General features: G+C 61.1%; 113 protein-coding genes, 2 tRNA genes and 1 pseudogene (2 of these 116 only partly in view). 59 read left to right on the top strand and 57 right to left on the bottom strand.

The window, feature by feature from the left end; genetic code table 11:
- On the top strand, positions 1-618 hold the 3' portion of the coding sequence (locus G9X64_RS21470) for a transporter substrate-binding domain-containing protein (protein ID WP_168312365.1). The gene continues 258 nt to the left of window position 1, outside the view; only the last 618 of its 876 coding nucleotides appear in the window; its start codon lies off the left edge, out of view; the stop codon is at positions 616-618.
- A 24-nt stretch (positions 619-642) separates the two neighbouring features.
- On the opposite strand, the gene G9X64_RS21465 is transcribed toward G9X64_RS21470, so the two are convergent.
- From G9X64_RS21465 to G9X64_RS21445, 5 genes are all read right to left on the bottom strand, one after another.
- Positions 643-1056, bottom strand: coding sequence for a tellurite resistance TerB family protein (locus G9X64_RS21465; RefSeq protein WP_003545221.1), 414 nt, complete (start codon positions 1054-1056; stop codon positions 643-645).
- Between the two features lie 101 nt (positions 1057-1157).
- The gene (locus tag G9X64_RS21460; protein ID WP_168312364.1) at positions 1158-1868 is read right to left on the bottom strand and encodes a thermonuclease family protein; all 711 of its coding nucleotides are present in this window, start codon (positions 1866-1868) and stop codon (positions 1158-1160) included.
- Positions 1869-1879: 11 nt separating this feature from the next.
- A complete protein-coding gene (locus G9X64_RS21455) occupies positions 1880-2557 on the bottom strand; it encodes a S24 family peptidase (RefSeq protein ID WP_168312363.1) in 678 nt (225 codons plus the stop codon).
- Between the two features lie 124 nt (positions 2558-2681).
- A complete protein-coding gene (locus tag G9X64_RS21450; protein WP_168312362.1) occupies positions 2682-3329 on the bottom strand; it encodes a response regulator in 648 nt (215 codons plus the stop codon).
- A 91-nt stretch (positions 3330-3420) separates the two neighbouring features.
- Positions 3421-3819, bottom strand: a complete 399-nt coding sequence (locus G9X64_RS21445; protein ID WP_168312361.1) for a hypothetical protein — start codon at positions 3817-3819, stop codon at positions 3421-3423.
- Positions 3820-3937: 118 nt separating this feature from the next.
- Here G9X64_RS21445 and G9X64_RS21440 point away from each other — a divergent pair, with 118 nt between their 5' ends.
- Both G9X64_RS21440 and G9X64_RS21435 read left to right on the top strand, forming a co-directional pair.
- Entirely contained in the window at positions 3938-4291 is a 354-nt protein-coding gene (locus tag G9X64_RS21440) for a DUF952 domain-containing protein (RefSeq protein ID WP_168312386.1), read from the top strand.
- Entirely contained in the window at positions 4288-5376 is a 1089-nt protein-coding gene (locus tag G9X64_RS21435; protein ID WP_168312360.1) for a quinone-dependent dihydroorotate dehydrogenase, read from the top strand. The genes G9X64_RS21440 and G9X64_RS21435 overlap by 4 nt, the downstream gene beginning before the upstream one ends.
- Here G9X64_RS21435 and G9X64_RS21430 read toward each other — a convergent pair.
- From G9X64_RS21430 to G9X64_RS21420, 3 genes are all read right to left on the bottom strand, one after another.
- Positions 5352-6698, bottom strand: a complete 1347-nt coding sequence (locus G9X64_RS21430) for an MATE family efflux transporter (RefSeq protein ID WP_168312359.1) — start codon at positions 6696-6698, stop codon at positions 5352-5354. The two genes, G9X64_RS21435 and G9X64_RS21430, sit on opposite strands and share 25 nt — an antisense overlap.
- A gap of 85 nt (positions 6699-6783) precedes the next feature.
- Positions 6784-7281, bottom strand: a complete 498-nt coding sequence (locus tag G9X64_RS21425) for a CAP domain-containing protein (RefSeq protein ID WP_168312358.1) — start codon at positions 7279-7281, stop codon at positions 6784-6786.
- A 1-nt stretch (position 7282) separates the two neighbouring features.
- The gene (locus G9X64_RS21420; protein ID WP_026154422.1) at positions 7283-7549 is read right to left on the bottom strand and encodes a DUF6460 domain-containing protein; all 267 of its coding nucleotides are present in this window, start codon (positions 7547-7549) and stop codon (positions 7283-7285) included.
- A gap of 143 nt (positions 7550-7692) precedes the next feature.
- Between G9X64_RS21420 and G9X64_RS21415 the strand changes: the two genes are divergently transcribed.
- The 3 genes from G9X64_RS21415 to G9X64_RS21405 all read left to right on the top strand — a co-directional run bounded on the left by G9X64_RS21415 (position 7693) and on the right by G9X64_RS21405 (position 9786).
- Positions 7693-8625: a class I SAM-dependent DNA methyltransferase gene (locus G9X64_RS21415; protein WP_168312357.1), complete on the top strand. Its 933-nt coding sequence runs from the start codon at positions 7693-7695 to the stop codon at positions 8623-8625.
- 210 nt (positions 8626-8835) lie between these two features.
- Complete coding sequence (locus G9X64_RS21410) at positions 8836-9471, top strand: YitT family protein (protein ID WP_168312356.1); 636 nt, start codon at positions 8836-8838, stop codon at positions 9469-9471.
- A 147-nt stretch (positions 9472-9618) separates the two neighbouring features.
- On the top strand, positions 9619-9786 hold the full coding sequence (locus G9X64_RS21405; RefSeq protein ID WP_155248989.1) for a hypothetical protein: 168 nt from the start codon (positions 9619-9621) through the stop codon (positions 9784-9786).
- Positions 9787-9855: 69 nt separating this feature from the next.
- Here G9X64_RS21405 and G9X64_RS21400 read toward each other — a convergent pair whose 3' ends face one another.
- Both G9X64_RS21400 and G9X64_RS21395 read right to left on the bottom strand, forming a co-directional pair.
- Positions 9856-10317, bottom strand: a complete 462-nt coding sequence (locus G9X64_RS21400) for a carboxymuconolactone decarboxylase family protein (RefSeq protein WP_168312355.1) — start codon at positions 10315-10317, stop codon at positions 9856-9858.
- A gap of 22 nt (positions 10318-10339) precedes the next feature.
- A complete protein-coding gene (locus G9X64_RS21395; RefSeq protein ID WP_130792362.1) occupies positions 10340-10840 on the bottom strand; it encodes an RrF2 family transcriptional regulator in 501 nt (166 codons plus the stop codon).
- Between the two features lie 132 nt (positions 10841-10972).
- Here G9X64_RS21395 and G9X64_RS21390 point away from each other — a divergent pair, with 132 nt between their 5' ends.
- The 3 genes from G9X64_RS21390 to pdeM are packed head-to-tail and all read left to right on the top strand — an operon-like array spanning position 10973 to position 14958.
- Positions 10973-11605, top strand: a complete 633-nt coding sequence (locus tag G9X64_RS21390; RefSeq protein ID WP_168312354.1) for a YitT family protein — start codon at positions 10973-10975, stop codon at positions 11603-11605.
- 47 nt (positions 11606-11652) lie between these two features.
- Positions 11653-14163, top strand: a complete 2511-nt coding sequence (locus tag G9X64_RS21385; protein WP_168312353.1) for a ligase-associated DNA damage response DEXH box helicase — start codon at positions 11653-11655, stop codon at positions 14161-14163.
- A gap of 60 nt (positions 14164-14223) precedes the next feature.
- Entirely contained in the window at positions 14224-14958 is a 735-nt protein-coding gene (pdeM, locus tag G9X64_RS21380; protein ID WP_171377363.1) for a ligase-associated DNA damage response endonuclease PdeM, read from the top strand.
- Positions 14959-14990: 32 nt separating this feature from the next.
- Here the strand turns inward: pdeM and G9X64_RS21375 are convergent, their stop codons facing one another.
- The 7 genes from G9X64_RS21375 to G9X64_RS21345 all read right to left on the bottom strand — a co-directional run bounded on the left by G9X64_RS21375 (position 14991) and on the right by G9X64_RS21345 (position 24024).
- On the bottom strand, positions 14991-15572 hold the full coding sequence (locus tag G9X64_RS21375) for a transglycosylase SLT domain-containing protein (RefSeq protein ID WP_171377362.1): 582 nt from the start codon (positions 15570-15572) through the stop codon (positions 14991-14993).
- 143 nt (positions 15573-15715) lie between these two features.
- Complete coding sequence (locus G9X64_RS21370) at positions 15716-16273, bottom strand: dihydrofolate reductase family protein (RefSeq protein WP_168312351.1); 558 nt, start codon at positions 16271-16273, stop codon at positions 15716-15718.
- Positions 16274-16474: 201 nt separating this feature from the next.
- Entirely contained in the window at positions 16475-17275 is an 801-nt protein-coding gene (locus G9X64_RS21365; RefSeq protein ID WP_168312350.1) for a TIGR02186 family protein, read from the bottom strand.
- Positions 17275-18198: a sulfite exporter TauE/SafE family protein gene (locus G9X64_RS21360; RefSeq protein WP_168312349.1), complete on the bottom strand. Its 924-nt coding sequence runs from the start codon at positions 18196-18198 to the stop codon at positions 17275-17277. The genes G9X64_RS21365 and G9X64_RS21360 overlap by 1 nt, the downstream gene beginning before the upstream one ends.
- Before the next feature lie 312 nt (positions 18199-18510).
- Positions 18511-22308, bottom strand: a complete 3798-nt coding sequence (locus G9X64_RS21355; RefSeq protein ID WP_168312348.1) for a peptidoglycan-binding protein — start codon at positions 22306-22308, stop codon at positions 18511-18513.
- Positions 22309-22752: 444 nt separating this feature from the next.
- Complete coding sequence (locus G9X64_RS21350; protein WP_168312347.1) at positions 22753-23454, bottom strand: SDR family NAD(P)-dependent oxidoreductase; 702 nt, start codon at positions 23452-23454, stop codon at positions 22753-22755.
- A 210-nt stretch (positions 23455-23664) separates the two neighbouring features.
- Positions 23665-24024 carry a hypothetical protein gene (locus G9X64_RS21345; RefSeq protein ID WP_131619413.1) on the bottom strand — a complete coding sequence of 120 codons (360 nt, stop codon included), beginning with the start codon at positions 24022-24024 and terminating at the stop codon, positions 23665-23667.
- Between the two features lie 376 nt (positions 24025-24400).
- Between G9X64_RS21345 and G9X64_RS21340 the strand changes: the two genes are divergently transcribed.
- From G9X64_RS21340 to G9X64_RS21320, 5 genes are all read left to right on the top strand, one after another.
- A complete protein-coding gene (locus G9X64_RS21340; RefSeq protein ID WP_168312346.1) occupies positions 24401-26197 on the top strand; it encodes an acyl-CoA dehydrogenase C-terminal domain-containing protein in 1797 nt (598 codons plus the stop codon).
- A gap of 131 nt (positions 26198-26328) precedes the next feature.
- Entirely contained in the window at positions 26329-27537 is a 1209-nt protein-coding gene (locus G9X64_RS21335; RefSeq protein WP_168312345.1) for an acetyl-CoA C-acetyltransferase, read from the top strand.
- A 2-nt stretch (positions 27538-27539) separates the two neighbouring features.
- Positions 27540-27923 carry a cupin domain-containing protein gene (locus G9X64_RS21330; protein WP_168312384.1) on the top strand — a complete coding sequence of 128 codons (384 nt, stop codon included), beginning with the start codon at positions 27540-27542 and terminating at the stop codon, positions 27921-27923.
- A gap of 15 nt (positions 27924-27938) precedes the next feature.
- Positions 27939-30152, top strand: coding sequence for a 3-hydroxyacyl-CoA dehydrogenase NAD-binding domain-containing protein (locus tag G9X64_RS21325; RefSeq protein WP_168312344.1), 2214 nt, complete (start codon positions 27939-27941; stop codon positions 30150-30152).
- Positions 30153-30420: 268 nt separating this feature from the next.
- Positions 30421-30630 carry a cold-shock protein gene (locus G9X64_RS21320; RefSeq protein WP_003545273.1) on the top strand — a complete coding sequence of 70 codons (210 nt, stop codon included), beginning with the start codon at positions 30421-30423 and terminating at the stop codon, positions 30628-30630.
- 424 nt (positions 30631-31054) lie between these two features.
- Here G9X64_RS21320 and G9X64_RS21315 read toward each other — a convergent pair whose 3' ends face one another.
- Positions 31055-31555 (bottom strand): MarR family winged helix-turn-helix transcriptional regulator, encoded by a 501-nt coding sequence (locus G9X64_RS21315; RefSeq protein ID WP_171377361.1) that lies wholly within the window; start codon positions 31553-31555, stop codon positions 31055-31057.
- A gap of 58 nt (positions 31556-31613) precedes the next feature.
- Between G9X64_RS21315 and G9X64_RS21310 the strand changes: the two genes are divergently transcribed.
- The gene (locus tag G9X64_RS21310; RefSeq protein ID WP_168312343.1) at positions 31614-32018 is read left to right on the top strand and encodes a GFA family protein; all 405 of its coding nucleotides are present in this window, start codon (positions 31614-31616) and stop codon (positions 32016-32018) included.
- Between the two features lie 108 nt (positions 32019-32126).
- Positions 32127-32570 carry a YybH family protein gene (locus tag G9X64_RS21305; RefSeq protein WP_168312342.1) on the top strand — a complete coding sequence of 148 codons (444 nt, stop codon included), beginning with the start codon at positions 32127-32129 and terminating at the stop codon, positions 32568-32570.
- Between the two features lie 6 nt (positions 32571-32576).
- Here G9X64_RS21305 and G9X64_RS21300 read toward each other — a convergent pair whose 3' ends face one another.
- The gene (locus G9X64_RS21300; protein WP_168312341.1) at positions 32577-33779 is read right to left on the bottom strand and encodes an MFS transporter; all 1203 of its coding nucleotides are present in this window, start codon (positions 33777-33779) and stop codon (positions 32577-32579) included.
- Between the two features lie 135 nt (positions 33780-33914).
- Between G9X64_RS21300 and G9X64_RS21295 the strand changes: the two genes are divergently transcribed.
- Positions 33915-34472, top strand: a complete 558-nt coding sequence (locus G9X64_RS21295) for a TetR/AcrR family transcriptional regulator (RefSeq protein WP_168312340.1) — start codon at positions 33915-33917, stop codon at positions 34470-34472.
- A gap of 8 nt (positions 34473-34480) precedes the next feature.
- On the opposite strand, the gene G9X64_RS21290 is transcribed toward G9X64_RS21295, so the two are convergent.
- The gene (locus G9X64_RS21290; protein ID WP_168312339.1) at positions 34481-38005 is read right to left on the bottom strand and encodes a PAS domain-containing hybrid sensor histidine kinase/response regulator; all 3525 of its coding nucleotides are present in this window, start codon (positions 38003-38005) and stop codon (positions 34481-34483) included.
- Between the two features lie 223 nt (positions 38006-38228).
- Between G9X64_RS21290 and mscL the strand changes: the two genes are divergently transcribed.
- The 5 genes from mscL to G9X64_RS21265 all read left to right on the top strand — a co-directional run bounded on the left by mscL (position 38229) and on the right by G9X64_RS21265 (position 44376).
- Positions 38229-38666 (top strand): large conductance mechanosensitive channel protein MscL, encoded by a 438-nt coding sequence (mscL, locus tag G9X64_RS21285; protein ID WP_012755977.1) that lies wholly within the window; start codon positions 38229-38231, stop codon positions 38664-38666.
- 111 nt (positions 38667-38777) lie between these two features.
- Entirely contained in the window at positions 38778-39944 is a 1167-nt protein-coding gene (locus G9X64_RS21280) for a pyridoxal phosphate-dependent aminotransferase (RefSeq protein ID WP_168312338.1), read from the top strand.
- Positions 39945-40166: 222 nt separating this feature from the next.
- A complete protein-coding gene (gene galE, locus G9X64_RS21275) occupies positions 40167-41201 on the top strand; it encodes a UDP-glucose 4-epimerase GalE (protein ID WP_168312337.1) in 1035 nt (344 codons plus the stop codon).
- Between the two features lie 90 nt (positions 41202-41291).
- Complete coding sequence (locus G9X64_RS21270) at positions 41292-43253, top strand: putative bifunctional diguanylate cyclase/phosphodiesterase (protein WP_171377360.1); 1962 nt, start codon at positions 41292-41294, stop codon at positions 43251-43253.
- A 70-nt stretch (positions 43254-43323) separates the two neighbouring features.
- A complete protein-coding gene (locus G9X64_RS21265) occupies positions 43324-44376 on the top strand; it encodes an enoyl-CoA hydratase/isomerase family protein (RefSeq protein ID WP_168312335.1) in 1053 nt (350 codons plus the stop codon).
- Between the two features lie 12 nt (positions 44377-44388).
- Here G9X64_RS21265 and G9X64_RS21260 read toward each other — a convergent pair whose 3' ends face one another.
- Entirely contained in the window at positions 44389-46449 is a 2061-nt protein-coding gene (locus G9X64_RS21260) for an ATP-dependent helicase (RefSeq protein WP_168312334.1), read from the bottom strand.
- A 107-nt stretch (positions 46450-46556) separates the two neighbouring features.
- On the bottom strand, positions 46557-46823 hold the full coding sequence (locus G9X64_RS21255) for a hypothetical protein (protein WP_168312333.1): 267 nt from the start codon (positions 46821-46823) through the stop codon (positions 46557-46559).
- A 176-nt stretch (positions 46824-46999) separates the two neighbouring features.
- Between G9X64_RS21255 and G9X64_RS21250 the strand changes: the two genes are divergently transcribed.
- Together G9X64_RS21250 and G9X64_RS21245 are read left to right on the top strand one after the other, a co-directional pair.
- Positions 47000-47260 (top strand): BON domain-containing protein, encoded by a 261-nt coding sequence (locus tag G9X64_RS21250; protein ID WP_018493691.1) that lies wholly within the window; start codon positions 47000-47002, stop codon positions 47258-47260.
- Positions 47261-47351: 91 nt separating this feature from the next.
- Positions 47352-47615 (top strand): hypothetical protein, encoded by a 264-nt coding sequence (locus G9X64_RS21245; RefSeq protein WP_168312332.1) that lies wholly within the window; start codon positions 47352-47354, stop codon positions 47613-47615.
- A gap of 255 nt (positions 47616-47870) precedes the next feature.
- Here G9X64_RS21245 and G9X64_RS21240 read toward each other — a convergent pair whose 3' ends face one another.
- Positions 47871-48113, bottom strand: coding sequence for a DUF982 domain-containing protein (locus tag G9X64_RS21240; protein ID WP_011650393.1), 243 nt, complete (start codon positions 48111-48113; stop codon positions 47871-47873).
- A 257-nt stretch (positions 48114-48370) separates the two neighbouring features.
- A tRNA-Thr gene (locus tag G9X64_RS21235) sits at positions 48371-48445 on the bottom strand.
- A 151-nt stretch (positions 48446-48596) separates the two neighbouring features.
- On the opposite strand from G9X64_RS21235, the gene G9X64_RS21230 reads away from it, so the two are divergent.
- The 10 genes from G9X64_RS21230 (at position 48597) to G9X64_RS21185 (ending at position 54655) form a co-directional block, all read left to right on the top strand.
- Entirely contained in the window at positions 48597-48791 is a 195-nt protein-coding gene (locus tag G9X64_RS21230; RefSeq protein WP_003556333.1) for a hypothetical protein, read from the top strand.
- Between the two features lie 107 nt (positions 48792-48898).
- A complete protein-coding gene (murA, locus tag G9X64_RS21225; RefSeq protein WP_168312331.1) occupies positions 48899-50191 on the top strand; it encodes a UDP-N-acetylglucosamine 1-carboxyvinyltransferase in 1293 nt (430 codons plus the stop codon).
- A gap of 95 nt (positions 50192-50286) precedes the next feature.
- Complete coding sequence (locus tag G9X64_RS21220) at positions 50287-50718, top strand: DUF2948 family protein (protein WP_168312330.1); 432 nt, start codon at positions 50287-50289, stop codon at positions 50716-50718.
- A 55-nt stretch (positions 50719-50773) separates the two neighbouring features.
- The gene (hisD, locus tag G9X64_RS21215; RefSeq protein WP_168312329.1) at positions 50774-52072 is read left to right on the top strand and encodes a histidinol dehydrogenase; all 1299 of its coding nucleotides are present in this window, start codon (positions 50774-50776) and stop codon (positions 52070-52072) included.
- A gap of 4 nt (positions 52073-52076) precedes the next feature.
- Positions 52077-52550, top strand: coding sequence for a UPF0262 family protein (locus G9X64_RS21210; protein ID WP_168312328.1), 474 nt, complete (start codon positions 52077-52079; stop codon positions 52548-52550).
- Complete coding sequence (locus tag G9X64_RS21205; protein WP_171377359.1) at positions 52547-53032, top strand: arsenate-mycothiol transferase ArsC; 486 nt, start codon at positions 52547-52549, stop codon at positions 53030-53032. The genes G9X64_RS21210 and G9X64_RS21205 overlap by 4 nt, the downstream gene beginning before the upstream one ends.
- Positions 53033-53155: 123 nt before the next feature.
- Complete coding sequence (gene infA / locus G9X64_RS21200) at positions 53156-53374, top strand: translation initiation factor IF-1 (protein WP_003545338.1); 219 nt, start codon at positions 53156-53158, stop codon at positions 53372-53374.
- A gap of 57 nt (positions 53375-53431) precedes the next feature.
- Positions 53432-54052: a Maf-like protein gene (locus G9X64_RS21195; protein ID WP_003556345.1), complete on the top strand. Its 621-nt coding sequence runs from the start codon at positions 53432-53434 to the stop codon at positions 54050-54052.
- A gap of 135 nt (positions 54053-54187) precedes the next feature.
- Positions 54188-54400 (top strand): DNA gyrase inhibitor YacG, encoded by a 213-nt coding sequence (yacG, locus tag G9X64_RS21190; protein WP_168310571.1) that lies wholly within the window; start codon positions 54188-54190, stop codon positions 54398-54400.
- 179 nt (positions 54401-54579) lie between these two features.
- A tRNA-Phe gene (locus tag G9X64_RS21185) sits at positions 54580-54655 on the top strand.
- A 68-nt stretch (positions 54656-54723) separates the two neighbouring features.
- Here the strand turns inward: G9X64_RS21185 and G9X64_RS21180 are convergent.
- The 5 genes from G9X64_RS21180 to G9X64_RS21160 form a co-directional block, all read right to left on the bottom strand.
- Positions 54724-55020: a hypothetical protein gene (locus G9X64_RS21180; protein WP_168310458.1), complete on the bottom strand. Its 297-nt coding sequence runs from the start codon at positions 55018-55020 to the stop codon at positions 54724-54726.
- A gap of 624 nt (positions 55021-55644) precedes the next feature.
- On the bottom strand, positions 55645-55923 hold the full coding sequence (locus G9X64_RS21175; protein ID WP_064647796.1) for a transposase: 279 nt from the start codon (positions 55921-55923) through the stop codon (positions 55645-55647).
- Positions 55924-55930: 7 nt separating this feature from the next.
- Positions 55931-57355 carry an HlyD family type I secretion periplasmic adaptor subunit gene (locus G9X64_RS21170; RefSeq protein ID WP_168310570.1) on the bottom strand — a complete coding sequence of 475 codons (1425 nt, stop codon included), beginning with the start codon at positions 57353-57355 and terminating at the stop codon, positions 55931-55933.
- Positions 57356-57369: 14 nt separating this feature from the next.
- On the bottom strand, positions 57370-59085 hold the full coding sequence (locus tag G9X64_RS21165) for a type I secretion system permease/ATPase (protein WP_168310569.1): 1716 nt from the start codon (positions 59083-59085) through the stop codon (positions 57370-57372).
- A 90-nt stretch (positions 59086-59175) separates the two neighbouring features.
- The gene (locus G9X64_RS21160) at positions 59176-59751 is read right to left on the bottom strand and encodes a PE-PGRS family protein (RefSeq protein WP_171377372.1); all 576 of its coding nucleotides are present in this window, start codon (positions 59749-59751) and stop codon (positions 59176-59178) included.
- Between the two features lie 667 nt (positions 59752-60418).
- Here G9X64_RS21160 and G9X64_RS21155 point away from each other — a divergent pair.
- The 3 genes from G9X64_RS21155 to G9X64_RS21145 all read left to right on the top strand — a co-directional run bounded on the left by G9X64_RS21155 (position 60419) and on the right by G9X64_RS21145 (position 63432).
- Complete coding sequence (locus G9X64_RS21155; RefSeq protein ID WP_171377358.1) at positions 60419-61507, top strand: hypothetical protein; 1089 nt, start codon at positions 60419-60421, stop codon at positions 61505-61507.
- A gap of 850 nt (positions 61508-62357) precedes the next feature.
- Entirely contained in the window at positions 62358-63065 is a 708-nt protein-coding gene (locus G9X64_RS21150) for a LuxR C-terminal-related transcriptional regulator (RefSeq protein ID WP_171377371.1), read from the top strand.
- A gap of 115 nt (positions 63066-63180) precedes the next feature.
- The gene (locus G9X64_RS21145) at positions 63181-63432 is read left to right on the top strand and encodes a hypothetical protein (protein WP_171377357.1); all 252 of its coding nucleotides are present in this window, start codon (positions 63181-63183) and stop codon (positions 63430-63432) included.
- A 10-nt stretch (positions 63433-63442) separates the two neighbouring features.
- Here G9X64_RS21145 and G9X64_RS21140 read toward each other — a convergent pair whose 3' ends face one another.
- The 6 genes from G9X64_RS21140 to G9X64_RS21115 form a co-directional block, all read right to left on the bottom strand.
- Positions 63443-64168 carry an SDR family oxidoreductase gene (locus G9X64_RS21140; RefSeq protein WP_168310565.1) on the bottom strand — a complete coding sequence of 242 codons (726 nt, stop codon included), beginning with the start codon at positions 64166-64168 and terminating at the stop codon, positions 63443-63445.
- An 11-nt stretch (positions 64169-64179) separates the two neighbouring features.
- On the bottom strand, positions 64180-65241 hold the full coding sequence (locus tag G9X64_RS21135) for an ABC transporter ATP-binding protein (protein ID WP_168310564.1): 1062 nt from the start codon (positions 65239-65241) through the stop codon (positions 64180-64182).
- Between the two features lie 60 nt (positions 65242-65301).
- Positions 65302-65508 (bottom strand): DUF2160 family membrane protein, encoded by a 207-nt coding sequence (locus tag G9X64_RS21130; RefSeq protein WP_018447078.1) that lies wholly within the window; start codon positions 65506-65508, stop codon positions 65302-65304.
- Positions 65509-65512: 4 nt separating this feature from the next.
- Entirely contained in the window at positions 65513-66349 is an 837-nt protein-coding gene (locus G9X64_RS21125) for a carbohydrate ABC transporter permease (RefSeq protein WP_168310563.1), read from the bottom strand.
- Positions 66350-66353: 4 nt separating this feature from the next.
- A complete protein-coding gene (locus G9X64_RS21120; protein WP_003545408.1) occupies positions 66354-67229 on the bottom strand; it encodes a carbohydrate ABC transporter permease in 876 nt (291 codons plus the stop codon).
- Between the two features lie 97 nt (positions 67230-67326).
- Entirely contained in the window at positions 67327-68760 is a 1434-nt protein-coding gene (locus G9X64_RS21115; RefSeq protein WP_168310562.1) for an extracellular solute-binding protein, read from the bottom strand.
- Between the two features lie 297 nt (positions 68761-69057).
- Here G9X64_RS21115 and G9X64_RS21110 point away from each other — a divergent pair, with 297 nt between their 5' ends.
- The 12 genes from G9X64_RS21110 (at position 69058) to G9X64_RS21055 (ending at position 80915) form a co-directional block, all read left to right on the top strand.
- The gene (locus G9X64_RS21110) at positions 69058-69942 is read left to right on the top strand and encodes a sugar phosphate isomerase/epimerase family protein (protein ID WP_168310561.1); all 885 of its coding nucleotides are present in this window, start codon (positions 69058-69060) and stop codon (positions 69940-69942) included.
- Positions 69943-70004: 62 nt separating this feature from the next.
- Entirely contained in the window at positions 70005-71231 is a 1227-nt protein-coding gene (locus tag G9X64_RS21105) for an ROK family transcriptional regulator (protein WP_168310560.1), read from the top strand.
- A 26-nt stretch (positions 71232-71257) separates the two neighbouring features.
- Positions 71258-72235: a tagatose kinase gene (locus G9X64_RS21100; RefSeq protein ID WP_168310559.1), complete on the top strand. Its 978-nt coding sequence runs from the start codon at positions 71258-71260 to the stop codon at positions 72233-72235.
- Positions 72235-73512, top strand: a complete 1278-nt coding sequence (locus tag G9X64_RS21095; RefSeq protein ID WP_168310558.1) for a D-tagatose-bisphosphate aldolase, class II, non-catalytic subunit — start codon at positions 72235-72237, stop codon at positions 73510-73512. Before G9X64_RS21100 ends, G9X64_RS21095 begins: the two co-directional genes overlap by 1 nt.
- Positions 73513-73542: 30 nt before the next feature.
- Positions 73543-74268, top strand: a complete 726-nt coding sequence (locus tag G9X64_RS21090; RefSeq protein WP_168310557.1) for an SDR family oxidoreductase — start codon at positions 73543-73545, stop codon at positions 74266-74268.
- Positions 74269-74280: 12 nt separating this feature from the next.
- A complete protein-coding gene (locus G9X64_RS21085) occupies positions 74281-75054 on the top strand; it encodes an SDR family NAD(P)-dependent oxidoreductase (protein ID WP_168310556.1) in 774 nt (257 codons plus the stop codon).
- A gap of 138 nt (positions 75055-75192) precedes the next feature.
- A complete protein-coding gene (locus tag G9X64_RS21080; RefSeq protein WP_171377356.1) occupies positions 75193-76017 on the top strand; it encodes a class I fructose-bisphosphate aldolase in 825 nt (274 codons plus the stop codon).
- A 22-nt stretch (positions 76018-76039) separates the two neighbouring features.
- A complete protein-coding gene (locus G9X64_RS21075) occupies positions 76040-77194 on the top strand; it encodes a Gfo/Idh/MocA family protein (RefSeq protein WP_168310554.1) in 1155 nt (384 codons plus the stop codon).
- Complete coding sequence (locus G9X64_RS21070; protein WP_168310553.1) at positions 77194-77865, top strand: D-lyxose/D-mannose family sugar isomerase; 672 nt, start codon at positions 77194-77196, stop codon at positions 77863-77865. The genes G9X64_RS21075 and G9X64_RS21070 overlap by 1 nt, the downstream gene beginning before the upstream one ends.
- Entirely contained in the window at positions 77865-78923 is a 1059-nt protein-coding gene (locus G9X64_RS21065) for a carbohydrate kinase family protein (RefSeq protein ID WP_171377355.1), read from the top strand. The genes G9X64_RS21070 and G9X64_RS21065 overlap by 1 nt, the downstream gene beginning before the upstream one ends.
- A 136-nt stretch (positions 78924-79059) precedes the next feature.
- Positions 79060-79848: an L-iditol 2-dehydrogenase gene (locus tag G9X64_RS21060; protein WP_168310551.1), complete on the top strand. Its 789-nt coding sequence runs from the start codon at positions 79060-79062 to the stop codon at positions 79846-79848.
- A gap of 56 nt (positions 79849-79904) precedes the next feature.
- Positions 79905-80915, top strand: a complete 1011-nt coding sequence (locus tag G9X64_RS21055) for a zinc-dependent alcohol dehydrogenase family protein (RefSeq protein ID WP_168310550.1) — start codon at positions 79905-79907, stop codon at positions 80913-80915.
- Positions 80916-80961: 46 nt separating this feature from the next.
- On the opposite strand, the gene G9X64_RS21050 is transcribed toward G9X64_RS21055, so the two are convergent.
- The 10 genes from G9X64_RS21050 to G9X64_RS21005 all read right to left on the bottom strand — a co-directional run bounded on the left by G9X64_RS21050 (position 80962) and on the right by G9X64_RS21005 (position 89926).
- Positions 80962-81981, bottom strand: coding sequence for a LacI family DNA-binding transcriptional regulator (locus G9X64_RS21050; protein WP_168310549.1), 1020 nt, complete (start codon positions 81979-81981; stop codon positions 80962-80964).
- A 185-nt stretch (positions 81982-82166) separates the two neighbouring features.
- A complete protein-coding gene (locus G9X64_RS21045; RefSeq protein ID WP_168310578.1) occupies positions 82167-83027 on the bottom strand; it encodes a Pnap_2097 family protein in 861 nt (286 codons plus the stop codon).
- A gap of 2 nt (positions 83028-83029) precedes the next feature.
- Entirely contained in the window at positions 83030-84304 is a 1275-nt protein-coding gene (locus G9X64_RS21040; protein WP_168310548.1) for an MSMEG_0569 family flavin-dependent oxidoreductase, read from the bottom strand.
- 11 nt (positions 84305-84315) lie between these two features.
- Positions 84316-84603 (bottom strand): MSMEG_0570 family nitrogen starvation response protein, encoded by a 288-nt coding sequence (locus G9X64_RS21035; RefSeq protein ID WP_168310547.1) that lies wholly within the window; start codon positions 84601-84603, stop codon positions 84316-84318.
- A complete protein-coding gene (locus G9X64_RS21030) occupies positions 84596-85765 on the bottom strand; it encodes an MSMEG_0565 family glycosyltransferase (RefSeq protein WP_168310546.1) in 1170 nt (389 codons plus the stop codon). The genes G9X64_RS21035 and G9X64_RS21030 overlap by 8 nt, the downstream gene beginning before the upstream one ends.
- Complete coding sequence (locus G9X64_RS21025) at positions 85762-86736, bottom strand: sll0787 family AIR synthase-like protein (protein ID WP_168310545.1); 975 nt, start codon at positions 86734-86736, stop codon at positions 85762-85764. Before G9X64_RS21025 ends, G9X64_RS21030 begins: the two co-directional genes overlap by 4 nt.
- 2 nt (positions 86737-86738) lie before the next feature.
- Positions 86739-87281 carry an MSMEG_0567/Sll0786 family nitrogen starvation N-acetyltransferase gene (locus G9X64_RS21020; RefSeq protein ID WP_168310544.1) on the bottom strand — a complete coding sequence of 181 codons (543 nt, stop codon included), beginning with the start codon at positions 87279-87281 and terminating at the stop codon, positions 86739-86741.
- Positions 87278-88396 carry an MSMEG_0568 family radical SAM protein gene (locus G9X64_RS21015; protein WP_168310543.1) on the bottom strand — a complete coding sequence of 373 codons (1119 nt, stop codon included), beginning with the start codon at positions 88394-88396 and terminating at the stop codon, positions 87278-87280. The genes G9X64_RS21020 and G9X64_RS21015 overlap by 4 nt, the downstream gene beginning before the upstream one ends.
- On the bottom strand, positions 88323-89369 hold the full coding sequence (locus G9X64_RS21010) for a Nit6803 family nitrilase (protein ID WP_168310542.1): 1047 nt from the start codon (positions 89367-89369) through the stop codon (positions 88323-88325). The genes G9X64_RS21015 and G9X64_RS21010 overlap by 74 nt, the downstream gene beginning before the upstream one ends.
- A gap of 74 nt (positions 89370-89443) precedes the next feature.
- Entirely contained in the window at positions 89444-89926 is a 483-nt protein-coding gene (locus G9X64_RS21005) for an MSMEG_0572/Sll0783 family nitrogen starvation response protein (protein ID WP_168310541.1), read from the bottom strand.
- 496 nt (positions 89927-90422) lie between these two features.
- Between G9X64_RS21005 and G9X64_RS36660 the strand changes: the two are divergent.
- The 3 genes and pseudogenes from G9X64_RS36660 to G9X64_RS20995 all read left to right on the top strand — a co-directional run.
- A pseudogene (locus tag G9X64_RS36660) lies at positions 90423-90545 on the top strand (alpha/beta hydrolase); the annotation flags it as partial.
- A 190-nt stretch (positions 90546-90735) separates the two neighbouring features.
- Positions 90736-91386, top strand: coding sequence for an esterase/lipase family protein (locus tag G9X64_RS21000; protein WP_168310577.1), 651 nt, complete (start codon positions 90736-90738; stop codon positions 91384-91386).
- Positions 91387-91556: 170 nt separating this feature from the next.
- Positions 91557-92702 carry a right-handed parallel beta-helix repeat-containing protein gene (locus G9X64_RS20995; RefSeq protein ID WP_168310540.1) on the top strand — a complete coding sequence of 382 codons (1146 nt, stop codon included), beginning with the start codon at positions 91557-91559 and terminating at the stop codon, positions 92700-92702.
- A gap of 60 nt (positions 92703-92762) precedes the next feature.
- Here the strand turns inward: G9X64_RS20995 and G9X64_RS20990 are convergent, their stop codons facing one another.
- Genes G9X64_RS20990 through G9X64_RS20980 form a run of 3 tightly spaced genes read right to left on the bottom strand, consistent with a single transcriptional unit; the run spans position 92763 to position 95989 of the window.
- Positions 92763-93869 (bottom strand): acyltransferase family protein, encoded by a 1107-nt coding sequence (locus G9X64_RS20990; protein ID WP_168310539.1) that lies wholly within the window; start codon positions 93867-93869, stop codon positions 92763-92765.
- Positions 93856-95211, bottom strand: coding sequence for an O-antigen ligase family protein (locus G9X64_RS20985; protein WP_171377354.1), 1356 nt, complete (start codon positions 95209-95211; stop codon positions 93856-93858). The genes G9X64_RS20990 and G9X64_RS20985 overlap by 14 nt, the downstream gene beginning before the upstream one ends.
- 43 nt (positions 95212-95254) lie before the next feature.
- The gene (locus G9X64_RS20980; protein WP_168310537.1) at positions 95255-95989 is read right to left on the bottom strand and encodes a GDSL-type esterase/lipase family protein; all 735 of its coding nucleotides are present in this window, start codon (positions 95987-95989) and stop codon (positions 95255-95257) included.
- 234 nt (positions 95990-96223) lie between these two features.
- Between G9X64_RS20980 and ku (G9X64_RS20975) the strand changes: the two genes are divergently transcribed.
- On the top strand, positions 96224-97027 hold the full coding sequence (ku, locus tag G9X64_RS20975) for a non-homologous end joining protein Ku (protein ID WP_168310536.1): 804 nt from the start codon (positions 96224-96226) through the stop codon (positions 97025-97027).
- Between the two features lie 149 nt (positions 97028-97176).
- Here the strand turns inward: ku (G9X64_RS20975) and ku (G9X64_RS20970) are convergent, their stop codons facing one another.
- The 3 genes from ku (G9X64_RS20970) to G9X64_RS20960 are packed head-to-tail and all read right to left on the bottom strand — an operon-like array spanning position 97177 to position 98589.
- Complete coding sequence (ku, locus tag G9X64_RS20970; RefSeq protein WP_168310535.1) at positions 97177-98031, bottom strand: non-homologous end joining protein Ku; 855 nt, start codon at positions 98029-98031, stop codon at positions 97177-97179.
- Positions 98032-98049: 18 nt separating this feature from the next.
- Complete coding sequence (locus G9X64_RS20965; protein ID WP_064647874.1) at positions 98050-98283, bottom strand: DUF2188 domain-containing protein; 234 nt, start codon at positions 98281-98283, stop codon at positions 98050-98052.
- Between the two features lie 45 nt (positions 98284-98328).
- Positions 98329-98589 (bottom strand): hypothetical protein, encoded by a 261-nt coding sequence (locus G9X64_RS20960; RefSeq protein WP_168310533.1) that lies wholly within the window; start codon positions 98587-98589, stop codon positions 98329-98331.
- A 143-nt stretch (positions 98590-98732) separates the two neighbouring features.
- Here G9X64_RS20960 and G9X64_RS20955 point away from each other — a divergent pair, with 143 nt between their 5' ends.
- The 3 genes from G9X64_RS20955 (at position 98733) to G9X64_RS20945 (ending at position 101710) form a co-directional block, all read left to right on the top strand.
- A complete protein-coding gene (locus tag G9X64_RS20955) occupies positions 98733-99161 on the top strand; it encodes an OsmC family protein (RefSeq protein ID WP_168310532.1) in 429 nt (142 codons plus the stop codon).
- A gap of 86 nt (positions 99162-99247) precedes the next feature.
- The gene (locus G9X64_RS20950; protein WP_171377353.1) at positions 99248-100696 is read left to right on the top strand and encodes an FAD/NAD(P)-binding protein; all 1449 of its coding nucleotides are present in this window, start codon (positions 99248-99250) and stop codon (positions 100694-100696) included.
- A 108-nt stretch (positions 100697-100804) separates the two neighbouring features.
- Entirely contained in the window at positions 100805-101710 is a 906-nt protein-coding gene (locus G9X64_RS20945) for a DMT family transporter (RefSeq protein WP_168310531.1), read from the top strand.
- Here the strand turns inward: G9X64_RS20945 and G9X64_RS20940 are convergent.
- Genes G9X64_RS20940 through G9X64_RS20925 form a run of 4 tightly spaced genes read right to left on the bottom strand, consistent with a single transcriptional unit; the run spans position 101676 to position 107530 of the window.
- Entirely contained in the window at positions 101676-103358 is a 1683-nt protein-coding gene (locus G9X64_RS20940) for a VOC family protein (RefSeq protein ID WP_205917349.1), read from the bottom strand. The genes G9X64_RS20945 and G9X64_RS20940 overlap by 35 nt on opposite strands.
- Positions 103359-103379: 21 nt before the next feature.
- Positions 103380-104975, bottom strand: a complete 1596-nt coding sequence (locus tag G9X64_RS20935) for a response regulator (RefSeq protein WP_168310530.1) — start codon at positions 104973-104975, stop codon at positions 103380-103382.
- Between the two features lie 4 nt (positions 104976-104979).
- Positions 104980-105405, bottom strand: a complete 426-nt coding sequence (locus tag G9X64_RS20930; protein ID WP_003545468.1) for a response regulator — start codon at positions 105403-105405, stop codon at positions 104980-104982.
- A complete protein-coding gene (locus tag G9X64_RS20925; RefSeq protein WP_168310574.1) occupies positions 105392-107530 on the bottom strand; it encodes a sensor histidine kinase in 2139 nt (712 codons plus the stop codon). Before G9X64_RS20925 ends, G9X64_RS20930 begins: the two co-directional genes overlap by 14 nt.
- A 191-nt stretch (positions 107531-107721) precedes the next feature.
- Between G9X64_RS20925 and G9X64_RS20920 the strand changes: the two genes are divergently transcribed.
- The 3 genes from G9X64_RS20920 to G9X64_RS20910 all read left to right on the top strand — a co-directional run bounded on the left by G9X64_RS20920 (position 107722) and on the right by G9X64_RS20910 (position 109754).
- Entirely contained in the window at positions 107722-108099 is a 378-nt protein-coding gene (locus G9X64_RS20920; protein WP_168310529.1) for a response regulator, read from the top strand.
- 482 nt (positions 108100-108581) lie between these two features.
- Positions 108582-109286 (top strand): helix-turn-helix transcriptional regulator, encoded by a 705-nt coding sequence (locus tag G9X64_RS20915; protein WP_168310528.1) that lies wholly within the window; start codon positions 108582-108584, stop codon positions 109284-109286.
- Between the two features lie 30 nt (positions 109287-109316).
- The gene (locus tag G9X64_RS20910; protein WP_168310527.1) at positions 109317-109754 is read left to right on the top strand and encodes a response regulator; all 438 of its coding nucleotides are present in this window, start codon (positions 109317-109319) and stop codon (positions 109752-109754) included.
- A 78-nt stretch (positions 109755-109832) separates the two neighbouring features.
- Here G9X64_RS20910 and G9X64_RS20905 read toward each other — a convergent pair whose 3' ends face one another.
- The gene (locus G9X64_RS20905) at positions 109833-110549 is read right to left on the bottom strand and encodes a sensor histidine kinase (RefSeq protein ID WP_168310526.1); all 717 of its coding nucleotides are present in this window, start codon (positions 110547-110549) and stop codon (positions 109833-109835) included.
- A 158-nt stretch (positions 110550-110707) separates the two neighbouring features.
- A protein-coding gene (gene secD, locus G9X64_RS20900) for a protein translocase subunit SecD (RefSeq protein WP_168310525.1) crosses the window boundary here: on the bottom strand, positions 110708-112731 show its 3' portion. It continues 526 nt past the right edge of the window; only the last 2024 of its 2550 coding nucleotides appear in the window; its start codon lies off the right edge, out of view; its stop codon occupies positions 110708-110710.

Below are 112731 nucleotides of genomic sequence, written 5' to 3'. Positions count from 1 at the left end.
CTCGCCCGCGAAATCTGCAGCGAGTTGGAGATTTCAGACAAGTGCCAGATCCAGGCGATCCCCTTCGCCGACCTCAGGGATGCGCTCGCCGCCTCCCAGGGGGATGCCGTCATCGCCGGTTTTGCCGTGACCCCGGAGCTGCGCCGGCAATTCCTCTTCTCCAGGCCCTATCTGATGCTGCCGGCGCGCTTCGTGCGCAATCTCGCCGTGCCGCTCGATGGAAAGACTGCTGCCGCCCTTTCCAGCCACCCGGTCGGTGTCGTCAGGGGGACGGTGCATGAGGCGATGCTGGCCGCCTTTTTCCCCACGCTCAAGGCCGAGCCGTTCGACACGAAGGACGCCCTGCTTGCGGCGCTCAAGGACCGCAAGGTCGACGCCGCCTTTGCCGATGCGCTACAGCTTTCCTTCTGGGTCTCTTCGCCGGCCTCGGCCAAATGCTGCGCGCTGTTCGACGGCCCCTATCTTTCCGAGCATTTCCTCGGCGAGGGCATGACGATCATGCTGCGGCAGAAGGACAGCGTCCTGACATCCGCCATCGATCACGCGCTCGCCACGCTGTCACGCAACGGCCGTCTTCAGGAAATCTATCTGCGGTATTTCCCCTACGGGCTTTATTGAAGCCGCAGTCCAAATTGCGCGCATTCAGCCCTTGCGGAAGCGGGCAATCGCACTGCGCTCGATCGCCGCGCAGGTGAGCTTGTCGAGGCCGAGCCGGTCGCGCAGCAGGCTGAGCAGCCGCAACTCCTCCGCCTTGACCGAGAGATCGGCGGATGCCACCTCGACAGCCAGCGCATAGGCCGTGTCGTAGAGCTTTGCGGGCAGGGTGTCGCGTACGGTTTCGAGAACGACGTCGAGGCCTTCCGGCCCGGCCAGCAGCGAGGCGCAGTCGCGCGCCACCGCAATCAGCTTGTCGTCGTCGAAATCCCGGAAAACCGGCAGGAATCCGATCAATTGGCCGATCCTTGTCATCTCCCTGTCGTTCATCGTGCTGTCGACGGCGGAGGCCATCACCATCACGTAGATCAGCGCGTCATGGGCGGAAAGCGGCTTGTTCATCTCTGATTCCTTTTTCGATCAGCCGAGATTAGGAATTGGCGACAGCCATTACAAGGGATCGGCCCGATCCGGGCTGTCAGGCCGCTGTCGTGGCTGCCGGTTTATTTGCGGCGCGGATCATCGCCGTAGAGGCCTTTTCCTGCCTGCCTGGCCTTTTCGGCGGCAGCCGCAAGCGGCGAACCGGCCGCCGGTTCCGCCCAGCCGTTTTCGGCGAGCCATAAGCCGAGATCCTCCGTGCCGAGCCGGCAGGCAGTCGTTACTGTTTCCTTCCATTCTACCGTCTCGAGATCGCAGCTGACGCTGCGGTTGCGCAACAGCAGGCGCAGCGCCGTCTTCGCCATCATGCCGCAGGGCCATTGCCGACCCGCCGGCCCGCATATCCTGTCGGTCGGTGTTGGCACGATGCCGGCAAGCAGAAGCCGGCGTTCGCCAAAGGAAAGAATGCCGGCATTTTCGACCATCGGCCGCGCCAGCTCCACCGCCTTTTTCGCGGCTGGACTTGCCGTTTCCCCGGCCGGCGTCTCCGCTTGTTGCGGTACATCGGCCGGTTTGGGTGCCCCGCTGTCGCCTGGGTCTGGGGAGGGCGGAGCCGTAGGCTCCACTGAGCGAGCGATCATTTCGGCACGGTCGTCCGAGATTGTCGCACGTTCGCCGGCTTTGGGAGCAGCATCCGCCGCTGCCGTCGCCGTCTCCTCTGCAGACGCCATCTCTTCCCCGGCCGTGCCGCCGCCAAGCTTTGCCTGCCCTGCCAGCAGCAGGCCGGCCACCACCGCCATCCCCGTGATACCTGTGATGAAGGCGGCAGGACGCATGGAATATCTTCCTATTGGCTGGCCCAGATGATGCGAGCGATCCAGTCGACGTCGGAAAGCTCGAGGGTGCGGTTAGGATGTTCGGGATTGAGCGACATCAGCTCGATCGACCGCGGGCTCTGGCGCAGCAGCACCTTGGCCATCACCTCGCCCTCATTTGTGCGCACGACGACGCGGTCGTTGCGGCGCACCTGTGCCCCCGGCTCGACGATCAGAACGTCGCCGTCGCGGTAGAGCGGCATCATGCTCTCGCCCTGAACCTCCAGCGCATAGACGCCGGCCTTCCGTGCCGGGGTTGCCGGAAACTCCACCACGTCCCAGCCCTGGCCAGCCGGAAAGCCGCCATCGTCGAAAAAGCCGCCGGCGCCCGCCTGGGCGAAGCCGAGCAGCGGAATGGAGCCGCCTTGCTGGGGAAATGCGCTTTCCTGTTGCTTGACCTGCTGCTCGGAGGGGCCGGCGTCCGGCCGCATGAAGGCCAGAAACTCCTCCATGCTTGCCCCTGTCGCATAGAGCACTTTGGCGATCGATTCCGTCGAGGGCCAGCGCAGTCGCCCGTCGGCGGAAAGCCGTTTCGACTTGTTGAAGGAGGTCGGGTCAAGGCCGGCGCGGCGCGCAAGACCGGATGGCGTCAGCTCGTGCCGTCCGGCAAGCCTGTCGATCGCTTCCCAAATCTGGTCGTGTGACAGCATGTGCGCCCGATCCCTGCGCGGCTGTTTCAACGGCGCGCTTCAACCGGGCGGAATGTTAACCGACCGGTCCGCCCGAGTAAAGATAAAGGAGGAATAAAATCCTGTCACATCAGGCGTGCCATGCTCAGGCGACCATCGCCATGTTGATCTTGCCGAGCTGGATGACAGCCTGCGTCCGGCTGTCGACATCGAGTTTCAACAGGATCGCCGAGACATGCGCCTTGATCGTCGCCTCGGAGACGCCGAGTTCGTAGGCGATCTGCTTGTTCAGCAGCCCTTCGCCGAGCATGGTCAGCACCCGGCTCTGCTGCGGCGTCAGCGTATGCAGGCGGTGGATCAGGTCGGCGACATCGGGATCCTGCTCCTGCCCGTCGCGATAGCTTTCCGGCGTGGCGATGTCGCCGGCAAGCACCGTCTGGATGCTGCGGCGGATGTCCTCGATGCCTGAGGATTTCGATATGAAGCCGGAGGCACCGAGTTCCAGCGCCCGGCGGATCGTCGTCGCATCGTCGGTCGCCGAGACGATGACGATCGGCAGGCTGGCGAATTCGGAGCGCAGCGCCATCAGGCCGGAAAAGCCGCTGACCCCGGGCATGGCGAGATCGAGCAGCATCAGGTCGGCATCCGCATGGGCGCCGGCGGCCCGGCGCGCGGCGGCGAAATCGCCGGCCTCGACGATCGACTGCCGGCCTTCCATGCCGGTCACCGCCTGGCGCAGTGCGTCACGGAAAAGCGGATGATCGTCCGCAATGATGATGGTCTGTTCCTGCATCGAAAACTCCCTCCCAAGAGCCCGATCATGCCGGCGTGTGCCTCCGCCCCTCCGCGTTGCATACCGGCTTGCTCGTAGTGACTATATCAGATCAGGTCTTCTGCGGAAGGGGATTGGTGTTTTCCTCAGCCTGGAACTCCTTCACCATCCCCATGAAACTCTTCATCATCCGCTCCATGATGCTGATCGAACGGTCGACCTCGGCATCGCTCGGCAATGCGCGCTGGATGACCCCGCCCTGTTCGAGTGCCGTCACCCGCTTTGCCAGCCGGTCGAGTTCGTCCTCATAGGCCGCCCGTTCGTCTGCCGCCATCCGGCAGACGAGGGCGCCGTCCTTGTCCTGGCAGATCGACATCGCGCCAGTCTGCCGGTCGAGCCGGACGAAATGGTCGCCGCTCTTCTCCAGCTGGAAGCGGCCTGCATCAGGTTCGACGGCCGCGGCCGCAAGCGGCAGGAGAGTAACGCCAAGTGTGAGAACCAAAACCTTCATCGTCTCATCCTCCGGATTTTGCCAGTTGCTGTCCCGTTTTTCGGCGCCGGGGCGTGGACATCGCCGCCTCTTTCCGGCAAAGCCCTCGTGACCGAGGACCAGCAATCGCGAGGCCATGATGACCGTGACACCGACCCTTTACAAGATCGTGACGGAAACGCTCTGGCAGCAAGCCAGACAAACCGGCACTTTTCATGGCGCCGGCATCGATCTCAAGGATGGCTTCATCCATTTCTCGACAGCGGACCAGGTGAAGCAGACCGCCGCCCTGCATTTTGCCGGCCAGTCCGGCCTGCTGCTGATTGCCGTCGATGGCAGCGGCTTCGGTGACAGGCTGATCTTCGAACCCTCGCGCGGCGGCGATCTCTTCCCGCACCTCTACGCCGATCTGCCGCTTGCCGCCGTACTCTGGGAGGCGCCGCTGCCGCTCGACGAAGCCGGCGCCCATGTCTTCCCGGAGCTCGCGCCATGATCGATCCCTTCAAACGTCTCGCCCGCAAGGGTCTCTTCCTGTTCGATCCGGAAACGGCGCATGGCATGTCGATCGCCGCCTTGAAATCCGGCCTCGTGCCGGCCTGCCAGATCACGCCCGATCCGCGTCTGCGCCAGACCGTTGCCGGCCTTACCTTCGAAAATCCGCTCGGCATGGCCGCCGGCTACGACAAGAATGCCGAGGTGCCGGAGGCGCTGCTGAAGCTCGGCTTCGGCTTTACCGAGATCGGCACGGTGACGCCGAAGCCGCAATCCGGCAATCCGCGCCCGCGCATCTTCCGCCTGGTGGAGGATGAAGCCGTCATCAACCGTCTCGGCTTCAACAATGAAGGCCATGAGGCCGCTTTCGGGCGCCTCGTCGCACTAAGGGGCGGTGGCATGGTCGGCGTCAATATCGGCGCCAACAAGGACAGCGAGGACCGCATCGCCGATTATGTCGCCGGCATCCGGCGCTTTTATTCCGTCGCGCGCTATTTCACCGCCAACATCTCCTCGCCGAACACGCCCGGCCTGCGCGACCTGCAGGGGCGCGAAAGCCTTGCGGTGCTGTTATCATCAGTGCTTGCGGCGCGCGATGAGATGACGGCGGCATCCGGCCGGAACATCCCGGTCTTTCTGAAGATCGCCCCTGATCTGACCGACGAAGGCATGGACGATATCGCCGCGGAAGTGCTCTCGCATGCGCTGGATGGCCTGATCGTTTCCAACACCACGCTTTCGCGCGACGGCCTCAAGGATCAGCGGCAGGCGAAGGAGGCGGGCGGCCTTTCCGGCGTGCCGCTGTTCGAAAGGTCGACGTCCGTGCTCGCCAGGATGCGCAAGCGCGTCGGCCTTGATCTGCCGATCATCGGCGTCGGCGGCGTCTCCTCGGCCGAGACCGCGCTGGAGAAGATCAGGGCGGGTGCCGATCTCGTCCAGCTCTATTCCTGCATGGTCTATGAAGGCCCCGGCCTGGCAGGCGATATCGTGCGCGGCCTCTCGAAACTCCTGGACCGCGAAAAGGCCGGCTCGATCCGCGAACTGCGCGATACCAGGGTCGATTACTGGGCAGCGCGAAAGGTCTGATCGGCCCGTTGCTTGACCAGCATCGCCAGGAGGAAACCGCGAAAGAGCAGGAAGGCGTTCATCGCCAGCCAGAGGCCGTGATTGCCGAAGAGCGGCACGAAGACCGCGAGCATCAAGAGATAGCCGGCAAAAGATATCAGCATCCGGTTGCGCATGTCGACCGACCATGTGGCGCCGATGAAGACCCCGTCCATCAGGAAGGCGAGCGCGCCGGTCAGTCCGGTGACCGCTGCCCAGGGCAGATAGGTTTCGGCCGCCTGCCGCACCTCCGGCGAGGTAGTCAGCACCGAGATCAGCCAGGGGCCGGCGAGGAAGAAGAAGGCCGAGCCGAGCGCCGCCAGCCCGAAGGACCAAAAGGTCGTGAGCTTCAGCCCGCGGTCGAAGGCCGGCCGGTAGCGCGCGCCGATTGCCCGGCCGATGATCTGTTCGGCGGCATTGGCAAGCCCGTCGAGATAATAGCCGGAGAGCAGGAAGAAATTCATCACCACGGCATTGGCGGCAAGCGTCACTGCGCCGAAGCTGGTGCCGATCCGCGTCATGATGGTGAAGGCGCCGATCAGCACGAAGGTGCGGATCAGGATGTCGCGGTTGAGCGCGAAAAGCTCAGCCAGCTGGTGCCGGGAAAAGACCTCGGACCATGCCGGCCGGGCTGCTTTACCGAAGCCGCGCAGCACGATGACAAGCCCGGCGATCGCGCCGACGGTTTCGCCGGCCATCGTCCCCCAGGCGACCCCTGCCACGCCCCAATCGAGCGTCAGGCCGAGATAGATGGAAAGCAGGATGTTGATGCCGTTGATGATCGCCTGCAGCAGCAGTCCGATGTTGCCCTGTCCGCGCCCGAGCACGAAGCCAAGGATGGCATAATTTGCCAATGCCGCGGGTGCCGCCAGCATGCGGATGGAAAAATAGGTGCTGGTCGCCTCGGCGATCGCGCCTTCCGCCCCCATCAGCCTCAACCCCGCCGTCATCAGCAGCGGCGAAAAACAGAGCAGCGCCAGTCCGCAGCCAAGCGCCGAAATCATCGCCCGGGAAAAGACCGCCTGCTGCTCGTGCTGGTCGCGACGGCCATAGGCCTGCGCTGTCAGCCCGGTCGTCGAGGCGCGCAGGAAGTTGAAGCTGCCGAGGATCAGATCGAAGAGCATCGCGCCGATCGCCAGCCCGGCCAGCGCTTCCGCATTGCCCATGCGGCCGACGACGGCGGTGTTCGTCAGCCCGAGGAGCGGCGTCGTCATGAAACCGAGCGTCATCGGAACGGCGATCGACAGCACCATCAGGTGCGTCACGTCGAATGCAAGCGCGTTATGATTGCTGCGTGTATCCATGCCGGCCTCGTCGCGGCAGCGCCACGCGTCGTTTCAGACGCGCAAAAGACGCTGCATCACCTGAACTGCTGCAGGCGGAATCACCTCAGCTCGAAAGCACCATGGCCCAATAGGGCAGGTTCCTGGAAGATGTATTATGGGCGACGGCAACGCCAAGGCCGCCATAACGACCGAGCATGTTTTCCAGGTGATGCGGCGAGTTGATCCAGGCCTTCACCACGGCATCGACGCTCTGCTGGCCGGAGGCGATGTTTTCCGCTGCCGGCAACCGCACGCCGCTCGCCTTGACGCGCGCGCCAAAACTGTCGGTCATGCCCATGAGATGCGCCATCTTGCCGGCGCTCGCCATGCGTTTCGCCTGGAAAAGAGCGGCAGTACTCGCCGCCGGATCGACGGCAAGCGGCGGCAGGCCGTTTTTGGCCCTGAGCTGGTTGACGAGCGGCAGCACGCTCGCCGTCTCGTCCTCGCCCTCCGACGGCGTGCCGGCCATCCTCGGGGTCGTGGTGCAGCCGGCAATGCCCGCGGCGAGCGCAAGTCCGGAAAGGCGCAGCAGGCCGCGTCTGGAAAGATCGATGGATGTCATATTACCGGCGATAGCTGAAAAGACGAAGGATGATGAAGAGCGGGATGACGATCGTCGCGCCGAGGATCAGATAGTCGCCGACGCGCCCGAGGGCCGAGAAGCCGCGGTACCAGATCTCCAGGATGAAATCGCGTATGCCGTAAATGATGCCCCACGGCGTCAGGCCGAAGACGGTCATGACGAAACCGACGATCAGCGACACCACGATAAGCTTTATCAATGTGCGGCCGATTGAATCGCCGAGGAACCTGTTCGCCTGATCGGACATAAGCCATCTCCTGTTTGCCCTTGGAATAAGGTCGCGGCGCGGCGCCCGCAAGCCCTTTCCGGAATTGGCCGCTTCGCCTCTGAAATAGGACTTGAGTTTTTTTGTGGCCGCCGCCAAATGCGGGCGAATCCATAGGTCAATTCATGCAGCCCCACCAACTTTCCTCCGGCGACGTCATTGCCGACCGCCGCGCCGACTACGCCAGGATGCTCGAAGAAGGCGGTGAGCCGGAAGCGGCTGCCGAGCTGATGGAACAGGCCCTCGAGCTCGTGCCTGGCTGGGCCGCCGGCTGGTATCGCCTCGCCACCTACCTGGAAAAGGCGGGCAGGGGTGAGGCCGCGATCGAGGCCTATCGCAGGACGCTTGCTCTCGGTCCCGATGACATTTTCGGCGCCGCCCTCAAGCTCGCCCTTCTCGGCGACGGTGCCGTGCCCGACCGGCCGCCGAGCCGCTATGTCGAGCGCCTCTTCGACGACTATGCCGACCGTTTCGAATCAGCGCTTGTCGAAAAGCTCGACTACAGCGTCCCGCAGAAGCTTGCAGCGCTCATCGCCTCCACCGGCAGGCGCTACGAACGCGCCGTCGATCTCGGCTGCGGCACCGGCCTGCTCGGTCCTGAAATCCGTGGCAGTGTCGGCCGCCTCGAAGGCTTCGATCTTTCGCAGAACATGCTGGCTAAGGCCGCCGAGAAACATGTCTATGACAGTCTCGCCCAGGCCGATCTCTGGCTCGCACCCGATCTCTCCGGCCTCTTTGCCGATGCAGCGCGCCATCGCGCCGACCTGGTGACGGCAGCCGATGTGCTGATGTATCTCGGCAATCTCGAGAGCGTCTTTGCCATCGTCGGAGACCTCGCTGCATCAGGCGCCGATATCGCCTTTTCCGTCGAGGATGCAGGGGACGGCGAGCGCTTTCATCTCGCTCCGTCGCTGCGCTATGCCCATTCGGAAAACTATGTCAGGATGCTTCTTGCCCGTCACGGGCTGGAAATCCTGAAGACCGTCAAGTCGGTCATTCGCAAAGATGGCGGAAAACCGGTTTCCGGCATTCTGTTCCTTGCGCAGAAGCCCGTGTGAGCGAACATTTCTTGCGATTTTCTAATAGGTCAGCATTGCTTACCTATTTCGCTTGATCAGAACATCGAAAAGCCCGATACTGCATCGCATCGGCAGAGCGCCCGGCAATATCACGCCGAGGCGCTCGGGCTCCTTTCATGATCCAAAATTCCGCCGCGCCGGCTTTTCCCAAGCGCGTTCTTGAACTCGTCTGCCGTGGAGACTGGCGACATGACACAGCTCATCAATGCCCTTGGCTTCTGGAATACCACTGCGACGCGCCACACCCCCGTCGAAGACGTGCAGGGCATATTCTCCGGCAGCCTCGTCGCCGCTCTCGGCCTCTATGTGCTCGCCAGCGCCGGCCTTCTCACCGGCAGCACGGCCGGCGTGGCTTTTCTCCTGCATTATGCCTTCGGCGTCAATTTCGGCCTTACCTTCTTCCTGCTCAACCTGCCGTTCTTCTATCTCTCCTGGAAGCGCCTCGGCATGGCCTTCACCATCAAGACCTTCATCGCCATCGGCCTGACCTCGGTGCTTGCCGATGTGCAGTCGCGCTTCTTGTCCATTTCAAGCATTCATCCGGCCTGGGCAGCACTTCTCGGCGGCCTGCTGCTCGGCTTCGGCCTGCTGGCGCTTTATCGTCACCGCGCCAGCCTCGGCGGTGTCGGCATTCTCGGCATCTATCTGCAGGAGCGTTTCGGGATCCGCGCCGGCCTCGTCCAGCTCGCCATCGACATGTGCGTGCTCGCCGCTGCCTTCTTCGTCACCACGCCGCCCGTCGTCTTCTATTCGGTGCTCGGCGCCGTCGTCCTCAACCTCTTCGTCGCCATTAACCACCGCGCCGACCGCTACATTGCGCTTTAGTTTTACGCATGTCGTAAAACCGCCGCACACTTTTGCGCGACATGCTCCAACGTTACAAAACGGTAAGCCATTCTAAACAAAACGTAACTTGCCTATGATCGGTCGCGGCGCCAAACTTTTCTCGCGCCGGATTTGATGAGGTGAGCTATGTCAGATTTGGAAAAACTTGTGAGACGCCGTATGCAGGAAGAATATGCCAAGGGCGCTTCCGCAGAAGAAATTGCGAAAGTCGTCCGCGACCTATTCAACAGCATCGACCTCTCGGGCAATCGGTTTGACGCCGTTGCCGTACGGGCCACCAGGGATCACGAGTGACCCGATATTCGACCGACCCGAGATTTTCGGGTCGGTTGCCAGGATGATTTCCCTGTAAGCAGATATCGATCAGGCTGCCTTCTGCGCCGCATCAATCGGATGCTGCGAGCGGAAGCCGACGGCAAGCCGGTTCCAGATGTTGATGGCGCCGATCGCCACCGTGATTTTCGTCATTTCTTCCTCGGAAAAATGCGCCTTTAGCGTCTCGTAGTCGACGTCCGGCGCGCCTGTTTTGGCGATATTGGTCACTGAATCCACCCAGCCGAGCAGCGCCCGTTCGCGGGCATCATAGACCGGCGATTCCCGCCAGACGCACATCAGGTTGATCCATTGTTCGGAGAGCCCATCGTGGCGGGCTTCCTTCACATGCATGTCGACGCAATAGGCGCAGCCGTTGATCTGCGAGGCGCGCAGCTTGATCAGGTGGATGAACCGGCGCTCCAGCCCGGAGGACTGGACATATTGCTCGAGCGCGGCGACTGCCTTGTAGGCATCGGGAGCGGCTTTGGCGAAGTTGAAACGTGGTTGCATGCTCTTTCTCCTTTGTTATGGCTCAACGAGCCGTCTTGCGTTCATGGATTTCAAGGAAGGCGCAGCCTCGTGCTGCGATCGATCCGTCGTCGACGGCGGTGAGTTCGATGCCGATATCGGCGAGGCTCGTCTTGGCGAGTTCGGCGCGATAGACCCGTTCGGCTTTCAGCATCGCCGCGTTGATGGTGCAGGGCTGGGCGAACAAGCGATCGGAGACCGGGTTCGGTCCGCGCTGGCGGATTTCGGCGCAGCGGAACGCCGGCGCAGACCCCTCGACCGCGAGCACGATGTCGAGCAACGAAATCTCCTTCGGCGCTTTTGCCAGCCGATATCCGCCCTTCGGCCCCGGTACGGTATCGAGGATGCCGGCGCCCGACAGCGCCTGCAGATGCTTCAGCAGATAGCTTGTCGAGACGCCGTGGAATTCCGCCAGTGCGGCGGCCGACAGCACGCTGCCTTCGGAGAGGCCGGAAAGCATCGCAACGCTGTGAATGGCCTGCTCAACCCCATCACCCATTTTCATGCTCGTGGCCTCCTCAATTCGTGGATAAAAAATATCCACGATTATGCCGGCTGTCAAGAGGTGTGCTCGCTGCTGCCACTTGCCTTTATCCTGACCCCGGATAGAAGACGGAAAAGCCGACAGGGGAACAACATGGCATCCAACGCTTTCGCAGGCCTTCTGAATTCCAGCGCCGATCGTCATTCGCTGTTCGACGACGCCCAGGGCATCGTCGCCGGCAGCATGCTCGCCGTGCTCGGCGTATCGCTTCTCTCCGGCGCGGGGCTGCTGGCCGGCGGCACGGCAGGCCTTGCCTTCCTCGCCCATTATGCGACCGGCTTCAGCTTCGGCCTCTGTTTCTTCGTCGTGAACCTGCCCTTCTATTATCTCGCCTTCCGCCGCTTGGGCGCCGCCTTCACCATCAAGACCTTCGCCGCCATTGCGCTGACCTCGGTCCTGTCCGAATTCGTTCCGGGCTTCATCAGCATGGCGCGTGTCGATCCTCTCGCCGGTGCGCTCTTCGGCGGCCTCGTCATCGGCGCCGGCATGCTGGCGCTCTTCCGCCATCGCGCCAGCCTCGGCGGCATCGGCATTCTCGCCCTCTACATCCAGGATCGCTTCGGCTGGCGCGCCGGCTTCGTCCAGCTTGGCTTCGACGGCATCATCTTGGCGCTCTCCTTCTTCGTCGCCAGCCCCTTCATCATCGTCTGCTCCGTGCTCGGTGCGATCGTTCTCAACCTCACGATTGCCATCAACCACCGCAAGGACCGCTATATCGCCATGTAAAAAGCCGCCGCTCTTCTTTTTCCCCGGCGTTTGACTACTTTCAGGGCGTGGACCAGATCGATTCCGACGCTCGTGCTTTGCTTCCTGCCGCCTTTACCCGCTGGTTTGCGGAAAAGGGCTGGCGACCGCGCGCGCATCAGCTGGAACTGCTTGCCCGCGCCGAGGCCGGCGAAAGTACGCTGCTGATTGCGCCGACCGGCGCCGGCAAGACGCTCGCCGGTTTCCTGCCCTCGCTCACCGATCTCACCCGCCGCGGCAAGATCCCCCCCGGCTCCGCCTTCACCGGCATCCACACGCTCTATGTCTCGCCGCTGAAGGCGCTTGCCATCGATATCGAGCGCAACCTGATGAAGCCGGTCGAGGAGATGGGCCTGCCGGTCACCGTCGAAAACCGCACCGGCGATACGCCGAACGCCAAGCGCCAACGCCAGAAGCTCAACCCGCCGGATATTCTGCTGACGACGCCCGAACAGGTTGCCCTGCTGCTGGCCAACCGGGAGGCCGAGCGCTTCTTCAAGGACCTGAAATATATCGTCCTCGACGAGCTGCATTCGCTGGTCACCTCCAAGCGCGGCCATATGCTTTCGCTCGGCTTGGCTCGCCTGCGCCGCCTTGCCCCCGGCCTCAGGACGATCGGCCTGTCGGCCACCGTCGCCGAACCGATGGATTTGCAGAAGTGGCTAGTCGGCCAGGAAGAGGGCAGGGAACATCATGCCGGCCTCGTCGTCATCGAAGGGGGCGCCAAGCCCGATATCTCGATCCTGTCGACCGAAGAGCGCATTCCCTGGGCCGGCCATTCCGCCCGATATGCCATTCCCGACGTGTACCGCCAGCTCGTCGAACATCGCACGACGCTGCTCTTCGTCAACACCCGCAGCCAGGCGGAGATGCTTTTCCAGGCGCTCTGGACGATCAATGACGACAACCTGCCGATCGCGCTCCATCACGGCTCGCTCGATGTTGCCCAGCGCCGCAAGGTCGAGGCGGCAATGGCCGAAAACCGGCTGCGCGCCGTCGTCGCCACCTCCACCCTCGACCTCGGCATCGACTGGGGCGATGTCGATCTCGTCATCCATGTCGGCGCGCCGAAGGGCGCCTCGCGTCTTGCTCAGCGCATCGGCCGCGCCAATCACCGCATGGACGAGCCGTCGAAAGCAATCCTCGTGCCGGCCAACCGTTTCGAGGTCATGGAGTGCCAGGCAGCGCTCGACGCCAATTATATCGGCGCGCAGGATACCCCGCCGGTCGGCCGCGGCGCGCTCGACGTGCTCGCCCAGCATGTCCTCGGCATGGCCTGCGCCGAACCCTTCGACATGCTGGAACTTTACGATGAAATCATCAGCGCCTCGCCCTATGCCGATCTGAGCTGGGAGACCTTCGAGCGCGTCGTCGATTTTGTCGCGACAGGGGGTTATGCGCTCCGCACCTATGAGCGTTACGCCCGTATCCGCAAGACTGCGGAGGGCCGCTGGCGCGTCTCCAATCCGGCGGTCGCCCAGCAATATCGCCTCAACCTTGGCACCATCGTCGAAAGCCCGATGCTGAATATCCGCATGGTCAAGCGCGGCGAGGGCGGTAGGATCGGCCGCGGCGGCGCCACGCTGGGGAAGGTCGAGGAATATTTTCTCGAGCAGTTGTCGCCGGGCGATACCTTCGTCTTCTCCGGCAAGGTGCTGCGCTTCGAGGGCATCCGCGAAAATGAGTGCCTGGCGTCGCAGGCCTTTTCGCTCGATCCGAAGATCCCCTCCTATAATGGCGGCAAGTTTCCGCTGTCGACCTATCTCGCCGAGCAGGTGCGGGCGATGATCGCCGATCCCGATCGCTGGCGCCACCTGCCGGATCAGGTGCGCGACTGGCTGTCGCTGCAGGACGACAAGTCGATGCTGCCGAAGCGCGACGAGTTCCTGATCGAAACCTTCCCGCGCGGCAGCCGCGGCTACATGGTCGCCTATCCCTTCGAAGGCCGTCTCGCCCACCAGACGCTCGGCATGCTGCTCACCCGCCGGCTGGAGCGGATAGGCGCCAAGCCCCTCGGTTTCGTCGCCACCGATTATTCGCTTGCCATCTGGGGCCTTGAGGATATGGGGCTGATGATCGGCAATGGTCGGCTCAACCTCTCCGACCTCTTCGACGAGGATATGCTTGGCGACGATCTCGAAGCCTGGCTGGACGAATCCTTCCTGTTGAAGCGCACCTTCCGCAATTGCGCCGTGATTGCAGGCTTGATCGAGCGCCGTCATCCGGGCAAGGAAAAGAGCGGCCGCCAGATCACCGTCTCCGCCGATCTGATCTACGACGTGCTCCGCAGCCACGAGCCGGATCACATCCTCTTGCAGGCGACGCGGCAGGATGCGGCGACGGGACTTTTGGATATTGGCCGTCTTGGCGATATGCTGAGACGAATCAGGGGCCACATCACCCACCGCGCTCTCGACCATATTTCCCCGCTCGCCGTGCCGGTGATGCTGGAAATCGGACGCGAGGCGGTCCCGGGCGAGGCCCATGACGCACTCCTGGCCGAAGCGGCGGACGATCTGATCGCCGAAGCGCTCGCTTGACGAGAATCGGGCCTGATGGGAATTAGGGCCTGACGATTTAGGCCTGACGACGATTTAGGAATGACGACCGTGATGAACCGCCTGGCGCTGGCGCGCGACATATCGGGACTGACGATGCCGGGCATCGAGACATCGGTCCATGGCATTGCCGCCGTCTGCGATCCGCTCGGCGCCCTCTATCTGCCCGATGCCGGCCTGCTCGTCGTCTCCGACCTGCATCTGGAAAAGGGCGCAGCCTTTGCGCGCCGCGGCATGATGCTGCCGCCTTACGATACGCTGGCGACGCTGACCGTGCTTGCCGCCGTCATTTCCCGCTATAACCCGAAGCTCGTCATCTCGCTCGGCGACAATTTCCACGACCGTATCGGCTCGAAGCATCTGCCGGAGAATTTTCGCGCCCTGATCGTTGAGATGGCTCGCGGCCGCGAATGGATCTGGATCAATGGCAACCATGATCCGGATGGCATCGTCGATCTGCCGGGCACATCCGCCGACGAGATGCATTATGCCGGCCTGACCTTCCGGCACGAGCCGAAGAACGGCTTGCAGAGCGGCGAAATCGCCGGCCACCTGCACCCGTCGGCGACCGTCCGCCGCCGCGAGAAATCCGTCCGCCGCCCGTGTTTTGCCACCGACGGCGCCCGCCTCCTGATGCCGGCCTTCGGTGTCATGAGCGGCGGTCTGGATCTTGGCCATCAGGCAATGAAGGGCCTGTTCGAAAAGGCTTTGCTGGTAGCGCATCTGTTGGGGCGCGATCGGGTTTATTCGGTCAGGTACGGGAATTTGTGGGGGTAGTGCCCTTCATATTTGGACGGCACCGCCTAAACTCAATCGCACTCCTGCAACTGCCGCTGATAGGTCCCTGCCATCCGCGCAAACTTCTGCGCCGTCTGCTGCAACTGCCTGTTTGAGCGCCAGTCGCCGCGTTTGTACCCTGTCGGACCGGAATAATAGGCAAGGTAAAGATTATAGGCATCGTTCAGCGGAATGCCGGTCTCCAGGCTGTTCTGGTAATGATACCAGCCGATGAAATCGATCGCGTCGGCGAAGTTCGCCCGCCGCGCGGTCCAGTTCCTCGTCTGCGACTGATAGTGATCCCAGGTCCCGTCGAGCGCCTGCGAATAGCCGTAGGCGGTCGAAGGACGGGTCCAGGGAATGAAGCCGAACAGCTTGGTGCGCGGCGGCCGCGCATAGGGCTGGAAGCCGGATTCGGTATACATCGTCGCCATCAGGATCGGCACGGGCACGCCGTACTTCTTCTCCGTTCGTTCGGCTGCGCTCTGCCAGCTGGAGAAGAGCCCGTCGCGCTCGTCGAAGACGGCACAGATGTTCCTCGTCTGCTTCGGCGCCGTCGCGCAGCCGGAAAGCAGCGCGAGACCCACGGCCGTCAGAACGATACGAGTACGCATGACAAAACCTCTCGTTTCAGAGAGATTACTAACTCGTAAATGTTAAAAACCGGTTTTTAGTCGAATGCGAACTTCCCAGGCTGCCTCCTTGTGCGGCCGGGGATCGATACCCTGGCCTGACCATCGGGACGGCATCCCATCCACTACGCTTTGACGGGCTCGTAGCGCAGGATCACCGCACCGCCTTCCGTCGTCGAGGATTCGATGAGCTTTAGCGGCATCTGGCCCTCTGCCGGTTTGAAAAGCGGATTGCCGCCGCCGAGGATCACCGGCACCAGGCAAACCCTGATTTCGTCGATAAGGCCGGCCTTCAGCAGAGTGTCGGCAAGCTCGGCGCTGCCGAAGATGAAAATCGTCTTGCCGTCCTCCTGCTTCAGCCGCGTCAATTCGGGGATCGGATCGCTGACGACACGGGCATTGTTCCAGCCGGGCTCGCTCATCGTCCGCGACACGGAGATCTTGGCGATGCCGTTCATATAGGCCTTGATCTCACCTTCGCCCTCGGCAGTCGGCCAGTAGGAGGCCATGCCCTCATAGGTCTTGCGGCCGAAGACCAGCAGATCGCCTTCCCTGCCGAACTGTTCGGCATAGCGCTGCAGTTCAGGTCCCCAGGCGAAATTGTGGAAGTCGATATCCCAAGGCTTCGTGCCTTCGAAATAACCATCGAGTGTCATCAGGTTCCAGACAACAAGCTTTCTCATTTCCATCCTCCTTCTGAATTGTCATCCATCAAAACTGATTGCGTTTGACAACTGGTTGAAAGCTAGGTCGACTGATAGCGAAATGCAAGCGGTTTTTTTGGAGTAGAGCATTCGGGCAAGCAGCTGCTCCCGCAGGCCTTCGTCCTCAGCGCCTTGCTGAGCCTATTTTCGGGAGGAAATCCTGAGGGCCTTGGCTGTGGATCAGTCCTTGCGGAAGATCAGGCTGGCACCCCAGCCGGTGATGACGGCGAGCAGCACGGCCGCTAAGCCGTAGAGGATCGGCTGCTCATGCGCCGCATCGGTGATCGTCTGCTCAATGCCGGTCTTGATGACCCGCAGCGGCAACGATTTTTCGGTGACGAAAAGGCCGCTCTTGAACAGGTAGGCGCGCACGGTGTGCACCCCGTTGGGAATGTTTGCCGGCAGGCGCAGGCTCGCCTTGAACAGGTTGGACGAAACGAACCGCACGCCGCTGGGGTTGCGGTCATAGAGCCCGCCGCCCTGCTGCAGCCGCCGGAAAGCCTCGCGGAACTCGCCGAGATTGCTCCCGTCGCCGACGAAGCCGACCGGCGTCAGCGGAATGTGGTCGATGCCGATCCCCTGATCGGTCAGGTCTAGCGGCGTCACCACGTCGTCGATCATACGCGAGCTCGACATCGAATAGGAATGCGGCACCGCTTCGAAGGTCATCGAGCGGGTGTTCACCCAAATGCCGAAGACGCGTTCCTTCCTGCGCACCGTCGCATCCTCGCGCGGGCCTTCCAGCACCACGACCACGTCATACTGGCCGACGGCGAGCAGCAACTGGTCGGTATTCGAGAGCGCCCCGAAGATGGTCAGATCCGCGCCGTGGAAATCCGAGGTGATGGCGATTTCGCTGGTCGAGGTGCCGATTTCCAGCCCTTCACGCACCGCTTCCGTTGCCTGCCCCGGTAGCCACTGCGCCGCGGCTACCGCCGGCAGCAGGCAAAGCAACGCGATGACGGCGGCAACCAGGCGCATCAGTTGCCCGCTCCCATCACCACCGAATAGACGTCCGCCGGCGTCACTACCAGCGCGACCGCAAGACGTACGCCGACGGCGAGCACCAGCAGGCCGAGCAGGGCGCGCAGCTGCTCGCCGCGCAGTTTCTGGCCGACGCGCACGCCGTATTGCGCCCCGATGACACCCGCTACCATCAGGATGAAGGCGAGCACGATGTCGACGGAAAAGTTCGTCGCTGCCTGCACGATCGTCGTATAGGCGGTCACGAAGATGATCTGGAACAGCGAGGTGCCGACGACGACATTGGTCGGGATACGCAACAGGTAGATCATCGCCGGCACCATGATGAAGCCGCCGCCGACACCCATGATCGAGGTGAGGATTCCGATCGCAAAGCCGAGGGCCACGATCGGAATGACGCTGAGAAAGATCTTTGATTTCTTGAAGCGCACCTTCAGCGGCAGCTTATGCACCCAGTGCTGGTGGCCGGGCTTGCGCGGTGCGGGCGGCTCGTTGCGCGCTGCCCGCCGCATGGCGTTGACGCTTTCGAGCAGCATCAGTCCGCCGACGGTGCCGAGGAAGATGACATACATCAGCGAGATGATGAGATCGAGTTGGCCGACGGCGCGCAACAGCGAGAAGATCCAGATCCCGACCGTCGCACCCGCAAGGCCGCCGACCAGCAGCACCGTGCCGAGCTTGACGTCGAGCGAGCCGCGCCGGAAATGCGAGATCGCGCCAGATATCGACGACGCCACGACCTGATTGGCACCGGTCGCGACGGCGACAACCGGGGGGATGTTGTAGAAGATCAACAGTGGCGTGATGAGAAAACCGCCGCCGACGCCGAACATTCCAGACAGGAATCCGACGGCCGCCCCCATGCCGAGAATGATGAAGATGTTCACCGACAATTCTGCGATGGGCAGATAGATTGTCACAGCCGACCCCGAATGATGACCGCTCCTGCCGGGCGGTTTCTTGTCACGTCCCCGTTCGAATGCGCACCATACTGTGAAATCGTTGCCAGAGGCTTTCGATCGGCCCCGTGATTAGCCATAGAGATTGACGGAGAGATCGGTGGCAGAGGATTCGCCGGATGCGCGGATCGATATGTCCGGGCATAATCCGGCTTTTTTCAGGTTTTGTGACAGGCGACGGCAAAATTGAGAAAGCCTTGCGGCATAGTGCCGCCAGGCATTTTTCATCGCCCGCAATAGAGAGACAATCCTGCGTCAACGCAACGCGTCGCCTCAGATCGCCTTGCTGCCCTGCTTGTTGCGTTCGAGCAGCGCCTTCACGGTCGCATCGGTCACCTTGCCGTCCGGCTCCTGCCCGACGGACTTCTGGAAGTTTTTGATCGCCGTCACGGTCTTCGCGCCCATTTCGCCGTCCGGCACGCCGGCGTCGAAGCCGTTATTGTTGAGGATCGCCTGGATGTTGCGGATCGCCTTTTTCATGTCGACGCTCGCTGTCTTCGCGCCGGTTCCCGCCCATTCATCGGGGATGTCGATCGCGTTCGTGCGGTGGTCGACCGGCTCGGCCTTCCAGAGATCGGCCTTGGCGCGCGCCCGTTCGAGCTGGTCGGGCTTCATGGCTTTGGCCACTTCGTCGCGCTTCTGCGCCGCATCCTTGTCGCCACCCTTGGCGGCGATCGCAAACCATTTGTAGGATTCTTCGAGATCCGCCGGAACCCCGTTGCCGCGTGCGCAGAGGATCGCCAGGTTGAACTGGCTGTCGGTGATGCCGAGGTTCGCGGCCTTGGTGAACCACGAGGCGGCCGTCGCATAATCCTGTTGGCCGAGGGCGCCGGAGGCGTAGAGGACGGCAAGATTGTGCATGGCGCTGGCATTGCCCTGGTTTGCCGCTTGCTCGTAAAAACCCTTTGCCTTGGCGATGTCGCGTTCGACGCCGTTGCCCTTCTCGTACATGCTGCCGAGCCGGTATTCGGCCGGTGCAAAGCCCTTGTCGGCGGAAAGCTGGTACCAGCTTGCGGCCTGCTTCTGATCGACCGTCATGCCGTTGCGGCCGTCCGAATAACGCGCGCCGATCTCGAACAGCGCCAGCGCATCGCCGCCGCTCGCCGCATCGGCAAGCGATTTCGGCTGGACGGTGTCGGGAATGGTGATGGCAGCCTGCGGTGCGGGTGCTGCCGCAGCCGGCGCGTTCGGAACGAAGCCCGATGTCTCCTGTGCCGCACCCGACGGACCGGGAGGGGCAAATGTCGCAGCCCCTTCGCCGTCAAGCGGCGTCATATCGGTCAGATGCTCGCCGGCAGCCGGCGGAGTTGCTTCTGGCTGCGCCTGTTCGGCGGCGGGCGGCGTGGCATCCGCTGCCGGAGCGGTCGTTCCCAGAGCGGCGGCATCCGACTGGGCAGGTGTCGCGTCAGGCAAGGCCGGCGGCGGGTTTTCCGCGCCGGTCAGCGCCGAGACTTCTGCTGGCGGCTGCGGCGCGCGCTCGCCGCTTGTCAGCGTTCGGGCAAGCGGAAAGGCCATGATGGCGAGTAGCACGGCGCCGACCGCCAGCAGGATCGGCCGCCGGTAGCGCGAAAAAGCGCTGGTCTTGCCCGTCTTGTCAGAAGCCTTGCCGGCCTTGTCGGCATTCGTGCCCTTCTTCTCGGCCTTGCCGGCTGCCTGCTTCGGATTGGCATCCACCTCCATCGCGGCCGCCTGCGCCGCACGGCGCGCCGCAGCGATATAATCGGCGCGATCGGTTTCGCCGGCAGGTTTGCCACGTGCCGCACTCTGACTGGCGCGAACCCGTTCAAGGATCTTCTTCACGTCAGGTGTGCCCGAGCCCGGCTCGAGCAGTTCGTTTGCCGCATCCGTCGGCACCACATCGGTGGGATCGATCGACGGCGCGGGGTCGATCATCGGGCGTTCGGTCGCCCGGCTCTCGGCCTTCTTGCCGGGTATCAGCCGCTTGCCGAGGCTGGCGAGCAGGCTGGCCTTTGCCGGTGCCTGTGTCCCTGCCGATGTCGCTGCCGTCTCCGTTGTCCTGGTCGCGGCTTCGATGGCGATCGCGCTCGTTTCGCTCATGGCTGTGGTTTGCGCCGGGGCGGCAGGTTCGGCGGCGACCTCGGTCGTGCGGATAACAGGAGAAGCCTTCGCTGTCGGGGCAGCGGCCGGCGTCCTGTTCATCGCGGCTTCGGCCACCATCAGCGCATAGGGATCGACATCGAAATCGACGTCGGCGATCGGCATCTGCGCGGCCGGTCGGCCGCGATCTTCCATGCCGTCCAGCCGATCGGCGATATGCACCAACGTCTCGTGCAGCGCCTGGAAAGTCTTGTGCGTGCGTTCCTCGCTGTCGCGGCTGAGATCCTCGAGGTGGCGCAGATCCTCGGCCAGCGCCGTCAGCGCCGACATGTCGGCGGCGGGCATGACACCCTGCGGGCCGCCATGGCGCGAATAGGCTTCGACGACGGCCTCTGCCGCCTGGCGTGCGGCCTCGATGATATATTCATCGCTCGTCGCCATGTAATCTTCGATCGCGCCCATGCGCTGGTCGAGTTCGGGGGGTATTACAGCGCTTTCGCGCGGCGCGCTCATCAACGCCGACAGATTGGCGATCTGGTCTTCGAGGTTCTTCAGCGCCTGCGGATCGGTCGGCGCTGCCGATGTGCTCTCTTCCAGCCGGGCGGCAATGTCGCTCAGCCGTCCTTCGAGACGCAGGAAGGCGCCGTCGTCGACTAACGCGGCCGGTGCCGGCGCCTGCTGCTGATGGGCCATCTCGTCGATGCGGCGGGCGAGATGGTCGAGCCGCTGGGCCAGCACATCGTTGACGGCGCCGTTCTCAAGTGCGTCGATCTTGCGGGAAATGTCGGAAAGCGTGCCGGTGAGGTCGGCCTGCGGCGCAGTCTCCTGCGTGCGCTCCAGCAGATAGGAAAGATGTTCCAGGCGTTCGTCGAGCCGCGACGTCGATTCCGCCTTCGTCAGCTCCTCGACGCGTCCCGTCAGGGCCTCCAGCCGCATCGCCAGTTCGTCGGCCGGGTTCACGCGGCTGGCCGCATCATGGCTCATCAGGTCGATCTGGTCGGCGAGCGCCGCAAGCCGGCTTTCCAGCCGCTGCATCAGACCCGGATCATTCGCAGTGGCGGTGCGCCCGCTTGCCGCGATCGCCCGGCTGATCTCGTCGAGCCGCATATCCATGGCCGCGAACTGTTCGGACATGACCCGGTCGTGCGGCTGGATCATATTGCCGAAATGCTCCATCGCCGTGGCGATCGAGATCAGCTTGTCTTCCAGCGCCCGAACAGCCGGGCTTTCGCCCATGCCGCCGATATGGCGCTTGATGTCGTCGAGCCGATAGGCGAGCGAAACGAGTTCCTCCTGCAGCCCCTCGGTATCGAGCGCCGCAAGCCGGTTTTCGAAACCGTCCCAGCGGTTTTCCATATGGCGCAGCGAATCCTCGCGCGCCAGCCCGTCCATCAGCGAGCGCAGCTCTTCGAAGTCCTCGCGAAGGCCGGCAGCCTCCGGTGCAGCGGAGCGGCCGGTCAGTTGCGTGATGCTCTGGGCCAGGCGGCCCATGTCCGCGCGTATGTCGTCGGCGAAACGGCCGTCTCCGGCATTTGTCTTGATTTCGCGCAGCTCGGCGCGCAGCGCGTTCATCTCGCGGGTGACGCCCTCGGAAATGTCGCGCTTCAGGTCTTGTCGCAAGTTGACGAGCGCCTGGGCAATCTCCGTCATCGTGTCGTCGCCGGCGCGGAAGGCGGGTGCTGGCACTGCGGCGGCGGCGCGCGGTGCAGGTTCACGAAGTTGCGGGGCCTGTTCGCGTGCATAGGGCCGCTCGCGGCTGGCTTCGAGTGCGCGCTGGCGTTGACGGATTTCGGCGAGCGGATCCGGCCGCGGCTCGGGCGGGGCCTTTGCGGGCCGGGGAGCATGGGAACCGGCATAAGGATCGCGCTCGGCCGTTGCCGTGCGCGGCCGCTGTTCGCGCCCGCTTCCCATCAGCCCTTCGATGCGCGCCTCCAGCCCTTCGATCGTGCGGTTCAGCGCATCGAGCGAGGTCCTGTCGGACTGTCGGGAAGGATTTGATCGCGATCCGTTCATCTTCTTGCTCGCTTCGACTGCTCGACCCCTCGTCAGAGCTCGATCTTTGGCTTTTCGTCTGCTGCCCGCTTTAAGCGGACCGGAGCGCACCATTCATAAGACGATAGTCAATTAGACTTTCCTCAGGCTGAACGATGTAGCGGCATCCTAGGGGAACGCGAGACTGGGGAAAGGATGCGGATCACTACTGCTCAATCCGCACCTTTCACGAAACGTGGTAAACAAGCCGTTAATGCCGATGGGAATTTTTTAACGTTTGTGTTCCAAACGCCGTTTTTGGCGGCAATTGCCGCCGAACGCGTCATATCGAATGGCCGCTCGCGCGCTCAGGCCGGCCTGGATATCGCAGCTCGATCTTCACGCCTTCAGGGCCATAGACGAAGACTGGCCGAGATCGGTGTCGGGAATATCGTAATATTCGTAGCGATAGCCGCCCAGCAGGGCTCAGAAGCTCTCCGTCCAGGGCCGGACTTCAACCTCCAGCGACCATGCGCTGCGGTGCTGGCGAAGCACATCGATATAGGTCTGGGCGATCGCATCCGGCAGCAGCGTGCCATCCGGCTTCTCCACCCGGTCCGGCCGGATCTGCGAGCGCACCGCGCCGTCGATGACGAAATGCGCGACATGAATGCCCATCGGCCCGAGTTCGCGGGCGGCACTCTGGGCAAGGCCGCGCAGCGCGAATTTGCCCATCGCGAAGGGGGCCGATTGCGCAAAACCCTTCACGCTTGCCGACGCGCCGGTGATGAGGATGGCGCCGCGGCCGCGCGGGATCATCCGCCGTGCCGCCTGCTGCACCACCAGGAAACCGCCGAAAGCAGTGGTCGCAATCGCCTTCTCGACATCGGCGGGATCGAGTTCGGCGAGCGGGCCGCGCTGACGCGCGCTGGCATTGAAGATCACCACGTCAGGCCCGCCGATTGCGGCAGCGGCCTCTTCGAAGAGTGCCACGACGCTCGCCGGCTGCGAGACGTCGGCAGTAAAGGCGCTGGCGCCCGTTTCATCGACCAGCGCCTGGAGTTTTTCGATATTGCGGGCGGCGAGCCCCACCTTGAAGCCCTGCGCCGACAATTGCCGGGCAAGCGATGCGCTGATGCCGGAGCCCGCACCGACGATGAGTGCGCTCTCATAGGGAATATCGGTCATGATGTCTTCCTCGATGAATCGTCCTGATGACGTAGGAAGCCTGAGCGGCCTTCGCCATAACTCGGCCGGAATTTCAGCGCGCTGCGTCGAATCGATCGAGTAGGCGCTGATGCGCGAGAGATGGATGAAGGGAAGGCCGGTCTGCGCAGACCAGTCGTTGAACGCGGGCTCGAGGTCGAAGGCGCGACGGCTCTTCGCGCAGAGGCGCTCCTACGGCTTGTCGATCAAAAGAGGAGCCACCAACGGTTTTGGTTTGTTACCCTTGTAAAACATTAGTCTTGCTAACGAACAGTAGCTCTTCAGATCGCCTTTGGCTTCTTTCTCAAGCCGCTTCATTTCTGACCGGAAATAGGGATCAAGGGACGGTGAGATACCGGTTCCGTACTCATACCCGGCGAAGAAATCGCCATTTAATTCAAGCTTTCCGCAATACATACCCGCAACGATCGCCCCGGCGGAATAAGATAGAAACTGCTCTTTCGTCAACATGGGATGGGGCGGGGGTTCCTGCGCAATTACCACTGAACAACTGATCAACAATCCTGTGGCGGCACCAATTACCTGTTTCAAATGCGATTTCCCGAACGCCCTATTTCAATACGCTCCGCTATAGCAGCCGGCCACTGAACGATCGCAACCAATTTTTCGCGATGGTTAAGACAGTGCTACTGACCTACCGCGATGCTGTGATTTGCTGCCGCCGGCCCGAAGCGCTGGCCGCGCGATGATAGACGCTTCCGCTTGTACCCCGTTCTGCGATGGACAAGGAAGATGAGATTGCGTCTGTTCCTCCCGGCGCTTTGTCGCCGCGGATTCGTGCCCTCGAATTTTTTCAAAAAAAGACGACACAAGCGCAGAATTTGACGTTTACGCAAACGTCAATATTTTGTAAGACAGTGCCCAAGGCCGGCGCGACCCGGTCAGCCGAATGGGAGGAATTTGAGAGATGCCAGTCTACAAGGCCCCGGTGAACGATACGCTTTTCGTCCTCAACGACGTGCTGGGTCTCGAACGCTATAACAATCTGCCGGGTTTTGCCGACGCGACCCCCGATATGATCGAGGCGATCCTCGGCGAGGCCGGAAGGGTTGCAGAGGAAGCTCTCTTTCCGCTGAACTATTCCGGCGACCAGGAAGGCTGCACGCGTCACGATGATGCGAGCGTCTCGACACCGAAGGGTTTCAAGGAAGCCTATAAAGCCTATCGCGAAGGCGGCTGGATCGGTCTTGCGGTGCCGGAGGAATTCGGCGGCCAGGGGCTTCCCTATACGCTGCATACCGCCGTCGGCGAATATACTTCGGCAGCCAACATGTCGCTGATGATGTATCCCGGCCTGACGCAGGGTGCGATCGCGGCACTCCTCGTCCACGGTTCCGATGAGCAGAAGGCCACCTATCTGCCGAAGATGGTGGATGGCACGTGGTCCGGCACCATGAACCTCACCGAGCCGCATTGCGGCACCGATCTCGGCATGCTGCGCACCAAGGCGGTGCCGCAGGCTGACGGCAGCTATAAGATCTCCGGCCAGAAGATCTTCATCTCCGCCGGCGAGCACGACCTGACCGACAATATCGTCCATCTGGTGCTGGCCCGTATCGAGGGCGCGCCGGAGGGCACCAAGGGCATCTCGCTCTTCATCGTTCCGAAAATCCTCGTCGGTAAGGACGGCGTGCTCGGCGCCCGAAACGCTGTCTCCTGCGGTGCGATCGAGCACAAGATGGGCATCCACGCCAACGCCACCTGCGTGATGAATTACGACGAGGCGACCGGCTTCCTGATCGGCGCCGAAAACCGCGGCCTCAACGCCATGTTCGTGATGATGAACGAGGCCCGCCTGATGGTCGGCCTGCAGGGCATCGCCATTTCCGAGATCGCCTATCAGAACGCCGCCAGCTATGCCCGCGACCGCATCCAGGGCCGCTCGCTGTCCGGCCCCAAGGCGCCGGGTAAGAAGGCCGATCCGATCATCGTCCATCCGGACATTCGCCGCACGCTGATGACCATCCGCGCCTTCAACGAGGGCGGCCGCGCATTCCTGCTGTGGACCGCGCTCAAGTCCGATATCGCCCACCGCGCCAGCGACGAGAAGGAGCGCCAGACGGCCGACGATATTCTCGGCCTCGTCACCCCGATCCTGAAGGGCGTGATGACCGACAAGGGCTTCGATCACGCCGTCATGGCCCAGCAGGTCTTCGGTGGCCACGGCTATATCGAAGAGCACGGCATGAGCCAGTATGTGCGGGATGCCCGCATCGCCATGATCTATGAGGGCGCCAACGGCATCCAGGCGCTCGATCTCGTCGGCCGTAAGCTCGCCTTGAACGGTGGCCGTGCCGCCATGGCCCTCTTCAAGGAAATCGGTGATTTCTGCGAGGAGAACCGCGGCAACGAAAAGCTCTCCTTCTTCACCAAGCATCTGAAGAAGGGCTTGAACGACGTCCAGGGCGCGACCATGTGGTTCATGCAGAACGCCATGGCCAAGCCCGACAATGCCGGCGCCGGCTCGACCGACTACATGCACCTCTTCGGCGTGGTCATTCTCGGCTATATGTGGGCGAAGATGGCGAAAGCCGCCGAGGACGGCCTTGCATCCGGCGATGCCGCCCGCGAGGATTACCTGAAGAACAAGCTGATCACCGCCCGCTTCTTCATGGAACGCCTGATGCCGGAAACCGCGCTTCGCAAGGCCCGCATCGAAGCCGGCGCCGACACGATGATGGAACTGGCCGCCGATGCGTTTTGATTGTGTCCCTTCTCCTCAGCGGGGGTCCGAAGGACGGGTCGAGACCCGTGGCTCGACCCCGGTCAGGTGGCCCGAAGGGTCGAAAAAAATGAAATTCACCGGCGCCGCCGCGCCGTCAGGGAGATGAGACAATGACCGAGGTTTTCATTTACGACCACGTGCGTACGCCGCGCGGCCGCGGCAAGAAGGACGGCGCCCTGCATGAGGTGCCCTCCGTCCGCCTCGCGGCAAAGACGCTGGAAGCGATCCGCGATCGCAACGGGCTCGATACGGAAACGGTCGACGACATCATCATGGGCTGCGTCGATCCGGTCATGGATGCCGGCGCCGTGATCCCCAAGGCTGCCGCCTTCGAAGCCGGTTACTCCACGAAGGCACCCGGCATGCAGATCTCCCGCTTCTGCGCCTCCGGCCTCGATGCCGTCAATTTCGGCGCCGGCAAGATCGCCCAAGGGGCCGACGATATCGTCATCGCAGGCGGCGTCGAAAGCATGTCCCGCGTCGGTCTCGGCATGTCCGGCGGCGCCTGGTTCATGGACCCTTCGGTGAATTTCCCGGCCTATTTCATGCCGCAGGGTGTCTCAGCCGATCTGATCGCCACCAAATACGGCTTCAGCAGAACCGATGTCGACGCTTATGCGGTCGAGAGCCAGAAGCGTGCCGCCCATGCCTGGGAAAAGGGCTGGTTCGACAAGTCGGTCGTCCCGGTCAAGGACCAGAACGGCCTGACGATCCTTGATAAGGACGAACACATGCGCCCCGGCACCGATATGCAGGCGCTCGCCTCCCTCAATCCGTCCTTCCAGATGCCCGGCGAGATGGGCGGCTTCGAGGCCGTCGGAATCCAGGCCCATCCTGAGATCGAGCGCATCAACTATGTCCACCATGCAGGCAATTCCTCCGGCATCGTCGATGGTGCCAGTGTCGTCCTGCTCGGCTCCAAAGCCGGCGGTGAGAGCATGGGCAAAAAGCCGCGCGCCCGCATCAAGGCTTTCGCCAATATCGGCTCCGATCCGGCCTTGATGCTGACCGGGCCTGTCGACGTCACCGAGAAACTGTTGAAACGATCAGGCTTGAGCCTTTCCGACATCGACCTCTTCGAGTTGAATGAGGCCTTCGCTGCCGTCGTGCTGCGCTACATGCAGGCCTTCGACATCGACCATGACAGGATCAACGTCAATGGCGGCGCCATCGCCATGGGCCATCCGCTCGGCGCCACCGGCGCGATGATCCTTGGCACCGTGCTGGACGAACTTGAACGCCGCGACCTCAACACCGCGCTGGTGACACTCTGCATCGGCGCCGGCATGGGCACGGCAACGGTAATCGAAAGGGTCTGATGATGGGCTTCAACACCGGCACGATCGAAACCGAATATGCCGAGGTCAGCGAGCACTGGTCGCCCCGCGTCATCGCCGATCTCAACGGCCAGAGCGTCAAGCTCGCCAAGGTTAAGGACCAGCTCGCCTGGCATTCCCACCGCGACGAGGACGAACTCTTCCTCATCTGGAAAGGGGCGCTTACCATCGAATATCGCGACCGCCCGCATGTGCATCTGAAAGCCGGCGATTTTCATGTCGTGCCGAGAGGTGTCGAGCATAATCCGGTTGCGCAGGAGGAATGCTGGATCGTGCTTTTCGAGCCGTCTGAGACCAAGCATACCGGCGATATCGTCACCGAAAAGACGAAGACCTTAGACGCCCAGCGCAGCCATTTGCCGGCCTGATCGGGGAGGAACCCAATGACCTACACCAATTTCACGCTCGAAACCGACGCCGACGGCATAACTCTCGTCACCTGGGACATGCCCGGCAAATCGATGAACGTCTTCACCGCCGAGGTGATGGCCGAACTCGACGCCATCATCGACGCCACGACCGCCGATGCCGCCATCAAGGGTGTCGTCGTCACCTCGGGCAAGTCCTCCTTCTCGGGCGGCGCCGATCTGTCGATGATCAAGTCGATGTTCAGCTCCTATCAGGAGGAGAAGGCAAAGAGCCCAGAGACGGCCGTACAAAACCTCTTCGGTCTGGTCGGCCGCATGAGCGGTCTGTTCCGCAAGCTCGAAACATCGGGCAAGCCCTGGGTTTCCGCTATCAACGGCACCTGCATGGGCGGCGCTTTCGAACTGTCGCTCGCCTGCCACGGCCGCGTCGCCTCCAATGCCAAGAGTGTCAAGATCGCGCTGCCCGAGGTGAAGGTCGGTATCTTCCCCGGTGCGGGCGGCACGCAGCGTGTGCCGCGTCTGGCAAACGCCCAGGATGCGCTGCAAATGATGACGACGGGCCAGTCGCTGACCGGCTCTCGCGCCAAGGCGATGAACCTCGTGCATCAGGTGGTCGAGCCCGATCAGTTGATCCCGGCCGCAAAGCAGATGATCAAGGATGGTCTGAAGCCGATCGCCCCGTGGGACGAGAAGGGCTTTAAGGCACCGGGGGGCGGCATCTGGACGCCGGCTTCCGCCCAGCTCTGGCCGGCAGCCCCGGCGATCCTGCGCAGGGAAACATCGGGCAATTATCCGGCAGCGCTTGCCATCCTGAAATGTGTCTACGAAGGCCTGCAGGTGCCGTTCGACACCGGCCTGAAGATCGAGCAGCGTTATTTCACCGAGGTGCTGCAGACCCGCGAAGCCTTCTCGATGATCCGCTCGCTGTTCATTTCCATGCAGGAGCTCGGCAAGGGCGCCCGCCGCCCGGCCGGTCACGCGAAAACCGAGCTGAAACATGTCGGCGTCGTCGGCGCCGGCTTCATGGGCGCCTCGATTGCTTATGTCACCGCCGCCGCCGGCATTCCCGTGACGCTGATCGATCGCGACATCGAAGCGGCGACCAAGGGCAAGGCCGTCTCGGAAGGCCTGGTCAAGGATTCGGTCGGTAAGGGACGTCTTACGCAGGATGAGGCTGCCGCATTGCTCTCCCGAATCACGCCCTCGGCAGACTATGCCGACCTCGCCAATGCCGATCTCGTCATCGAGGCGGTGTTCGAGGATCGCGAGGTGAAGAAAGCGGTCATCGAGGCGGTCGAAGCGGTGCTGCCGGAAGGCGCGGTCTTCGCCTCCAATACCTCGACACTGCCGATATCCGGTCTCGCCAAGAATTCGAAACGCCCGGCCGATTTCATCGGCATTCACTTCTTCTCGCCTGTCGAGAAGATGATGCTGACCGAGGTCATCCTCGGAAGCGACACCGGCGACAGGGCGCTGGCTGTCGCTCTCGACTATGTTGCAGCCATCAAGAAGACGCCGATCGTCGTCAACGACACCCGCGGCTTCTTCGTCAATCGTTGCGTGCTGCGCTACATGTCGGAAAGCTACGACATGCTGATCGAGGGCGTGCCGCCTGTCATGATCGAGAATGCCGCCAAGATGGCCGGCATGCCGGTCGGTCCGCTGGCGCTGAACGACGAGGTCGCCATCGACCTCTCGCTGAAAATCCTCAAGGCGACGGTCGCCGATCTCGGCGAAAAAGCCATCGACCCCAGGCATATGGAACTCATCTCCCGCATGGTGGAAAAGGAGGGCCGTTTCGGCCGCAAGAATTCCAAGGGCTTCTACGACTACCCGCCGAAACCGGCGAAGAAGTCCCTCTGGCCCGACCTCAAGACCCTCTACCCGCAGAAGCCGGCGGATGAGGTTGACGTCAACGTCCTCAAACAGCGTTTCCTCGTCACCATCGCGCTGGAAGCCGCCCGCACCGTCGAGGAAGGCATCGTCACCGATCCGCGTGAGGCCGATGTCGGCTCGATCCTCGGATTCGGCTTCGCGCCCTATACCGGCGGAGCGCTGAGCTATATCGACGGCATGGGCGCAAAGGCTTTCGTGGAACTGGCGGAAAAGTTAGCTTCTGCTTACGGAAGCCACTTCAAGCCGACACCGCTGCTGAAGGACATGGCCGCCAAGGGCGAGACGTTCTACGGCCGGTTCGATCCCTATGCGAAGATGGGGCAGGCGGCTTAGGCCGCCTTTACCATCCTGCCGTGGGGCAGAGGTGGCGATCACGGCACGACGTCAAGATTCCCCCATCGGCCCGACTCGACTTTCCCTTGCCGCGGCCTTGTCACGGACACAATTTCCGATTACATGTTCGCGCATCGATCTTGCTAGATGAACTTTGAAACGGCCTTTGTGTCGTTCCTGGCGAACTTCCTCCAAAATCGGTTTTCATCGCTGCTCGGCATTTATCCGAGCTGCAGTCTTCTATGAACGATTCAAAAAGGATATCGTCATGAGCACAGGTACCGTAAAGTGGTTCAACGCAACCAAGGGCTTCGGCTTCATTCAGCCGGATGACGGCGCAGCCGACGTTTTCGTCCACATCTCCGCCGTTGAACGCGCTGGCATGCGCGATCTCAAGGATGGCCAGAAGCTGTCTTACGAGCTCGTCCGCGACAACAAGTCCGGCAAGATGTCGGCAGACCGCCTCCAGGCGGCCTGAGCCTTCAAGGCTCTAAATATCATCTCCGGATCGTGACCACGGATGTACTGGCACGGTTCGTTGAGATAGCAGGGAAGGTCGGGTTAACCCGGCCTTTTTTTGTTTCTCGTTGGCTGATGTTGTGCCCTTTCCCAAGAAATGCGTCCGCGACACCCCCCTCTGCCCTGCCGGGCATCTCCCCCACAGGTGGGGAGATCGGCAAGTGGCCGGCCCATCGGACCTCTTCGGCGTCTTGCCGCAGCTGACATGTTGAAGCGTTGATTGTTTGGGGAAGCCGGCGCCCCCAGCCAATCTCCCCACCTGTGGGGGAGATGCCCGGCAGGGCAGAGGGGGGTGCTCACGGTACGACCTTAAAGAATCTTTCGCATCACCAAGCCGAATGCGTCACCAGCGACAACAAGCGCCGCAAGACAGGTAAACGCGCTCAACCGCCTGCCGTCTCGCCACCCTCCAGCATCTCCATGACCCGCGCCATCACCGCCCGCGCCGCATCGAGCTCGGTTGATGTAAACGCTGCGCCCAGCCCATCGGCCCACACGGCTTGGGCGATCTCTATGACACCGAGCCGCGCCGCCCCTCCTTCCGTCAGCCGCACCAGCTTGGCGCGCTGGTGTTGCGGGTTGTCGGCATAGGCGATCAGGCCTTCGCTCTCCAGCACGTCGGCAAGCCGCTGCACGCCCTGGCGGGCGAGGCCGAGCGCGCGGGCGATCTGCGCCACCGACATGTTGCCGCGCCTTGCCGCGGCCAGAACCTGCCAGCGCGCGCTGGTTTGCCCTGCCGGCTTTGCCAACTGGTCGCCCGCCGCCGTCAGATGGCCGGCGAGGCGAAGGGCGGTGATCGCGAAAGCGGAAAAAGCATCCCCCTCCATCGTCCGCTCCGGTCGATTTTGTTTGACAACATGTTGTCGATTTTGTATCTCATCCATAATGACAACATATTGTCATATCCGAAAACTGAAGGCAACGCCGAAGGAGGAGAGCGCCATGAAGAAAACCTACAAGGGAAGCTGCCATTGCGGCAAAGTGCACTACGAGGTGGAAATGGACCTCGATGAGGGCACCGGCCGCTGCAATTGTTCGATCTGCGCCAAGCGTCGCTATTGGGGCGCCAACGTCAAGCCGGAGGATTTCCGGCTGATGTGCGACCAGGCGGAAACGTCCGACTATCAGTTCAACACCAGGAGCGGTCATCATCGCTTCTGCCGCACCTGCGGTGTGCCGGCCTATGGCGACGGTTATGTCGAAGCGATCGGTGGCGCCTATGTCTCGATCAACATCGCCTGCCTCGACGATATCACACCCGAGGAACTGGCGGCGCTTCCAATTCGTTACGCCGACGGCAGGCACGATGCCTGGTGGAACGAACCGGCGGTGACGAGTTATCTCTGATGCATGATGCGAGTGTTTTCGCACGAACATCATGCTCAATTTTTAAGTCACTGTCGAATTGCCGTCCTCCCATTCGTCCTATGTCCATAACGGAGAAGGAGACCGATTGTGAAAGACCAGGCGAATGTCAGGATCGAGGAAGAGGCGATTATCGCCATGCTGATGATGCGGGCCAAGGCGCTGGGCGAAAAGAATGCCAAGGACGCGCTTTCTTACGAGGCGGAGGATTCCGTCGAATTTTCGCTGGCCCCGCCGCTCGCCTATTACGGCCAGGATGAAGCGGGTCTGCAGGCCTGGTTCGATACCTGGGAAGGCCCGATCGGCGGCGAGGTGCGCGATGCCAAACTGACGGCCGGCGAGGATGTCGCTTTCTGGAGTGGCCTCATGCATATGACGGGAACCAAGACCGATGGCGCCGAGGTCGATCTCTGGTTTCGCCAGACGCTGGGCCTCGTCAAGCAGGATGGCCGATGGTTGGTTGCCCACCAGCACGCCTCGGTGCCCTTCGCCATGGACGGCAGCGGCCGGGCGCTGCTCGATCTCAAGCCATGAAGAAAGTCAGGCAGCACTCCCCGCGACCTTCCGCCTGTCGGCGCGAATGCTCACCAATCCGACGCCCATCAAAAGCAGGATAGCCGTCGCATAGATATCCGTCGTCAATGCGTAACCGGCCGATTTCGCCAGGAACCCGGCAAGGATCGCCGGCAGGCTGAAGGCGAGGTAGCTCTGGACGTAGAAGGCCGATAGCAGCCCGGCCCGCTCGTCCGCCTTGGCAAGCGGCATGATGGTGCCGATCGACCCGAGGAAATTGGTGCCGAAACCGACGCCGGTGAAAATCGTGCCGACGAGCAGCAGCGGCACATTGGCAAGATGGACGCCGGCAACGACCGTCAGGATGCCGAGCGTCTTGGCCGACACGCCGAAAACCAGATTGGCCGAGGCCGTCTTGCTGCGTCTGAGATAGACGGCGATCGCTCCGCTCACCATCAGCGCCGTGACGACGGCCCCGCCCGTCAGCGGCGCCCGGCTGCCGGTCGTGCTGGCGACCAGCGACGGGACCAGCGAGAGATAGAAGCCGGCAAGCGTCCAGTTGGCGATGTTGATCGGCGTCACCAGCGAGAGCGGCCGCTTCACCTGCGGCGGAACGGTGACCCGCGGTATCAGCGAGCCGAGCGCGCCCGGCCGCGTGCCACCGGTCTCGCCCGTCAGCCAGGTGCCGGCCGCCTGCAGCGTGAAGGCGACAAGCAACAGCGCATAGGTGAGATGCATCGGGAAGGGGCCGTATTGGATCAGGGCGCTGGTGCCCGCTGCCCCCACCGCCATGCCGGAAAGCGGCGCGATCGAATTGACGATCTGTCCCTTTGCCCGGTCGACATCGACGAGCGCCGCTCCGATCGAGGCGCCGGCGATCCCGGTTGCCAGCCCCTGCACGATCCGCGCCGCGATCAGCCAGGCGGGACTGCTTGCGGCGACGAAGAGCGCCATGGAGACGATTTCGAGCACGAGGGCGATAAAGATCACCGGCTTGCGGCCGAGATGATCCGAGATCGAACCGGCGATCAGCAGCGCCGCCAGCAGCGCGAAGGCGTAGACCGCGAAGATCACCGTGATCAGCACCGGCGAAACGGAGAAGTTTTCCTGATAGATCCGGTAGAGCGGCGTCGGCGCCGCGGAGGCGCCGAAAAAGGTCGCGAGCGTCAGCGCATGAAAGCCGATCGAGGGGCGCGGCGAATTCTCGGTGGATTTGGCTGCGGCGAACATATATAAGCCCCTTAAAGCTAAGCCATTGCGTTAGCTACGTAAGGCAGGCGCTCTATAAAAGCAAATTATTTGCGTTAATAGGTCTGTCAAAGATTTTGAACCATCGGTGCCGAGGAGAGAAGTCGGGTTGCCAGCATGACTGTGAAAGAGAATCTCCGTCCGGGCGGCAGAAGCGCGCGGGTTCAGGCATCGGTGCACAAGGCGGTCCGTGAGCTGATGGCCGAGATGAGCCGCGCCGACGTGACGATCCCGCTGATTGCCGGCAAGGCGGGGGTGACGCCGTCGACCATCTATCGCCGCTGGGGCGACCTGCAGGAGCTTCTCGCCGATGTCGCCGTTGATCGGCTGCGGCCGGATATGCAGCCGGTCGATGCCGGCAGCGGCAAGGCCGATCTTCAAGCCTGGGCCGAGCAATATGCCGAGGAAATGTCCTCCGGCCCGGGCCGCGAGATGATCCGCGACGTGCTGGCGGCGCAGGCGGGCGCGAATGCCTGTAAATGCAGCGAATATACCCGCCAGCAGATCGACGTCATCGCCGAGAGGGCGAAGGCTCGCGGCGAGGCTTTTCCGGATGTCGAACGCGTCATGGACCAGGTCGTGGCGCCGATCATGTACCGCATCCTGTTCGGCGATGTGCCGGCGACAGCGCGTGTGCGCGATCTGGTTGCGCGTGTCATGAGCGCGACGGACTGAGTTTTCAGTTACTCCGCGGCGGCGCGCTTGAGGCCGGAAATCTGGGTGATATAGGCGCGCAGCGCCGCCGGGCGTACCGGCTTGTGCTGAACGGCGATACCGTATCGCTCGGCCTCGCTGCGCACCTCCGGCGTGCGGTCGGCCGTGATCATCAGGGCAGGGATATCGGCGCCGAACTGTCGGCGCAGATGCAGGATGGCGGCAATGCCGGTGCCGTCGCCGAGATGATAATCGGCGATGACGATGTCTGGCGGTCCCTTCCGGCTATCGAGGGCGGTGACCTCGACGAGGCTATCCAGCGCCTCCACCTCGCAGCCCCAGCCGCTGATCAACAGCCGCATGCCTTCGAGGATCTTCGGCTCGTTATCGATGCAGAGGATCTTCAACCCGCTCAGGGGCTGGCCGGGACGGTCGGCGGGGGCAACTGCTGCTGCCGCCGCGGCCGGGCGCGAGACGTCGAGCGGCATGGCGATGCGGAACTCTGTGCCCTTGCCATGCGTCGACTGCAGCTCGACCGGATGGTTGAGCACGCGGGCGATGCGGTCGACGATCGACAGGCCGAGCCCGAGGCCGGAGGCGGTTTTGGCACCTTCGTCCAGCCGTGCGAATTCCTTGAACACGGTGCGGAATTTCGACGGCGGGATGCCGATGCCGGAATCGATCACCTGGATGATCACCTGGTTGCCGCGCCGCCGCGCCCCGACCAGCACCTTGCCGGTGATGGTGTATTTGATGGCGTTGGAGACGAGGTTCTGCACCAGCCGGCGCAGAAGATTGGGATCGGAGCGGACGCGCAGCGATGTCGGCATGACCACCAGCTTAAGCTGCTTTTCCCGCGCGATCGGCGCAAAATCGGTCTCGATGCGCTTGAGCAGGTCGGAGAGCGCGACGGCGGCGAGCCGCGGCCGCATGGCGCCGGTATCGAGCCTGGATATATCGAGCACCGCGCCGAGAATGGTCTCGACCGATTCCAGTGCGGAATCGATGTTGCGCACGATCGGGCTGTTGTCGGATTGCGCCATGCGCTCGACCAGAGCCGAGGAATAAAGCCGGGCGGCATTGAGTGGCTGCAGGATGTCGTGGCCGGCGGCGGCGAAAAAGCGTGTCTTGCCGATATTCGCCTCGTCGGCGGCCGCGCGCGCCTCGCCGAGTTCGCGGTTGACGCGGGTCAGCTCGGCCGTGCGTTCGGCGACGCGCTGCTCCAGCGTCTCGTTCGCCTGTTTCAGCGCCTGGTCGGCGTTCACGCGCTGGGTGATGTCGGTGAACGTGGCGACGATACCCTTGTCCGGCATGGCGTTGGAGCGCACCTCGATGATCCGCTCGCCGCCGCCGAGCACCAGCGAGAAGGGTTTGTCGAGCGTCAGGAAATGTCGCACCGTCTGGCTGAGATCGCCAGGCGCGATATCGCCGCGCTGGATGAGCGTGGTGACGATATCAGACAAGGGAAAACCGACCTGTCCGGCACTTTCCGGCAGATCCAGCAATTGCCGGAAGCGCCGGTTCCATATCGTCAGCCGGTTGGAACTGTCGAAGACGGCAATGCCTTGGTCCATCTGCGAAAGCGCCGTCTGCAGCATGTCCTGGTTATATTGCAGCGCCTCGCTCGCCTGGTCGAGCAGCCAGGCGGTGTCGGAAGAGGCATCCTCGATCTTCTGCAGGATCAATGACAGCACCAACCTGGCCGAGGACGAACCGATGGCGCTGCCGAGCAGTTGCTCGCTGAAATGGATGAGCGCCATGTCGGCCGGCTGCTCGTCTTCCAGTTTACGGCCGGAGCTTTGTTCGTAAGTAGTCAACGAACGCTGCATGCGTTCTTCGCCAAGATAACGTGAGATCGCTGCTTTCAGATCGCCGACGCTGATGCGGGTCTTCCAGCCGCGCGTGGCAAATTGCGAGCGCGAATGCCGCTTGACGAAGATGCCGGCCTGAATGCGTTCCAGAGGCTTTGCGTTGCGGGTGAGCGAGCCGACGACGAAGAAAGCGCTGTTGACGAGCAGGCTCATCGCCGTCGCATTGACCAGCGGATCCGCGTCGGGCGCGGTGAACAGCGTGGTCCCGGGAAAGATGAAGCCGAGTACGGCGCTCGCAACATAGGAATAGTCGGGGCCGCCGAGCGAGGGCAGGAATAGCAGGTAGATCCAGATGATGAAGCCGGAGGAAAGCCCGAGGATTGCGCCGCGCGCATTCGCCCGCCGCCAGATCAGCCCGCCGAAGAGCGCTGGGGCGATTTGCGCGATCGCGGCAAAGGAAAGAAGGCCGATCGAGGCAAGGCCGGCGGTGCTGTCGGTCGAACGGTAATAGGCGTAGCCGAACAGCAGCACGGCGAAAATGGCGCTGCGGCGGATGTTGAGCAGTGTCTTGGCGAAATTGTCGCGCAGGCTGGCGCGACCGGCAAGTTTGCGCCGGAGGAAGATCGGCATGACGATGTCGTTCGACACCATGATCGACAGCGCCACGGAATCGACGATCACCATCGCCGTTGCAGCGGAGAAACCGCCGATGAAGATGATCAGCGAAATGACGGGCATCTGGCCGGCAAGCGGCAGCGACAGCATGTAGAAATCGGCATTGCCGGTGCCGCCGAAGGTCAGCAGCCCGCCGATCGCCACCGGCAGCACGAAGAGATTGATGGCGATGAGATAGCTGGGAAACAGGAAACCCGCGAGTTTCAGCTGTTTCGGTGTCCGGTTTTCGACAACCGTCACGTGGAATTGCCGCGGCAGCAGGATGATCGCAAAGGCCGACAAGATGATCAGGGTGATCCAGCGGCTGATCGGCGTGTGGTAGCTAAGCGCCGACATGACCAGCTCATTGTCGACGGTCTTGCGCCAGAGATCGGTCGGACCGTCGAACAGAAACCAGATGACGCAGACGCCGGCCGTCAGGAAGGCGACGAGCTTGACCACGGATTCCATCGAGACGGCGAGGATCAGGCCATCCTGGTGTTCCGTCGCATCCGTATGCCGCGTGCCGAACATGATGGCGAAACAGGCAAGCACCAGCGTCGCGGCGAGCGGCAGGTCGAGGAAATAGAGGTTGCCGCTGCCTATGCCGTAATCGGACGGATTGACCATGGCGCTGACGGTGCTCGAGATCGCCTTGAGCTGCAGCGCGATATAAGGAATGGCGCCGATCAGCGAGATCAGCGCGACGATCGTGGCGACCGTCGGGTTCTTGCCGTAGCGCGCGGCGACGAAATCGGCGACCGAGGTGAGCTTCTCCGCCTTGGCGAGCTCGATGATGCGGCGAAGCAGCGGCATGCCGAGGGTAAAGACCAGGATCGGGCCGATATAGATGCCGGCAAATTCCAAGCCGCGCTGCGCCGCAAGCCCGACGCTGCCGAAATAGGTCCAGGAGGTGCAGTAGATCGCAAGGCTCAGCGCATAGACGACGGGCCATCCGCCTTCCAGCGTGCCCGGGCCGCGATTTAGCGTGCCCTGGCCGCGGTTCTTGCGGTCGCCATAGCTTGCCACGGCGAAAAGCAGGAGCAGATAGCCGAAGGCAGACGCGAATATAACCCAGCCTGGAAGCATTGACCCTCCGCCGGCGGAAAAACCGCCGGGACCTCCCGCAACGTGGCCAGCTTAAGTCATTTTAGACGCTTTGAAAATTGCTGGACATATAGGCCTTAAGTCAAAGACCGCGGGGGAGGTATTGTCGAATAATTGCGATTGCCGATTGATTAATTGCAATGAAGATGTAGCTAATGAAACCCATTGCATGTCATTGAAAATGCGTCAAAGGGAGACGGATCCAATGCTCAATGAGTTCAAGGCCTTTATCGCTCGCGGCAATGTCATGGATCTTGCTGTCGGCGTCATCATCGGCGGCGCTTTCGGTGGCATCGTCAAATCTTTGGTGGATGACCTTATCATGCCGATCGTCGGCGCCATTTTCGGCGGCTTCGATTTTTCGAATTACTTCCTCCCACTCTCGTCGGCCGTCAACGCGCAGTCGCTCGCCGCAGCCCGGGAGCAGGGAGCGGTGTTTGCCTATGGCAGCTTCCTCACCGTGCTCATCAACTTCCTGATTCTCGCCTGGATCATTTTTCTGATGGTCAAGGGCGTGAACACCCTGCGTGCCCAGGTCGAGCGCCAGGAAAAGGTGGCACCGGAAGAGCTGCCAGCGCCGCCGGCAGACGTTCAGCTGCTGACGGAAATCCGTGATCTTCTCGCCACGCGCCCGACGGCTTGATCCCGTCCGCTTCGGCCGGGCTCATTCATCACCAAAATCGATATGCCATCACTGGATGTCATGGGATTTGCCGGCGCAAATCCGCTATGAAGGCGGAAACCGGAGATATGCATGTCGATTGTCAGCAGCCTCAGCCCGCGCGCCCTGGCGGCGCCCGAAAGCGGGATCGTCGAACTCGTCAACTATGCCCGTGGCCGTGAAGGCCTGCTGCCGCTCTGGGTGGGTGAGGGCGATCTGCCGACGCCCGATTTCATCAGCAGGGCGGCGATGGATGCGCTTGCCGCCGGCGAGACCTTTTACACCTGGCAGCGCGGCATTCCGGAGCTTCGCCAGGCGCTTTCGGATTATTACAACAGACATTTCGGAATCCGGCTTCCGGTCGAGCATTTCTACGTTACCGGTTCCGGCATGCAGGCGATCCAGATCGCCGTGCAGGCGCTGACCTCGCCGGGCGATGAACTGATTTACCTCTCGCCTTCCTGGCCAAACATTGCCGCCGCCCTCGAGATAGCAGGTGCGCGCTCCGTTGGTGTCGAGCTGCAGTTTGAAGGCGGCAAATGGGCGGTCGATCTTGACCGCATCGAAACGGCAATCACCCCGAAGACCAAGGGCATCTTCATTAACACGCCGTCGAACCCGACGGGCTGGACGGCAACGAAGCAGGATCTTGGCGATATCCTGGCGCTTGCCCGCAAGCACGACCTCTGGATCCTGGCAGATGAAATCTACGCCCGCTACTATTTTGCCGGCGGCCGCGCGCCCTCTTTCCTCGATGTGATGGACGAGGGCGACAAGATCATCTTCGTCAATTCCTTTTCGAAGAACTGGTCGATGACCGGCTGGCGCGTCGGCTGGATCGTAGCGCCACCTGAAATGGGCCAGGTGCTCGAAAATCTCATCCAGTATTCGACATCGGGGGTGGCGCAGTTCATGCAGAAAGGCGCTGTCGCAGCCCTTGATCACGGCGACGATTTCGTCGCTGTCAATATCGCCAAGGCGGCCCGCTCCCGCGATATTCTCTGCGATGCGCTGATTGCCACCAACCGCGTCGAGACGCTGAAGCCGGACGGCGCGATCTATGCCTTCCTGAAGATCGACGGCGTCGCAGACAGCCGCAAGGCAGCGCTCGACATCGTCGACAAGACAGGCGTCGGCCTTGCTCCCGGCACCGCTTTCGGACCGGGCGGCGAACTTTTCCTGCGCGCCTGTTTCCTGCGTGATCCCACGCAGGTGGCGATCGCGGCTGAGCGTCTCTGCGACTATATCCTCAAGCTCTGACCAACATTGGCCACAAGGCCCCACCTGGTGGTCGGCCCAAGCCGATTTTGTGCCGGAATCGGCGGATCGATAAAACTCTAGCAAAGCCCGAAATCGGCCTCTAACCACGACTCCAAACATACCCGTTCAAAGGCCTTCCAACGGCCGTTCGATAAGAAAATTGGAAAGAAAAACCGGCGCCTGATGCCCCTGCTTATAAAAACGAAAGCAGGGATGCGGGACATGGCGGTTTTGGTGACGGGCGGGGCCGGATATATCGGTAGTCACATGGTTTGGGCGCTGCTCGATGCGGGCGAGGATGTGGTCGTGCTCGATCGCCTCTCCACGGGCTTTCGCTGGGCCGTGGCGCCGGCGGCGCGTTTCTATCTCGGCGACGTTGCCGATCCCGATATATTGAAAAAGGTCTTCATCGAAAACGACATCGAGGCGATCATCCATTTCGCCGGCTCCGCCGTCGTTCCGGTCTCGGTCGCCGATCCGCTCTCCTACTACGACAACAATTCCGGCAAGACCCGGGCGCTGCTGAGCGCTTCGGTCAAGGCCGGTATCCGCAACTTCGTCTTCTCTTCGACGGCGGCCGTCTACGGCCAGCAAAAGACCGACCTGCCGGTGAAGGAGACGGCCCCCCTCAATCCGGAAAATCCTTACGGCCAGTCGAAGCTGATGACCGAATTCATGCTGCGCGATGCCGCCGCCGCTTATGACTTTAACTATGTCGCGCTTCGCTATTTCAACGTCGCCGGCGCCGACCCGCACCGCCGCGCCGGCCAGTCGACCTCAGGCGCCACGCACCTCATCAAGGTCGCCTGCGAGGCAGCGCTCGGCAAGCGCGACGGCGTCAATGTCTACGGCATCGACTATCCCACCCATGACGGCACCGGTGTGCGCGACTACATTCATGTCAGCGATCTCACGGATGCACATCTGAAGGCGCTGCAGCACCTGCGCAGGGACAAGGGCTCGCTGGTTGCCAATTGCGGTTATGGCAGCGGCTATTCCGTGCTCGACGTGCTGAACATGGTCACCCGCCTGCACGGCCATTCCTTCAAGATCCACATGGCGCCGCGCCGTGCCGGCGATTCGGCAAGCGTCGTCGCGGACGCTTCGCTCGCAAGGCAGGTGCTCGACTGGAAGCCCAGATACGATTCGCTGGAAACCATCGTCCAGAGCTCGCTCGATTGGGAACTGTTCCTGTCGAACAAGAACGTCGACGACCTGCACAGCATCCACCGGGCACTCGCCGCCGCGTCGTTCTGAGCGACCGACCTGCCGGTTCCTGCATGACACGACTTGAATAGGGAAAAATCAAGCTTTCTCTGGCGGGCTCTGGCTGACGGAAAGGAGAAGATGAAGAACTTTCTGGCCTCATTGCAGCTGCAAAAAGACAACCCGACGCTTCTGACGGCGCAGTTCCGGGCCCTGTCGTCGCAGATCCCCATTCTCTATGTCCTCTTGATCATCAACGCCCTTGCGGTGGCGATCATCCACCTCAAATCCGCGCCCCTTTGGCTCTCGCTCTACATTCCCGTGGTCTTGAGTGTCGTCTGTGTCTTCCGTCTCTGCTGGTGGGAGATCCGGGGCAAGGAAAACGTCACCGCCGAGCGGGCCTATAGGCTGATGAAGGTGACGATATCGGGGGCCGGCATCCTGGCTGTCGCTTTCGGCGGCTGGGCGATCACGCTTTACCAATATGGCGATGCTTCCCAGCAGGGTCAGATCGCCTATTTTCTCGTCGTGACAGGCATTTCCTGCATCTTTTGCCTTATGCACCTGCCGGTGGCGGCAGCCCTCACCACGGTCATCACCTTCTGCGCCATGGTCGCGACCTTCTTGTTCTCGGGCAATCCCGTTTTCGTCGCGACGGCCATCAGCGGCCTCTTCCTGATCCTGCCCTTCCTCAGGGTGATCAATAGCTATTTCCAGAATTTCGTCGGTCTCGTGCAGTTGACCGAGGAATTGAAACAGAAGCAGGCGGAAGCCGAGGAGCTGAACCTCGTCAACAGCCGTAACGCGCTGCATGACCAGCTGACCGGCCTTGCCAACCGCCGCAGCTTCTTTCTCTCGTTGGAAAAACGGCTGCAGAAGAATCCGTCCTCGCCGCCCGTCCTCGGCATTCTCGATCTCGACGGCTTCAAGCCGGTCAACGACGTCTTCGGCCATGCCGCCGGCGACCTCGTGCTCAAGGAGACGGCCCGCCGCTTCGTCGCGCTGGTCGGCGAAGAGGGCATCGTCTCCCGTCTCGGCGGTGATGAGTTCGGGATCATCTTCCCCTGTTCGATGACGCGCCAGGCGATCGCCGATCTTGGCCAGGCGCTCTGTGCTGCCGTCCGCGATCCTTTCGAAATCCCCGACGGCTCGGTCCGCGTCTTCGGTTCCTGCGGTATCGTCTATCCCGACATCGGCGAGTACACCGCCGAAGATCTCTACGAGAAAGCGGACTTCGCCCTCTACCAGGTCAAGAGCAAGCGCAGCAGCGGCGTCGAATTCTTCTCGGCCGAGCACGAGAAGATCCTGACGCAGCGCCACCTGATCGAACTCGAGTTGCAGGCGAACGATTTCGCCAAGGAATTGAAACTCGACTATCAGCCGATCGTCGAATTGAAGAGCGGCCGCGTCGTCGCTTACGAGGCGCTCGCCCGCTGGGACAGCGCCCGCTTCGGCCGCATTAGCCCAGACGCCTTCATCCCGGCGGCCGAGCGCACGGCCGTCATCGGCCGCATGACGCGCATCCTTTTCGCCAAGGCGCTCGAAGCGCTGGCGATCATTCCCCGGCATCTGAGCCTGTCTTTCAATCTCTCGGCGCGCGATATCTGCGACCACGAGACCTCGATGGCGCTGCTTGCCATGATCACCCGATCCGGCATCGATCCGAAGCGTATCGAATTCGAGATTACCGAGACGGCATTACTCTCCGATTTCGACACCGCCGATCAGGTGATATCAATGCTGCGCGCTGCCGGCATCTCGATCGCGCTGGACGACTTCGGCACCGGCTATTCAAGCCTCAGCCATATTCATCGTCTCGGCTTCGACAAGCTGAAGATCGACAAATCCTTCGTGATGAATTTCGATCGTGATGCCCGTTGCATGAACATCACCCGCTCGGTCGCCAATCTCTGCCAGAATCTCGGCATCGCCTCCGTCGCCGAAGGCGTCGAAAGCGAAGAGATCGCCGAGGGATTGAAGGCGATGGGCGTTCGTCTGGCGCAGGGCTATCATTTCTCGCGGCCGCTGCCGCTGGAACTTGCCATCGATTACGCCGCCCGGTGCGAGGCCGAAGCCTCCGCCCGCAATTCGTTGTCTGCCTGAGCCGACCTTAAATCGACTGGAGTGATGCTTCACCGTCGTCTATTCATGGTCGCAACAGATGAGGTGAACCATGCAGGACGGCGAAGTCATCATTGAACGGCGGGGCACCGCAGGCGTCATCCGGCTCAACCGGCCGCGGGCACTGAACAGCCTGACGCTGCCGATGATCCGGGCGATCACCGAAGCCCTTCACGCTTTTGCCGGCGATTCCGAGGTGGCGAGCGTCGTGATGGCGGGGAAAGGCGAACGCGGCTTCTGCGCCGGCGGCGATATCCGCGCCCTGCATGAGAGCGCCCGCGCCGGCGATGGCCTGGCGGGAAGCTTCTGGCGCGAGGAATTCCGCCTCAATCATATGATTGCCTCCTATCCCAAACCCTATGTCGCGCTGATGGACGGCATCACCATGGGCGGCGGCGTCGGCCTGTCGTCGCACGGCCGCCACCGCATGGTCACCGAGCGCACGCGCCTTGCCATGCCCGAAACCGGCATCGGCTATGTCCCGGATGTCGGGGCCACCTGGCTGCTGCCGCGCGCACCCGGCGAGACCGGAACATGGCTCGGTCTGACAGGGCTCGATATCGGTGCGGCCGATACAATCCACGCTCGCCTTGCCGATCTTCAGATCGCCTCGTCACGGCTTGACGAGGTGATCGATGCTCTCTCCGGCCTGCCGCGCGCCAGCTCATCCGGCGATGTCGATGCCGTGCTGCAGGCGCTTTCTGAGCCTCAGGGAGAAAGCCGGCTCAGGCAGAACGCGGCGGTAATCGATCGCGCATTCCGTTTCGACAGCGTCGAGGAGATCCTGGCAGCACTTGCCAATGAGGAGGGCGAATTCGCCTCCGAGACGCGCCGGGTGCTGCTGACGCGTTCACCAACCAGCCTGAAGCTCGCTTTGCGGCTGCTCAGAGCCGGCCGCGGCAGCGCCTCGCTCGCCGAATGCCTCGGCCGTGAACTCGGCGCCTGCCTGCAAATGCTTGATAATCCCGATTTCTTCGAGGGCATCCGCGCCGCCGTCATCGACAAGGACCGCAATCCGAAATGGTCGCCGGCCTCGGTCGAGGCTGTTGAAGCAGCAAGGATCGAGCATTTCCTGAAACCGGCCGAACCGCCGCTTTCACTCTGAACGCTATCCAGCCTATCGCCACATGCCGCGCATGCGGGCGCCGACATCGATGCGCACCTGCCGCGCCTGCTGCTGGGCGGCGCTGCCAGATTTCACCTGCGGCCAGCTGCAGGCTTCGAAGAACTGCAGCAGCGTTGCCGGAATGAAGCGGCTGCGTGAGGCATAGACGTGCCGGTCGCCCTGCGAGTTCTGCCCATAGGTGAAGAAGCGTTGCGGAACGACGAGGTCGAGACCATCCCGAGCGCGCGTCATGGCGACATAGAGCAGCCGGCGTTCCTCTTCGATTTCGGCGGTGGTGCCGACGGCGAGGTCGCTCGGTATGCATCCGTCGACGACATTCAGCATGAAGACCCTCGTCCATTCCTGGCCCTTGGCGGAATGGATGGTGGACAGGATGAGATAGTCTTCGTCGAGAAGCGGTACGCCCGCCTGGTCGCTGGTCGCATCCGGCGGATCGAGGGTGAGCTCGGTAAGAAAGCGCTCGCGTGAGGCATAACCGCTAGCGATCTGCTCGAGCTGCAACAAGTCGGCCTGTCGCGTCGCGGCATCCTCGTGCAGCCGTTCCAGATGCGGTGCGTACCATTCCCGTGCCAGGCCGATCTCTGCCGGCCAGCCGGCCTTGCCGGTCTTCAGCTCCTGCAGCATCGAAACGAACGTTGTCCAGTCCTCGCCGGAGCGCGGTGGCGCCGGCATGGCGCCAAGAGCAGTAATCGGGTTGGCATCCTCGGCCATCAGGTCGAGCGTCTTCTGCGCCGTCGACGGCCCGACGCCTGGCAGGATCTGCATCAGCCGGAAGCCGGCCACCCGGTCGCGCGGGTTCTGCGCGAAGCGAAGGGCGGCCAGCATGTCCTTCACATGCGCGCTGTCGAGAAACTTCAGCCCGCCGAACTTGACGAAGGGAATGTTCCGCCGGGTCAGCTCGACTTCCAGCGGCCCGCTGTGATGCGAGGCACGGAAGAGCACGGCCTGCTGTTTGAGCGTGAGGCCTTCCTCGCGGTTGTCGAGCACCATGTCGGTGATGTAGCGCGCCTGCTCGGCCTCATCGCGCACCGTGACGAGGCGCGGCCGCTCGGACGATTGCCGCTCGGTCCAGAGGTTCTTGGTGAAGCGCTCCGAGGCGAGGTCGATGACGGCGTTGGCGGCGGCGAGGATCGGCTGCGTCGAGCGGTAGTTACGGTCGAGCGTGACGATATTGGCGGCCGGGCTGAAGGCGGCGGGAAAATCGAGGATGTTGCGCACCGTCGCGGCACGGAAGGAATAGATCGACTGGGCATCGTCGCCGACGACGGTCAACCCCTGGCCTTGGGGCTTCAGCGCCAGCAGGATCGAGGCCTGCAACCGGTTGGTGTCCTGATATTCGTCGACCAGCACATGGTCGAAACGGCTGCCGATATCCTCGGCAATCATTTCTTCGCCAACCATCTGCGCCCAGTAGAGCAGCAGATCGTCGTAATCGAGCACGTTCTGGCTCTGCTTGGCCTCGACATAACAGGCGAAAAGTTCGCGCAGCTGTTTCTCCCACGTCGCGCACCAGGGAAAGACGTCGCGCAGCACGAGGTCGAGCGCGGTTTCCGAATTCACCGCCCTGGAATAGATGGCAAGGCAGGTGCCTTTTGTGGGAAAACGGCTTTCCGTCTTCGAGAAGCCGAGGTCGTGCCGGATCAGGTTCATCAGATCGGCACTGTCTTCGCGGTCGTGGATGGTAAACCCAGGATCGAGACCGATCTGCTCCGCATAATCGCGCAACAGCCGCGCGCCGATGCCGTGGAAGGTGCCGGACCAGGAAAGCGCGTCCGCCATCACGCCGGCATTCGAACCAAGCACATCGCGGCAGATGCGCTCGACACGCCGCGCCATCTCGGCGGCTGCCCGGCGCGAGAAGGTCATCAGCAGGATGCGGCGGGGATCGGCGCCCTTGACGATGAGATGGGCGACCCGATGCGCCAACGTATTCGTCTTGCCGGAGCCGGCGCCGGCAATGACCAGCAGCGGCCCGGCAATATGGCTGCCGTCGATGAGCGTGCCATGCTCGACGGCCATGCGCTGCTGCGGATTGAGCTTTTCGAGATACATCCAGCCGTCCGGTCGGGCTCCCGCAGAATCACTGGGGAAGGATTAGATGTTCCTTGAATGTTCGCGATTGCCGCCGCTGTCAAGCGATCTGGCGCGCTGGCAACATCTCAGTCGGGGAAATCCGGACCGATCTCGCGCCGCACCAGCTTCAGGCTGCGGTCGGGCTGAAGGATATAGGTTTCCTCCACGCGCTGTCCCGTCCCGTTGTAGAACTGGTGGTAGACGGCGCTGCCGACCGGCGACTTGCTGAGCTTCGTTCGCGGCTGGCCGCCATAGGTAATGCTGCCGGGAATGGGTTCCAGCGCCGGGCTATCGGCCGAGGAACAGCCGGCAAGCAAAGCCCCGGCAAACAAGGCGGACAGAAGCGCTTTCATCGTCATCATCCCTCTTTCGACTACAGCCAGATATGGAAGCGGCGGCGCCTTTCGCCAAGGGTAGCCATGCCACCGCGCAGGTATCGCTGTCGAGCAGGCTCTTCTTTTCCGGGGGACGCAACGAATGCGTCGCTGCGGCGTTAACAGACATCAGCCAACATTAGGAAACGTTCACGGTGCTCGGCTTTCCAGCATTCACGGGGCATGACGAGCCCGGCCGGCAGGGTCATAGCGATGCCGCGACGCGCGCCTCGGTAGAGAGCGCCCTTCATGCGGCCGCCGATATCGAAGCCGGCGAAATCACCGTCAGCATATCGGGCTCCTATGTCATCCTGGAAGGTTTCGTGCGCCGGCGGGGCGATGTCGAGCGGGCGATCGAGATAGCCGAGGGCGTCGTCGGCCGGGGCTATGTGCGTGCTCGCTTGCTGCGACGCTAGCTGGCTCGCGCGCATCTCTCTGCGATGCATGAAGGGAACCAAAATGCTCTCTCGCGTGTTGAAAGGCCGGACCTAAACGCTGGAGACTCTCATGCAGTTGCTTCCTCGCCTCTGGGCAACGACCTTGATAGTGGGTTGCGGTGTCTTTGCCGGCTCCGCCCATGCTTCACTGGAAACCGGCACGAATTATTCCGCTTTGCCGAAGGACCAGGTCGCCCTCAACGAATATACCGGTGCCGTCGCCTGCACAACGGTAGAGCCTCACTATCTGCCCTCCTTCATCCGCGCAGCAGATGGCACGATCATCGGTGTCGGCTATGTTGAGATCGAGAGTGAGAGCGGCGCGGATTGCTGAAAAAAGGGCGGTCCTGTTCGGACGAGGCTCGCCTGCGTTTCCGCAGAGGGTACGAGCCTCTAACCATCATCATGATGGCTGGGTCGTCTTCTATTGATGCACGTGTACCAGGCGCAACGCCCTTTGCACCAAAACTCGGCACGCATTTGTTGCAGGGTTAAACCAAAATTAAAGCCCAAAATTAAAGCATTGTTCCGTTCCGGCACGCTTGCGCGCCCAGAAGGCGAAAATCGCCCGAAATTCCTTGCCGAAGTGCTAATGCAGCTTCAGCTTCGCCTCTTCGGCGGCCGCCAGGAACTCGGCTCTTGCTTCTTCCACGCTCTTGCGCCCATCGAGCGCTGCCCGGCAGGCGCTGCGGGCCTTAATATAACGAAGCCCGCGCATACTCGGCCACAGATCCGCCAGGCACTTCAGCGCATCGAACGGCCCATTGACCGTTCGCGCATCGGCACCTTCGAAACCAACCTTGACCGGGCTGTTCCATCTTTCAGTTGCCATCGACGCTCCTCCACGATTTTCGACAGAAACGAAGTGCAGCATCTCCCAGTTCCTCCGGGGAGACTTTGCGATAGTTAATATTCTAGCGTGATTTTCACGGTCAGCAATGGGCGGATCGTCGCTGATGCCGCAACGAATGGTTTCGCCTCGACCCATGACAGGAAAGCCTATGGCTGCCAGCTGATGAGAAACGCTAACTTATGAGGTGTTTTCGCCGGGAAGGGTAGAGTCGAGATTGACTGTCTTTTCAAGAAAACTGGTGCTGCCGAGTGGGATTGAACCACCGACCTCACCCTTACCAAGGGTGTGCTCTACCACTGAGCTACGGCAGCAGGACCAGATCGCGCGAGCCGGGTGGCTCAATCGCGAGAACGGGGGGCTATTGCCACAGCTTGGCGGCCAGCGCAAGCCGCAAATTCCAACTTCGCGTCGATTGGGATGAAGGGCCTTTTGGATTGGTGCGAATTCGGCTAATCCTGTCGCATGAACGAAAAGACCGAAACCGGCCAGCAGAGCCGCAAACAAGCGATCGAAGCGCAGGCGAAACTGCGCCGCGAACGCGCCGCCGAAAAGCTCAGGGAAAATCTGGGGCGGCGCAAACAGCAGGTCCGCGCCCGCCGCTCTGGCCAAGCCGATGAAACAAATGGGCTGCCCGCCGCAAAAATGGACGAATCGTAATGTTCCGTCCGTCGCGAATTGAAGCGTCTCGATAAATCCCCTAAACACCTCACTCCTTATTTCAAGGCAGAACTTTCAGGAAAGGCGGGCGCTGCCCGTAAGCGCACATGGATCGTATCAGAATCGTCGGCGGTAATGAGCTGAATGGCATCATTCCGATTTCCGGCGCCAAGAATGCCGCACTGCCGCTGATGATCGCCTCGCTGCTGACCAGCGATACGCTGACGCTCGAAAACGTGCCGCATCTGGCCGATGTCGAACTATTGATGCGCATCCTCGGCAATCACGGCGTCGACGTTGCCGTCAACGGCCGCCGCGAGCGCCAGGAAGACTCCTATGCGCGCACGATCCATTTCACCTGCCGCACCATCGTCGATACGACGGCATCCTACGAACTGGTCTCGAAGATGCGCGCCTCCTTCTGGGTCATCGGCCCGCTCTTGGCGCGCGAAGGCCATTGCCGCGTGTCGCTGCCGGGCGGCTGCGCCATCGGCACGCGTCCCGTCGATCTCTTCATCGAGGGCCTGACGGCGCTCGGCGCCACCATGGAAATCGATGCCGGTTATATCAACGCCAAGGCGCCTGCCGGCGGCCTGATCGGTGCACGCTACACCTTCCCGAAGGTCTCCGTTGGCGCCACCCACGTGATGATGATGGCGGCAACGCTTGCCCGCGGCACGACTGTCATCGGCAATGCCGCCCGCGAGCCTGAGGTCGTCGACCTCGCCAACTGCCTGAACGCCATGGGCGCCAGGATATCGGGCGCGGGTACCGCGACGATCACCGTCGAAGGCGTCACCTCGCTTTCCGGCGCCCGCCACCGCGTGCTGCCGGACCGCATCGAGACCGGCACCTATGCCATGGCCGTCGCCATGGCCGGCGGCGACGTCGTGCTGGAGAATACCGACATGGCGTTGCTCGAAACCGCGCTGGAAACGCTGCGCCGCGCCGGTGCGGAGATCTCGTCGACCAACAACGGCATGCGCATCAAGCGCAACGGCGCCGGCATCAGGCCGGTCGATATCGTCACCGATCCCTTCCCGGGCTTTCCGACCGATCTGCAGGCGCAGTTCATGGCGCTGATGACCCGTTCTTCCGGCGTCTCGCACGTCACCGAGACCATCTTCGAAAACCGCTTCATGCATGTGCAGGAGCTTGCCCGCCTCGGCGCCAGGATCTCGCTGTCCGGCCAGACGGCGAAGATCGAGGGTGTCGAGCGCCTGCGCGGTGCGCCGGTCATGGCGACCGATCTGCGCGCTTCTGTCTCGCTCGTCATCGCCGGCCTTGCCGCTGAGGGCGAGACCACGGTGTCTCGCGTCTATCACCTCGACCGCGGTTTCGAGCGGCTCGAGGAGAAGCTGACCCGCTGCGGCGCGATCGTCGAGCGCATCAGCGAGTAAGCGCGCCCTTATCCCGGTTGCGTAATCCGTCGCCGCATCTTATTTCCCTTTTGACGCATCGCCATTCCGGCGATGCCCGCTGGGGATGAGGCTGAATGACCGACCTGAAGCTTATTGCGCTCGATGACGAGGACCTTGCGGTCGTTTCCGCGCATATGCAGGACAGTGTCTTCAAGGTCGGAGACGTCGACTGGTCGCCGCGCGACGCGCAGTTCGCGCTTGCAGCCAATCGTTTCGTCTGGGAAGGTGCCGAGCGCAAGCGCAAGGGTTTCGAGCGCCGCCGTGCTGCCCTGGTTTTCAAGCGCGTGCTTGCCGTTCGTTCGCTTGGCATCGATCGTGGCAAACGCGACGAAGTGCTGTCGCTGCTGGCGCTGCGCTTCGAGAAGAAGGGCGAGGGGCCCGATGGTACGATCGAGCTGGCGCTATCAGGCACGGCCTCGATTGCGCTCGATGTCGAATGCATCGAGGTCCAGCTGGCCGATATCGGCGGCGCCTGGGAGGCCTCCTCCAAGCCTCGCCACCGCTGACATGACGCCCTAAAGTTTGAACATCGCAGTTTCGAGTTGAGAAGGAATATCAGCTTTGGCAATCTGGCTGGATCAGGCATCGGAAGGTTTCGAGCAGCATTTTGCCGCCTTTCTGACGACGAAGCGGGAGGTCTCCGATGATGTGAACGTCGTCGTTCGCGCCATCATCGATGATATCAGAGCCCGCGGCGATGTGGCGCTGGCCGAATATTCGCTGAAGTTCGACGGCATCGATTACGCCACCGTCCCTATGCGCGTCACAGCTGAAGAGATCGACGCCGCCGTCGAGACGGTGCCTTCGGAAGTGCTGGGGGCGCTGAAGCTCGCGGCACTGCGCATCGAATCCCACCATCGCCGGCAGCTGCCGAAGGACGATATTTACGAGGACGATATGGGTGTCGGTCTCGGCTCGCGCTGGACGGCGATCGAAGCAGTCGGGCTCTATGTTCCGGGCGGCACAGCGAGCTATCCGAGCTCGGTGCTGATGAATGCCGTTCCGGCCAAGGTCGCCGGCGTCGATCGCATCGTCATCGCCGTTCCGGCCACCGGCGGCGCCGTCAATCCGGCGGTGCTTGCCGCTGCCAAGCTTGTCGGTGTCACCGAGATTTATCGCGTCGGCGGCGCCCAGGCGATCGCGGCTCTTGCCTATGGCACCGAGACGATCGCCCCGGTCGCCAAGATCACCGGCCCCGGCAATGCCTATGTCGCCGCCGCCAAGCGCCATGTCTTCGGCACCGTCGGCATCGATATGATCGCCGGCCCTTCCGAGGTGCTGGTGATTGCAGACAAGGAAAATAATCCGGATTGGATCGCAGCCGACCTCTTGGCCCAGGCTGAGCACGATGTCAGCGCCCAGGCGATCCTTATCACCGACGATGCCGCATTCGGCAAGGCGGTGGAGCAGGCGGTCGAACGCCAGCTGAAGACGCTGAACCGGGCCGAGACGGCGGCGGCAAGCTGGCGCGACTTCGGCGCGGTCATCCTCGTTGCCGATCTGAAACAGGCCATTCCCTTGGCAAACCGCATCGCCGCCGAGCATTTGGAGCTCGCCGTCGTCGATCCGGACCGTCTGCTCGACGGCATCCGCAATGCCGGCGCGATCTTCATCGGCGCTCATACGCCTGAAGTGATCGGCGACTATGTCGGCGGTTCGAACCATGTGCTGCCGACGGCGCGGTCGGCGCGCTTCTCCTCCGGCCTTTCGGTGCTCGATTTCGTCAAGCGCACCTCGATCCTGCGCCTTGGACCGCAGCAACTGCGCACCCTCGGCCCGGCGGCGATCGCCCTTGCGGTCTCCGAAGGCCTTGATGCCCATGCGCGATCGGTCGCGATCCGCCTCAACCTCGAAAGGTGAGGGCATGGCGAAGGGCGATTTCCGGCTTTGCGACGTCGTCCTTGACGATACGATCGGCCGTTCGACGCCCGATGTCGAGCATGAGCGCGCCGTCGCCATCTTCGATCTGATCGAGGAAAACAGCTTTGCGCCGCTCGGCCATGCTGGCGGACCCTACCGGTTGAACATCTCGCTGGTCGATTCGAAGCTGGTTTTCGCCATCACCACCGAAGAGGGCGGCACTGTTGCCACCCATATCCTGTCGCTCACGCCTTTCCGGCGGATCGTCAAGGATTACTTCATGATCTGCGAGAGCTATTACGAAGCGATCCGTTCGTCGACGCCAAGCCGCATCGAGGCGATCGACATGGGCCGGCGCGGCATCCACAATGAAGGCTCGCAGACGCTGAAGGATAGGCTGGCCGGCAAGATAGAGGTCGATTTCGACACCGCCCGGCGGCTTTTCACCTTGGTCTGCGTGCTCTACTGGCGCGGATGACGGCCATGGAGCTCGCCGCCGACATCGAAGAGGGAAAGCGGCCGGGCGCCATCCTCTTCATGTGCGGGATGAATGCTATCCGCTCGCCGATGGCCGAAGCGATCGCCCGTAGCATTCTGCCGGCCAATACCTATATCAGGTCTGCCGGCGTTCGCGCCGGCGAGCGCGATCCCTTTGTGGATGTCGTGCTCGAGGAGATCGGGCTTTCCCTCGGGCGCCGCCAGCCGCAGACGCTGGAAGAGCTCGAGGACGATTACTTCGATCTGATCATCACGCTGTCGCCCCAGGCCCATCATGCGGCGCTCGAGCTGACGCGGTCGAGTGCGGTGGATGTCGTCTACTGGCCGACCATGGATCCGACGGTTGCAATCGGGACGCGCGAGCAGATTCTGGAGAGCTACCGCGAAGTCCGCGATCACCTGGCCGGCCTCATCGAAAGCCGGCTACTCAAACGAAATGGCATTGCCGCGCAATCGGCTTGAAAACAAATAAAGGAAAGCCTGATCAACGAGGTTCACAAACCTGCGTTGATTGTGTAGTTTCCGCCCAAATTTTAAAGGCGCGCGCTGCGCTGCCTATTCAACCCACAGGAAGAAAACACTTATATGCCTAAAGAAGAAGTCCTCGAATTCCCGGGAATCGTCACCGAACTTCTGCCGAATGCGACGTTCCGCGTGAAGCTCGAAAACGAACACGAGATCATCGCCCATACTGCCGGCCGCATGCGCAAGAACCGCATCCGCGTTCTTGCCGGCGACAAGGTGCTTGTGGAAATGACGCCCTACGATCTGACCAAGGGCCGCATCACCTACCGTTTCAAGTAAGTTTGCCCGAAGGTCCTGCAAGGGTTCTTGCTCCCGTCTGCCGATGGTCGAGGTTCCATGGCGCTGAAATACAAGCTCATTCTGGCCTCGGGCTCGCCCCGTCGCGTTGACCTGCTCAACCAGGCCGGCATCGAGCCTTCGCGCCTGATGCCGATGGATATCGACGAGGCGCCGAAGAAGTCGGAGCATCCGCGTTCGCTCGCCCGCAGGCTTTCGGCGGAAAAGGCCGAAGCAGCCCTTGCCGCCATCAAGGGCGATATCACCTGGAAGGGCAGCTATATCCTGTCTGCCGATACGGTGGTCGCCGTCGGCCGGCGCATCCTCGGCAAGGCTGAGTTCGCCGACGAGGCGTTGAATTCGCTGCATCTCCTTTCGGGGCGCAACCATATGGTCTACACCGGCGTTTGCCTGGTGACGCCGGATCGCAAGATCCGTCAGAAGATCGTCGAGACCAAGGTCCGCTTCAAGCGTCTCTCCGGCTTCGAGATCGAGAACTACCTGGCCTCCGGCCAGTGGCGCGGCAAGGCAGGCGCCTACGGCATCCAGGGCCTCGCCGGCACCTTCGTGCAGAAGATGGTGGGCTCCTACACCAATGTCGTCGGCCTGCCGCTTTATGAAACCATTCTGCTTTTGACCGGCGAAGGCTTCGATGTGCATAGCCGGTGGCCCGAGGGCTGAGCCCGACGGCCGATGCTTGAAGTGCGTCCCGATCTTTCAGATCCGCGCGTCGCGCTTTAAGGCTTTGTTTTTACGTATGTCGTTGTCGCAAAACCGCTGCACACTTTTACGCGACATGCTTTAGGACGGACCGATATGCCTGAAGACAAGAAACCGGCCGCCAAGGTCGAACCGCTGCGCAAGACGCGCCCTTGCCCCGAATGCGGCAAACCTTCCCACCGCGAACATTACCCCTTCTGCTCCAACCGCTGCCGTGAGGCCGATCTCTCCCGCTGGCTGACCGGCGCCTATGCCATTCCGGTTGCCGACGACGAGACCAAGGCCGATTATCCCGATGACGAAAACTAGAGAATTTCGCCTGCGAAGCTCTTATTTTTCCTCATGAATCCGCAAAGCGGGCAAGACCGTCAAAAAAGAGTCATTTGACGCTTGCCATGGGCGAACAAGATGCTATAACCCCGCTCGCTTCCGGGGTGAACCAAGGCCCCGCGGTTCCTTTTCCAAAAGGAACTATCGGAAGCAGGTTAGCCCAGGTAGCTCAGTTGGTAGAGCAGCGGATTGAAAATCCGCGTGTCACTGGTTCGATTCCGGTCCTGGGCACCACTCATAAATCACTGCTTTTGCGTATGTTTTAGCTCCTTAAGTTAATGTGGTCCCGCCGCATCTAGACACTATTTTTTGTCTTCTGGACGCTTTTCGTTTTTTCGTCTGTTCACCTCGGCATCGAAATCGCCGACCGTCTCGGCCATCTTCTTGGATGTGTCAGCCTGACGCGAATAGTGCTTGGCCATGCCCTCGGTCTTCTGCCCGAGCACCTCAGCGATCGTCGCGTAGTTCTTGCCCATCTCGCGCAGAATGGTTGCGACGGGTGTGTCTGAGGCCTCAGCCAGACCAGGTTGACGGTGCGCCTTCGTCATCGCCGAGCCGTGGCCGGCTGCCACGAAGCGATAGATAGCCGTCGATAACATGCGCTGCCGGGTTCGCCCCTCGCAGCTTTCCGTCCTTGCGGCGGCCGGTACGCTGGCGGAGGGCTGTGGAGATTGAGTGTGCCCTCCCGGCCCAATGTTGCATCCTTCTTTTAAGCTCCGCCCAGGTCGGCGCCGGCCGGGTAGCGTCATCGAATGGAACCAACCTCGGTCATGGCCGTTATCAGCTAGGGAGTCCCACCATGAGCAACGCCCGTCAGGCGCGAACGAGATGGTGGTGGTCCCCCGAGGAGAACGCACATGGATCTCACAACCCTTCTCATAATCGTTGTGATGGTTCTTTTGCTAGGCGGCGGCGGCTGGTACGGCCGGGGACGCTGGTATTAAACGACGGCCTACGTGGTACGCATCACTGGGTTGATGAGCGCTCGGCTAACTGAGCGCGGCGGGATGGCGATGTCGTTCCAGTCAATTTTTGCGTTCCATCGATTCCATTATCGATCCGCTGTGCGCAGTCAAGCCAGTAGGGTTGCTTCGGTGCGCCGACGATTTATGCTGTCGATGTAAACTTCTAACATCACTTGACCGTAGACGACGGCAACAAGTAGACCCCAGTCGCGTTGGTACAGGGCCAGAAGGCGGCCAACAAACCGCTCTGTATAGAGGTTAGTTTCGCCCTTTCGATGTCTTCGCCAGCATCTCGCTCAGCGTTGCCGCCGAGAGCATGGATTCGGCCAAAAGCTTTTTGAGCTTCTGGTTCTCTTCCTCCAGTGCTCTCAATCTTTTGGCATGGAGACCGACATTTCCGAACTGCAAGGATTGCCACCGATAGAAGGTCGGCTCGCTGATACCGTACCTGTGGCAAACATCTGCCACCGTCACTCCGGCTTGGTGCTCCTTCAGAATGCCAGTAATCTGGTCGTCGTCGAATTTTCTCTTGCCCATCACCGCCTCAGTCCTCCCGAAATGCTCTGTTGAAACTGTCGAGGAGTGGTCTGATGGCATAGAGCGCCACGCTGCTTTGGCCCGTTTCGATCAGTGTCTGTGCGGGCATGCCCGCGACCAATTCGACATCACTCATTTTCGCCAGCCGCTCGTCCGTTACACGGATCGTCGCGGCAAAGTAGGGCTGGCCGCTCTGCGCATCGATGAGACGGTCCGCCGAAACATACTCGACCCGGCCTTTCAGGAGTGGAACGCGCCGCTGATTGTATGGAAGGAGGTGAACCTGTGCCTCGAGCCCCGCACGGACGAGATTGATGTCTTCCGGCCTGACGTGGGCAGACACGACAAGGCGATCGGAGCGTGGCAGAAGATCGACGATCGGTTCACCCGCGCCGATCACCCCTCCTGATGTGTGGACGCGCAGGTTCATGATTGTTCCATCGTCGGGAGCGCGGATATCGGTCCTTGCGAGTTGATCGTCGATCGCCCGCAAGCGCTCGCGCAGGTGCATGATCCGGCTTTCCGTATCGCGCATGCCTTGGGCGACTTCGCTCAAACGGTCGCTCTCAAGCTTTGCGAGATCGGCCTGTGAGCCGCTGATCACCTGGTAGGCGCGAGAGATCTGTGCCTCTACTTGACCCTGCTGGCCATCGAGGTCTGCTTTTTCCCGCTGGAGGTTGAGAAGTCTGCTCCTTCTTTCCAGTCCTTTGGCGCTAAGGATCGTAACCTGATCCAGTTCTTGCTGCGAGATTGTCGCTCTGTCGGCCAGTGCCGCCTTCTGCGCGCCAAGTCCGACGATTTCCTGCCGCACCTGCGCGATCTTTTCATTGGCGATCTGAATTTCCGCCTGCATGACGCGGCGACGGGCTTCGAAGATTTTCTGTTGCCCGATCAGAATCGCGCTGACCGAAGGATATCTGTCCATGGCTGCCCTGAGGTCCTCAGGATAGGCGACATGGTCGCCGCCCGTCTGCTCCGCAAGCAGGCGGGCGCGGCTTCCTTCGGCGTCCCAAAGTTGCCCTTGAATGCTGTCGCGCTCCGAGCGAGACTTCGTGTCGTCGAGTTTTATCACGATCTGTCCGGCCATGACCGCATCGCCGTTTTTAACGAGTATCCGTCGGACAATCCCGCCTTCCAGATGCTGAATGGTCTTGCGGCTGGACTCCGGTTCGATAACGCCCGATGCAATTGCAGCGCTTTTCAGCGGCGCCAGGACAGACCAGATTCCTAATCCGACTATGAACACCAGAATCAACAGGTTGCCCGTCCAGACAACGCCTCTGAGCCCCGGCATCGGCGAGGGGGGCGCGGGTCCGCGCTGTTTCGACTCGATCACCGGCAAATAGGCCGTCTGTTGCCTGGCCAACCGCCGACCCGTCCTGGGCGAATTTGAAAATTTCGCCGGCGTTGCGTCCAGTTGAACAAGGGCCATGGCGGCGTCCCTCCCTACGTTCCTGTTCGAGACGGTGGTTGAAGATAAGTTTCATAAATACGCTCGCTGTCGCCGAAGGCAGCCACAGTCCCATTACGCATGATGGCAATCTTGTTGGTGACCGGCAGGATCCCCATCCGGTGCGTTATGATAACGACGGTCATCCCCCTGGATTTCATGCGCTCGATTGCCGCAAACAGCATGCGTTCGCCGTCATAATCCAGGCTCGAATTCGGATCGTCGAGAACGATCAGAGACGGATTTCCGTAGGCCGCCCGTGCCAGTCCCAGCTGTTGGCGCTGAGCTCGAAGGAGCAGGTTTCCACCTTCACCGATATCGGTCTCGTAGCCCTGCGGCAGCCGCATGATCGCCTCGTGCAATCCAACCAGCTTTGCGGCGTCGATCGCTTTGCCGGGATCTCCTCCGTCCAGCCGGCCGATCACATCCTTGATCGCTCCGCCGAAGAGTTCGATGTCCTGCGGCAGGTATCCGACGTGGCAACTCCCCCCGCAAAGGCGCAGAGCCGAGATATCGACCCCACCGAGAAGAGCATATCCGCGCGTTGCTGGCACAACGCCTGCCATGACGCGACCAAGTGTCGATTTTCCCGATCCCGACGGGCCGATGAGCGCTATGCAATCGCCGGGCGCGAGGCGCAATGTGATATCGGTCAATATCGGCCGATCAGCGAAGGGTTTGAAATAGCTCACATTATCGAGAACGAGGCCATTGGGTTCCGGCAGCGGCACCATTCGGGCATCGCAATCCGATGCAACTGTTATCAGCATTCTGTTCAAGCGATTGAAGGCATTGCGCGCAAACGTAAAGGAGCGCCATGCCCCTATTGCCCCCTCGATTGGTGCGAGCCCGCGGCCGAGCAGCAGGCTCGCAACGAAGATGATCCCGGGACTGCCGCTGTTTACGAGCACCAGCCATGTCGCGGATCCCATCATGAGGATCTGCGCCAGTGTGCGGATCGATTTTGAGAAACCAAGAATGATCTCGGTGCGATGCATCGCGATGTCCTGCGCCCTTCTTGCCATTTCCGCATCGCGGTAGACGATCAGCGCTGCGCCATCCTGCATGCCCATTGCCCTGATGACCTCGATGTTTTTGAGGGCGGTCGCAAATCGCAGATAGCTCCTCGAAAGGGCAAGATTGGCGTGGGCAAGCGGCTCCCGCGTCGCCAGTTCCGTCATGAACGCAAACAGCAGAAGTGCAACGGCGCTCAGGAGACCGATGGTCCCAAGCAACGGATGAACAAGAAAGAGCAGGAGCAGGAATAGCGGCGCCCAAGGAACGTCAAAAAACAGCGAGCTGGCCGGTGAATCGAGGAACTGGCGTAATGCAGCCAGGTCCCTGTAGCATTCCGTGGCGGCTCCCGTATCGGCGCGAGCGGCATATTCGAATGATGAGGTGAGCACCATGGGCCGTAGCCTGTGGTCCAGCCAACTGCCGATGCGCGAAAGAGCTGCCCTGCGCACGATATCCAGCGTGGATCCGACCAGCACGGCGATGGCGATGATCATCGTCAGCATCAGGAGCGTGTCGGCGCTTCGGCTCGACAGGACCCTGTCATAGATCTGCAGGAGATAGATGGAAGGCGCGAGAAGAAAGAGATTGTAGCCGCAGCTGTAGAGGAAGACCAACCCAAAGGCTCCGGCACAAGCCCTAAGCGCAACAACAAGCTGTGTCGGCGGGCGCGGTGGCTTTATGGAAATCGTTGTCATTATCAGATCTCGCTGCACTTGATACTGACAAGAAGAGGCTGCTTACTTTGAGGGCCGCCGGCCGAAACCAGCGGCCCTTGAAGTCTGAGTTCAGGAGCCGAGATGGTCGACGTCGATATGGCCGAAGGCGTTTATGAAGTGATCGAGAGAATTGTTCACCGTCGTCGTTTCGGGATCGGTGTGAACCAAAGCTGACGAGATATCGCCGCCCAGAGCGTTGTTCCCGTTGCCGCCGTTGCCGCCGACACCTGCGAGGATGGTGGCATGCTGATCGGCCACAAGCTGCGTATATTGTGTCGCGGTCGTAGCCGCATTCACGGTAGCCGTGTCGCCGCCGCTCGAGTTTCCTTGGCTGCCGTTGGAGTTTGAATCTCCCCCCGCGCCGCCGTCGCCGCTGTTCGTGACCGCCGCCAGGAAGCCGTTCTTGGCCTGAGCAAAGCCACCGTCTTCGCCACTGCCGGCGTCCCAACCTGCCTTCTGCCAAACGTGATCGCCATTGTGCAGATCGGTCGTTGCCCCGTAGACCTTTTGCACGGGGTCTACATAGGCAACCGGGTTGTAGTTGATGTTCCCATCGTTGTGGCCATCACCGCCGTTGCCGGCATTCGCGTCACCCGCATCCGGGTTGTTGAGATGAATCGTGTCGGATATTTGTGGAATAGGCATTGATGTCACTCCTTAATTGGTTTCATCCGTGTTCGTTTTACGGTGTCCCCCTACGGCGTGCGTTTCCAGCATGTCACCGCAGCCAATACAACCGCAGGCGAATATTGCCTGCGATTTAATCTGTGGCCTATCTAGATATTCGGTGACATTCATTCGGGCGTATACTTGGATGTGGTGGAGCGTTATTTGGATTGGTACTTAGTGATTTGGTGCAGGGTGGCATGGTCGATCATGTCTGCGACCTCGTCGAAGCGACATCAGGACCTCTGATCCAAAGGCGGATTTAGAGCCTTTCCGGGTTAGATTGAAGCATTCTGCCCTGGCGGAAAGATGCCCGGCCCTTCGGGTTGGCTGAAACGGGCCGCCTGATCGACCGGCCGGCTTGGCCGTAGAGCTGGGCTACGACGCGCGCCGGCCGGTCGACCATCCGACTCCGTTTGAGCCAACAGAATGCTGCAATCTAACCCGGAAAGGCTCTAATGCTCGCAAACTCGCACAACGGGCGCTGCGGTCATGACAGCCAAATGGCTACAGCACTAGCCGACAGGATGTAGACGAATTGCAGGCTCTGCTTTTTCCACGTTCAGATGCACAATGCCTGAACAATTCAGGCTGCATAGCGCCGCATGCTCGGTGGATGTGCGGTCGACCGCGAATGGAGACGGTAATGGCGGAAACTCGTCCCTTATTGGAAGGCCTGCCCAAGACGGGCACCGATCAACACCTCGCCTCCAACGTGGCCGCGGGGCATCTGGCGCTGGTGCCGACTTGGCTTCCACTGGATGTCGCTTCCGGTTCGAGCCATAATTCAGCCGGCAGCGGTGGTGACGGGATCAGCGAAGGCGTGATCAGCAGCAACGCACTGGCTGTCTTCACGCCGTCCAATGCCGCTATTGCGGGACCTCATTCGGGTGCAGACGCCTTTCAGGGCAACGACGCGCTCATCAATCAGCATCCCACCGAAATGGCGGGGATAGGCGGGAATGGTGGAAGCGGCAATGTTGCCATCGGCGGCGGCGATGGCGCCAATCATGCCGGCACCGGGGGCAATGGGCTCTTCTACGGTGGACTCGTCAGCACCGAAGTCGCGGTGTTTGCCCCCGTGAATACTGCCGTGGCTGCCGGCCCCGGCGCGGAGGCTCAGGCCGAGCAATCGAACAATGCACTGTTCCTGCAGGGCGCGACCCAGATTGGCGGCATGGGCGGCTCGGGCGGAGACCATAACGTCGCGAGCCACGGCACGTCGATGAGCCCGGGAACTGCGCTTACATTGACCGGCGACTTTTATGCGGGCCATGGCGGTGATGGTTATTTCGTCGGCAGCATGGTCGACGTGAGTATTGCCATCTTTTCACCGATCAACATCGCTGTGGGCGCCGTAGGCGGCTCCGCAGAGGCTCATCAGACAAACAATGTCATTTTCGATCAGGGCACTGTGCAGATTGCAGGCATCGGCGGCAATGGCGGTGGCTTCAACCTGTCGTCAGATACGATTTTTACCGGCAATCACGCGGGTGGCGGCGGTGGGGACGGATCGTCAACCGGCAGCATGGTAGACGTCAATTTCGGCTATTTCCATCCCATCAACATTGCCGTTCCCGCCGGCGGGACGGCGGACGCCCAGCAGATCGATCATGTTCTCTACGACCAACATGCGCTCCAGTTGGCCGGCATCGCGGGCCACGGCGGAGAAGGCAACCTCACCGACGCCCATTCGGCTCTCGTAGACGACATTCTGGCCTTCATGCATACCTAGAGAAGGATGATTTTAGGCCGGGTCGCCGAAAACCGCTCACACTTTTCGGCATCATTCTCCCGGGGATAGAATCCCAATTTTGCATTGCGAGGCTCAACTGCACGAAACCGTTCTTCGTGCGATCTTTCAGCTATATGTTGAATTGCTTCCTCCACCCGGCATTCGTCTCCTTGGCCGCTATGGCACGATGGGCTCACCGAGATGCCGAACATTCCACCATGACCTCATCCGCATTGTCGCCGATTTCGGCCGCCAGAGGCCGTCACCTTCGGCCGGTATCGGGCGGTGCCGGCGCAGTGCTGCCTAAGGGAGAACGATGCCAACTGGTATTAAGGCGTCATCGGAGCGCAGTTTCACTAATCATAACGGGTAATCAGCCATCCTGTACTTTTGTTGCTTTTCGCGTTTGTCGTTTTGCTGTCGGGGTCCGCGGCTGCTTTGAATTGAGATATGGAAACAAAGCCGAGCCGATCGGCAGCTCGTTATATCCAATGGCGCTTTCCGAAATGGGTCTGTAGCAGATCGATTGCCTTTTCAGTGCCTTTGAAAGCTTTGTTGACCCGCTCGCCGTACGTGAATTCGGCGAAGGCTGGAAAGTCTGCAGCGGCAAGTCGAACCATCAGGCCTTTATGAAAAAGCTCTTCAATATGCTCTGCAATCCCAGTTATCTATCGTTGATATCTTATAGACTATAAGAATTATCATGAGAGATCAGACTATTGATATCTGAAATACACTCACTTTTTATCATGACATGTAGTGAGAACAGGAATAATATGAATAGCCGTTGCGTTGCAAATATTCTTGGGGGAGCGCGCAAGTGTCCGACATTGCTGGAATTAGGCGCCGTATGGGGCGCAATGCACCAACTGTGATCATCATTGAGCATTCTACATTAGCGCGCACGACCGTGGTGAAGCTTCTTGAGCGTGAACTCGTCGGGTGGAACGTTATAGATTTGATTTCGACTGAGAGTCTCGATCGAGCTCTTGGATCCGAGGTGCGTTTGATTGTATTGGATCTGGCCGGCAGAGGTGTTGAGAGCACTAGCCTGCGTGATGATCTCGCGGCGATTGCTGCACGTTTTCCTGAGGCTACTGTCACGTTGCTCTCGGGTACGGATGACGCCATCATAGCCCGTCAGGCACTCAAGATGGGCATCCGCGGCTTTTTCTCGACTTCACTTCCCGTTGACATTGCCCTTGCCGGTCTTCGTCTCGTTCTGGCAGGAGGAACATTTTTCCCGCAGCTATTGGGAGCTGTTACAAACGGCTCGAGCGAGCATAATCCGGCCAGAAATGAGGCCGAAAAGAACTTGGATGATAGGACGCAGTACCTGGCGATTGCTGATTTCACCCCCCGGGAAGCGGATGTCCTCGCGGCGCTGCAATGCGGTTGTTCAAATAAGGTAATTGCAGGAAAACTCAATTTGTCGGGGCATACGGTGAAGATGCATTTGCAACACATAATGCGTAAGTTGCAGGCGCAGAACCGCACTGAAGTGGTTGCCCGCTTAGTCCAAAGAGCCGCCGGTGGGCCTGACGTCTCGCCGAGTTAGCCAGTGTCGCCAGTAGCGGGGGAGTATCGGCGGGCGTTTCAACTGGTTTCATATCGTGATGCCTTGATGGGAACCGCGAGTCCGGCCGTCCGTTACCCTTCGAGGAACGGAGGAAATGGACATGCGCAAGAAAAAAGCCATCGTCGAGGCAGCGCTCGAGTCCGAGTACGAGCGCCAGGCACTGGGGATCATGAATACGGAGCAAGCTCTCAAGCTTGAAGATTCCGACGGTCTTGTCTTCAGTCATCCGGATAAAGAGGCCGGAGTGACGGATCACTTCGTTGATCAAGATGAGCTGCGCCGATTGGTGCGGCGGTCAACCTCGCCGCCTCCCGTATTGCAATCGCAGGATCGTACGACACGTTAGCTGCTGAACTTCAGGCAATCATATAGCCGCCGTCCACCGGCATCGATATGCCGTTCACCATGGCAGCCTCATCGGACAGCAGGAAAAGAACAACCTCGGCGATGTCAGCCGGCTCAGCGAAACGACCGACGGGAATTCGCTTCATCATCCCTGCGGCTTTCTCGGGATCGCTCCATGCCTTCACCGCCATTGGCGTCAACGTCACCGTTGGGTGGACGCCGTTCGCGCGAATGCCGTGAGGTGCGAGCTCCTTTGCCATGACGCGTGTCAAGCCATCCAATCCACCTTTCGACGCACAATAGGCAGCGTGGTCGGGGATGCCGACGAAGGACGCGACCGACGAGACATTGACGATGGCGCCCTTGCGGTCCTCCTTGATCAGCGAGCGGGCATATTCCTGGGCGACGATCATTGGAGCACGCGTGTTGACCGCAACGAGACGATCGAATGCTTCGACGGTTGTCTCCAGGAACGGCTGGAGCTCGGTCGTACCGGCGCAGTTGATAAGGAAATCTGCGGGAAGGGCGGCGATCGCTGCCTCTCTGGTCGCATCGGCGTCTGCGAGATCGACCTGGATTGCCCGGCAGCCGAATTCCCCTCGTAGCGCTTCGACGTCGGCACCGCTGCGGGTCAGGGCAACGATCTGCGCACCCCGTTCGACGAGCATCCTTACAATTTCGCGTCCGATGCCTTTGCCGGCGCCGGTCACGATCACCGTCTTTCCTCTGAACTCCATGGATCGTCCTCCTAAAGTCTCTGGCCCGTTTCCCGATCGAAGATATGCGCACGTCGGGGATCGATGTGGAAGTACATCGTCCGTCCGGGGTCGACCTCGATACGCTCGCGGATCAGGGCGTCGATCGGTACACCTCCCGTGCGGCCGAAGATCAATGTCTCCGAACCCGTGGGCTCGAACACCGAGACTTCGACCGGAACGCCTTCTTCGCCGATCGTGATGTGCTCCGGTCGGATGCCGTAGGTAACGGCTCGTCCTTCATCCGCATTTGTATCCGCCATCGGAAGGGCGATGCCCTGGTCGGTGATGACGATCTTCCTACCGTCGCTTGTGGCTATGCGGCCATGAAGGAAGTTCATCGATGGGCTGCCGATGAAGCCGGCGACGAAAAGGTTGACCGGAAAGTCATAGAGATCGAGAGGCTTGCCGATCTGCTCGACCCTGCCATCGCGCATCACCACGATCTTGTTGGCCATCGTCATCGCCTCGATCTGATCGTGCGTGACGTAGACGGTGGTGGTCTTCAGCCGCTGGTGAAGCTCCTTGATCTCGACGCGCATGGTGACGCGGAGCTTGGCGTCGAGGTTCGACAATGGCTCGTCGAACAGGAAGACCTGCGGATCGCGGACGATGGCACGGCCCATCGCCACGCGTTGACGCTGTCCGCCCGACAGTTGCTTCGGATAGCGGTCGAGATAACGCGTCAGGTCGAGGATCTCGGCTGCCCTGCCGACCTTTTCGTCGATCTCCGCCTTCGGACGCTTGGCCATCTTCAGCGGAAAGCCCATATTCTCGGCGACCGTCTTGTGGGGATAGAGAGCGTAGCTCTGAAACACCATCGCGATGTCACGCTCCTTCGGGGGAGCGTTGGTGACAACACGGCTGCCGATCCGGATGTCTCCGCTGCTGACCGTCTCCAGCCCGGCGATCATCCGGAGCAGGGTGGACTTGCCGCAGCCGGATGGACCGACCAGCACGACGAATTCGCCGTCCTCGATGTCGACGCTGACGCCGTGCATGACTTGAAGAGAGCCATATTTCTTGGTGACGTCGCTAACCTGTACGTTTGCCAATGTCGTTCCCCCTAAAGCAGCGCAGTGTGTGTTTTGATGTCGTTGCCGGAATTCATCATCTCATCCCTTCCAGACGATGTAGGCGCCAAGGACTGCCGAGATCGCCGCCGCGAACCATACCGAAAGCCCGAACGGCTCGATGAACCGCATCCAGAACAGCGAGAGCGCGACCCAGATCACGATCGAAATGAAGAGCCGGTCGAACCAGTTCGTTTCGATCGGCAGAAACCCCGGCTTGGGTTCGTTATTTCCTGATTGAGACGTCATCGTTTCATCCTTTCACGGCGCCGAAGGTCAGGCCGGCGACGATGTGACGCTGGACCACCGAAAAGACGATGAGCGCCGGAACCAATGTCAGCATGGAGATCGCGGCCATGATGCCCCAGGCCGTCCCCGTCGTCGTCACATATTCCGACAGGCCGGTGGTGAGTGTCCGCGCATGGAAGTTGGTGAGCGTCGCCGCCAGCAGGTATTCGTTCCACGCAAACACCCAGGTCAGGATCAGCGTCACTGCAAGTCCGGGCCGTGCCAATGGAAAGATGATATCATAGAGGACGGTCCATGGGCTCGCACCATCCATATAGGCCGCCTCGTCCAATTCCTTCGGAATGCCTTCCACGGTCGGGCGCAGCGTCCAGATGGCGAAGGGAAGGTTGAAGGAGCAATAGACCAGGATCATGCCCAGCTTGGAATCGGCGAGCGAGAAGTCGCCGATCCTGTAGACCTGCGTCAAAAGCAGGAAAAGCGGCAGGAGGAAGACCGCCGGCGGCGCCATGCGGTTGGTAATCGTCCAGAAGAAGATGCTTTCCTTGCCGGCGAGGTCGAAGCGCGTCAGGGCATAGCAGGCAAGGAAGCCGAGCGTGGTGACGAGCAGCGCGTTGCCCGACGAAATGATCAGCGAGTTGAGCATGTATCCGCGCAAGGTCGGATTGGTCAGCACGTCCTGGTAATTCTTCCAGAAGAAGCTCCGGAGAATAACATCGGGTGTCGAAAACAGGTCGAAGGGCTGTTTCACCGATATGACGAAGAGCCAATAGATCGGGAATAGGGTGACGAAGCTTATCAACGTCCACAGGAGGACCGGAAGCCAGGGACTTTTGGTCTTCATCGCTTCAACCTCTCTTCACGCGGGGTGCAATCAAGCCGACATAGAGCAGCCAGCAGACGACGATGGTGAGATAGAGGACGATGACGGAGATCGCCGAACCGTAGCCGTAGTTCGTCTTGGGAAAGACTTCCCTGAAGATATGGACGCCGATGTAGCGCGTCGAAGAACCCGGACCGCCGCCGGTCAGCATCAGGACTTCGTCGACGGTGCGCAGTGCATCCATCAGCCTGATGAACACCGTGGCGAGCAGGGCCGGGCGGATCAGGGGGAGCGTGATGTGCCAGAAGATCTGGCTCTTGCCGGCGCCGTCGATCTGCGCCTGCTCGAAAGGGTCTGATGGAAGCGAGACGAGTGCGGCGATCAGCGAGAGGGTGACGAGCGGCGTCCAGTGCCAGATGTCCATGATGACCGTGACGGTGAAGGCCGCAACGGCGCTCTGGCCGATATTCAGATCGTAGCCGAACCAGCTCCTGAGGAGATAGGGAATGATGCCGATGGATGGGGTGGTCATCAGCTTCCAGACGGAGCCGACAATGATTGGCGCCATGATCAGCGGCAGAGTGTGGATCGTGCGAAACACCGCTTTTCCGGGAAAGTCCTTGAGCAGCGCCTGGGCGAGGATGTAGCCGAGGACCAGCTCCGACACGACCGCGAAGAAGACGAATGTCAGGGTTATGCCGAGCGATGCCAGGAACTGCGGATCGAAGACGAGCCGCCGATAGTTCTCAGCCCAGTTGAAGATCATGCCCGGATTGGCCGCGAACGGGTTCCATGAATGGAAAGAGACCCAGAGGACATAGATGAATGGAAATATCCCGAACAGTCCGAGGATCACTATGGTCGGTGACAGCAACAGCCACCCGAGCTTCTGCGAATGCATCGCCTATCCCCCATTGAACACTATGTGGACGTCCGCTCCATCAGGGAGCGAAAAGATGACGGGTCGTCGGAACGACCCGTCAGTTGGGGAGGATGTTTTATTTGCGATAGCCGAGCGAGGTGAGCTCCTCTTCGGCCTTTGCCGCCATCTGGTCGAGGCCTTCATCAGGCCCGATCTTGCCGGTCAGGATGTCGTAGAAGATGGGAGCGGTCGCTTCGCGCACCTGAGCATGGAAGGGGTAGGGAGGAGCGCCGGCGAAGAGCTTGCCGTCGTCCTTCAGCATCGTGTAGAAGCCGCCGAGTTTGGTGTCCATCTCCTTCACTTTCGGATCGTCGAACGTCGCCGTATTGGTGATGCGCGGTGCGGCGATCGCCCAATCGGGCTGCACTTCGTTCTGACCGATGAATTCGAGGAACAGCAGTGACGCTTCCTTGTTCTTGGAGGTGACCGGCACGCCGAAGGCGCCGCCATCGTAGTAGCCGATATAACCCTTTCCGGCTTTCGCGTCGTCCAGCACGCCCGGCTCGAGCGGCGGCAGAGCGAAACCGACCTGGCCGACCACCTTCGACTGCGCCGGGTCGCTTGCGATCCATGCGGCATTCTCACCGTAGATCAGTCCCTGGGCGACACGGCCTGCGGCGAAGGTCGTCGCGGTTTCCGTCCAGGTTGACTGCGTCGATTCCGGAGGAGCGATGTCGCGCAGGTGCAGCCAGTACTTCAACGCAGCCTTCGCCTTGTCGCCGTTCATTGCTCCGCCATGTTCGACCGTCGCCGCATAGTTGTTCTTGGCGTCGATGCCCCAATTGTAGACGCCGAAGGTTGGCGCGATGGACTCGAAGAATTCATACCAGGACGCCGGATGGCCTGTATGTGCCTGAGCGGTCGTGCCCCAGAGCTCCATGCCGTTGTCCTTGCCGTACTTCGTGAAGAATTCGGCGATCTCGGTGTATTCCGCGTGTGTGGTCGCGGGCTTCAGGTCCTTACCGGTTTCCTTCTTGAAGGCTTCCTTGATCTTCGGATCGTCGAAGAGGTCCTTGCGATAGAGATAGGCCTTCAGGAAGGCTTCCATCGGAACGCCGAAGAGATCGCCGCTCGAGTCCTTGAAGTAGTCGGCAAAGCTGGTGAAGTTGGCGTCGTCGTAGGTCGGCGCCTTCAGATCCGGCTGGTCCTTCAGCGTCTTCGTGATGTCGACGAGGAAATTCCTGGCGAGATAGGAGTAGATGATGTCCTGCTCGATATAGACCATGTCATAGATGCCGGTCTTGGCTTCCATGTCCTTGATGGCCTTGTCGTACATCTGATCCCAGGACGTCGTCTCGATGTCGACCTTGATGCCGGTCTTCTTTTCGAATTCAGGAGCGAGCACGTTCCTGATGTAGTTCGAGGGCGGGGTGCTTTCGGTGACGCCGTGCAGTGTCACGCCCTTGAATTTGGCGCCGGCGTCGGACCAGAAATCAGCCCAGGCAGGCGAAGCGGTAGTGGCGAGGCTGAGCGTCAGCGCAAGCGCGCTAGCCTTCAAAGCATAATTCATTTTCAATCCTCCCAAAGTGCAGCGAGATCATTTCGCCGGCCTTTTGTGTAGGCCAAAAAAACCACTGACGCAATATTTGTTGTCTAAACATGCAAATCGTGGACCTATCCCTTTGATTTTTGCAGAAACTAATTTCCGGCAAAGGACGGAATGAAGCGGTGAAAGTCTTAAAATATTGCGTTGCAAGGTAATTTTGCAAAGCAGCAAAAAACTTACAGCTAAAATTATTTGTTGTCTTGCCAAACTAAATGGCATAGCACTGTGCGCAACCAAAGGCATTTTTTGGAGGAAAAGGCTATGCGTCGATTGGGTATCCATTCATTTGTATGGACAGGCGGCCAAACGCAGGAAGGGCTGGAAATGGCCCTCAACAAGACGGCCGAACACGGATATCGCACCATCGAATTTGCCTATCTGCGTCCTGAGAAATTCAATCTCGATCGACTGGCAAAGCTTGCGCAATCGCTTGACGTGGAGATTGGCGTGACGATGGGTCTGCCGCTCGACAAAGACGTATCGAGCGAGGATACCTCTGCGGTGTTAGCCGGCAAGCAGACGCTGGCCGACGCCATTCGTGCGGTCCGTGATATCGGCGGCAACAAGCTTGGCGGGATTCTCTATTCCGCGCACACCAAGTACAATCGCCAGCCGACGAAGAAGGGCTGGGACAACAGCGTCGCCGCGATCGCCGCGACCGCCGAAGTCGCCAGGCAGGCGAACGTCGATCTCGTGCTGGAGGTTGTCAACCGGTTCGAGACGAACCTGCTGAATACCACGGCGCAGGGGCTGAAGTTCATCGCCGAGACGGGGTCGGAGCATGTCCGCCTCCACCTCGACACATTCCATATGAACATCGAGGAAGCCAATCCAGCCGCCGCGATCCGCCTGGCCGGCGACAAGATCGGCTACTTCCACATCGGCGAGAGCAACCGCGGTTACCTCGGCGACGGCGTCATCAACTTCGATCTGATCTTCGACGCTCTGCTCGACATAGACTACAAGCGCGACATCGTGTTCGAAAGCTTCTCGACGACGGTCGTGGACGAGGGCCTGTCGCTCGCCTGCGCGATCTGGCGCGACACCTGGGAGGATAATGATCCGCTTGCGGCGCACGCGAAGCGCTATATCGAGCTGAAATATGACGAGGCCAAGCGCCGCCGCGCCACAAACGCGCGGCCCTGATTATCCTTCTGACAGCCTGTTCCAGTCGTGTAAGGGTTGGGCCGACTGAAGGGAATTGAAATATGAACGACACCGTCTCCATCGGAAGTTCGCCGCGCAGGATCCGACAGAACAATATCGTCGCCGCCTTACAGACGATCTATGCCCACCGAAGCCTCAGCCGGGCGGATCTCGCCCGGAAGCTCGGGATGAATCGCTCGTCCTCGGGAGAGATCGTCGCCGAGCTGACGGAAGGTGGATTCGTTCAGGAGTCGGACGAGAGCGGCAAGCAGCGCCTGGAGCATTCCCGTGCCGGTCGTCCGGGCATCATGCTCGAACTGGTACCCGATGCCGCTTTCTTCGTTGGGATAGAGATTGGCGTCGAACATATATCGGCTGCAGTTGTCGATCTCTCCGCCGAGGTCCGGGCATGTCGGAAAATCGCGTTCGACACGCCGTCTTCGACGGTGGAGGAGGCCGTAGCGCAGGGCGTCGAGCTCATTGTCGGCGAGATGACGAAGGGGATGATCGGACGGTGCAAGGGTCTCGGCATATCGGCGCCGGCCCACATCCGGCCGAACGGAATTGTCACTCTCGCACCCATCATCGGCTGGCGAGACGTGTCGTTGAAGGAGATTGGCCAATCGGCATTCCAGGCCGCCGTCCCGGCTGCCGTCCCGATCGCGGTTGAAAACGACGCCAACGCGTTTGCGATCGGCGACAGCTATCGTCACGGCGTCTCAGGCGTGACCCTGTTCCTGCTGATGGAAACCGGTGTCGGTGGTGGCATCATGATCGATGGCAAGCTATTCCGGGGCGGCCACGGCCTGGCGGGAGAAATCGGCCACACCCTGGTACCGGGAAGCGGCGGTCAGAAGTTTGAACAGCTGATCGGTCGCGAAGTGCTGATCAGGCAGTATCGCGAGGCTATTGGACGTAAGCACGTCGATCTGCAGGAATTCCTTGGCGACGTTCATGACCGTGTCCCGGCCGCGGTCAATATTGCCGAAACCTGGTCGCGCCATCTCGCATACGCATTGCTGCAGGCCTGTCGTCTGCTCGACCCGGACAGGATCGTGCTGGGTGGCTCCGTGGCATCTCTCTACCCGATGGTGGCCGCCCGCGTGGCGGTCCACATGTCGGAGGGCCAGAATATACCTTTCCCCATGCCGGAGATCGTCGTGGACGATGATGCGGAGTTCGGTTCCGCCTTCGGCGCGGCGTGCATGTTGCACCAGCGCTTTCTGTCATTGGAGAGCGAGGAGTTCGGCGGCGAGGACGGTGCGCCCATCCAGTCGGCGACGAGTTGATGACAACTATCGAAAGCGGATTGCAAATGACTTCAGTACTGGCTCCGGACCCGCTCGGTCCCACGGTTTGCGTAGGGGAGATCCTCGTCGAGATCGTCGCCACGACGGTCGGTGAGGGGTTTCTTAAAGCTCAGCCGCTTGTCGGCCCGTTCGCGAGCGGAGCGCCGGCGATCTTCATCTCGCAATGCGGGCGCCTGGGCGGCAAGGCCGCAATGGTGGGCGCCGTCGGCGATGATGATTTCGGTCGTGTCAATACCGATCGCCTCAAACGCGACGGCGTCGATGTTTCGACGATCTCGATCGATCCGGACTATCCCACGGGAAGCGCCTTTGTCCGCTACCGCAAGGATGGCTCCCGCGATTTCGTCTACAACATCGCCAAGTCCGCTGCCGCACGCTTCGGCTGGTCTCAAACCGTCGCCGATCTCATCAATCGGAGCGGCCATCTTCACGTGATGGGTTCGGCCCTATCGGTCGCCAGTGCGCGCGCGGTGATCGACAGGGCGGTCGACATCGTCAAGGCGCGCGGGGGAACGCTCTCGGTGGATCCGAACATTCGCAAGGAATTGAAGCTGGACGAGGATACCGAGCACCGCTTTTCCGAGCTTGTCGCTGCCGCCGATCTGCTTCTGCCGTCCGGAGAGGAGCTTGGGCGTGCCGCAGGTGTCGAAGGGGAGGCAGACGCGACCCGCCGCTTGTTCGAGATGGGCGTCAAGGAGATCGTGCTGAAGCGCGGCGCCGAGGGCGCGACCTATTTTGGCAGTCAAGGAGACCGCATCGACGCTCCGGCATTTGTCGTTGAAGAGGTCGATCCCACCGGCGCCGGCGACTGCTTCGGCGGTGCTTATCTCACCTGTCGGCGGCTCGGAATGTCTCCGCAGCAAGCTCTGACCTATGCTTCGGCCGCCGGCGCCCGCAACGTGACGGTCCTCGGTCCGATGGAGGGCGCCGGCACTCGGCAGGAACTCGATGCATTTATCGCTTCAACGGAAAGGCGCCGGTGATGCAGGTGCATCTCAACGAACTGGCCAGGCTGAGGATCGAAGGCCAGCCGAGAGGCGTGACCTCCGTCTGCTCGGCCCATCCGATCGTGCTGCGCGCCGCGCTCCGACACGGACGGCAACAGGCAAGCACCGTCCTCATCGAAGCAACCTGCAACCAGGTCAATCACCTCGGCGGCTATACCGGAATGACACCAAGCGACCTCGTGTCCCTCGTGATGAAGATTGGGGCGGAGGAAGGGTGCCCCGTAAATCTGATCGTTCTCGGCGGCGATCACCTCGGCCCCAATCCTTGGCGCGACCGCCCGGCGGAAGAGGCCATGGCCGAGGCCGAGAAGATGGTTGCCGCCTATGTCGACGCCGGATTCCGCAAGATTCACCTCGATGCCTCGATGGGCTGCAAGGGCGAGCCGGTGGCGCTCGACGACGAAACCACGGCCCATCGTGCCGCCCGGCTGGCGGCGGTTGCCGAGGCCTCGGCGAAAAAGACCGGCGGCGCAATGCCGGTTTACGTCATCGGCACCGAAGTGCCGCCGCCAGGCGGGGCCGATCATGCCCTGACAACCATCGAACCGACGGCGGCCGCAGCGGCGCTGAAGACGATCGAAGTCCACCGCCGGGTCTTTGCCGAGGCCGGACTCGACCAAGCGTTTGGACGGGCCATCGGTCTGGTCGTTCAGCCGGGCGTCGAGTTCGGCAATCAGAATGTCATCCTTTATGGTCGCAGCAAGATAGATGCGCTGAAATCGGTGCTCGCTAAGGAGCCGCAGTTCGTCTTCGAGGCGCACTCGACGGACTATCAGGGAACCCGGCCGTTGACGGCGCTGGTGCAGGACGGCTTTCCCATTCTGAAGGTCGGTCCCGAGCTGACCTTCGTCCTGCGCGAGGCGCTCTACGCGCTGGATGCGATCGCTTCGGACCTCTTACCCGATTACGGCCAGCGTCCGCTCTATCAGGCGATGGAGGCGCTGATGCTCGATCAGCCAGGCAACTGGAGCCGCCACTACCATGGCACAGACGCCGAGATGCGCTGGCTGCGGCACTATTCGCTGTCTGACCGCATCCGCTATTATTGGGCGTCGGCTGAAGCGCAAGATGCCGTCCGGCACCTGTGCGAGGCCATTCGAGGGCAAACCGTGCCGCTGCCATTGCTTTGGCAGCATATGCCGGCCGCACAGGATTTCGCAGATGCGCCGCTCGATCCGGAACAGGTTTTGATCTGGAGAGTGACGAAGAGTCTCGCGGACTATCACGCCGCCTGCGGCGTCGGGAATAATTGACAATCAGGATCAAGACAGGAGGAAAAATCGATGACGGAACTGAATGGGAAGATCGCGGCGGTCACGGGTGCTGCGTCCGGAATAGGACTCGCTTCGACGGAGGCAATGCTCGCCGCTGGCGCGACGGTCGTGCTGGTGGACCGCGATGAGAAGGCCCTTGGGACGGTTTGCGCCCGTCTTGGCGAGCGCGCTATTCCGCTCAAGATCAACTTGCTGGATCCGGGCGAGTGTGCGGGACTGCTCGAGGGCGTCCTGTCGAAGACAGGCAAACTCGATATCCTGCATGCCAATGCAGGGACTTATATCGGCGGCGATCTGATCGAAACCGATCTCGATACTATCGATCGGATGCTCAATCTCAACGTCAATGTTGTCATCAAGAACGTTCGAAACGTCATTCCGCACATGATCGAACGTGGCACTGGCGACATTGTCGTCACCAGCTCCGTCGCCGGACATTCGGCGATTCCATGGGAACCCGTCTATTCGTCGTCGAAGTGGGCGATGACGTGCTTTGTCCAGACAATGCGACGCCAGCTTCTGAAAAGTGGCATTCGTGTGGGGTCGGTTTCTCCAGGGCCGGTGATCAGCGCTCTGCTTGCGGACTGGCCGGAGGAAAACCTTCGCAAGGCCAAGGAGGCAGGAGCTTTGATCGAGCCCAAGGAAGTCGCCGACGCGATCATCTTCATGCTGACCCGGCCGCGCAACGTCACCATCCGCGACATTGTGGTGCTTCCAAGCGCCTTTGACATCTGAAGGAGCCCGAACATGAGTTACCAGGAGAAATTTCGGCTCGATGGCGAACGGGCGGTGGTCACAGGCGGAGGGCGTGCGATCGGCCTCTGCTGCACCGAGGCGCTGGCGGAGGCGGGCGCTGCCGTCGTCGTCATCGAACGCGGCGAGGCCGACGCCGAGCAAGCGCTTGCGCTACGCGACAAAGGCTACGACGTCGAAGTCCGGGTCGGCGACGTCACCGACGCGGCCCGAATGGACGCGATCGCGGCTGAGCTTGCCGATGGCGGCCGGCCGGCGACGATCCTCGTCAACAATGCCGGAATTGGCCAGAGCGGCATTCCGGCGCAGGATCTCACCGACGCGGATTGGCTGCGCATGATGGACGTCAATCTCAATGGCGTCTTCTGGTGCTCGCGCGCCTTCGGCCGTCCCATGATTTCGATGAAGCGCGGTGCCATCGTCAACCTCGGCTCGATGTCGGGGCACATCTGCAACCGGCCCCAGCCTCAGACGGCCTATAACGTCTCCAAGGCGGCGGTCCATCACCTCACGCGCTCGTTGGCCGCCGAGTGGGCGCATCACGGCATCAGGGTAAACGCCGTCGCCCCCACCTATATCGAGACACCGATGGTGGTGGCCGTCGAAGCCAATCGCGAGCGTATTCCGCTCTGGCTCGCCGACACGCCGATGGGGAGGATGGGAACGCCGGAGGAGGTTGCAAGCGCGGTCCTCTTCCTCGCGTCGGACGCGGCCAGCCTAATGACCGGGGCGATCGTCAACGTCGATGCAGGATTCACCTGCTGGTAGGCCCTCCTGGACGAGGTGCGAGCAGCGCCTCGTCCACACCTGGAAACCAGTATGGAAACGTTACCACATAATCTTGACTCGCATTCCTGCTGCGTTTAACCAAATGTGGAAACGTTGCCATATTGGGAGGAAGCTTTCATGAAATCCGCGCGTATCAACCGACTTTTCGGCGTGTCTGGAAATTGTTTTGACGTTGCTATCGATCACGGCATGTTCAATGAACGGACCTTCCTTTCCGGCATCGAGAACATGAAGACGGCCATCGAGGTGATCGCGGACGCTGCGCCGGACGCAATTCAGCTTCCGCCGGGGACGGCACCCCTTCTGCAGGCTATTCCCGGCAAACATCGCCCGGCACTGGTGCTGCGCACCGACATCGCCAACATCTATGGCAATCCCCTGCCGTCTCAGCTGTTTTCCGAGATGATCGACAGGGCGGTGGAGCAGGGCGTTGCGTTGGATGCCGCCTGTGTCGTCGTCAATCTTTTGATGCTGCCGGACCAGCCGGAAGTCTACCGCGCTTGCGTGCGCAATGTGAACAGCCTGAAGCGCGAATGCGAGATCCACGGCATGCCGCTGATGGTCGAGCCGCTTGTCATGCAGGACAATTCCAAGGGGGCCTACATGGTCGACGGCGCGATCGACAAGATCCTGCCGCTTGTGCGTCAGGCGGCCGAACTCGGTGCTGATATCATCAAGGCCGACCCCTGCGACAATGTCGAGGAATATCACCGTGTGGTCGAGATCGCCCAAGGTCTGCCGGTGCTGGTGCGCGGCGGCGGTCGCGTTTCGGATCAGGAAATCCTGATCCGCACCAAGCAGTTGATGGAGCAGGGCGCCCATGGCATCGTTTATGGCCGCAACGTCATTCAACACAACAATCCCGCCGGCATGACGCGGGCCTTGATGGCGATTGTCCATGACAAGGCTTCCGTCGAGCAAGCCTCGCTGCATATTGGCTGACGCGCGTCTGGGAGGACATGTCATGACGAAAATATTCCGCTTCGGCGTCATCGGCTGCGGTCTGATGGGGCGCGAGTTCGCGAGTGCTGCGGCGCGCTGGCTGCATCTGGCCGATGTGAAGGCGCGACCGGAAATCGTCGCCGTCTGTGATACCAACGCGACGCTGCTCGACTGGTTCAGGGACCATGTGCCGACCGTTCGCCAGTTCACTGCCGACTATAGCGAGCTTCTGGCCAATCCCGAGGTCGATGCGGTCTATTGCGCTGTCCCGCATGTGCTGCACCAGCAGTTCTACATCGACATACTGAAGGCCGGAAAGCATCTTCTTGGCGAAAAGCCCTTCGGCATGGACGCCACGCAGAACCGGGAGATCATGGCGGTTCTCGCCGAGCATCCCGAGCTCCTGGTCCGCTGCTCGTCGGAAATGCCGTTCTTCCCTGGTGCACAGAAGGTTATCGCGCTGGCAAAAAGCGGCGAAATGGGGGACATCCTCGAAGTCGAGGCCGGTTTCCTGCACTCTTCGGATATCGACCGGCAGAAGCCGATCAACTGGAAGCGCATGGCCGAGATCAATGGCGATTATGGCTGCATGGGCGATCTCGGCATGCATGTGCTGCACGTGCCGCTGCGTCTCGGCTGGCGCCCGACCACCCTGCATGCGCAACTGGTCAAAAAGGTCACGGAACGTCCCGACGGCAAGGGTGGCATGCTGCCCTGCACCACCTGGGACAATGCCACGATCAGCAGCCGCGTGCACACTGGGGATCAAGATTTCCCGATGGTGCTGAAAACCTGGCGCATCGCGCCCGGCGAATCCAACAGCTGGTACATTCGGGTTCTCGGCATGAAGAAGAGCGCGTTCTTCAGCACGAAGTCGCCGCGCCAGTGGCAGTGGATGGATTATAATGGCGGTGCGCAGGCCTGGAGCACCGAGGATCTCGGCTACGGCTCGCTGTTTCCATGCATTACAGGCAAGATTTTCGAATTCGGTTTTGCCGACGCGATACAGCAGATGTGGGCGGCCTTCGTCGACGAGCTTGCCGGCGGCAATGCCAACGGCTTCGGCTGCGCGACCCCGGCGGAGGCGCAGGCGCATCATGCGGTCTTGACGGCTGCCCTCAAATCCGGCCGTGAGGACGTGGTGGTGCCGGTCGCCTATGACGGGGCGTCCGTCTGATGCAGCGCTCCGAGATCAACGCCGCGTTACGGCGGGCAACCGAAACCCTCGAGCGCTGGCACTGGTCTCTGCCGGCATGGGGCTATTGGACGGCGGCGGATTTTGCCTCTCGCCCGGAGGCATCAGCCTATTTGCGCGCCCATCAGCTGGGTTGGGACGTCACCGATTTCGGCTCGAACCGGTTTGCCGAATGCGGCCTTGTGCTGTTCTGCCTGCGCAATGGCATCGTTGATGTCGAGGGGGAGCGGACCTATGCCGAAAAGCTGCTCTTCGTTGGGGAAGGGCAGGTCACGCCGACGCACCGTCATGCGGCAAAGATGGAAGACATCATCAATCGCGCCGGCGGTGATCTCGTCATCGAATTCGCCGCAACCGATGCCGATGGCAATGTGCTGGCGGAGGATGTGACGGTGCCGGTAGACGGGCTGCCGCACCGGCTCGCTGCATGGGAGCCGTTGGTTCTTCAGCCTGGCCAAGGCGTGACGATCCGCACCGGGCTTTACCACCGCTTTTACGGCAGGATAGGCGGCGGACCTGTCCTTGTCGGCGAGGTCAGCCAGGTCAACGACGACAACAGCGATAATTTCTTTCTGGAGCCGATCGGGCGCTTTGCCGCGATCGAGGAAGACGAGCCGCCGCTGAGACCCTTGTGGAACGAAGGAGTCAACTGATGCGAACCGGGGAGGAGGTTCACGATCGCGACAGTCAGAAGCAGGGCGGCATCGTTTGCGCGGGAAACTTCATCGTCGATCGCGTCCACACCCTGTCCTATTGGCCCGAACAGGGCAATCTTACGCATATCCTGCACCAGGATCTGGGTGTGGGGGGCGGGGCGGCCAATGTCGTCGCCGATCTGGCCTCGCTCGGATTTCCTGGAAAGCTGGCGGCGGCCGGATGCATCGGCACTGATCAGGACGGGGAGATCGTCAAGGCCCGCCTTACGGCTGCCGGCGTCGATGTCGGTGGGCTGACGGCGCTTGCCGACCGGGTGACGGCGCATACGCATGTCATGAATGTACCCGGCCAGAACCGGACCTTTTTCTATCATGGCGGCGCCAACGATGCCGTCACGGACAAGCTTGTCTCACCCGCGGCCTTCGCCAAGGCCGGTTATCGGCTGTTCTATCTCGGTTATCTGATGCTGCTGCCGGGTCTCGACCGCATTGGCCCCGACGGCCGTTCGGGAGCGTCGCGCCTGCTGGAGGCCGCGCGCCGCGCGGGGCTCACGACATGCGTGGATTTGGTATCGAGCGAAGACCCGGACTTTGCGGCCAAGGTCGGCGTCGCTCTGCCCTTCTGCGATTTCCTGATCATCAACGAGATGGAGGCGGGTCGGGCAACCGGCGTTACCGTTCGCGATGCGGAGGGAGATTTGATCGAGGCGGGGCTTTTGGAAGCGGGAGAGCGCCTGCTTGCGGCGGGTGTCGCCAAGGGTGCGATCATCCATGCGCCGGAAACCTGCTTCTGGTTTGCAGCAGGCGCTTCCCCGATCATCACGCGATCACGGCCCGTCGATCCCAGTGACATCGTCAGCACGGTCGGCGCCGGAGACGCCTTCTGCGCCGCTGTGCTCTACGGCCTGCATGAGAACTGGCCGGTCGAGCATATCTGCGCCGTCGCCCATGCGGTGGCCGCGCGTTGCCTTGGGGGTGCGACGGCCACGGATGGCATCCCCGACATATCCGTCCTCCTTCAGGAGGCGACGGAGACGAACCCGCAACCCGCTTGACCCATCGGAGTCGCCTCGGGAGAGGGCGGCGCCGATCATCGTCCAGCCGGAATGGAGGAGCAGACATGAAGCTATTCACTATGGCAGCCGTAGACGGCAATCTTGCCGATTTGGGCGCGACCGGGGAGGCAGGGCGATGACATATGCGGAAACGGGACGGCTCTCCGGCAAGGTGGCATTGGTCACGGGAGGCGCGAGCGGCATCGGCAAGGCGGTCTGCGAACGCTTTGCCGCCGAAGGCGCCAGGGTTGTCGTGGCGGATCTCGACGGTGAACGATGCGCACGAGTGGCGGAAGCGATCGGCCCTGATGCCCGGGGTGTGGCGCTTGATGTGACCAGCCAGGACAGCATTGAAGAAGCTGTCCGCTTCACCATCGCCAACGCCGGCAAGATCGACATCCTGGTCAACGCCGCAGGCATTTACGAGGTCGAGTCCATCCTGGAAATATCTCGGGAACGGACCGCGAAAGTATTTCAGGTCAACATCGAAGGCCTGATCTTCATGACGCAGGCCGTTGCCCGGCACATGGTGGAGAGAGGGGCAGGTGGACGCATCATCAACTTCTCGTCCCAGGCTGGGCGCCGGGGCGAAGGACCGGCTGTGGCTTACTGCGCCTCCAAGGCAGCCGTCATCAGCATCACGCAAAGCAGCGCTCTGGAGCTGATCCGCTACGGGATCAACGTCAACGCCATCGCTCCCGGCGTCGTCGATACGCCGATGTGGGACGTCGTCGATGCAAAGCTCGGCAGCCGGGAAGGTTTGAAACCCGGCGACGTCAAGCGCCGCGTGGCCGCCGCCGTGCCCGCCGGACGATTTGGCGCCCCCCAAGAACAAGCTGCCATGGCGGCCTTCCTGGCCGGACCCGATGCAGCATACATCGTGGCGCAGTGCTACAATGTCGATGGCGGCAATGTCATGAGCTGAGCACTTGGTTTCATCAGCCGGAGTAGGCAATCGAACTTGATGTCTGGAGGAGTGGAATGAGAGCTGTACGTTTGGAGTCGATCGGGTCTTTGACCATGCGCAGCGTCGAGAAGCCGGTTGCCGGGCCAAGCGAGCTGCTTGTCCGGGTTGTAGTGGCCGGCATCTGCGGTTCCGATCGCCACATGTACAAGGGCGAGTATCCGACAGCGATCCCCGTCACGCTGGGCCACGAATTCTCCGGCATAGTCGAAGGGATCGGCGATGGGGTGACACGGTTTACCGGCGGTGAGTTGGTGACGGTCGACCCGAATATCTCCTGCGGCACCTGTCGGGCCTGCACGCAGGCGCGGCCGAATTTATGCGAGAGCTTGACCGCCATCGGCGTGACACGGGATGGCGGCTTTGCCGAATATGTGGCGGTGCCGCAGGCCCAGGCCTTCGTCCTGCCGGCCGGCCTCGATCCCGTTCACGGCGCCTTCGGTGAACCGCTGGCCTGCTGTATCCACGCCATCGACAAGGCAAGGATTCGTCCGGGCGACAGCGTCGCCATCCTCGGCGGGGGCGTGATCGGCCTGCTCATGGTGCAACTGGCCCGCCTGGCTGGGGCAGGCGAGATCATTTTGATTACGCGCCAGCAATCGAGACGCCAAACCGCTCTGCGCCTGGGGGCCACGCACGCCTTCGACCCGGCCGCTTCAGACACAATCGCTTCCGTTCGAGAGGTCACCAAAGGCGGCGCCGACGTGGTCATCGAGTGCGCTGGCGTCAGCGACACGCTTCAAACCGGTCTGAAGATGGCGCGGCGCGGTGGTACCTTCGTGCTTTTCGGGGTGACGCCGGCGGGTGTCGAGGTGCCGGTTCTGCCCTTCGATCTGCTCGTAAACGAAGTCGATATCAGGCCGGCCTACCTCAACCCCTTCACTCATTCGCGCGCTGCGGCAATGGTCGCGAGCGGGGTGTTGGAGCTGGACGCATTGGTCACAAAAACCATAGGTCTCGAGGAGGTCGCCGACGTGGTGGGCAACGCGCCATTGCCGGGCGAGATCAAGGTCATTGTCCGGCCCTAGTCTAGCTTGGCCGCGCCCCGCCCGGCTGTCAGGCCACACCACCTGCTCAGTTGCGGACGGGACCGGTGGAATCGCGCTCGATCAGGGTGACCTGCACTTTGACGATCGCACCCTGTCCAGTTTCGTCCCCTGCTCGGTGCTCCTCGATCAGCGCTTCCAGCAGCCGTGCTGCCTGCCGCCCGACATCGCGGATCGGCTGTGCGACCGTTGTCAGCCGCGGAAAGACGTAGGCGGCCTCCGGCAGATCGTCGAAGCCGACGACCGAATAGTCGTTCGGAACGGAAAATCCGCGATCCTGGATGGCATGGATGGCGGCAATCGCTGAAACGTCGGTCGTGCCGATGATCGCGGTGACCTCGGGTCGAGACGCCAGCAATTCCCGCGCCAGCCGGTAGGTTTCTGCAAAGCTGTGCTCTTCGGCCATCGCCACGATGGCAGGCGCGATGCCATCTTTCGCCATTTCCGCCGTGATGCCCTGCAGGCGAAGCTGGATCGGCTGGCTGTGGGCCGGCGCACCGACGATGGCGATCGCCCGATGGCCGAGATCGATCAGATGGCGCGCCATCAGCCGTCCGCCCTCCTCGTGATCGGCCATGACAGCGTCGTCGGCGATGCCGCTCAGCTCGCGGTCAATGGCGATGATCGGAATGTGAGCGTCGCGCAGCACTCCGAAATGCTCGATGCTGCCGAAGGCGCTTGCCACGATGACGCCGTCAACGCGCTGAGCGAGCAGCATGGAGATATAACGCACCTCGTGATCCATGTTTTCCGCCGTGCTGCAGATCAACGTCTGATAGCCGTGCTGGAACAGCTCCTGCTCGATTGCATGGGCGAGGATACCGAAGAAGGGCACTTCAATCGACGGCAGCATCAATCCGATCATCCGGCTTGGTGCACCGCGCAACATACGTGCGCCTTTGCTGGGTGTGTAGTTCAGCGTTCGGATTGCAGCCTCGACCCGATCCCTGAGCTCAGGCGAGGCGTAACCGCTGTTGTTGAGCACGCGCGAGACCGAAGAGACCGATGTTCCTGCAAGTTTAGCGATATGTCTGATGCTGGTCGTCACCTGCTCGCATTTCTTTCTCTACAGCGCCGCGCGTCTTTTTCAGACCCGCATGGGACGCTAGCACAGCAGCGGTCGAACATTCATGAGACGGGCTGCTGAAGTTCACCTTCATTTCATCATCCACTAGATCACTAGCGGGATGCCGCATCAAGCGCGCGCCGCAAGTGCGGGCTCCCGTCCATGCCTCAGCGACGACTCGTCCACATACCGAATATTTTGGCAATCACTTTCCCATTCTTGCGTCGTAGCTGCCCATGGACAGTTTTTTGCTCGTCGGAAAAATCAATAAGGTCGAAGAAAACGCTTTCATTTTGGTCGATATTTCCAAGGAAGAAAACGTCCTTACGGACGATCGGCCCCTTGCAGGGAAACCAGTTTTCCAAGGCGCGATCGGCGAGTGCCTGATACTCGGCAAAGTAAAACAGTCCCGCGCCGTTGAATTCCTGCGAGGCGCTAGGATCAAACCGAAAGGTTCTGAGCGCTCTGTGAGCGAGGACAGGAAACCCGAAATGCGTTCCCAACCGCCCATTCCGGATGTCTGCAGCATTCTGGGCGAGAAGGCTGGACTGGAACCGCTGTCCCTGCGGCTCAGGCAACGTTACACGGGCGATCGAGTGATTGTTGTCTTTGATCGTTCTGTGAACGAAGGTTGAGATGAGTTCGACCGCGCCAACGCTTCGTCCGTGGATAGACAACTCATGTCGGGTCGACGTCCGGGTTCGCGAGACTGCGGACAGTCTCGAATGAATGGTCAAAATGTTGTTCGCCTGCACGACGTCGAAACATGCATCCGTCAGCGACGTTGCACAGATCGCGGCATAGGCCTCCTCTCCACCGGCCGTTCTGAAATCCGCATTGTCGAGCCCGAGATGACAGGCGAGCATCAGCCAGTGACGATGGCCGAGTTCTTTCATCAGCCAGGTCTCCGACAGCCCGTTTCCATTCAGATGCGGCATGCCCAGCAGTATATGCGGATCAAGGGCACGTTCCATCAGGTCGCGTGCCGAAGGTCCTGCGGGCGGAAAATCGAGAAGGGCTGCGCTCATCATCAGGCGCTGACCGATTGCTTGAGAGAGGATGCCTGTGCCGAAAGCCGAGCTGCGAGATGCCCGACTACATGTTCGGCATCCTTGCCGACGCTGAGGAAACGCCCCGAGCCCCAGGTCCAGAGCCAGGGAAGTCCGAGCACGTAGACGCCATCGACAACAGTGACGCCGCGGCGATGAACGGGATAGGCGTTGCCGTCGAAGATCGGCAGGCCGATGAAGGACCAATCCGGGCTGAATCCCGTGGCCCAGATGACCGAGCTGATCCCCTCCGCCTTGAGGTCGAGTTCGCCAATCTCCGCCTCAGGCTCCCAGACAGGGACATAGGGGGAACCGGCCGGAGCATCGATACCCTTTTCGGCGATATGCCGGTCTATCAGGGCATTGATGCCGTTATAGACACGGTCTGCACCGTCGAGATTGGCCTTCAGGTTCGGCTCGAACAGCATCCGGCCGGCGGCGACGCCGGACATGCGGCCATAAAGCGCCATGCCCTCCAGTGCGAACTTGCGCAGATCGATATCACGCCCGCCCTCGCGTCCCGTCAGGTAATGGTTGGTGTCGTGCTTCTTCTTCGTCATGCCATCATGTTCGACGGTGATGTCGTATTGGCCGATATCGGAAAGCCAGTCGACCACATCGCGGCCGCGATAGAACCGGGCGCAACGTGGCGCATTGCCGGTGACGAGATGCACCTTGCGGCCGGCAAGATGCAGATCCTCTGCAATCTGGCAGCCGGACTGACCGGAGCCGACCACGATGACGCCGCCTTCCGGCAGTTGGTCGGCATTGCGGTAGGCGGCGGTGTGGATCTGCATGATGTCCTCGGGCAGGCGCTCGGCAGCACGCGGAATGGCCGGATCCGCATAGAGGCTGGTGGCGATCACCACGGCATCGGCAGTCACCGCCCCAGCCGAGGTCTCGAGCCGGAAGAGGCCGCCATGCTTTTCGAGCGACGTCACGCTGGTTTGCTCGAGGACTGGCGCCTCGACCCTTTTCACAAAGCGAGCGACATAGGCGAGGATCTCGTCCTTGACCATAAAACCGTGAGGATCCGTGCCGTCATAGGGATGGTCGGGAAGCTGGCATTGCCAGTTCGGCGTCACCAGGCAGAAGGCGTCCCATCGCTCGTTCTTCCACTTATGCGCAACGGTCTTCTTCTCGAAAACCACGTGATCAATGCCGTGCCTCTTCAGATAGTGAGAGGCCGACAGCCCGGCCTGGCCACCGCCGATGACAACCGCACTGTAGTGGTTCTTGAGGGATGGTGTGGTCATGATGGGTCCTTTCAAAAGATGAAGGTTTTGCAGTGGACGCGGGCATCTGCGTCATGCAGGAAGGCGACAGCGACGCTTTCAATTCGGGCGAGTTGGTCGTTTGCGGATGAACACGCAAAACCAAACTTCGCCTCCACGCGATCGCTGGCGATGGTAAGCGCCCTGCGGCTGCGATCCATGAAATCGGCGACCGAATAGCTTTCACCCTCGGTGAAAAACTCACGGATGATCAGGGAGGGGGAATAACAGGTCTCCTCCTGGCCATCCGGCCAGGTTATGACGAACCGCATTTCAGGCATGGTCGGCCTCCAACAGTGTGTGATAGCGGGCAAGATGGGCTGTTGCGGTTTGCTGCCAGCCATGGCGGGCTGCAACCGCGAGACCACGGGGGATGATCTGCTCGCGGATCGGCGCGACCAGCGCCAGCGCCATGCCCTCGGCAATGGAGACCGGATGGTGCGGATCGCACCAGATCGCATCGCCGGGACCCAGATATTCGGTGAAGGGCGCAATCGAGGATGTCACGACCGGAATGCCGCTGGCCATGGCTTCCAGAACGACGAGGCCGAAGCCTTCCTTGAGCGAAGGGAACACCAGCGCATCCGCCAATCGGTAGAGGCTCGGCATGTCGGCATCCGCGATCGCTCCGGTGATATGCACCGCTGCGGCGTCCCGACCGAGGCAGGCGAGGCAAGAACGGAACTCCTCCTGATAGTCGCCATGGTCCAGGAGGGAGGCGCCGCCGGCAATGACAAGCTGGGCATCCGGCCGGATGGCGCGGACCTGACGAAAAGCTTCGAGAATACCAAGGGTGTTCTTTCGCGCCTCGATGCCGCCGACACTGAGGAAGATCGGTCCGCTTCCAAGCTGCAGTCTGTCGCGCAGAGCGACCTGCTCGCCGCTCCAGGCAGGCGAGAAGCGGTCGGTGTCGACGCCATTGCCCACCACTGTCGCCTCAATGCCGCGATCATCTCTCAGCCTGTCCTGCCAGAGGCGGCTGACGGCGAAGAAGATATCGGCGGCGTCGATCGCACGATCCTGCAGAGCCATCAGGCGCGGATCGGCGAATTGGTCGATGTGGTGGACGGTGCGGGCAAAACTCGGGATCAGGCCCTCCAGCTTGAGGGTCGCCAGCGCATTGCTGGAAATGCCGTCATGGGCGTGAAACAGGTCGAAGCCATTGGTTCCGGTTCTGCGGAAATAGCCGACATAGTCGGCAATCCGCTGCTCGACCATTTGCGTCATGTCGGCGGGTGCAGGCTGCACGGCAATGCAAGCCGTGCCGCAGGAGGGTTGACGAAAGAAGCCCGTCCCCTTGGCATCAGGCGCGTGCAGGACCACCTCATGACCAAGCGAGGCCAGCGCTTCCGAAAGCTGCATGGCATGAACCACGCCGCCACGCGGATTGGTGGAATGGGTCAGCATGGCAATGCGCAGGGTTCGATGCGACGGGAGGCTCATGCGGCGGCGTCCTGTCGGCCGAGTTGCAGCAGCGGTGTTTCGGCATGATTGCGCACCACTGCACGGCTCCCACCATCGACCAGCGCGACTTCGGCGCCGGCCACGACCGCGCCGATGACCGCAGCGCTGATGCCGCGCGCGGTGAAGCGGGTGAGGACATCGGCCACATGTTCCGGGGCGACCGAGAGCAGGTAGCCGAAGCTCGGAAAGGTGACGAGCCAGCGATCGAGGCTGACACCGGCGGGCAGGGGAATGGCCGTGACGTCGATGTCGATGCCGACATGCGAACATTCGGCCAGCATGATGGCCGTGCCGACGATGCCGCCCTGGCTGATATCCTTCGCAGACAGCGCCAGCCCGGCCTCGGCGATCTCGGGCAGCAATTCGAGGTCGCTGCGCAGGCGTGCCGGCGCCGCATTGGTGGCGGCTTCCCAGTTGTTGAAAGGTTCGCGGTAGCGGCCGCGATGGTCGATCGCTGCAACCAGCACATCGCCGGGCTTCGCGTCGAAGCTCGTCAGCAGTTTCTTGGCGCGACCGAGAATGGCGACCGACAATTGGCCGCGTTCGGTGCGGATATTGGTATGGCCGCCGACGATCGGTACGCCAAAGGCGCTGGATGCCGCCCGCATGCCCTCCAGAACGGGTGTCGCGCCAGCCTCGCCATCGGCCCAGACGGCATCAACCACGGCGATCGGTCGGCCGCCCATGGCAACGACGTCGGAGATATTGACCATGACGCCGCACCAGCCGGCGAACCAGGGGTCGGCGGCGACGAACTCGTTCATGAAGCCTTCAATGGCAAAAAGCAGATAGCCGTCGCCATCGGGCAGCGCGGCGCAATCGTCGCCGACGGCAATCTGCTGCCCCTGCAGGCCGAGGCTTGCCGCGATCGTGCCTATATCCTGCTTGGCGGCGATGCCGCTGCTTGTCGAGAGTTTTGCCGCCAGGGCCTTGATGTCGATCGCGACCATCCTCACGCCACCTTTCTGGAAAGGGCGGTGAAGCCTGCCTCGGGTGTGGCGCAGGGCGGATAATAGGCAAGGTCGGCCTTCATCCTGAGATGCGGCTTGCCATAGACCTCGAACTCCTCGATCACATTCCAGTGCAGCCTGCGGAACAGCAGGCCGTTCTGCACCTGCACATTGGCGAGGAAAGTGTGGCATCCGATCGCATTGGCGGAGGACACGGCGAGCTTGATCAGGGTCGCCCCGAGGGCGCCGATCTTGCGAAAATCCGGATGGACTGCCAGTCGCGAGCCCCACCAGAGACCGGGTTCCGCCTGATGGATGCGCACCGTTCCGACCAGCTGGTCGGCGGCAATACCGAGCATGGAGAGAGCCACGATCGGGATGGCGTGATCATCGATCGCATCGCGGTCGTCGCCCTCGAAGATCTGCTGTTCCTCGCAGAAGACGGCACGGCGCAGCGCATGCGCTTGGCTGCGCTCCCAGGCGGAGGTCGCGAACTTCACCTGGAACTCGCTCGATCGATAGGGAGCAAAGGCTTCGAGCATCATTTGGTGAGCATCCTTTCATAGGTGGAAAGGGCGGAGCAGGCGCCGCATTTGCCGCAGCCGGCCTTGATGTCGACGGCCTTCAAGCCGCTGGCGACCAGCATCCTGGACAAGGGTCCGAGGATCGAGTGCATGAAGTCGGGCCTCGGCGCCGGGTGGCTTTCGAGCGGCGTGCCGGAGATCGGCACGAAGGGCACGACGAAGGGATAGACGCCGAGCGCAACCAGCTTTTCGCAGATATCCAGAATGGCTTTACGGCTGTCGCCGAGCCCCGCCAGGATATAGGTCGAGACCTGGCCGCGCCCGAAGACCTCCACTGCGGCCTTGAACGATCCCATGTATTTGGCGATCGAGACCTGCGCCTTGCCCGGCATGATGCGAGCACGCACCTCCGGCGTCACGGCTTCCAGATGCATGCCGAGAGCATCGACGCCGGCCTCCTTCATGCGGGTGAACCATATATCGTCTTCCGGCGGCTCGCATTGCGCCTGGATGGGAATGTTGACGGCCGCCTTGATGGCGCGGGCGCTGTCGGCGAGGATCGCAGCACCGCGGTCGTCGCCCTTCGGCGTGCCGGTGGTCATCACCATGTGCTTGACGCCGTCCAGTTCGACGGCGGCCTTGGCGACTTCCGCGAGCTGCTCTGGCGTCTTGTGGGCGATGGTGCGGCCGGCGGCCAGCGATTGGCCGATGGCGCAGAACTGACAGGTCTTGGTGCGGCTCTGGTAGCGGATGCAGGTCTGCAGCACGGTCGTGGCAAGCACGTCCTTGCCGTGCAGAACGGCGATCTGCGAATAAGGAATGCCGTCGGCGGTCGAGCGCTCGTAGAAGCGTGGACGCAGGGGAAAGGAGACCTCGCCCAGCACCGTGCCATCCCGGCTGATACGGCTGCGGCCCATATCATCCGGCTTTTCCACCAGATAGGGGCTCTCGAATGCAGGTGCGGTGTGAACCGGCACCATCACCGTCATGCCGTCAATGGTCAGTGCCTTATGGTCGGAAGGTCCGGCACCACCTCGGCGGCTTTCATGTCCGGCCTTGGGGTCAACGAGCCGGGCTCCGTAGGACTGCAATTCGTTGATCAGAACCTCGGTCGGCAGACGTGTCGTATTCTCCATCGGAAGGGGTCCTTGCTTCGGCTGTGGGGAGGGACGGCTGGTTGGTAGTGACCATCGGCGCAGTGGCTCGGCCATCCATGACAAGATGCAGCAGCTCAGGTCGGGCATAATGGCCGACCGAATCCATCATCCGCTTGCGTTTGACGATCAGGCTCATGTCGAGATCGGCGATCAGGATGCCTTCGCCTTCTGTCAGTGGTGGCACGACGTGTTTGCCTTCGGGCGAGATGATCGCGGTCATGCAGCCGCCGCGCAGGGCCTTCTGCAGGCCTGCGTCGGACGTGATGGAGGCGATCTGCCCGTCGGTCAGCCAGCCTGTGGCGTTGACCACGAAGCAACCGCTTTCCAGCGCATGGTGGCGGATGGTGACTTCCATCTGGTCGGCAAAAATCGGCCCGACCATGGAGCCTGGAAACTGGGCGATATGGATGTCCTCGTGCTGCGCCATCAGGGCGTAGCGGGCCAGAGGATTGTAATGCTCCCAGCAGGCTAGCGCCCCAAGGCGTCCGACAGCGCTATCGACCACCTTCAGGCCGGAGGCGTCGCCCTGGCCCCAGATCATCCGCTCGTGAAAGGTCGGGGTGATCTTGCGACGCTTGAGGATCAGCGTGCCATCGGCATCAAACAGCAGCTGGGCATTATAGAGCGATCCGTGGTCACGCTCGTTGACGCCAAGCGCCACTACGATGCCATGCTCGCGGGCGGCTGCCGAGACGGCATCGGTGGCAGCGCTCGGCACCGTAACGGCCTCCTCGTAAAGTCGCACGTGCTCCTTGCCGGAGAGAACGGGCGGCAGCACGAAAGAAAAATAGGGGTACCAGGGGACGAAGGTTTCGGGAAAGACGATCAGCTCGGCGCCTTTGGCGGACGCTTCGCGAATTGCATCCAGCACGCGGGCCAGTGTTTTCTCGCGCGAGGTCAGATCCGGCGCGATCTGCGCGGCGGCAACCCGGACGCTCGGTTTTTTCTCCATGACGAATCCTCGATTGACGGTGGGGAGGCGGAGCGCCAGGCTCCGCCCCTTATTCTTCGGCGCGCGCCTGGTGCTTAGAGCGTCCAGGTATCCAGGATGAAGGCGCCATCGCGACGATGGATCAGGATCAGGTCGAGAACGTCGAGCGGACTGATCGGCGTGATGCCGGGGATCAGCGCGCCTTCGCCATGGCCGTAAAGCGCCTGAAGGGCAAAACGGCAGGCATAGACCTTGCCGCCTTCCTCCATGAACTTGACGATCTGGTTGTTGAAATTCAGATGGCCGGGAAAGGCCTCCGCACCGAGCGTCGGAAAACCGCGCTGGACGCCGAGCGTCACGCCCGGGCCATAGAGAAGGATCGAGGCCTCGAAACCTTTCCGCTTCAGGCGTGTCGCCTGCAGCAGGTTGACGAATCCGATCGATCCTTCGAAGGCCACGGTATGGAAGGTGACGAGGGCTTTTTCGCCTTCGCCGGCCTGTACGTCCTCGAAAACCTTGTCCTCGTAATCGACAAGAAAGTCGCCTTTTTGATTGGCTGGCTTGGTCACTGCGGGCATGGATGGCTCCTTGATTGAAATCCGATCCCCATCCGGGGGAGCATCCATCCAATTGCAAGCGCTATGCCATATTGCTTATGCACAAATAGCAGTCAAATATGCGAGTAATGCATTCAAATATGCAATCAATTGTGAGAGTTAAAAGTCTGAAAGCTAATTTTCTGTGCGACAGAATGCAAGAATCGAATGCACGAAAGCCCAAATCAGATGCATTCAATTGGCGTCAATCCTTGGGAGCAGCCATGATATTTGTGCAGCACGAGCCTCTGTCACCTGTTTACGCTGGGGCTTTGGGAAGAGATGACTAGACTCGCGACGCTTTCTGGTGTCGGATCTAGCTATATTGAATGCACTCAATTAATGCAGTTGGATGTATATGTAGGGGCGTTCGCAAGGCGGCCAACGGAGTACGCCGTCAATTCCGTCGACGGCGGAGGAAGGAGGCGAAAGAGGATGCTCGGATTCCCTTGTCCCCGATTATGCCCGTGTCGCTCTTATGTCGGCTCGACTCAATGCTCGGAAAGTCGTGACCTTGGCGGCAAGCCATGCTTTGCCTCAATCAAAGCCTCTGGAGGTCGCGGCCCTTATCGATGAGGCGACCGTAGACGTCTCGAAGTAAGAACAGGGTGCTTGTGGCGGGGGTGACAATAAGCGCACCCCCCGCTTTCACGCCTTGCGTGCTCCGGTTTCGAGCACGATACACCGCAACGAAACTGTTCGGAGTCTGGCCATTCCGCATTGATCGACAAGCTTCACCGCGAGAGCTACAGAATAGCCTGATCGATAGCAGCCCGTTGAGCGGACACATGATGAACGACACTGTCCTCCTGTTTCACGGCATTGCCCGGACGAAGAAAAGTATGGCGAAGCTCGCCAGCTTCCTGTCCGGCCACGGTTATCGGGTTGTGAATGTCGGTTACCCCTCCACCAAGTTTTCGATCAGCGACCTCATCGACATCGTCCGACCTGAGATCGACGGCGCTGCCAAGGAGGCAGGCGAGGGCAGGGTCCATTTCGTGGGTTATTCGATGGGTGGGTTGATCATCCGTGCTTTTCTGACGCGTTATCGCCCAGCCAACCTGGGAAGGGTGGTCATGGTCGGAACGCCGAACAACGGCAGTCAGGTTGCCGATTTCCTCAAGGGTTGGCCCTTATACAGGACGGTCTATGGACCGGCAGGGCAGCAGCTGATTACGGATCAAACCGCAATGACCGACCTGTTCGGCACAGTGGATTATGAACTTGGCATCATCGCTGGGAACCGAACCATCGACCCGGTCTCTTCGCTTATCATCGGCCTCAGGGTTCCGAATGATGGAAAGGTTTCGGTGGAGAGCACGCGTCTCGACGGCGCGGCGGCGCATATCGTCATTCCGGCAAACCACACTTTCTTGCCCGTCAACGGGATTATGTGGAGCCAGACCCTGTCGTTTCTGAAAGACGGGCGGTTCACAAGCTGACACGATGTACTTTCACCTTCGCTTGGTCTCCGCGATCACTTGAACAGTGCCTGCGGGAAGGCGAAGCCTGTAACATACTTGCTAGCTAAGCCAGATGATTTCCAAATATTCAAACATCCGCCACATGCCCTCTGCTTAATCCCCGCTGCACCAGTATCGAAGGAAATGCCATGACCGCCATCCTGCGAAAGAAAATTCACGGCGCGTCCACACGCGGACAGGTCATCGACGGTGCGCCCGATGTCGGCGTCGCCTATCAGGTGTTTTCCGATACGGTGATCGAAGACGTTATCGTCAAGAACTCTCCTCGAGGCTTCAAATTTCACAATGGCAAGAACCTCACCGTCAGGCGCTGTGAAACAGAGAATGTGAAGGGCGACGGCATCTACCTGACGAAGACGACGCACGTGCTGTTGGAGAATAATCGCATCGGCGCGGCTCCGGGCGAGGGAGCAGACTGCTGCCAGTTCGCCTATCAAAACAGCGACGACAATATCAGCTCCGATATCGTGATCCGCGGTAACCTCTTCCTGCAGTCGCCGGCGAGCGCATCGAACAAGGGCGCGCTGGTCTGCGACAAAACTCGAAAATACCTGGTCGAATACAATTTCATCGGCGGCAAGAATTTCTCCTTTTCGTCGATTGGGGATGACGCCGTGGTGCGCAGCAACATCATGCGCGATGGCAGGATGAATGATTATTCCTTCGGCTACGGCATCGGCGACAAGGCCGACCACGCCGGCCATCACATTTATGACAACTGGATCGAGAACGCCAATCGTGGCGTCAGCCTAAGCGGCTTTTCGGATCAGGAACGGGCATTTCGCAAAGACATCGATATCCACGACAACGTCATTAGCCAATGCGACATCGCGTTCTTCGCCAACCGTCGGTGGTCCGGCAGCTTTCGGCGCAACATATTCCTGCGGTGCGAGCAGGACATCGTTCTCAAGGGAAACGGCAAAACGACTGCAGGTGATATCGATGGCAACTATCGCAACGATGGCAGCTTTCTGAATGTCACCCCGCCGCCGCTTCGCTTCAAGCCCGACGGCAACGCTTCCGTTGCCTCCGGCGAATGGACATCCGAGCCCGACGAAATCCGCATCCAGTGGCGGAACAAGGGGATCGATATTCCAGGCGCCAATAGGCCTTCCATTACGGTCGAGCCTGGCATGGAATTGTCATGCGTCCTGCTGGCCCGCAAGGAGCAGAACTGGATGCTGGCGATCGCTGAGACTGCCTATGACGATTTCACGCCGCGCGCATGGGAGGAACACATGCTGCCTTGGCGCAAGCGCTACCTCTCGACTTAGGCGGCATATCGCTTGGCTGCACGGCGCTGTAACTCTTTCAATCCTCGCATCGCGCTAAAATCAGGATCGGCGCCAACGAAGCCTCATGGCCTTTCCTGCACTGAGCGCTTTGCGAACCGGTTCATCGTAGAGGCGGGTGACGACAATGGCCAATACGACGATCAGCGGAAGAACGACGGCAAAGATCGCCCAGGCCGGCGGTTGTCCGAGGCCAGCGGCTTTCCAGGCTCCCAACAGCAATCCCAGCAGCGGAACATGAATTGCATAGAGCGCGTAGGACGCCTCTCCCGCAATAAGAAGGGGCTGCCGCAGCATGCCATCGAAGTTGGCTGTGTAAAGGACAAGCACGGCGATAGGAAATAAAGCAGTGATGACAATCAGGTCCTTTATGCCAACCCAGGCGGCTGGCGCCTGGAAGACAAGAAGAGCAGTCGCGACAACGATTGTTGTCACCGCGGCTGCTTTTCCGATGCCCGAAGGGGAAAGCCGCTGCCGGTAGCGGTACATCAGGATACCGAGGCTGAAAGAAAAGAGAACGCGGGGAAATCCGGAGAGCAAGGCCCCGTCGAGCGGGATCAGGTCAGCGCTTCCATGGGCCAGCGTTTGCGCCGCCAGCCAACCCCATGACGCAAGGAGGATGACAGCGAGCACACCGTTGGACAGCAATCTCGCCGTATAGCCGTAGGCGAGATTGATCACGATCTCCAGGAATAGAGACCATGACGGACCGTTGAAGGGGAACAGGTTCGGCGCCTTCAGCGATGTTCCACCGATCGCCGGCAGGAAGAACATCGAGGCAATCAACGAGGTGGCAAACAGCAGGGGATCCATTTGCTGATTTCTGCTGAGCGACATGCCTGCATATGCGAGGACGCCGAGCAGTAAACCGAGCAGATAGAGGGGATACAAGCGGATAAGACGCTTGACGGCGAAATCATTGGCAGAAAGCGAAGACTCTTGAATGAGTTTCCTCTCATAGGCGTGGCCGATCACGAAGCCGCTGAGACAAAAAAACAAGTCGACGGCGAGATAGGCGGCAGGTGCTGCATCAAATCCGACAAAACCTTCGGTGTGATGCACTGCCACACAAATAGCCGCCAAGCCACGAATCCCATCGAGGCCAACCAGTCTACGATTATTTGAAGTCATCTTTTTAGCCTGATGCATGTTGCGCGCCTGCCTGGTTCGGCTTGCGGAAGCGGGACAGGAACTCCGGGCCAAGGCTCGAAAGTGCGATCACCGTATGGGGCCATAAGATGAAGGGGGCGAGCATCATTCCGGCTTCGGTGAATGCGCCGATCAAGATCAGCAGGATAATGACAACCTCCTTTCTCTTGGTGATGGCGAGGGCTCGATTGAGAGGCGACGAGGTCATCTTCGCCACGAGCCGCACCACGACGAACGACGTCCAGATTATGGTCGCGGGTATGCCCATGTTCAGCGCAAGTTCGATGTAGGTGTTGTGGGTGGATTGAGCGTCCCACGTTAGGCGAACATATTGCTCCATGATATCGGGCTGTCGGAACAAGGCAAATCCCCAGCCTGAAAGCGGCCGCTCGTAGATCAGCGGCAGCAGCTGTTCCCAGACATTCGTACGTCCGCTGAGCGTAAGGTCTTTCCCGAATGACTCGGCAATCGCCTGTGCCACACCCATCAACGCGACGGAGACGACGAAGCCCAGCAGAGCGAATGCAAGAAGAACGACGAAGGATCTGAATATCCGGCCTGGAAAGCGCTGAATCCAGCTCATTCCGTAGTATACAGCTATTCCAATTGAAAGCAGGATGATCGCCGTTGATGATTTCGCCAGCACGATGAGCACGAGGTAGAGCAGCATTGCCGCCCATCGCAGGAGATCATAATAGCGCAGACGCCACATCGGCAGGGCTGGAAGCAGCAAGATGAAGTTTGTTGCCGAAAACTGGCCGAGCATGTTTTTGTGGTAGAACGCCCCTTTCACCATCCCGGCATAGCTGCCTCTCATCACCGCAAACCGGGGAAAGGCTGCCGTGTAAAGAATATTGATGAAAGCCGTCGCGATGGCAAATTTCGCCAGGCTTTCAAATGTGTCAACGGCTCCATAACGGGCTCTGTAAAGAAGGGGTCCAGCTGTCAGCAATGCGACGGCCACGAGAGCTCGGAGCGAGGCTGTAACGCTGACGGAAAAAGCGATCGAGAGAAAGACGCATAAGAAGACTATGCCAAGCAGCGGCGAGGCGCTGCGGAGCAATTCAACGACTCGCCTGGGCTCCAGCAAACAGTAGAGGCCAATGAGTGGAACGAGCGACATCAGCAGCAGTCGCATTGGCATGGGATCTTTGCCGACACCCTCCTGGAAGTCGGCGGGCAGCCCGTACCACATGCCAGTCGCTCTCCAGAGGGAAATATAAAATATTGCCGAAAGGACGATCCGAACGAGGGTTTCACGCCGAATGCGATATTGCGCACGAGCTCTGGGTCTATGTCTTTGCAGGCCAATCGGTTGGTAGCTGTCAAATGAGGTGCTCATGACATTCCGCCTTACGTTTTGGTAACCACCTGAGCGGCAAAAATCAAAGCTGCAGACCCGCTGCGGCGAGGAAGCTCGTGATCAGCTTGTATGCCCCTTCATTGAAATGAAGATGGTCAGGCTTGTAGTTGGAACATTCTTTATCGCTTGGCTTACCGCACCGCAACATATCATCGTTCATTTGAACGAACGTGACACCCGGCATTTCAGCCAATGACGATGCGACAAGTTGGTTGGCCGGAATTCGTACATCCTCGTAGAAGGCATAGCGCTTGCCCCGAGGCGGTATGGATAACGCGTAAATATGGGCGCCCGGCCAAAGAGCGCGAACCTTGCTAACAACAGCCACGACACCAGTTGCTACTGCGCATGGCGCAGTTTTCGCACCCAGGTTGTTCGTGCCGATAAGCACGACGACATCCGCGGGATGGAAATCCGGAAGGTCTAAACCCTCGAGACGGTACAATGCATTTTGCGTGGTGTCGCCGGCGACCGCGAGGTTCATCACCGGGCGGGTGGGAAAGCTGTCCTTGATCCAGGGCTGCCAGAGTTCGACGAGGGAATCACCGACAAGAGCCATGTTGTATCGGGCCGATCTGGCGCGATAGCTCGGAAGAGCGCGATTAAGTCGCTTGCTTGCCTGCTTTTGCTGAGCCGAGGCATTCGTGGCTTTTGTCGGGTCAGGGCATTCCTGTGCGAAGGACGTGCCAGCATTGCCGACGATGAGAAAGAAATTGCATGCGAGGACGATGACGAGGTTGGCGAAAAGTCGCAACATTCAGATTACCGATATCCTGACGTCTTGGGGCTTTCATTATTGAAGAGGAAAATGGCGGTGGCAAGGAAAGAGTGGCTCTGGTCCCTCCGCCCGCAATGCTCGGGCATGGCAGCCGATCCATGAAAGGGAAATGCACCCACCGCATCTGATCAACGAAATCTTCAATTGCCGGAACCAAAGACCGAACCCGCCGTTGATTGCAATGCCCAACCGTGTCCGGGAGACAGGACAGACATGGCACGTCAGACATTCTGGAAAGGCTATCTCAAGCTCTCGCTCGTCACCGCGGCCGTCTCGCTGACGCCGGCAACGACCGAAAGCAACAAGGTCCGTTTCCACGTCCTCAATCGCCAGACGAAGAACCGCGTCGAAAGCCGTTATGTCGACAGCGTCACCCACAAACCGGTGGCCGAGCGGGACCAGGTGAAGGGCTATCCGCGCGGCGAAGACGACTATGTCCTTCTCGAGGACGAAGAGATCGAGGAAGTCGGGCTCGAAAGCACCCGCACCATCGAGATCGACACATTCGTGCCGCGCGGCTCGATCGATTGGATCTGGTACGACAAACCGCATTTTCTGGCGCCGGAGGACAAGGTCGGCGTGGAAGCCTTTTGCGTCATCCGCGAGGCGATGAAGGCAAATGACGTCGTCGGCATTGCCCGCCTTGTCCTTTATCGCCGCGAGCGTGCGGTGCTGCTGGAACCGCTGGGCAAAGGCATCGTTCTGTGGACCCTGCGTTATGGCGACGAGGTGCGTGATCCCGTTGCCGAACTCGACGACAAAACCGAGATCGACACCAAGCTGCTGACGCTGATGAAGCAACTGGTGAAGGAAGAGACGAAGGATTGGAGCCCGACCATGGTGCAGGATCCGATCCAGAAACGTCTAAAGTCGATGATCCGCGGCAAGCAGCAGAGCCTGAAGAAGGCGGCGCCCGCGCAAAAACCTGCACCGGTGAAATCGACCGGCAATGTCATCAATATCATGGATGCGTTGAAGAAAAGCCTGGCTGCGGAAGATGGGCGCAAGCCCCGTTAGCTACGGTCGGCAGAAGCATCTGCGCTATCGCCTCTTCTTCTCCAGCGGTTTCGCCGAGGCGAAAAACCCGTCCTAGGGATCTCTCGGCAAGGCATCGAGCCGCATCGGCCGTGAAATCGCGTTTCGCCTGATAGGTTTCGAGAGCCATCTCAGCTTGCCTTCTTGCTGCGGCTGTCGCTGCGCGAAGGCGCCTTCTTCTTCGCCGGGACCTTCTTTGCTGGCGCCTTGCCGCTCATCTTCGCGCTCTGGCGCAGCGCTTCCATCAGGTCGACGACCTTGCGTTCCGGAGCCGGTTTCTTCTTCGGTGGCGCCCGGCCCTCGATCTTCGCCTTCACCAGCTCGACAAGGGCAGCCTCGTAGCGATCTTCGTATGTGCTCGGTTCGAAGCTGCCGTGCTTGGTGCCAATGATATGGCCCGCAAGTTCGATCATTTCCTTGTCGAACTTGATGTCGGGAATGTCTTCGAAAACCGTATCGGCCGAGCGCACCTCGTAGTCGAAATTCAGCATCGTCGCGACGATGTAGTTGTCATGCGGGCGGATCAGCAGCGTCCGGTTGCGCCGGAAAAGCACGGCTTCGGCCAGAGCCGCGACCTTGCCGTCACGCATGCCCCTGGCGATCAGCGACAGCGCCTCCTCATCATGTTCGTCGACGGGCGCGAGATAGTAAGGGCGGTCGAAATAAAGCTTGTCGATATCGTCGTAGGCAATGAAAGCCTTGATATTGAGGACCTTGTCGCTTTCCGGCATGATTTCGGCGATCTCGTCGCCCTCGATGACGATGTAGTCGCCATTCTCCATCTGGTAGCCCTTGACCTGGTCGCTCCGCTCGACCGGCTTGCCGGTCTCGCTATCGACGAATTGCCGTTCCACCCGGTGGCCGGTCCTGCGGTTGATGATGTTGAAGGAGACGCGGTCGGAGGAGGAAACGGCGGTGTAGAGCCCGACGGCGCAGGCAAGGTCGCCCACCTTCAGATGACCCTTCCAGCTTGCCCGAGCGGCCATTCCATCCTCCGTCGCAGATCAGAGCCGGCTGCCGCTCTTGTCGGTTTCGAGTTCCTGAAATGCCCAGCCGCGGCCGTCGGGTGCGGGATAGGCGAGCAACGCATCGCCATTGCCGATCTTCTGGCGCGATGCAGCGTCCTTGGCATGGATAATCGCTTCATCCGCTGTCGCATAGGTCTCCGAAAGTGTGTCGCCGAGCTTATAGGCCCAGCCATTGTCATGCGGCACGACCTGATAGGTGATATCGGCCATTTCGAATCTCCTCTCTCAACTAAATAGGGTGCATGATGTCGGCGGCTAGTTCCGATTTGGTTTGCGCCGTTCGTCGAGCGCAACGATCTTCTCCAGCGATGCGATATCCTCGCTGGTGACGACCGGAACCGGATCGGCAGCGATGGCTTCCAGCACTTCCTGGGAGACGGCGCCGTTGCGGATCGCCCATTCCAGCGTTTCGCGCGTCTCCCGCTCGGCCTTCAGCTGCGCATAGAGCGCGACGATCAGCCGATCGCGCGCATCCATCCGCCGGCCTTGGTTATCCATGCTGCGGACATGCACCATCGCAATCCACCTTTGTCACTGATTTCGTTCAGGTGTATTCAACTGATGAGGGATGGAAAGGTTCCGAAACCGGTGGGCGGGCTTTGCCATTGCCGCATCAGGCGGAATCACTATCTGCAGGATATTAGCGAGAGGATTTCAATATGGCCGATCTCAAGGTTCGTCCCCGCCCGACCGGCGCCACCGCCGTGGTCGGCCGCACCGGTTTCCCGCATGTCACCTCCGCCACCAAGGGCGAGATCGATATCGTCACCGCGCCGTCGCAGCCGGGCTTCAATCCGCTCGATCTGCTCTATTCCTCGCTCTCGGCCTGCCTGGTGCTGAGCGCCCGCATCGTCGCCAGCCAGATGGGCGTTCTCGACAAGATCAGCGAGATCACCGCCGAGGTCACCGGTGAGAAGGCGACGGAAGGCCTTTCGCGCGTTGCCAAGTTCAACATCGCTTTTTCGATCAAGGGCGATATCGACGAAGAAACCCGACAGAAAATCGCCCATGCCGCCGAAGACGAGATCTGCACGGTGAGCAACACCATCCGCGGCAATCCCGAGTTCTCGACGACGATATCGGCGTAAGGCTAAATCTACATAATAATTATAGACAATCGGGGAGGAGGATTGCGTGACCACTGCCCCGCTTCTATGCTCAGGCATCGAAAGCAATGATCCCGGCCACCATGCAGCCCAAGCCTCTCCCGACATCTGAACAGCCCGTCGTCGCCATCATCGGTGGCGGTGTCTCCGGCGCCGGTGTCGCCTATCATCTAGCGAGAGCCAACTGCGGCAAGCCTGCCATCGTGGTCTTCGAGCCGCGCGCCGAACTCGGCCGCGGCCTTGCCTATGACACGGCCGATCCGGCCCACCGCATCAATGTTCCAGCCGCCAAGATGAGCCTGCAGCCCGATGACCTCGGCGAATTCCTGGCCTGGATCGAAGCCCGTGACGCCGTCGCCGGCGACCCTGAGGCCAGGCAGCCCGATGGCTCGCTCTTCCCCCGGCGCCGGCTGTTCGGCGAATATGTCGCCTCGCTGCTGAAGCCGCTACTGGAAGACGGTAGCGTGCGTCATTGCCGCGCTGCGGTGACGGCTGTCGAAGCCCGTGCCGGTCGTTGGTCGATCCTCGACGACAGAGGCGGCGTGACGGAGGCCGATATCGTCGCGATCGCCACCAGCCATCCGCCGCCGATAGCCCCCGGCCGGCTTGCGACCCGGCTTGCTGCCCATCCCCGTTTCGTCGCCGATACCACCAAGCCGGGCGTGCTCGAAGTGATCCGCCCGCAGGACCGGGTGCTGATCATCGGCAACGGCCTGACGGCCGCCGATGTCATTGCCTCGCTGGCGCAGCGCGGGCATGACGGTCCGGTCACCGCGATCTCGCGCCGCGGTCTGCGGTCTCGCGGGCATGCGCCGGTACCGCAGGAACTCTTCGGCGACTTCGTCTCCGATGCGGCCCATTCAGCCGTGTCGCTGCTGAGAGGGATCCGCGCCGCCATAGGTGCGGCGAAGGCGCAGGGCATAAGCTGGCATGGGGTGATCGATCAGGTGCGGGCGCAGGGATACGATCTCTGGCAGGCGCTGCCGGTTGCCGAACGACGCCGTCTCGTCCGCCATCTGCGTCCCTATTGGGATGTGCATCGTTTCCGCATCGCCCCGCAGGTCGAGGCGGTGCTCGACGCGGCGGTTGCTGCAGGTCGCCTCGATATCCTGGCCGGCTCGGTTGCCGATGCGCGCATCGAGGGCGAGTTCATTCTTTGCACCCTGCACCCGCGTCATCAGCGTCAGCCGCTGGAGAGACGTTATGACGCCGTCGTCGTCACCACCGGCCCGGCGCATGGCGGCATTCTTGAAACCCAGCCCTGGCTTGCGGCACTTGCGACAGACGGCCACCTGTCGCTCGATCCGACCGGGCTCGGCCTTGCCTGCACCGAGCGCTCGGAGGCGATCGGCCCGTCAGGAAAGGCAGATCCTTCGCTGCTGATCTCCGGCCCGCTGGCGCGCGGCACGTTCGGCGAGCTGATGGGACTGCCGCAGGTGACCGAGCATGCCTTCTTCATCGCCGGTGAGATCGCCGAAAAGCTGCGGACGAGCGCGACGAATAGGCATCCTGCCTGATTTTCCACCAATATGTCGCTCTTCGACTGTCCCCGGTGATCGACTTCTGATACGCATTCCGCGGCTAACATCAGCCCCCTGTTCGGGCGATCGAAAAATATCGAGACCATGTCGCAGGCTGCCTCTACCCTTTCCGAAGCCTCGCCTTCCAATCGTTTTGCCCTGGCGGCGCTCCTTCTCGGCGGGGCGGCGATCGGCGGCTCGCCGATTTTCGTCAGACTGTCCGAGGTCGGACCGATGGCGACGGCCTTCTGGCGTGTGGCGCTGGCGCTGATCCCGATCCTCATCGTCTCGTTCGTGAAGAAGGATGCAGGGCCGAAGCCGCAAAGCCTTTCCGACTATGGCATGCTGGCTCTCCCGGGCGTCATGTTGGCGCTCGATCTCGCCGCCTGGCACCTTTCGCTCACCATGACCTCGGTCGCCAACGCGACGCTGCTGGCAAATCTCGCGCCTGTTTTCGTCACGCTGATCGCCGTCCTGTTTTTCGGGGCGAGAACCAGTGTCGTCTTCCTAATGGGACTGGTGCTGGCACTCGCCGGAGTGGTTATTCTGAAAGGCGGACCGGCAGGGCTCGGTAACGGCGATTTGAGCGGCGACGGCGCCGCGCTGATCGCCGCCTTCTTCTATGCCTGCTATATCCTGGCGATCGGCAGGTTGCGCAGCCGCTTCGATACGATCCGCATCATGCTCTGGAGCACGGCATCGGCAGCCGTCTGCATCTTTCCGATAGCCTTCTTCTTCGAAGGCCAGATGCTGCCCGCAACCGTCTTTGGCTGGTCGATCCTCTTCGGCCTCGCCTTTGTCAGCCATGCCGGCGGGCAGGTGGCGATCACCTATGCGCTCGCCTATCTGCCGCCGGCCTTTTCATCGCTGACGCTGCTGCTTCAGCCGGTCGTCGCCGCTATCCTCGCCTGGGCGCTGCTCAATGAGGCGATCGGGATGATGCAGGCGCTGGGCGCCGCGGTGGTGCTCGCCGGCATCATGGTTGCCCGGACGTCTCGCGCGCCGGCTTAACCGCTTGCTGCTCCAGCGGCTGCGGATCATCACCCATCCTCTGCAGCAGCCACTTCTGGATGATCGGTACATCGGCATCGCCGAGGTCGTGACCACCGGGGATAACGTCGGAATCGACGGTGGCGCCCGAACTTTTCAGCTTCTCTTCCAAGTCGCTCGCATATTTGCCGTAGGCATCCGTCTTGCCGCTGATGACGAGCAGGTCGGTGCCCTTGAGATCGGCGTGCGGATAGTCGCTGAGCACCGGCATGGAGCGCAGCAGCACCGCCTTGTGAACAAGGTTCGGGTGCAGGTAGAGCAGCGAGTTCAGGAGGTTGGCGCCATTGGAATAGCCAACATAGACCACCTTCTTGGGATCGAGGCCGTAGGACTTGACGGCGCCTTCGATGAAGGCCGCAAAGGCTTCGGCCTCAGTCTTGATGTCGTTCTGATCGAAGGAGAAGGGTGTAATACGCTTGTACCAGCGTGGAAAACCCTCTTCCGTCGCGCGCCCTCGCACGCCCATCAGGGTTGCTCGAGGCGCCACCTTGTTCAGGAGCGGCATTAACGTCGTCTCATTGCCACCCGAGCCATGAAGGAGCACGAAGACACTACCGTCGGGATTCGGCGGCGTATAGAAGCGGTGAACGAACGGCAGTTCTCGGTAGTTGATGCGGGGCTGGCCGGGCATCGAAAACTGGGGCAGAATCACCTTCAGGTCGTCGAGATTGGTGATCGTTTCCGGCGGCGCGAAGAGCTTGGTGCCGAGGGATGCATGCTCTTCGTCAACAGTCATGCCGGGCTTGTCGGTGGCAAGCTCCACCAGCGTGCCGCCGGGTTCGCGGGCATAAAGCGAGCGGAAATATTTGCGGTCGTGCATGTTGGTCGGCGACCCATCCGTCGCTTCCAGTGCCTTGCGCACCGAAAGCAGCGTCTTCTCGTCGGCGGCGCGGAAGGCAACGTGATCGACCGTGCCGGTGCCCGGCGCACCGGACCAGAAGCCGCGTGCATCGCGCACGTCGATGACGTCGCCAGATTGCGACACCAGCCTGTCGATCGTGCCGCGGTTGGCCTGGAAGCGGTAACCGAAATGCGTTTCGAGGAAGCTGCGGCTTTCGGCGGGCTTCTCAGTCAGCATGGTCGCGCCGCGCACGCGCTGAACGACATGCTCGACCGGGATCGAGGCGCCGTCCCAGGCGGCCGGCGATGCGAGGTCCTTTGCGCCCGCGAGCTTGAGGATGATGTTGTCAGGGTCCTTCAGCCGTAGGACAGGCTCGCCGAATTCGTCGGCCGGTCCCTCGGATCTCAGACCGAAGCTCATGGCCCGCGTCAGCCAGTAGCCGATGCTGGCGGGATCGATTGCCAACGAAATTTCGCTGATCTGGCCGTAACCGGCTCGGCCGGGCGCACCATCTTCCCAAGCGAGGAAGGTGAGGAGGGATCCCGGCGTTCCCGCCGCATCGCCATAGAACAGATGAAGCTGCGTCGCGTCCTCGTAACCGGCTGTCTGCTTGACGAGCCGCATGCCGAGAAATCCCGCGTAGAAGTCCACATTCGCCTGCACCTTGCGGGTGACGGCCGTGACGTGATGTATGCCTGATACCATCGAGAGCAGTCCTGATTGAAGCGGTGTCGTCAGGAGCGCGAGTATGAGAGCTGCGAAGGTCATACCGTTGCCAATGACGATCGCTTAATTTTGTTCCGCACAAAGCGCAAGCGAATCGCCGCGCTGCAACAACTCCAAATGTTCGACATCTTCAAGCGCCTCTTCCAGTTGCTGCAGGGTCGGCGGCTTGACCATATAGGCGCGCGCGCCGAGATTTCTGGCCCGCCGCATGTCGCTCTCGTCGCTGGACGTGCTGAGAATGCAGACGGGAATTCGCTTGAGGCGGATGTCGGCTGAAAGTGCATGCAGCACCTCGAAGCCGTCCATGATCGGCATGTTGATGTCGAGCAGCATCAGGTCGATCTGCGGCACATCGACGATGCCGGCGCGTTCTTCGAGCAGCCGCATCGCCTCGCGTCCGTTGGTGGCGACATGCAGGTTGAAATTCACCTTGTCCCGCCGCATCAGCTTGATCTTCAGAAGCTGAATGTCGGCCGGGCTGTCTTCGACGAGCAGCACTTCGGCGAGCCTGCCCGGACCTTCGCCTGGCTGCGCCGCCGGCCTGGCGCTGTGGGGGACGGCGGATGTGGCTGATGGCGCGGGCCTCGCCTCGGCGAGCGGCACGTCGAGAATAAAGGTGGCGCCTGGCCCATTTTCTGCCTCGCACCAGATCGAGCCGCCATGCATCTGCGCGATGCGGCGGCAGATGGCAAGGCCGAGCCCGGTGCCTTCGATGCCGCGGCCGACGAGACGCTTGAACGGCTGGAAGATCAGCTCACGGTGCGCGGGGTCGATGCCGGGCCCGTTGTCACGTACCGTGAGGCGGCAGGTATCGCCCTGCGCCTCGCCTGTAATGCTGATCTCCGGAACCTTATGCTCGCAATAGCGGACGGCATTCGACACCAGGTTCTGCAGGAGCTGGGTCAGCAGCGTCGCGTCGCCCATGACCTCCGGCAGCGCCCCGCGGATGATGACGGCTCCGCGGCTTTCGGTCTGCTGGCGCAGATTGTCCTCCACTTGGTCGAGCACATCGGAGAGCGAGACCGGCTTGAGCTCCAACCCGCCGGAGGCCTCGAGCTTGGTGAAGCCCGAGACCTTGACGATCAAGTCTTCCATATGGTCGGCGGCGCTGAGCACGTAATCCAGCAGTTCCCGGTCTTCGGCCGGAAGCGCTGCAGAACCGTGCAGGATGCGGCTGAAGGATTTGATCGTCCGGAGCGGCTCCTTCAAATCATGGGCCATGGCGCGGGTGAAGATCTCAAGCGATTGCCGCTTCTGCTCCAGCTTTGCTTCCAGCATGCCGTGCATGATGGCGTTCTGAATGCAGCGATGCAGTGTCTCGGGCGACAGCGAATCCTTTGTCAGATAGTCGCGTGCCCCGCTCTTCATCACCTCGACTGCGACGGTTTCGTTGCCCTGACCGGTCAGCATGATGACGTTGGCGGCGGGATCATCCTCCAGGATATCGGCAAGAACGCCGAGTCCGTCGCGCCCCGGCAGCGAATAGTCGAGCAGAATGCAGTCCGGCCGTTTCCGGCCGTTCAGCGCACGACCCTCTTCGCCCGTCTCCGCCTCCACGACGGTATAGGCAGTGCTGGAAACGCGGCCCAATATGCGGCGATAGACCTCGAGATCGTCGATGTTGTCGTCAATAATGAGAATAGAGCAGTGTTCCGCCAATCTGTCAGTCCTCGAGTGGCAGGATCGCGATTTCGAACCAGTATTCCTTTAGCCGCTGGATCGCGGCGAAGAGCCCGTCGAGATCCACCGGCTTCTGCACATAGGTATTGGCGCCGAGCGCATAGCAGCCTTCGATATCGCGTTCGTCGTCGGAGGTGGTCAGGATCACCACCGGGATCTTGCGCCAGCCGGCGTTCGACTTGATCGCCTCCAGCGTCTTCCGACCATCAAGGCCCGGCATGTTGAGGTCGAGCAGGATCAGCCCGGGTTTCGGCACCATCTCGGCCAGCATGTCGAGCGCTTCCTGACCGGAGGCCGCCCAGCGGATCGAATTGCGCAGGTTGGTGCGTTTGAAGGCGCGCATCGTCGCTTCGAAATCGTCTTCGCTGTCCTCGACGATCAGGATCGGTTGCGTATCACGCTGCTGCATTCTGCCCCTCGCGCTTTTTTCCCAGAGTGAAGTAGAATGTCGTGCCGGTGCCGACCTCGGATTCCAGCCAGATATCGCCATTGTGCCGCGCGATGATCTTGCGAACGAAGGTGAGGCCCGCTCCGGTCCCGTCGTCGGAATCCTGTGACTTTTCCAGCCGTTTGAAAATGCGGAAAATATCCTCGTGGAATTCCTGCGGAATGCCCTTGCCGTTATCCTTAACGAAAAACACGTTGCGGGCAACCGTGCCGTCCTTGCCGACGAACCGATCAAGATAGCCGATCGAGACGAGCGGAGCGGGCTTGTCGTTGTATTTGATCGCGTTGGTAATGAGATTACGGAACACTTCAGTCAGCCGCGGCGCGTCGCAGACCACCTCCGGCAGCCGGCCGTCGATGATCACCTTGGCGTGCCGTTCCTCGAGCAGCAACTCCATCGTCGCGACGACATCCTTGACGATCAGGCCGATATCGGTGCGTTTGACCGCCAGCTGCTGGCGTCCGAGCCGGGAGAAATAAAGAAGGTCGTTGACGAGCTTCTCCATGCGCTGGCTGAGGCGCACGAGCCGGTTCAGCCGGCGTACGCCGTCCACGTCGAGCTTGTCTTCATAATCCTCCAACAGGAAACGGGAGTGGTTGTGCAGGCCGCGCAGCGGTTCCTTGAGATCATGCGAGGCGATATAGGCGAATTCATCGAGGTCGTGGTTGCTGCGCTCGAGCTCGGCCGTATAGGCCTCGAGCTGGAAAAGCGTCGTTTTCATCCGTTCTTCCTGCCGGACGCGCTCGCTGATGTCGCGCACGATACCGACGAAGGTCTTCGTATGGCCGGTGACGACGGCGCTGATGGAAAGATCGATCGGAAAGACGATGCCGTTCTTGCGTCGCCCGGAGACCATGCGCGTCGTACCGATGATGCGCTCCTCGCCGGTCTGCCGGTAATGGGCGAGATAGCCGTCGTGCTCGGAATGGTAGGGTTCGGGCATCAGCATCTTAATGTTCCGGCCGATCGTCTCCTGCGGGGAGTAACCGAACATGCTTTCAGCCGCCGGGTTGAAATTCCTGATCGTTCCACGCTCGTCGATGACGATGACGGCATCAGGCGTGCCGCGCACCAGCGCGCCGAAGCGGACGCGCTCGGTTTCAAGATTGTAGTTGTTGCGCATGAAATAGAAGACGAGGATCGCTATCAGCCAAAGCGTGGCAGCCGTAATCGTGCGGTTGGCGATTTCCTGCCAGAACGCCGCCTCGTTGTGCCTGACGGCGAAGAAGCCGAGCATCAGGAGCACGGTGCAGGCAAAGGCGAAGAAAAGCGGCGCGTTCCGGTTTCCGAACCAGAGTGCCGTCAGCACCAGCGGCACGTAGAGAATGCCGTTGGCGACACCCAGCGGCGTATAGAGATCGACGAGAAGACCGGTGAAGCAGACCGCGGCCGGGATCCAGAGCGGGATTTGCGCCCGGTTTGCTGGCTGCATCCACCAGGAGCGGGCGAGAAGTCCCGAGCCGAAGATCACCATGCCGACCGCCGTATGCAGCGCCATCGCCGCATAAGGCCCCCAGCGGTAGCCCTGTTCGGCATCGGTGACATAGCTGGCCAGCGCGATCATGCCGAGGGTGATGACGACATAGCTCGTCAATTCCTGCACCACCTGGTTTCTCGACTTCTCCACCTGGAGCGAGAGTAGCAGCGAAAGATTGGCGATCAGGAAAACCAGCGCCGTGTTCGGCCCCATGCCGCCGCCGATCTCAGCGATGAAATCCGGCGAAACCAGGAAGCGCGAGATCAACACGTCGACATTGTGAAAAGTCCGCCCGATCATGACGATTTCCACAAGCCGGGCCGCGGCGATCGCCGCCGCAAGCCCCGCTGTGATCGTCGCCGTTATTCGAAAACGGCGGGCGGCGAGTGTCGAAGCGGCAAGCCCCGCGCCGGAAAGCACGAAGCAGAGCGCGGTGTTGAAGGCCATCGACGGAAAGCCAGGAACCAGCGAAATGACAATCTCGACCTGCAGCAGCCAGCCGGCAAGCGCCGTCACGCCGAGAAGGAACATCAGGCAGCCGACGGCAATCGCAAAGGCACGGTAGTGCCTCCGCTGGTCTTGCAGGTCCACGTCGCTGCTATCCTGCACCCGCGTATTCTCCTTGGTTTGCGCGGTCATTTTTTCCGAAATCAACGAATACTCAATAGGCAAGGGAAGCCGATGCCGCCCTTTTTGCGAAATGCCTCGCAGTAAGGTATATCGAATTTTCGTGAAACCGCGGTATCGTGATTTCTAAGGACAGCGACGTTCGTTCGAACAATATCCAATCACGGTGGTGGATGCCGACCCTATTTTACGTCGATGACAGCAGGGATGACCTCTTCTATCTCGAATATATCAGCCGGAAGCAGCAGATAGAGGTCGATCTATTCTGCTTTTCGACCGCCGATATGGCGCTGGAGGCGTTGGAGGCGCGCGCGGCGGAGGGCAAGGCCGTGCCCGATCTGCTGATCACCGATCTCTACATGCCGCTCGACAGCGGCACTGGCCTGGTGATGAGCCTGCGCAGGGATGTTCGGTTCAAGGCGATGCGGCTTGCAATCTGCAGCGGATCGGATGCCGATGAGGATCGCGCGCGTGCGCTCGAGGCCGGCGCCGATTTCTATCTCGAAAAACCGCTTGACCTTGCCGCAATCATTCTCAATCTGGAAGTGTAGGAAACGACGTAAGCCCGGCCGCCTATTCTCTGCCGCTCGCCTGGAGCATGCGACAAACCGCAATTGACAAGGTCGGGAGCGCATCACAAGATGCAACCGAAGCGAAGGAAATGGAACGCAAAATAAGCGCTGAGAGAACCGATCAACCCGCGTTCGCCGCCACGAACATCAGCCAACCCCTTAGCTGAATGGGTCTATCGGTTCTCTCGCGCTTACGTCTGGCACTGCCTTCTCGCATTCATGGATGTTGAACACGAGAAGATTTACGATACCCAGGTAAGAACTACTGCCCCTCAGTAAAATCTGCCCGTGCATCACCTGTCGTTGAGATAATTGATGATTTCCGCCTTACATATCGAAAGTCCCCGTTTTCGATATCTCTCATCAACTTGTCTCGCATTTTTTGTAGCTCTTCGCGTCTAAGACGTATATCCCAAGATTTCGGGATCGGAAGCATCGGCGAGAGGAGAGGAAGAGTGGGAATGAACAATGCCCCGGCAATTCCCTTTCACGCCGGACCGGAGCTGAGCCGGGCGATCAACCGCACCGATTTTTTCCGTCTGCTGAAGTCGGCGGCGCAGCATTACAACTTCGACAATTTCGCGCTTGCCCGCATTTCCGAGGCTTCCGCCCCTTTCGGCGAACGCGATATCGTCATCACCAATGTTGCCGAGCGGCGTGTCGGCCTTTTCATCACGACATTGAAGGAAGCGCTGGGCACCGTCCGGGCGAAGACCGCCCAGTTCCTGGCAACGCCGGTCCATGGCAGGAGCGCACAGCCGCAAGATTATCCGTCCGATCTTGTTTTCAACGAGTTCCTGAGCGGCGTCTTTCTCTTCATCCCGCTGTTCACGCCGGAAGGGCGGCGATATTGCCTCGTCCTCAGCGGCGAGCGCCAGGAGCCGGATCAGAGCGAGATCGCCGATATGCTTCTCGACGCCATGCGTATTTTCGACAAGCTCTACGAGGAAATCCTGACGCCGGAAATGTCCGGACGGCTGACCCAGCGCGAATCGGAAATCGTCAAATGGACGAGCGAAGGCAAGACGTCGGCGGAAATCGCCATCATTCTCGGTCTCTCCGAACATACGGTCAATTCGCACATCACCGCGGCCGCGCGCAAACTTGACGCCGTCAACCGCGTTCATATGGTGGCGATCGCCTTGAGGAATGGTTTGGTTTCGTGAAGTTGGTTTCGGGATTGGGGAAATGAGACGATGATCACCGAAACGGGCCGAAGGAACGCCGTGAAGGTTCTCTTTGTCGACGACGAATTCATCGAATTCCGTGCGCTCAAGAAGAAGATCGCCGATCTCTCAGAGCCGGCCGTCGAGGTCGAATATGCGCCTTCGATCAGTGACGCGCTGGAAAAGATCCGCTTGGCGCGGTTCGATCTCATCCTGCTCGACAACCGCCTTCTGCCGAACGCCGATTTCCGCGAAACGGTGCCGGAACTGCGCGGCTTCGGCTACACCGGCCCGATCGGCGTCGTCTCGACCGATATATCGGGCGGCTATTTCCAGGAGTTCCCGGATTACGGCGTCGATTTCCGCATCGGCAAGGACGAAATCGATGCCCAGACGCTGCAGCACATCATCCGCGAATATGTGACCTATGACGTCCCGGATTTCTGGAAGGACGATTACAGCATCTAAAGCGCGTCGCGATCTCTCAGATTCGCTTGTCGCGCTTTGGCAAAACCGCTGCACGCTTTTGCTGAAATTGCTCTGATCTCAGGCAATCGGAAGGCGGATGATGAAGCGACTGCCGCTTTCATCCGAATGTTCGAGGCTGATATCGCCGCCAAGCGCCATCAGAAACTCCCGCGTCGTCGTCAGTCCAAGACCGGCGCCCTGGACCGTTCCCGGCTTCGGCAATTTCCAGAAAGGCTCGAATATTCGCTCCCGATAAGCGGGATCGATGCCCGTCCCGTTGTCGGAAATCCGGATGAACCAGTCCGTCCCCTCGCGCTCCGCCGTGATGGCCACATGCGGCGCCGCTTCCCCGCGATAAATGAGGGCATTGGTCAGCAAGTGCCGCAGCACCAGACCGAAGAGGGCAGGGTCGGTACGGATGGAGGGCAGTCCGTCACTTTCGAGCGTCGCCTCGCCGCCCGCCGTCTCGTCGGTCAGTTCGGCCCAGATATTTTCGGCGAGCGCCTGCAGATCGACCTCTTCAGGCGTCACCTGGGGTGTGCCGCCGGCAAGGCTCATCAATGCCTTGGTGAGGCGATGCGCCGTCTGCGCCTTTTCCATGATCATCCGCAGGCTCTGAAGCTGTTCACCGTCGAGCGTCGCCTCGAGATCGTCGAGCAGCAGCTCGGCATACATGGTGATATGGCGGAGCGGCGATTGCAGGTCGTGCGAGGCGGTTGCGAGAAAACGTTTGATGCGCTCCTCACTGTCTCCGGCAACGGTGGTCTCCGGCGGTCTCGTTGGGTCGGATGACATCTGGCGGTTTCCCCGATCTCTCACAGCGCCGCGTGTCTTTTCAGACGCGCAAAGGACGCTGTAACACTTTGAATTGGCAGATAATGCCGTAGCCGACAATAGAAAGAGGGCGCCGGCTCTGCAACCGGCGCCCTCTTCAAGGATGCGTTAACGGGATTTTAGCTCGCGGACTTGCGCGGGCGACCCTCTTCCGGCGGAATGATCTCGACTGCCTCATCGGTTGCCGGTGCCGCCTTGGCATGGCGGCGGCGCCAGTCGCCGAGGAAGAGCAGGATGGGTGCCGCGATGAAGATCGACGAGGCGCCGGCGACGAGAATGCCGAAGACCATCGGGATCGCGAAGCTCGAGACCGCGCTGCCGCCCCAGATCGCCATCGGCACCAGCGCGAGGAAGGCCGTCGCATTGGTGTAAAGGCTTCGCGCCAAGGTCTCGTTGATCGACTTGTCGATGATCTCGCGCAGCGGCATCGACTTATAGAGCCGCATGTTTTCGCGCATGCGGTCATAGACGACGACCTTGTCGTTTACCGAATAACCGACAAGCGTCAGGATGGCGGCGATCGCCGTCAGGTTGAAGTCGAGGCCGGTGATCGCGAAGAAGCCGATCGCCTTGGTGACGTCGAGCACCAGCGTGACGATCGCGCCGACGGCAAACGGCCATTCGAACCGCACCCAGATATAGATGAGCATCGCAAAGCTTGCGATCACCACCGACAGGATGCCGGCCCAGGCAAGCTCGCCGCTGACCTTCGGACCGATGACGTCGGTGCCTTCGACTGTGGCGGTCGGATCGATCTTGGCGACTTCGGCCTTCAGCTTGGTAACCGCTGCCGTCTGCGCCTCTTCGCCGCCCTCCTGCCGCTGCGCGCGAACGAGGATGCTGTTCTTGTCGCCGAAGGACTGCAGCGTGATTTCGCCGAGGCCGAGACTGTCCAAACCTTCGCGGAACTTCGCAAGATCAGCAGCCCCTTGCGTCTTGACGGCCATCTGGATGCCGCCGCGGAAATCGACGCCGTAGTTGAGGCCCGGATGAATGAAGAGCACGACGGAGGCAATCGAAAGCAGCGCCGAAACGGTGACGCCGAAGAAGCGCGCCTTCATGAATTCGATGTGCTTGTCATAGGGGCTGAACGGGATCAATGGCCGGATGTTCAGCACCTTGAACTTGCGGCGGCGGGTGATCTCGATCATCGCGACGCGCACGAAGGCGACTGAGGTGAACATCGAGATGATCAGGCCGAGCGCCATGGTCACGGCAAAGCCGCGAACCGGCCCGGAACCGAAAAAGAACAGGATGGCCGCAGCGATCAGGGCCGTCATATTGCCGTCGATGATGGTCGAATAGGCACGATTGAAGCCCGTATCGATGGCGGCAAAGGCGCCCTTACCTTTGCGGGTCTCTTCACGAATACGCTCGTTGATGAGAACGTTGGCGTCGACCGCAAGGCCGATGCCGAGCACGACACCGGCAATGCCCGGTAGCGTCAGCGTCGCACCAACCAGCGTTAGCGCCGAGAAGGTCAGGATGGTGTGGATCAACAGCGCGATATTCGCCAGGATGCCCCAGGTGCCATAGAGAACGAAGATGAAGAGTGCGACGAGAGCAAAGCCGACTAGGCCGGAATAAATACCCATCTTGATGGCGTCGGCGCCGAGGTCGGCGCCGACGGTGCGTTCCTCGATGACCGTCAGCTTGGCGGGCAGGGCGCCGGCACGCAGCATGGCGGCAAGCGTCGTTGCGCTGTCGGCCGAGAAGCTGCCGGAGATCTGGCCGGAGCCGCCGGTGATCGGCTCGCGGATGACCGGCGCGCTCAGCACCTTGTTGTCGAGGACGATGGCGAAGGGATTGCCGACGTTCTGACGGGTGATTTCGGCAAAGCGGGTGGCGCCGGCGCTGTCGAAGCGGAAGCTGACGATCGGCTCACGCGTGTTCGGATCGAAGCTGACACGGGCATCCGAAAGGCGATCGCCGGAGATCTCGACGCGGTCGAGGACCGGATAGGAATTGCCTTCATCGTCCTTCAGTATGGTCACGCCGGGTCCGGGCGCGTTGTTCGGCGCCAGCATATGGAACGACATCTTGGCGGTGGAGCCGAGAAGTTCGCGCAGGCGCGACGGATCCTGCGCGCCCGGAAGCTGGACGAGCACCCGGTTGGCGCCGATGCGCTGGATGGTCGGCTCGG

This window comes from Rhizobium sophorae, assembly GCF_013087515.1.
Classification (GTDB): domain Bacteria; phylum Pseudomonadota; class Alphaproteobacteria; order Rhizobiales; family Rhizobiaceae; genus Rhizobium; species Rhizobium sophorae.
This window is presented reverse-complemented; position numbering and strand designations above follow the sequence as displayed.

Coding starts and splice junctions, on each gene's coding strand:
- G9X64_RS21260 (WP_168312334.1), bottom strand. CDS start 46,449: ATGTATCTCGAAAAGCTCAATCCGCAGCAGCGCATGGCCGTCGAGCAT.
- G9X64_RS21450 (WP_168312362.1), bottom strand. CDS start 3,329: ATGCAGGAACAGACCATCATCATTGCGGACGATCATCCGCTTTTCCGT.
- infA (WP_003545338.1), top strand. CDS start 53,156: ATGCCTAAAGAAGAAGTCCTCGAATTCCCGGGAATCGTCACCGAACTT.
- G9X64_RS20965 (WP_064647874.1), bottom strand. CDS start 98,283: ATGGCCGATATCACCTATCAGGTCGTGCCGCATGACAATGGCTGGGCC.
- G9X64_RS21320 (WP_003545273.1), top strand. CDS start 30,421: ATGAGCACAGGTACCGTAAAGTGGTTCAACGCAACCAAGGGCTTCGGC.
- G9X64_RS21145 (WP_171377357.1), top strand. CDS start 63,181: ATGGACATGCGCAAGAAAAAAGCCATCGTCGAGGCAGCGCTCGAGTCC.
- G9X64_RS21095 (WP_168310558.1), top strand. CDS start 72,235: ATGCAGGTGCATCTCAACGAACTGGCCAGGCTGAGGATCGAAGGCCAG.
- G9X64_RS21180 (WP_168310458.1), bottom strand. CDS start 55,020: ATGTTATCGACGGCTATCTATCGCTTCGTGGCAGCCGGCCACGGCTCG.
- murA (WP_168312331.1), top strand. CDS start 48,899: ATGGATCGTATCAGAATCGTCGGCGGTAATGAGCTGAATGGCATCATT.
- G9X64_RS21070 (WP_168310553.1), top strand. CDS start 77,194: ATGCAGCGCTCCGAGATCAACGCCGCGTTACGGCGGGCAACCGAAACC.
- G9X64_RS20995 (WP_168310540.1), top strand. CDS start 91,557: ATGACCGCCATCCTGCGAAAGAAAATTCACGGCGCGTCCACACGCGGA.
- G9X64_RS21005 (WP_168310541.1), bottom strand. CDS start 89,926: ATGCCCGCAGTGACCAAGCCAGCCAATCAAAAAGGCGACTTTCTTGTC.
- G9X64_RS21110 (WP_168310561.1), top strand. CDS start 69,058: ATGCGTCGATTGGGTATCCATTCATTTGTATGGACAGGCGGCCAAACG.
- G9X64_RS21410 (WP_168312356.1), top strand. CDS start 8,836: ATGACACAGCTCATCAATGCCCTTGGCTTCTGGAATACCACTGCGACG.
- G9X64_RS21170 (WP_168310570.1), bottom strand. CDS start 57,355: ATGGCCCTTGTTCAACTGGACGCAACGCCGGCGAAATTTTCAAATTCG.
- G9X64_RS21350 (WP_168312347.1), bottom strand. CDS start 23,454: ATGACCGATATTCCCTATGAGAGCGCACTCATCGTCGGTGCGGGCTCC.
- G9X64_RS21025 (WP_168310545.1), bottom strand. CDS start 86,736: ATGGTCGCGATCGACATCAAGGCCCTGGCGGCAAAACTCTCGACAAGC.
- G9X64_RS21105 (WP_168310560.1), top strand. CDS start 70,005: ATGAACGACACCGTCTCCATCGGAAGTTCGCCGCGCAGGATCCGACAG.
- G9X64_RS21460 (WP_168312364.1), bottom strand. CDS start 1,868: ATGCGTCCTGCCGCCTTCATCACAGGTATCACGGGGATGGCGGTGGTG.
- G9X64_RS21315 (WP_171377361.1), bottom strand. CDS start 31,555: ATGGATGAGATACAAAATCGACAACATGTTGTCAAACAAAATCGACCG.
- G9X64_RS21060 (WP_168310551.1), top strand. CDS start 79,060: ATGACATATGCGGAAACGGGACGGCTCTCCGGCAAGGTGGCATTGGTC.
- G9X64_RS21230 (WP_003556333.1), top strand. CDS start 48,597: ATGAACGAAAAGACCGAAACCGGCCAGCAGAGCCGCAAACAAGCGATC.
- G9X64_RS21165 (WP_168310569.1), bottom strand. CDS start 59,085: ATGACAACGATTTCCATAAAGCCACCGCGCCCGCCGACACAGCTTGTT.
- G9X64_RS21065 (WP_171377355.1), top strand. CDS start 77,865: ATGCGAACCGGGGAGGAGGTTCACGATCGCGACAGTCAGAAGCAGGGC.
- G9X64_RS21300 (WP_168312341.1), bottom strand. CDS start 33,779: ATGTTCGCCGCAGCCAAATCCACCGAGAATTCGCCGCGCCCCTCGATC.
- G9X64_RS21365 (WP_168312350.1), bottom strand. CDS start 17,275: ATGCGCCTGGTTGCCGCCGTCATCGCGTTGCTTTGCCTGCTGCCGGCG.
- G9X64_RS21020 (WP_168310544.1), bottom strand. CDS start 87,281: ATGATGCTCGAAGCCTTTGCTCCCTATCGATCGAGCGAGTTCCAGGTG.
- G9X64_RS21245 (WP_168312332.1), top strand. CDS start 47,352: ATGCAGTTGCTTCCTCGCCTCTGGGCAACGACCTTGATAGTGGGTTGC.
- G9X64_RS21010 (WP_168310542.1), bottom strand. CDS start 89,369: ATGGAGAAAAAACCGAGCGTCCGGGTTGCCGCCGCGCAGATCGCGCCG.
- G9X64_RS21370 (WP_168312351.1), bottom strand. CDS start 16,273: ATGAGAAAGCTTGTTGTCTGGAACCTGATGACACTCGATGGTTATTTC.
- G9X64_RS20980 (WP_168310537.1), bottom strand. CDS start 95,989: ATGTTGCGACTTTTCGCCAACCTCGTCATCGTCCTCGCATGCAATTTC.
- G9X64_RS21115 (WP_168310562.1), bottom strand. CDS start 68,760: ATGAATTATGCTTTGAAGGCTAGCGCGCTTGCGCTGACGCTCAGCCTC.
- G9X64_RS21030 (WP_168310546.1), bottom strand. CDS start 85,765: ATGAGCCTCCCGTCGCATCGAACCCTGCGCATTGCCATGCTGACCCAT.
- G9X64_RS21390 (WP_168312354.1), top strand. CDS start 10,973: ATGGCATCCAACGCTTTCGCAGGCCTTCTGAATTCCAGCGCCGATCGT.
- G9X64_RS20910 (WP_168310527.1), top strand. CDS start 109,317: ATGATCACCGAAACGGGCCGAAGGAACGCCGTGAAGGTTCTCTTTGTC.
- G9X64_RS21040 (WP_168310548.1), bottom strand. CDS start 84,304: ATGACCACACCATCCCTCAAGAACCACTACAGTGCGGTTGTCATCGGC.
- G9X64_RS21125 (WP_168310563.1), bottom strand. CDS start 66,349: ATGAAGACCAAAAGTCCCTGGCTTCCGGTCCTCCTGTGGACGTTGATA.
- G9X64_RS21355 (WP_168312348.1), bottom strand. CDS start 22,308: ATGAACGGATCGCGATCAAATCCTTCCCGACAGTCCGACAGGACCTCG.
- G9X64_RS20915 (WP_168310528.1), top strand. CDS start 108,582: ATGAACAATGCCCCGGCAATTCCCTTTCACGCCGGACCGGAGCTGAGC.
- G9X64_RS21140 (WP_168310565.1), bottom strand. CDS start 64,168: ATGGAGTTCAGAGGAAAGACGGTGATCGTGACCGGCGCCGGCAAAGGC.
- G9X64_RS21280 (WP_168312338.1), top strand. CDS start 38,778: ATGTCGATTGTCAGCAGCCTCAGCCCGCGCGCCCTGGCGGCGCCCGAA.
- G9X64_RS20955 (WP_168310532.1), top strand. CDS start 98,733: ATGGCCGATCTCAAGGTTCGTCCCCGCCCGACCGGCGCCACCGCCGTG.
- G9X64_RS21080 (WP_171377356.1), top strand. CDS start 75,193: ATGAAATCCGCGCGTATCAACCGACTTTTCGGCGTGTCTGGAAATTGT.
- G9X64_RS21160 (WP_171377372.1), bottom strand. CDS start 59,751: ATGCCTATTCCACAAATATCCGACACGATTCATCTCAACAACCCGGAT.
- G9X64_RS21430 (WP_168312359.1), bottom strand. CDS start 6,698: ATGGATACACGCAGCAATCATAACGCGCTTGCATTCGACGTGACGCAC.
- G9X64_RS21195 (WP_003556345.1), top strand. CDS start 53,432: ATGGCGCTGAAATACAAGCTCATTCTGGCCTCGGGCTCGCCCCGTCGC.
- G9X64_RS21130 (WP_018447078.1), bottom strand. CDS start 65,508: ATGACGTCTCAATCAGGAAATAACGAACCCAAGCCGGGGTTTCTGCCG.
- G9X64_RS21085 (WP_168310556.1), top strand. CDS start 74,281: ATGAGTTACCAGGAGAAATTTCGGCTCGATGGCGAACGGGCGGTGGTC.
- G9X64_RS21265 (WP_168312335.1), top strand. CDS start 43,324: ATGCAGGACGGCGAAGTCATCATTGAACGGCGGGGCACCGCAGGCGTC.
- G9X64_RS21220 (WP_168312330.1), top strand. CDS start 50,287: ATGACCGACCTGAAGCTTATTGCGCTCGATGACGAGGACCTTGCGGTC.
- G9X64_RS21420 (WP_026154422.1), bottom strand. CDS start 7,549: ATGTCCGATCAGGCGAACAGGTTCCTCGGCGATTCAATCGGCCGCACA.
- G9X64_RS21270 (WP_171377360.1), top strand. CDS start 41,292: ATGAAGAACTTTCTGGCCTCATTGCAGCTGCAAAAAGACAACCCGACG.
- G9X64_RS21150 (WP_171377371.1), top strand. CDS start 62,358: ATGGGGCGCAATGCACCAACTGTGATCATCATTGAGCATTCTACATTA.
- pdeM (WP_171377363.1), top strand. CDS start 14,224: ATGACGACCGTGATGAACCGCCTGGCGCTGGCGCGCGACATATCGGGA.
- G9X64_RS20940 (WP_205917349.1), bottom strand. CDS start 103,358: ATGACCTTCGCAGCTCTCATACTCGCGCTCCTGACGACACCGCTTCAA.
- G9X64_RS21015 (WP_168310543.1), bottom strand. CDS start 88,396: ATGGAGAATACGACACGTCTGCCGACCGAGGTTCTGATCAACGAATTG.
- G9X64_RS21455 (WP_168312363.1), bottom strand. CDS start 2,557: ATGCTGTCACACGACCAGATTTGGGAAGCGATCGACAGGCTTGCCGGA.
- G9X64_RS21090 (WP_168310557.1), top strand. CDS start 73,543: ATGACGGAACTGAATGGGAAGATCGCGGCGGTCACGGGTGCTGCGTCC.
- G9X64_RS21395 (WP_130792362.1), bottom strand. CDS start 10,840: ATGAAAATGGGTGATGGGGTTGAGCAGGCCATTCACAGCGTTGCGATG.
- G9X64_RS21120 (WP_003545408.1), bottom strand. CDS start 67,229: ATGCATTCGCAGAAGCTCGGGTGGCTGTTGCTGTCACCGACCATAGTG.
- G9X64_RS21435 (WP_168312360.1), top strand. CDS start 4,288: ATGATCGATCCCTTCAAACGTCTCGCCCGCAAGGGTCTCTTCCTGTTC.
- G9X64_RS21100 (WP_168310559.1), top strand. CDS start 71,258: ATGACTTCAGTACTGGCTCCGGACCCGCTCGGTCCCACGGTTTGCGTA.
- G9X64_RS21045 (WP_168310578.1), bottom strand. CDS start 83,027: ATGAGCGCAGCCCTTCTCGATTTTCCGCCCGCAGGACCTTCGGCACGC.
- G9X64_RS21295 (WP_168312340.1), top strand. CDS start 33,915: ATGACTGTGAAAGAGAATCTCCGTCCGGGCGGCAGAAGCGCGCGGGTT.
- G9X64_RS21325 (WP_168312344.1), top strand. CDS start 27,939: ATGACCTACACCAATTTCACGCTCGAAACCGACGCCGACGGCATAACT.
- G9X64_RS20960 (WP_168310533.1), bottom strand. CDS start 98,589: ATGGTGCATGTCCGCAGCATGGATAACCAAGGCCGGCGGATGGATGCG.
- G9X64_RS21330 (WP_168312384.1), top strand. CDS start 27,540: ATGGGCTTCAACACCGGCACGATCGAAACCGAATATGCCGAGGTCAGC.
- G9X64_RS20950 (WP_171377353.1), top strand. CDS start 99,248: ATGATCCCGGCCACCATGCAGCCCAAGCCTCTCCCGACATCTGAACAG.
- galE (WP_168312337.1), top strand. CDS start 40,167: ATGGCGGTTTTGGTGACGGGCGGGGCCGGATATATCGGTAGTCACATG.
- G9X64_RS21405 (WP_155248989.1), top strand. CDS start 9,619: ATGTCAGATTTGGAAAAACTTGTGAGACGCCGTATGCAGGAAGAATAT.
- G9X64_RS21425 (WP_168312358.1), bottom strand. CDS start 7,281: ATGACATCCATCGATCTTTCCAGACGCGGCCTGCTGCGCCTTTCCGGA.
- G9X64_RS21205 (WP_171377359.1), top strand. CDS start 52,547: ATGACGGCCATGGAGCTCGCCGCCGACATCGAAGAGGGAAAGCGGCCG.
- G9X64_RS21000 (WP_168310577.1), top strand. CDS start 90,736: ATGAACGACACTGTCCTCCTGTTTCACGGCATTGCCCGGACGAAGAAA.
- G9X64_RS20920 (WP_168310529.1), top strand. CDS start 107,722: ATGCCGACCCTATTTTACGTCGATGACAGCAGGGATGACCTCTTCTAT.
- G9X64_RS20905 (WP_168310526.1), bottom strand. CDS start 110,549: ATGTCATCCGACCCAACGAGACCGCCGGAGACCACCGTTGCCGGAGAC.
- G9X64_RS20945 (WP_168310531.1), top strand. CDS start 100,805: ATGTCGCAGGCTGCCTCTACCCTTTCCGAAGCCTCGCCTTCCAATCGT.
- G9X64_RS21340 (WP_168312346.1), top strand. CDS start 24,401: ATGCCAGTCTACAAGGCCCCGGTGAACGATACGCTTTTCGTCCTCAAC.
- G9X64_RS21375 (WP_171377362.1), bottom strand. CDS start 15,572: ATGCGTACTCGTATCGTTCTGACGGCCGTGGGTCTCGCGCTGCTTTCC.
- G9X64_RS21075 (WP_168310554.1), top strand. CDS start 76,040: ATGACGAAAATATTCCGCTTCGGCGTCATCGGCTGCGGTCTGATGGGG.
- G9X64_RS21210 (WP_168312328.1), top strand. CDS start 52,077: ATGGCGAAGGGCGATTTCCGGCTTTGCGACGTCGTCCTTGACGATACG.
- G9X64_RS21465 (WP_003545221.1), bottom strand. CDS start 1,056: ATGAACAAGCCGCTTTCCGCCCATGACGCGCTGATCTACGTGATGGTG.
- G9X64_RS21310 (WP_168312343.1), top strand. CDS start 31,614: ATGAAGAAAACCTACAAGGGAAGCTGCCATTGCGGCAAAGTGCACTAC.
- ku (WP_168310536.1), top strand. CDS start 96,224: ATGGCACGTCAGACATTCTGGAAAGGCTATCTCAAGCTCTCGCTCGTC.
- G9X64_RS21440 (WP_168312386.1), top strand. CDS start 3,938: ATGACCGTGACACCGACCCTTTACAAGATCGTGACGGAAACGCTCTGG.
- ku (WP_168310535.1), bottom strand. CDS start 98,031: ATGGCCGCTCGGGCAAGCTGGAAGGGTCATCTGAAGGTGGGCGACCTT.
- G9X64_RS20930 (WP_003545468.1), bottom strand. CDS start 105,405: ATGCAGCAGCGTGATACGCAACCGATCCTGATCGTCGAGGACAGCGAA.
- G9X64_RS21175 (WP_064647796.1), bottom strand. CDS start 55,923: ATGGGCAAGAGAAAATTCGACGACGACCAGATTACTGGCATTCTGAAG.
- G9X64_RS21290 (WP_168312339.1), bottom strand. CDS start 38,005: ATGCTTCCAGGCTGGGTTATATTCGCGTCTGCCTTCGGCTATCTGCTC.
- G9X64_RS20985 (WP_171377354.1), bottom strand. CDS start 95,211: ATGAGCACCTCATTTGACAGCTACCAACCGATTGGCCTGCAAAGACAT.
- G9X64_RS20990 (WP_168310539.1), bottom strand. CDS start 93,869: ATGCATCAGGCTAAAAAGATGACTTCAAATAATCGTAGACTGGTTGGC.
- G9X64_RS21240 (WP_011650393.1), bottom strand. CDS start 48,113: ATGGCAACTGAAAGATGGAACAGCCCGGTCAAGGTTGGTTTCGAAGGT.
- G9X64_RS21055 (WP_168310550.1), top strand. CDS start 79,905: ATGAGAGCTGTACGTTTGGAGTCGATCGGGTCTTTGACCATGCGCAGC.
- G9X64_RS21035 (WP_168310547.1), bottom strand. CDS start 84,603: ATGCCTGAAATGCGGTTCGTCATAACCTGGCCGGATGGCCAGGAGGAG.
- G9X64_RS21445 (WP_168312361.1), bottom strand. CDS start 3,819: ATGAAGGTTTTGGTTCTCACACTTGGCGTTACTCTCCTGCCGCTTGCG.
- G9X64_RS21155 (WP_171377358.1), top strand. CDS start 60,419: ATGGCGGAAACTCGTCCCTTATTGGAAGGCCTGCCCAAGACGGGCACC.
- G9X64_RS21255 (WP_168312333.1), bottom strand. CDS start 46,823: ATGAAAGCGCTTCTGTCCGCCTTGTTTGCCGGGGCTTTGCTTGCCGGC.
- G9X64_RS21400 (WP_168312355.1), bottom strand. CDS start 10,317: ATGCAACCACGTTTCAACTTCGCCAAAGCCGCTCCCGATGCCTACAAG.
- G9X64_RS21335 (WP_168312345.1), top strand. CDS start 26,329: ATGACCGAGGTTTTCATTTACGACCACGTGCGTACGCCGCGCGGCCGC.
- yacG (WP_168310571.1), top strand. CDS start 54,188: ATGCCTGAAGACAAGAAACCGGCCGCCAAGGTCGAACCGCTGCGCAAG.
- mscL (WP_012755977.1), top strand. CDS start 38,229: ATGCTCAATGAGTTCAAGGCCTTTATCGCTCGCGGCAATGTCATGGAT.
- G9X64_RS21415 (WP_168312357.1), top strand. CDS start 7,693: ATGCAGCCCCACCAACTTTCCTCCGGCGACGTCATTGCCGACCGCCGC.